Raw genomic sequence first — 115,343 nt, 5'->3', positions numbered from 1 at the left:
GACCTTTCAAGAATGATTGCAGAAAAGGTGAGTGAATCCCGCCATTCCTCTAATGGAATTGCCATCGTGGAAAATGTAAGGCGGTATATGGACAAGCATTACACCAATGAAATTTCACTTACCTCCCTTGCTGATCAATTCCATATCAACTCGGCCTATTTATCGGAGATGTTCAAAGAACTGGTAGGACAAAATTTCAGTGATTATCTCGTCAATCTCCGAATGGAAAAAGCCCGTTCCCTGTTGATGGATGAACAGTTAAAGGTCATCGAGATTGCCCATCTTGTCGGCTATTCCAATTCCGGGTATTTCAGTACTGTGTTCAAAAAGCGATTTGGGCAAAAGCCACTTGATTACCGGAAATCCATGACAGTGGATAAGGGGGAGGCACGATGAAGTATACATTAATCATCATCTATGTACTGGGTGCGCTACTCATGTTGACAGCAGGGATCTACAGCATCTTCACTTTTACCTCTTTCCAGGAATCCGGCAGAGATAAGGACGGAGAAATGCTGGATAAAAAAGCCAAGATCCACCTGACATTTTGGAGAAACAAAGGAACAGAACTTGAGAATCAGGCGTATGAAGAACTGGTGGCTGACTTTAATCAGGAGCATCCCACGATCGAAGTGGAGATGGTTCCCATCCCTTATGGGGACTATGAGTTGAAGCTAAGAACGGAGATGGCAGCCGGTGACCCACCTGATATTTTGACCATCGATACGCCGACTCTTGCCCTTTATGCAAGTGCGGGTGGTCTGCTGTCTTTGGATGATTATATGAGACAAGATGGTCATATCGAGGATCTCGCAACCCCTACGTTGAAGGGGATCACATACGAGGATGAAATCTATTTATCACCGATTGCAGAATCGAGTGTGGCTCTTTTTTATAACATCCATTTGTTTGAAAAGGCAGGGGTTCCCCTCCCTTCCAAAAATCCACATGACCCGTTGACTTGGGATGAGGTCCTTGAGGCAGCGAAGAAAATCTCTGCTTTAGCACCTGACATCACGGGAATAGACCCGGCCCAGGGATTTCCGGATGGGGAGTCGCCGTCCTACTTCAAGATGCCTATCCTTTGGCAATTTGGAGGAGATGTGCTGGATCCGGGCAATCAGACAGCGAGTGGTTATTTGAACTCGCCGGCTTCACTAAGAGCCCTACAGTTTTATCAGGATCTCTATCAGAAACACCGGGTGGCCAAGGTCGAACTCCCCGAGGAGGCATTGGAGACCGATAAGCTCGGTATGACGGTCCTCGGTTCCTGGATGGTGGAGAGTCTCAGTATGATGAACCCTGATTTCCGGCTAGGTGAGGATTTCGGGATTACCGCTCTGCCGAAAGGGAGCGAACAAGCGGTTCCAAACGGAGGGTGGTCCCTCGGAATTTCATCTGAAACGGACTATCCCGATGAAGCATGGGAGTTTATCCGATATGTCACCAGCTTTGAAGGTGCAAAGAAATATGTGGAGATTACTGGAGATGTTCCTGCTCGTTATTCTGTTGCAGAAGCCTTTCCCGAGCTTAATGAGTATCCGAAGAATATTTTCGTGGAACAGGCACAGAAGTACTCAAGGAATCGACCGATCACCCCAGCCTATCCCGTCGTGAGCGAGGCAGTCAAAACGTTATTTGAAGACGTGGGTATCGGGGGGAAAGATGTCAAAACGTCGGCAGATGAGGCGGTAAGAACGATTAATGGAGAACTGAATGACTTGGAATGAAACCTTTGGCAGCTGCCAGAGGTTTTTTTTGTGCAGTAAACTTCCAAAAAATTTAAACTGTTTCATCCGAAAATAGTAAACGTTTTCATTCTGGGATTCTAGTAAAGTGAACTCAACAGACAACCTCACCTAAATGGGCAGGGTCATTGTTTCTGAACAAAGTGATTTATAAAAAGGGGGTCAAACGTTTGCAAGAACTTGCGAAGGCAGATACACCAGTCATAACGGAAACAAAGAAAAATTCGAAGCTCAAAACCAGGCTCCATTATATGAAGAAAAACTATATTCTCTATTTGTTTCTTGCACCTGCCATCATTCTTACGATCATTTTCAAGTATGTTCCTATGTACGGGGCATCCATTGCATTTAAGGATTTCAGTCCCATCAGGGGGATCAATGGAAGTGAATGGGTGGGATTCAAGCACTTTACGGACTTTTTATCGTCTCCGAATTTCATGGACATCCTGGTCAATACTCTGAAATTAAGTTCCTTCGAGCTTCTGATCGGGTTTCCGATCCCGATCATCCTTGCACTGATGCTGAATCAGCTTAGAAAAGCAGGGGTGAAGAAGAATATTCAACTCATCCTTTATGCACCACACTTTATCTCAGTCGTCGTCATCTCCGGGATGATCTTTCTCTTCCTATCACCTACGGGACCGATTAATGCGATGTTGTCGATTTTTACGGATAAGCCGATTTCATTCATGTCCGATCCTGATGCTTTCAGAAGCATCTATATCTGGTCAGGGGTTTGGCAGGGTGCAGGGTGGGCATCGATCATCTATGTGGCGGCACTCGCCAATGTGGATCCCCAGCTTCACGATGCAGCAACCGTAGATGGGGCGTCCCTGCTGCAGCGCATCCGGCATATCGATCTTCCGACGCTGAAGCCTGTCATGGCGGTCCTGTTCATCCTGGCTGCAGGAGGCATCATGGCGATTGGATTTGAGAAAGCCTATCTGTTACAGACGTCTATGAATCTTCCAACCTCGGAAATCATTTCTACCTATGTATACAAGCGCGGACTGCAGGCAGGTGACTATTCATTCGCCACGGCAGTAGGGTTGTTCAATGCCGTCATCAATGTCATCTTATTGGTTTTCGTCAACCGTGTGGTCAAGAAATTAAACGAAGGCGAAGGCCTTTTATAGAAAGGGGGAAACGAGATGTACCAATACACTAGGAGTGATAAACTCATTCTTTTCATTAACAAAATCCTGCTTGGGGGAATCGTGATCATCGTTCTGTTCCCTTTGATATACGTTCTACTATCCTCGGTTCTTGAGCCGAATGTTCTGGTGAAAAAGGGATTCCTCATCAGCGGTTCGGATTGGACGATTGAGGGTTATAAACGGATCTTCGAGGACGGGACCATCGTCAAAGGATTCATCAACTCGATTCTCTATTCTGTCGGATTCACGCTCATCACCGTGAGTGTCTGCATCTTTGCCGGTTATTCCCTCTCGGCTGAAGGGCTTGTCGGACGAAAGTTCATCATGGTGTTCTTTCTCATCACGATGTTCTTCAACGGAGGATTGATCCCGACGTATATGGTGGTGAAGGACTTAGGGATGCTGAACACAATTTGGGCGATTATCCTTCCAAATGCCATCAACGTTTGGTTCATTATCCTTGCGAGGACGTATTTCAAATCGATTCCGAATGAGTTGAAGGAAGCAGCGAGGATCGACGGGGCATCGGAGTTCAAGATTTTCTTGAACATCGTATTTCCGTTGTCAAAGCCGATCATCTTTGTCATCGCCCTCTATGCGTTCATCGCACAATGGAATTCATATTTCGATGCGATGATCTACCTTGAGGACAGGGATTTGTACCCGTTACAGCTCGTCCTGCGATCGATTCTTATTCAGAATGAGGTGCAGCCGGGAATGATCGCTGACCAGCAGGCTGCCGCGGAACTCCAAAGAATTTCAGAGATGATCAAGTATTCATCCATCGTATTAGCGAGCTTGCCGCTGATCATTATGTATCCATTCTTCCAGAAATACTTTGAAAAAGGTGTAATGGTGGGATCTTTAAAATAATCTATCTTTTATCAATGGGGGTTTAACAATGGGGAAAAAGACGAAGACAATGTCGGTACTTCTGATGTCAGGCATGCTGCTTACGGCCGGGTGCAGCAACAACAGTGAAAGTGCTTCTTCTGAGAATTTTGAACTGGAAAATGTGAAATTTCCGTTAGAGGAACAGGTGACGCTGAAGATGATGACATCCAGCTCACCACTTGCTCCGGATGATCCAAATGAAAAGCTGATCTTCAAAAGGCTCCAGGAAGAAACGGGAGTGAAGATCGACTGGACCAATTATACAGCGGGGGAAACCTTCAATGAAAAGCGGAATCTCGCTGTCGCGAGCGGCGAGCTTCCAGACGCGATCATGAATGCGGGATACAGTGACTATGAGCTGTTGAAGCTTGCGAAGGATGGAGCGATCGTTCCTGTAGAGGATCTGATTGATGAACATATGCCTAATCTGAAAAAGGTGTTGGAAGATGCGCCTGAATATCGCTCGATGATGACGGCACCGGATGGACATATTTATTCCTTCCCTTGGATTGAAGAGCTTGGTTCAGGGAAGGAGAGCATCCACTCCGTCGATGACTTCCCTTGGATCAACGTCGAATGGCTGAATAAACTCGGGCTTAAGATGCCGAAAACAACCGATGAACTTAAAGAAGTCCTGAAAGCATTCAAGACGCAGGATCCGAACGGGAACGGTGAGGCAGATGAAATCCCGATGTCCTTCATCATCAACCATGGAGGGGAAGATGTGTCCTTCTTGTTCGGTTCATTCGGACTCGGTGAGAACTGGGATCACACGGTCGTCACAAATGACGGTGAAGTGAAGCTGACCGCAGCAGACGAAGGGTATAAGGATGCCATCAATTATTTGAATGACTTATATAAAGAAGATTTGATTGACGTAGAAGCTTTTGAACAGGATTGGAACACCTACCTGTCGAAAGGGAAAGAAGGACGTTACGGCATGTACTTCACATGGGATAAAGCCAACATCACGGGTATGAACGATCAATACGACCTCATGCCGGCCCTTGAAGGCCCTGATGGAACGAAGAATGTGACGAGAACGAACGGTATGGGATTTGACCGGAACAAAATGGTCATCACGAGTGCGAACGAGAACCTTGAACTGACGGCGAAGTGGATCGATCAATTCTTTAACCCGCTTCAATCGGTTCAAAATAACTGGGGAACATATGGGGATGACAAACAGCAAAACATCTTCGAAATGGATAGTGCCAGCAATTCATTAAAGCACCTTCCATTAGAAGGAACGGCTCCTGTTGAGCTAAGGGAAAAGACATCCGTCGGCGGTCCACTGGCAATCTTGGACGAATACTACGGAACCGTGACGACGAAACCGGATGATGCTGCCTGGAGACTGGGGCTCATGAAGGATGTCATGGTACCGGATATGAAGGCGGAAAACATCTATCCAAAAGTATTCTTCTCTCTTGAGGAGTTAGATAAGCTTTCGAAGATCGAGACCGATTTGCTTGCTTATGTGAAGCGTAAAAAGGCGGAATGGATCACCAACGGGAAAGCCGATGAAGAATGGGCGGATTACTTGAAAGAACTCGACCGCCTCGGGTTACAGGAGTGGTTGAAAATCAAACAGGATGGATATGATCGTAACCAATCATAATCAATATTCAGACTGTGCCTTGCTTTGGCAATCGCGCAGTCTTTTGAATGCAAAGGAGGATTCTCATGACGAACTTTCAAGAAAAAATGAGCCTTTATTCAGAAACCTATCGTCCGCAATTTCATTTTTCCCCGAAGGAAAAGTGGCTGAATGATCCGAACGGGATGGTCTATTTCGAAGGGGAATATCATCTCTTCTTTCAATATCATCCACAAGGAACCACGTGGGGACCGATGCACTGGGGGCATGCGGTTAGTCGTGATTTGATCCATTGGGAGGAGATGCCGATCGCTCTTTATCCTGACGAGCACGGTGCTATTTTCTCTGGAAGCGCCGTGGTGGATTGGACGAATACATCGGATTTCTTTGAAAAGGGGAATGGCGGGCTGGTGGCCATTTATACAAGTGCGGACACATATCCGGATTCCGATCGTCCAAGGCAAAGACAAAGCCTTGCCTATAGCCAAGATCATGGCAGGACGTGGGAGAAGTACCAGGGAAATCCTGTCCTGTCAGATGAAGACATTACCGATTACCGGGACCCCAAAGTGTTTTGGCATGAGGAATCTGAACGTTGGATCATGGTGCTGGCGACGGGTCAGACGATTACCATTTACACGTCCCCTAACTTGATCGACTGGGAGTTCGCCAGTGAATTCGGTCAGGACGAAGGGGCCCATTTCGGAGTATGGGAATGCCCGGATCTGTTTCCACTTATGGTCGACGGAAATCCAGATCAGGTGAAATGGGTGATGCTGGTGAGCATCGGTGACAATCCGGATTTCAAGGAAGGTTCAAGGACCCAGTACTTTGTTGGGGACTTTGACGGTAAGACGTTCATCAACCATCACGGTGCGGACACCATCCTCTGGCTTGATCACGGAAGGGACAATTATGCGGGAGTGAGCTGGTCCGATATCCCTGAAAAGGACGGAAGACGCATTTATCTTGGATGGATGAACAACTGGAGATATGCAAACCAGGTTCCGACTGAAACATGGAGAGGAGCTATGACACTGCCTCGAGAATTGACTTTGACTTCTACTGCAGATGGGGCTCAGCTTTTACAGAAACCTGTATCCGAGTTGAACAGAATCAGAAACGAATCAAAGGTCACAAAAGCAATAGAGTTAACGGAAGAAGCATACTTAATGGATGTGAATCATGAATTAGTGGAAGTGAATCTGACTGTAACATTAAAAGAGGCAGAGGAGTTCAGTCTGATTATCCACCATTCATCCGATGAGAAAACAAGTATTCGGTACAATCGAATCACCCAAGTTTTATCCATCGACAGGACTCAGTCAGGAGAACACGAGTTTTCGGATTCCTTTCCGGCAATTTCCGAATGTCCTGTGGCATTAATGGACAATACACTCAGCCTTCAATTATTCCTGGACTCGTCTTCCTTAGAGGTATTCGCACAGGGAGGACGGGGAGTATTAACCAATCTGATCTTCCAAAAGGGAACGAATCACACCCTTTCCCTCACTGCCATTGGAGGGGGTGCCCAGGTTGAAGAGCTCTTGGTTACCGAGCTTTCATCTATCTGGGGAAAGGAAGTACGAACGCATGAATGACCCTTCGATTTTATGCATCGGTGAACTGCTCATCGATTTCTTTTGTACTGATATCAATACAGATCTGGCTCAAGGACAACACTTTTCCAAGCAAGCCGGGGGGGCTCCTGCGAATGTGTGTGCCACCATTACCACACTTGGTGGGCGAGCCAGATTCCTGGGCAAAGTAGGAAATGACCCGTTCGGCCATTTCTTGAAACAGACCATGAAAGACCTTACCATTGATGATTCTTCCATTCTTCTTGATGAGCATCATCCTACGACGTTGGCGTTTGTATCATTGAAAGAAGATGGGGAAAGAGATTTCGTGTTTAATCGAGGGGCGGATGCCCATCTGAACAAGGAAGACCTTCATCAAAGCAGCTGGAGGGAATCTTCAATCATTCACTTTGGATCGGCCACCGCCTTACTGGATGACCCCTTTAAATCCGCGTACGTATCCTTCATCCAAACGGCCAAAGAAGCAGGGAAATTCGTCTCCTTTGACCCGAACTTTCGAAGCGATTTATGGAAAGGGAGAGAGAGGGACTTCATTGAGGTGGCAGAGCAGTGCATCAGCCAAGCAGACTTCGTCAAAGTGAGCGAAGAGGAATGTACGATCATTTCTGGATTCGCCCATCTATCAGATGGAATCGAACATTTTCATAGACTGGGAGCGAATGTGGTAGCCGTCACCCTTGGGAAGGATGGAACACTGGTTTCAAATGGAAAAGAATCGTGTATCGTCCCAAGCATTCCCGTTCATTCCATTGATTCAACGGGGGCAGGCGATGCATTCGTTGGGGCGACACTGTATCAATTCAATCACTATCAGGTTCCGAAAGCCCTCCTGGAGGATTTCGAAGAATTAAAAAACGTCATTTCAACCAGCAATCGCGTGGGGGCAACTGTTTGTACAAAAATAGGGGCGATCAGCGCGATTAGGGAATTAGAGGGACGGACCTTTAATTGGTGATAATTATACATTAGCGCACTAAATTGGTGCCTGATGCCCAGCATGGTAAAGCTTATTGTGCTGGGTGTCAGGCACCGTTTTTATTTTTCTCTGCTTATCTAAAAATTTGATAAAATAAAGAGGTAGTGAAAAGGGGGAGTCAAGTTGAAAAAAGAATTGATCGATCGATTAACCACGTACGTGAAGGTGTATACAGAGTCAAAAGATGGAGTGGAAACAACGCCTTCCACTCCGGGTCAGCTCGTACTTGCCAACATGCTTGTACAGGAATTGAATGAAATCGGAATGACAGACGTAACGATTGATGAATACGGGTATGTCATGGCGACATTACCTGCAAATACGGACAAAAAAGTCCCTACGATTGGATTCCTTGCCCACATGGATACATCTGAGGACTTTACGGGGGAAAATGTGAAGCCTCAGATCGTTGAGGGTTACGATGGGAACGATATTGTGTTACATAAGGAACTGGGGATTGTTCTATCGGTGAAGGACTTTCCTCAGTTACTGGATTATAAGGGACACACCCTGGTGACAACCGATGGAACGACCCTCCTTGGAGCGGATAATAAAGCAGGAATCGCGGAGATCATGACGGCGATGGCCTATTTGATTGAGCATCCCGAAGTGAAGCACGGCACGATTCGAGTCGCCTTTACGCCCGATGAAGAAACAGGGAAAGGACCCCTTCAATTCGATGTGGATCGGTTCAATGCTCAATTTGCCTACACAGTGGACGGCGGACCATTGGGTGAATTAGAATATGAAAGCTTTAATGCGGCAGAAGCGAACATCAAGATTTACGGGCGAAATGTTCACCCGGGTACAGCCAAAGGCAAGATGGTGAACGCTGCTAAAATCGCCATGGAATTGAATCAGCGATTACCACAAAAAGATGCGCCCGAATCCACTGATGGATATGATGGGTTCTATCATCTTACTTCTCTTCAGGGAGAGGTTGAACAAGCAACCATGAGCTATCTGATCCGGGACTTCGACCAGGAAAGCTTTAACGGGAGAAAGACGACGCTCACCAACATTGTAAAAGACCTGCAGGCAATCTACGGCCAGGAAAACGTCCAGCTTGAAATCAAAGACCAGTATTATAATATGCGAGAGAAAATAGAACCTGTCATAGAAATCGTCGAATTGGCAAAGCAGGCAATGGAGAACCTGGAGATCACACCAGATATTAAACCAATCCGGGGTGGAACGGATGGGTCACATCTTTCCTATATGGGTCTACCGACACCCAATCTCTTCACTGGCGGAGAAAACTACCACAGCCGATATGAGTTTGCTTCAGTGGATAACATGGTGAAAGCGACCGAGGTCATCATTGAGATTGTTCGATTATTTGAAGAAGAGACAAAATGAAAGAAAGGAAGCATGGGGACGGTTCTGGTGCTTCCAACTGAATGATCAATAAATTGGATAAAACAGCTGGCTTATACGGGCAGGGCCAGCTGTTTTTTTATGTTTGATTATTAGAATGAAAGCTGCAGTCTCGTAATCGGAGGGATCTTCTATTGCAAATGTCGCAGTTTATCAGGATTAGCAACCGTATAGATCGTCTGAATTTGATTGCCATTGAAGGTAAAGGAGTACACATATTGTAAGTGGCCTTCCATTGTTAGTATCAGTCCAGGGAGACTGTTAACAGATGTATAGTGGATAGTGAATGTGCCTGCATACATTTTCATTAGGTTTTGGAGCAATTGAACGACTCTGTTCGCACCGTGAATAGGGACTTGTGCAGCTTTTACTTTGCCACCGCCATCCGAGTACATGGTGACATCTTCGCTGACAAGGTCCAATAATTGATGTACGTTTCCATTTAAGATGGACTGTACAAACTCTTTGACTGTAGATTCCGCTATGGAAATCGAAGGCTGTTTCTTAATGTCGTACGCCATGCTTTTTTTCGCACGGTGGAAAATTTGCCGGCAGTTCGCATTGCTTTTTCCAAGAATTTCAGCGATATCATCATAAGAGTATTGAAACACTTCTCGAAGCAAAAAGACGGCTCGTTCGATCGCATTGAGTTGTTGTAATAATAGTAAATAGGCTGTGGAGATGGATTCTTGTTGAAGAAAGGTATGGGTAGGATCGTTAGGTGAATGCCCGCCTTCAAGCAATGGTTCCGGAAGCCACGGTCCGACATATACCTCGCGTTTCTTGGCGGATGACCGTATGAGATCCAGACAGCGATTGGTGACGATCTTACATAAATACGCTTTTTTGTTTTCAATTTGTTCGCGGTTAGTAAGCTGATCAAAGGTAATAAACGCTTCTTGGACAATATCCTCTGAATCCATCACGCTGCCTAACATACGGTAGGCTAATGAAAAGAGCAAAGGTTGATAGGTTTGATAAAGTCCTTCCATACTCATCATTTGATTTCCTCTCTAATGTTTAGTAGATGTGAAATGGCTCGCTTGGCGCTAGCTACGGATGCATCAACGAGCAGCTCGCCATGTGAAGCCCAGTCACCAGCAACATATAACCCCTCAATTTCAGGGACAGCAGGGCCAGGATCTTCCGTTCGTTTCATATGAGGAAAATCGTGGACTACCGTCATTTTCGGTAGGAACTGTCTTATCACTAATTCATTCCGCCAGCCGGGTTGAACCACATCTAACATTTGTTCCAACTCAGCCTCATCCTTTGCTGCATCTGGTTCTTGCCCTTGATAGTTAAAAAGTGATATCAGTTGTGTCCCATCATCACTCAAGATAGCCGGCCTTGGTTTCCCTTCCCGTGATTGGTTGGTAAGGAATATGGACTGATCCAATCCATAGATGAATTGGTGCCTTGGCTTAGGCAGCTGGCGCAAGCCAACATCGAGACAGGCAACCGTAACAGGTATCGATTGATTGTGCCACGTGTGAAGGGCAGTTTGATCTGCATGTGGAACGAGCTTGTGAGAAATAGAGGGTGGAGTAGTTAGTATGACATTCAATGCTTCTATTCTAGTACCATCTTGACATAAAATCGAGTGTACTTTTTGATCATGATGTTCGATTACCCCTACCTTGCAATCACTGACCAGTTCCACTCCCAGTTGGACAGCACGTTCACGCAGTTCTTCTACAAGTGACCCCCATCCTTTATCGAGATACAGGACCCCTTGAAGAGAACGCTGCAGTTGCTTTAAGGCAGGCCCAGCAGCGTGTAATTCAGGTGCAAGAACATAAGTGGATGTTCGAAGCAGTGAATAGAACACGTTGCGCAGCGTGGGATCATGCAACTGAGCTTCAATCCAATCCCGGATACTGACATGGTTCCAGACACTTGTGTCGATTTTTCTTAATTTAATGAACCATTTTGCCAGTTCGAACTTTCCTGCAATGCTTAAGAGAGGCGTTTGAAAGAGGGAAGAGGTGCTCGTCGGTAAAGGGACGATTTGTTCTTTCCACATCCCGTGGGCATGAATAGAGGGTGAGCTTCCCTCAAGTCGTAACCCGAGTTCGCGGAAAGTTTCATACGCTTCCCCTTTATACAGTGCATGACTGCCCAGGTTAAAATATACCCCCTGCTTTTTATTGGTGATGGCCCTGCCTCCAAATCGCTTTTGCTGTTCCAATACAATGGTTCGTTTTCCTGCTTTCGCTGCATAGATGGCAGCCGTTAATCCAGCGATCCCTCCACCTACAATAGCCACTTCATATTTAACCATTTTCATCATCCTTTTCGTGTATTTACTGATATAACGGATGAGGGAATGATTCTGTGACAAAATGGGGGAAGCATGGGGACGGTTCTGGTGCTTTCCTCTAAATGTGAAAAGAAGCGCGAGAACCGTCCCAGTACATCTGGAGTGAAGGAGAGCTGACCCTTTTTCTCATTATTTTACATAGTGTCGAACCTTAAAAAAAATTAATGTTCGGGATTTTTGCGGAAGGATCTATTTCTGTATGGTACGTTATTATTTGGTAATAGAGAAGTTCTACTCTATTAAGGAAGTGTAGTATGAATAGAACTGCTTGGATGAGGGATTAAGCAGTTTTTAGAAGAAAAGGGTGAACAAATGCCAATACTTTTCATCATATTATTTCTATTTACCGTTTGTTTTTTCGTTAGTTCTGTCTTAAATATTCTTTTTAAACTGACAGATAAAAAACATTGGGAAATTTCATTTTTCATTAGTCTATTTTTTTCATTATTGATTACTGCTTTTATTTTTGCTATCTAATATAATTCTTGGGTTTCCGGCATCATTCTTGGAAATGAAATGAGTAAATTCTTTAGGGAGAATCCTGTGATATGAATAAACAGATAATCGGTTCTATTTTTTTACTAATGACAACGATCCTTTATAGTACCAAATACATCACAGCAGCCATCGCAGGTGCCGATAGTGGTACATGGGGAGAAGAAGATTTTATCCAATATCTGTCCTATACACCTAGTATTTTTAATGTATTTATTTTCTTTACAATGTTAATAGGTATTATCTATTTTGTATGGGGGATTTTTGATAGTAAAAAAGAAACGAAGTAACCTAGATAGGAAGAGCAGGTTATTTTTGCTCTTCTTTTTATTATCATCTTTAATGAACACTGATTAGTGCCTGACCCCAATCACAGTAAAGCGGGCACTGATTTTCATATATGGTTCCACATAAGTATTTTTTAAGGATGACGATGATGAAACAAAAAGAGCAACTAACCTTCCTCGGATATTTTCTCGTATTCCCACTCATATTCATCACGAGCTTCTTGATATGGGGATTTGTGATAAAAGGAAATGGACTATGGACCGTGATGACAGATGTGTTATCGATCATAGGAATCTATTATATCTTTACGAGTATTATCTTTTGCTTTGTTTTGAGGAAACAAGTAAAGATTTAAAGATCTTTACCAATACATTTGAAATATTCAATCGTTCCTCAGACTAAGGGTTTAAAAGATTAACCCAAGGATAGAAAGGTTGTGGATGACATGTTTTATGGAACAATCATTCTAGTTGGTTTCATAGTTCTAATAGTATATTTAATATCTCGATTTAGAAAAAAATGGAAATAAAAACTAAGAAGAATTCTCATATTGGTGCCCCGGCACTATTGTGATATTCCTAGTACTTGGACATATAAAGTTAAATTAAAATTGTAAAAATTGGCGGTGAGCCTATGTTGGAAACTATGTATCTATTAATTTTTATAGTTTTAACGATAATTTATATATACATATTTTACTCTGAAAAAATTCAATTTAGAATGATACATGCTTTACTATATCTAATTGTAATTGTAGTGTTTTTTCGGATATACATGAATTGAACTAATATAAAAGTTTGACGAGTGATTTGGGTAGAGTGGGGACGGTTCCCGCTCTACCCTTTACTTTTCTAAAGATAAGATATCAACGGTCCTGCGAACCAGAAAGCTGGGGGAACCGTTTTTTCCAAGAATCTCAAAACCAAAGAAGGAAATAAGGAATCTTTGAAGAATAGTACAAGCGGATACTGGTTTCTTACAGGCTGTTCCAGATATCATGATTTGACCGTATTCATCAAGGGTATCTGTGGATGGCAGTGTCCTGCGTTTTTTGATGTGATTTGATTCAAAATACTCTAATGTTCGGGAGGAAATGAAATGTCCAACAAAACGTTGACTTCAAAGGTGGAGAATGATCGGGTACTCGTGCTTGAACGGGAATTTGATGCGCCGCGTGAGCTAGTGTTTACTATGTTTAAAGACTCTGAACATCTCAAACAGTGGTGGGGACCAAGGGGCTGGGAGCTTCCCGTTTGTAACGTGGATTTCCGTCCGGGAGGTGTGTGGCACTTCTGCATGAAGTGCACGGATCAGAATCAAGGAGAATTCTTCGGTATGGAATCTTGGGGAAAAGGGGTCTACAAGGAGATCATCGAGCCGGAGAAGATCATCTACGTCGATTCCTTCTCAGATCCGGAAGGCAATACGAATGAAGACATGCCATCGACGACGAATACATTGGAATTCATCGATTTGGGTGGGAGGACGAAGTTGATCAACCGTGCTGAATATGATTCGGCAGAGTCTCTCAAGACCGTTATGGATATGGGTGTGATAGAAGGCATCACCGAAACGTGGGACCGCCTCGAGGAAGCCCTTCAGAAGGTGAAATAAAAAATGTAGGGACGGACCTTCTACTTAGAGAGGTCCGTCCCTCTTTCAATTCCATCGCAACGATTTCTTAAACTCACGAAACGCCTGGTGAGAGTACTCATCCCCGAACTTCCGAATGACTTCTTCAATGGTTTCTTTTTCCAGAATTAAGACTGGATGGATTTCCGTTGTATTGGCCACTTCATAGACGGCATGTAGAAAATCGACCATTTCCCCTATTAAAAACCCATTTCGCAATTTCACTAATTCCTGGATGACGACAGGTATGTACTGAAAAGCTTCCTCTGAAGTCATGCTAGTAGTGATCTCCTCAAAGAAATGGCCGAAATACCATTCATCCTGATCAAGTTTCTCCTGCCAGTTATGGAATACTTCATGAAGTGGTTTCATGGAACTCATTCCTTTCTTAGGGACGGACCTCCTATTTAGAGAGGTCCGTCCCTCTTTCACTTATTCAGAAACTCTTTAGCAAGTACATGATCAGGATCTAATGCCAGCATTCTTTTCGCTGTATCATAGGCTTCTTCTTCACTGACGACTTTATCGGGGATTTGATGCAAGAATAATAGATTGGATAAGTACTTGATATCTTGTCGGTCTGTTAATTCCACACATCGCCTTGCATGATAAAGGGCAGCGTAATATGCACCGTCCAGGTGACTTAGTGGAACCACCATCAATCTGAACGCCATCTCATGTAACGCAACGTGTTCCTCTTCGACTAGTAAACTCATAATGAAGGCGTAATTCGTTATACTAGAATCCTTGAAGGCGGTTTCCATCAGTTTTCCATCAAGTTCTGAATAGGAAAGCTCATTCGTCATTTCTTTAGCCTTTTCAAAATGTCCTTTTATGATGAACTCATTTAGTTTGTTTGTCATGTTCATTCCACCAATTACTACTTTTTTTTAAAAATGAGCCTTAAATTTCAAAGCCATTAACTAGTTCATTGTACACGACTTCCTTAACCCCAACCTTAAAGCAACCTTAAATTAACCATAAATATCAAAAATCGCTGACAATTTCATGGTAAAATAGGATGAAAATTTGATTTTACAAGACTGGGAGTAAGGGTATGGCAGAGTTGATTTATATAGCAGAAGATGATGTAGAAATTAACCACTTGATCAGCCTTCATTTGCGTAATGAAGGGTATCGGGTGGAGCAGAGTTATGATGGAGATGAAGTGATCCGTAAATGCAGGGAGAAGCGGCCGAGTCTTCTCATCCTGGACTTGATGATGCCGAAAGTGGACGGGTTTCAGGTGATCAAGGAAATTCGGAAAAACTGTAAGGTCCCGATTATGCTGCTGACAGCGAGGGCGGATGATGCGGACAAAGTCCTGGGGTTTGGGCTGGGGGCAGATGACTATGTGGTGAAGCCCTTCAGTATGGTTGAGCTCGTATCGAGAGTGAATGCCCAGATTCGAAGGTATACGGATTATAGTGTGGTGGAGGAAGAACCTGTCATTCGCAACGGATCCCTGAAGTATAATCCGATCAATCAGACGGTGACGAAGGATGGGGAGCGCCTCTTACTAACCCCGAAGGAGACGAAGCTGCTTTCGATTTTCATGAAGAATGTGAACCGGTTGTATACGAAGGCCCAGTTGTATGAGCTTGTATGGAACACGGACTACATCGGTGACAGCAATACGATCATGGTCCACATCAGTCGGATCAGAGAGCAAATTGAATCCGATCCTAAATCCCCGACGTACATTACGACGGTGAAAGGACTCGGCTATCGGATGGAGAATCATGAAGACTAATCCGATTCTCCTTAAAAAGCCCATTTCCATTACCAAGCAGTTTTTTATCAATTATTCTTTATTGTTTATCATTCTACTCGGAGTAGGGACGTTCACGCTGGTGGCTAACTTTGTGTATGTCGAGACCGTGTATGAGGATTTGGATCAGGACTTCCTGAAAGGGACGTATGAAGATGCGAAGGAATTGGGTATGAAAGCGGCATTCAAGAAGAATGAGCTGCCGGATCATGCCTACCTGGAAATCGTCAGTACCGATTATAAGGTGATCGATCAATTCAATAGTCCTCACAAAATAGGGTATCACTATGGATTGAATGAATTTCTGAAGAATACCGATACGTATGATACGGATTTATATATACCTGAGAATAGTGAAGAATATCTATTACTCTATTTTCCCGCAGATGACTATTTCCAATTGGATGATGTGTTCTTCTTCACCATCATCTTTTTCATGGTGTGCTTGATCGTCATTCTGTACTGGTATGTGAAGAGAACATCTGTCCAGCTCATTCAGCCGATTCAGAAGCTTCTGAAGGGGATCGATTCGATTTCAGCAGGAAACTATGGAGAGAAAATCGAGTTCGAGGCGAACCAGGAATTGAATCAGTTGAAACATAACATTAACCAAATGGCCGAAACGATCGGCACAGAAATCGCATTAAAGGAAAGGTCCGAGAACTTGAGGAAGCAGCTGATCCTGGATATTTCCCATGATCTGAAAACCCCATTGACTAATATACAGGGTTACGCGGAAACGTTGACCAGCTTGACGAATCTGAGTCGAGGAGATCAGAAGAAATATACCGACATCATCGTGTCCAACAGCAAGAGAGCCAACCGGCTCATCCATGACCTGTTCGACCTGTCCCATCTGGATATAGACTGCGATTCGGTTTCCCTTATGGAAAAGGATATGGCCGAATGGCTTCGCACCATCCTGTCTTCTTTTGTAGAAGAGTTCGAGGAAAAAGGGATGGAGTATCACCTGGATATTACGGAGGATACCCTGATGGTAAAATTCGATCCTTCCAAGCTTGAGCGGGCGATTACGAATATTCTCCATAATGGGATGGCGTACAGTGATGGATATCTGTCCATTTCACTCAAGCAGAGACAGAATCAGGCCGTCATGATCATTGAGGATAAGGGAACAGGGATCCCCGCCGACTACCATGATAAGATATTCGAACCATTCGTACGTATGGACGAATCCCGGAATGGTGAGACCGGGGGAACGGGCCTGGGACTTGCGATTGCGAAGAAAATAATCGAACAACATGGTGGATCCATTGAATTGGATAGGGGATATGATGAGGGATGCCGGTTTGTAGTTGTGCTTGGCATTCAATAGATCGTTGATAGTGGCACCTGACCTCAAGCGTGGTGAAGCTTGGGGTCAGGTTCTTTTTTTCAGATTGTTGAAACTATTTTAATAGAAAATCGAAACTACGTGTTAAAATATAGGAGGTTACAGTCTGCTATAAGGGATGGAGGTTGGTTGAATGTCAGAAAATTGGGATGTGTATTTTGGATATATTGAGGATCGGATGGCTTCCGTTGTTCTGGATATGGATATTACAGAGGAATTGGACACGGAAGAATACCATCATCCATACTGTATCCGATTCAACGTGAAAAGGCCGAATGAAGATGGATTTCCTTTAGGGACTGAAGCCGATCGATTAGGAGATATAGAGGATTCGCTTATTGACTGTCTGGACACTGACCATTTTGTTCATGTGGGGCGGGTGACAACTGACGGGATCAGGGATCTGATCTTTTATTCCAATCAACATGAGCAGGATGCTTTAGTCGATGCAGCGGAACGCTTCAGTCAACCGGCTGGCTATGAGGTGGAAGTCTTTCGGATTGAAGAGGATGAACCTTGGGAATTCTATTATGATTTCTTATACCCTAATCTGTATCAACAGCAGCATATGGGGAATCGTCATGTAGTGGAACGTCTGGAAGAGTCAGGCGACACATTGCAGGTCCCGCGCAAGGTTGACCACTGGGTGTACTTTGATCATCCAAAGAGTGTGAAACGTTTTGCGAAAGCCATCAAGAAAGAAGGCTTCTCCATCGAAAGTGAAACGGGTCATCCAAATGAAGAAGGGAAATATGTGTTGACGATATCCCGAGTGGATTTAGTCGATCTTCCCTCCATTAATGAAGTAACGGACCTGCTTGTCGAAATCTCTGAAACCTATGACGGGGAGTATGATGGGTGGGAGACGTTGGTGATTGAGTCATAAGGAAATCTTTTGAGGGAAATAGCAAGGGATGGGCCTGGTTGAGAAAGAAGTTAGGTACATAAGAAAGAACCAATAAGGAGGACGTATACATGAAAAAAGTGTTGGTATTGGTTACGGATGGTTTTGCCGATTGGGAAGCAAGTTACGTGACGGCTGAAATCAATAAACCAGAAACGGGTTATCACGTTCAGACCATTGCGATCGATAAGGATCCTAAGGTGTCAATGGGGGGATTCACGATTCTTCCGGATTATCGTTTACAAGACGCTCCCCTGGAATTTGAGATGCTCATCATCCCTGGTGGTACCGGGTGGAGAGAGGAAAAGAATCAGCAGGCGAAGGAGCTTGTGGGTTATTGCTTTGAGCGTGACATTCCCGTAGCCGCGATTTGTGATGCGACGACTTTCCTGGGAATTCACGGGTATCTTGACCACCTTAAACATACAGGGAATTCACTGCCCTATTTAAAAGAGGGGGCACCTCATTATCGAGGCGAAGAGAATTATATAGACGCACAATCCGTTAGTGATGGCTGTCTGATCACCGCGAATGGAAGTGGAGCAGTGGAGTTTTCAAGAGATATCTTACGCAAGTTGGGTGTGTTAGAGGGTGAAAAATTAGAGGAATGGTATGACATATTTAAGAATGGGTATCTAAAGAAGTAGTATAAGCATGGGGACGGTTCTGCTGCTTCGTTCTGATCTAAGAGGAAGCACGAGAACCGTCCCCTTGCTTCCTTTACACATGAAGAAAGGGGTTCACACATGAGAACCTTTATGTACATCTTTTGCTTGTTGGTGTGGGGGTTGAACTTTATTGCTGTGAAAATCCAGGGGACTCCTGTAAGTCTGGAGGTTTCATTGACCTACAGGTTGCTCGGGGCTGCGTTTCTTTTCATTCTTTTAGCTGTAATCACACGACCTAAAGGTTTTCCTGAAAGGAATGATCTTCTTCCCATCATCACTTTTGGTATTTGTAATTTTGCCTTAAGTTATTTGTTTCTTTATTATGGGACCATTTGGAGTAACGCAGCATTAGTTACCTTAATTTTCTCCCTTAAAACGGTACTGACACCCATCTCATTAAGACTGTTCTTGAAAGAAAAGCTGGAGCCTAGGATCCTGATAGGTGGGATGATGGGATTAATAGGAGTTTTGGTCATGGTCTATCCGATCCTGGTCCATGACTTTGCGATGAATTACATAAAAGGGATTGGTATAGCATTACTCGGGACTATGTTAACCTCGATCGGTGATGCAAGTTCTGCACGTAATGCCAAACATGACATACATCCTGTCTATTCAAACAGTCTGGGTGGGGCAGTAGCAGCCATCTTCCTACTGCTCATTTCCATATTTCAAGGACAAGTATTTAATTTACCGACTTCTCCTTCCTATCTAGGAGCTCTTCTCTATCTAACAGTCATCGCATCATTTGCAGCCTGGATGTTTTATCTGAATTTGGTAAAGAAAATTGGAGCATCTTTAAGTAGCTACATGGTGGCATTGTTTCCTGCAGTAGGGGGGATTGCTTCGGTGTTTATTGGGGAGTCGGAACCTTCCGTTTATCTGGTGCTTGGGTGTTTATTAGGATGTTTAGGGGCTGCGATTGCACTTAATTTCTTTCCATTCCTAGCGAAACTAGGGATGAAGAAGAGAATGGTGGAAGAGGAAATACGTTGATACACGGGAGGAACCATGCACGCGATCCCCTTGACAATGGCTGAAAATTTTATTATCGTATAAAAAAACCTAATAAGATTCTCACATTCGTATAACTCCAATAATATGGTTTGGAGGTCTCTACCAGGAACCAATAAATCCTGATTACGAAGAAGATACATGTAGTTGTATTTTCTTCGTAATCAGGATTTTTTTTTTTTTTTTTTTATGAAAAATTGAGGAGGAACAACTATGAATTATTCTAAAATGCCAAAGATTGAACTTCACTGTCATCTGGATGGGAGTGTCCGACCCGAGACCATCATTGATATCGCAAAGAGGGAGGGCATCCAGATCCCTTCCTTTGATATAGAAGAGATGAAAGAAGAGCTCATTGCCCCATTAGACTGCGAATCATTGGATGAATACTTAGAAAAATTCTCGATCCCTAATGCGGTTATGCAGTCGAAGGAAAATTTAAAGAGAATCACTTTTGAACTTTATGAGGATGCAGCCAAGGAACAGGTGAAATATTTGGAGGTTCGGTTCGCTCCACTACTTCATACACAGAAGGGGTTATCTGTAGAAGAAGTCATTGGAAGTGTAATCGAGGGAATGAAAGAAGCAGAAAAACAATTTGATATTAAAGGGAATATCATTTTGTCCTGTATGCGAATGATGTCCGCAGAACGTGCCTTTGAGGTCGTCGAACAGGGGAAGGGTTTCCTTGGAAAAGGAGTCGTCGCGATTGATTTATGTGCTTCCGAAGAAGAAGGGTTCTGCGGAAAGTTCATTGAACCCATCGCACTCGCCCGGGAATATGGCTACAGAGTTACGATCCACGCCGGTGAAACGGGAATCGGCAGAAATGTGCTCGAGGCGGTTGAATGGCTGGGGGCAGAAAGGATCGGACACGGTGTGTATATTACAGACTGTGCAGAAGCGTATCAGATTGTAAAGGAAAAACAGATCGTGCTTGAAATCTGCCCAACGAGTAATGTTCAAACGAAAGCCGTAAACCAATTCCGTGATCACCCCCTTTACGATTTTCACAGAGACGGAGTCAAAATCACCATCAATACAGATAACAGAACGGTATCCGATACTACGATGACAAAGGAATGTGAGCTGGTCTGGGGTGAATTTGCGATGAGTGAGAAGGATTATAGGGAGATTTATATGAATAGTGTGGAGGCTTGTTTTGCCAGTGATGAGGTGAAGGAAGGGTTGAAGAGGTATTTGTGAGCCATGAGCCATAGGGACAGGTACCTTGGCACCATTTTGTATGAGAGCCACGGTACCTGTCCCCGTGGTTCCCTAGTTACGTTAGAGAAAAAGAAGGATCAAAGAACAACCCAACGTTCTTTGATCCTTCTTTTTTTGTTTTTTATAAAAAAATCTTTCTTTTACGCACGTCCATAGTGTATGATACATAGTATAAAGCATATAGTGTACGACACACAGTACAACTCAATCAAAGAGGTGAACATATGGATAAGTCATTGCTGACATCTCTGACGACGGAGCTGCGGAGGGGGACATTGACCCTGGCGGTATTAAGTCAATTGCGGACACCGCAGTATGGATATTCACTTGTCCAATTACTGGAGAAAAGCGGAATTTCGATGGAGCAGAGTACACTCTATCCGCTGCTGCGCCGTTTGGAGAAGCAAGAACTGGTCACAAGCAGCTGGGACCGGTCGGAAAGCAGGCCAAGGAGATATTATGTGCTGAGCGAATACGGCACTGAGATCTTGGGACAGTTACAGGCCGAATGGGAAAAGATGTCTGGGGAATTGGCGATTTTATTAAAAGGGGATGAGGAAGAATGAAGCTTGTTGAACTCTATATTCAAGAAGTGATGAGACGGCTGCCGGAAAAGAATCGGGAGGATATTGCCCTTGAATTGACATCCACGATTGAAGACATGCTGCCGGAGGAGTATACAGAGGATGATGTGAGGGAAGTACTGACGTCACTCGGGAATCCTGCCGTGCTGGCCTCGAATTATCAAGACAGGCCGATGCACTTGATCGGACCAAGGTATTATGATCTGTATATGACGCTCTTGAAGATCATTCTCCCGATTTCTGCTGGGATCACGTTCATCGTGTTAGCCGTATCATCTGTATTGAGCTATTCTGGGGAATCAAGTCCGATTGAGATATTCCTGTCCATCGCAGGAAATGGCGTGGTTGAGGTCATTGGAACCGGAATGCAGGTCTTCTTTTGGCTGACCCTCACATTTGCCATCATCGAGCGGACCGTTTCCTCGGACAGTCAGCTGCCGATCACCATGAGAGGAAAAGAGTGGACGCCGGATGATTTGAAAGACATCCCGTATGTCCCAAAAGAAAAACGAATTTCCAAGCTGGAGATTTTCGGAGGTCTAATTTGGACGGTCATCTGGTCAACCTGTTACTTTAAAGCGTCAAGTATCGTCGGATTGTATGAAAAAGGTGACAACGAAAGAACGTTCACTCCTTTCTTTGATGGGGAAGTGCTCATCGGGTATTGGCCGTTGGTCGTGTTCCTGATCGGGTTGGAACTTCACCTGCTTCTTAGAAAATGGAAAGCGGGTGTCTGGACCAGGAAGCTCGCTACATTGAATGCAGTATATCAGTTCATTCCTGTTCTAGCCTTCATGTTTGTGTTCAGGAACATGGAAATACTAAATACAGATTTTATAGATAGGGTACAGGAACTGTTCGACGCCTCTTTCAATTTTCAGTGGCTTTACCTGACCGTGTCGGTTGGGTTATTGGTCACTGCGGTGATTAATAGCTATGATGGATTTAAGAAAGCGTTAAAAATGAATGGGACGGATAGGGTTCTGTGAATGGAGGAAGGTTCTGATCAGGAGATCGGAGCCTCTTTCTCTTGGGTGAAGGTAAATGAATTTGCTTTTGAAAAGAAGATAGCGAATGAAAATAAGTAGTTCGAATTAGCAATCCAGAATAAAATGGCAAAGGTATTGTACTCGATAGTTGGGATGTGTTAGAAATGGTAAAAAAACAAACTGAATAGGTAATTTATGTTAAAATATCTTTAGAAACGTGGTACTTTCCATTAACGGCAGGAGAATGAATAAGAAGAATAACGAATGAGAAAACAAAGTGATTACATTAAAATGGAGGGAGAGACATTTTTATGGAAGTGATTTTGGTCATTTTACCTTTCATTCTAATAGGTTTTATTTATTTTATCCCCAGCTACATAGCTAGCAAAAAAAATAAGCATAACAAAATTCTCATTTATATTATTAATTTCTTTTTAGGATGGAGTTTGTTTGGTTGGTTTGCTGCTTTATTTTTGGCACTAAAAAAAGATCATCGCGATCAAATGTCAATTAATAAAGGGCTTAGTAAATAATAAGTGTTTTTCTGCTAACTGTGAAGCATGGGTGAAGCATGGGGATGGTTCTGCTGCTTCATCTTTACGAAAAGGAAGCGCGAGAACCGTCCCAGTGCTTCTCCAGATTTTTTACTGGGAGTGGTTTTGTGTTCTGGGTGAAATTTAGTTTGATGGCGATAATTGTTTTCGGCCTTGTCTTAATGGTTAAGTTCTTTTTAAGAAAGATTTTTAAAATAGAGAAAGTGAAAAGGAAATTCTTTTCCAATAATCATATCAATGAGTCCCATCGTAAAGTTGACAAATGGGTGAGGATTCTTACTGCAATCACTTTAATGGTTTTAGGGATCATGATGATAAACAATGAAGACTTAACCTACTTATACATACTAGGGTTTACCACCCTATCTGCACTGGACTATGCTGTAAGGGCATTCTTTGAATGGAAATCTAGCGAGTATCCTAAGGAGGCTATTTTGACTTTAGCTGAAATGTTCTTGGTGTTAACAGCCGTTTTTATTGCTTTTCGGTTTTGGATTGCTTAGATAAGGGTGCTGATCTTTATAAAATGCGTTTTTATCCATAATGCTTAACTGATAACCATTTTAATGAAAAGAGTCGTCATCATGATGGCTCTTTTTGTGGTTTTTTGAAACTTTTTACATATTTGTACGTAATTAAATCTAAATGCTGTATGCATGAAAGGGAGAGTGAGACGGTGAAAAAAGCATTCCATCTATTTATAGTGGTCTCCAGTCTATTTCTTCTTGTTAGTTGTTCTAATAAGAGTAATAAAAATGAAGAAGAATTACCTTCACAGGCAACAGTGGAGTTTTCTAACAACGGACAAAACTTACGTATTATTCCTTTATATGAGGAAGTATTAAATTACACAATGGAAATGAAGGAGACTGAATCAGCAGAAAATAAACAGGTTTATATTGATAACGTTGTCAAACCTTTTCAGGAAATTGCCTCAGAGGACGATATCAATATAGGTAATGGGTACTTCTCTCACTTCTCTCCAACTAATCAGATTGAGAAACTAGAAGAGAATACCATCAAACTCCTGAAAAATCAGGATTTGATAAACGGCTTAATGAAAGAATCACTATTAAAATCCTCTCGGGAACTGGATGGGATTGATAAAACTGTTTTTGTCATGCCACTGTCCCCCGAAAATACTTTTCCAATTCAAAAAATGGATGGGGTAACGGGTGTAGCATTGAATGAAAATGCCATTTTAATTCACATTGATCCTTCTTATGTAGAAGACACGTTAAAGTATGGGGTGGCACACGAGTACCATCATACTGTGCGGATGGAGAGTAAGGGAGGAATAGATACTTTAGTAGATTCCTTCATAACAGAAGGAGGGGCTGATGTATTTGCTAGAAGTATCTATCCAGATCAAACTCCTCCATGGATACAAGAACCCCTATCGGAAGAGTCAATAGCGACCATATTAGAAGGTTTAAAAGAGAATCTACATACAATGGACACCGATATGTATAACGATTATAAAGTTGGCAATCGTTCAAAAGAGATTCCGCTCTGGTCGACCTATCGGATGGGGTATTTGATTGTTGAAAGTTATATAGCCAATCATCCTGATAAATCACTTAGAGAGTGGACTCAGTTAGATGCTGAGGAAGTTTTTAAAGGTAGCGATTATTTTGAGTGATGGTGAAAAACTCTGAAACTACTATTCTTAATATAGATATTTGGTTAAACGGGAAGAAACTTTAATATTATCGAGGTGTTCTATTTTGCAGAAATGCGATCATTGTCATACTCCATTTAGCTGGAGTGAAATCTATCAATCGTTTGTCTGGACATACAAACCAATTGAATGTAGGAACTGTGGAACGGAACATGGAATAACCATTTTGGGGAGGTTATCTTTTGTTTTTTGCACAATTGTCCCTGCGCTGATTTTTTTGATTTTCCTATCCCCTTTCGATAATGTTATTTTAACTTTTGTTATAGGGATGTCCATTCTCTTGGGTGGTTCATTGTTAACACCATTTTTTGTTACGTATAAGGGGGGAGTGTGAGGTTTTACACTTGAGCTCAAGCTGACTCTTCATCTATATTACATAAACCTCAACATTACTGAACAAAGGAGGGAAGCGAAACCCGAAGATATGAGAGTATATAGTCAAACTGGTGGGAGTAATTGAACTGATTGCCCTTCTATTTATTAAGTAACCCTTTCATTAATAATGTATCATAGACTGGAAATATGGAGACAATAAAGAGGTGATTTTTTTATTAGGAGGGGATTATATGTTCATGATTATAAGAGTGATCCTGTGGGTATTTGCTGCATGGCGATGGGGGGATTGGAGGAATTGGAAGAAGTACCAATCTACCATCTTGTTTTTCATCTTACTGGATTTATTATATAATTTTCTAACATATAATCACACGTTGTGGCAATATGAGCCTACACCTCTTATACCCAATCATACGTTGAACAATCTGATAGTGATGTTTATATTTTATCCTTGCATTGTACTTATCTATCTTGGACGATATCCAACTGGTAAGGTCAAACAAGGGGCCTGGATTCTTTTTTGGTCATCATTTTTATCTCTTATTGAGTTTATCAACAACAAAGTAGGCCTCATAACCTTCCATAATGGATGGAATATAATGTGGTCTATATTTTTTTATCTGTATTCCTTGCCCATATTGAGACTTCATTATAAAAGACCATTACTCACCTATTTATTGGCAGTTCTGATAACTATAGGATTGTTATGGATATTCAAAGTTCCTATCAGTAAAATGAAATAAGTACATTTCTCTGTAATTCATACAAAGATCCACTTCAGTTAAATCGGGATCTTTCCTTTCTTATTGAGGGGTTGAGTAGAACTACTTTGATCACCATCGTATTGATGGAAAATAGAGGAATGAAGTCAGGTGAACCATTTTCTTTTCTCCGATGTTGCACACTGCTGATACTTGACACAAGTATGTCTAAGTTATATCATAAAAAAGACCGATTGTTCTTTTTTGGAGGTGGAATTTTGAATAAAGGAAAAAAAACGAGAACACATATCATAGAAAAGTCATCTGTATTGTTTAACAAAACGGGTTATAAAATGACCTCAATTTCAGATATTATGAATGCGACTGGCCTAAAAAAAGGTGGAATATATAATCATTTTGAAAACAAAGATACATTGGCAAAAGAATCTTTTTCTCATTCAAAAAACTTATTAAAAGAAAAGTACCATGAAGCAGTCGCATCAAAAAATACAGCTTGCGAACAGCTTGACGCTTTTATTTCCATCTTTTGTTCATTGTACGAAAATAGTATAGTAGTTGGAGGGTGTCCACTAATGAATGCTGCCATAGAAGCAGATGATTCGAAAGTGGAATTTGAGGATTCCATAAAAGATGGCTTCTCCGGATTATTAAATTTAATTCAGAAAATTATTGAATATGGACAAAAACATAAAGAAATTGACAGTGAATTAGATAGTAAACAATTAGCTATATTCATTCTCTCTTCTTTAGAAGGTTCTCTAGCCTTGAGCCGTTTGTTTCAAGATAAGTCTTATTTAGAATCGGTTATTAAACAAATAAGGTCCACTCTTTTCCGATAGACATCCAATTTTATATTTTTTTCAAAAAAAAGAGACCGTTCAGTCTTTTTTGTCTGAACTTAGTGCAGTTAAGGGCGTTCAAAAAGAGTAAGTATTAAGGAATAGGGTGATTATCACAAAATTAACTGAGGCATCTAAGGAAATGAAGTCTGAGTACAAGAATGAAAAAAGGAGGTGTTTTTTATAGTGAAACGTATGCTCTTAGTATCATTTTTAATGTCGGTAGGGGCAACCTTTGTCACTCCATTATTTCCTTTGTACAGTGAGACGTATGAGATGAATAGTTTGGAAATCACAATACTATTTGCCATTTATGCAACCTTCTTATTACCGAGTTTACTTATTATCGGTGTAAATTCGACTAGATGGGGATTGAAGAGGATTGTGCGTATCAGCATATGGCTTTCCATTTTGTCTACACTTATTTTTCTCGTAAGTGCTAATGACTGGATGCTTTATTTAGCGAGAATAATGGAAGGCATTGCTTATGGGGCGTTTACAGGATCAGCTGCTGCTTATTTAATCCTACAGACTTCTCCGGACAGGACCCAAAAAGCGATAAAACTATCAGGAGTAGCTATACTTTCAGGATTTGGATTTGGTCCTGCAATTGCAGGGGGAATAATTGAATACAGTAATCTGCAACCACTTCGGTTTCCATATGGAATCTTACTGGCTCTTCTCATGATTTCACTCATCCTGTTGGAAACTCTTCCTAAAGATGCTGGTACCGGTGAACAGAGGAAAAGTAATACAAAGGTTTCTTTAGGGTTACCCAAGAACATTCGTTCTCCTTTTGTTTCAATGGCAGGATTGCCAATTTTTACAGTTTTTACTATACAAGGAATTGTCTTTTCTTTAATTCCTACTTTCGTTAAAAGTGTCATTCAAACATCCAATCTCGCAGTTTCAGGGATGATTATCTTTGTTCTCCTCATTGGGGCAGTTTTGGCTCAGTTTATTCCCTGGTTAAGTCATCCAGTCAAACGAATACGAATTGGAATCCTGCTTCTGTTAACCGGGGCTTGGATCATTGTTGCTTCTGGTATTGTCTCAAACTTACCATTGCTTTGGGTAGGTATTATCCTGCAGGCCATTGGTGGTGGGTGGACCTTTCAAATAGCTTTAACATTTGCAGGGCAGTTACCTAATCCGGTAGAGCGTCCAAGAGTAATTTCGATCTTTTATTTGTTTGCTTACTCAGGCTTTATTTTCCCTGTAGTTGGTGTCGGATTGCTCTCTCTATTTATTGATTTGCATTTTTCTCTCATTATTCTTAACATTTTCGTTACACTTATTGCCATCCATGTTTTGAAATATTCTGAAGTCTTTTCTCGTCACTACTCACATTTAGGTGGTTCAACAAAACCTATGAAAAATCAAAAACCCACAATAGTGAACAGATGAATGTAAAAACAAATCATTTCTGCCAGAAAGAAATGTCGCTGGTCATAGAGCAAAATTGTCTAGATTAAGTGGTTTTTGGAAACATCTATAACTGAAGGATCGATAAATGATACATCCAATTATGTGTCTCAATAATTAACATTCATACTTTATTACTTCCATACATTGGGGAGAATAACGGTAAAAAATTTCCAAGGAGAGATACCTTATGACTCAAAGAGTTGCCTATTATGAAGTTGCTGCTGATGCTATGAAAATTATGATGGATATGGAGAAATATACAAAAAAAACAAAGATTGACCGCAAACTTCGGGAACTTATAAAGATTCGTGCTTCTCAAATGAATGGGTGTGCATTCTGCATTAACATGCATACATCCGATGCTAGGAAAATGGGAGAAACTGAACAGCGAATTTATTGCCTGAATGCATGGGAAGAATGCGAATTTTATTCGCCGGAAGAAAAAGTAGCCCTGGAACTTACCGAACATATCACTCTAATTCCAACCAAAAGAGTACCTAATAACTTGTACAGACGTGTCCGGGAACATTTTGATGAGAAACAATATGTTGACCTAGTAATGATAATAAATCAGATCAATAGTTGGAACAGAATTTCAATTGCAATGGGAAATACAGCTGGTAAAGATAATTAAAGGAGGTATACATCCAAACAGAATTTAATCCTTCTGAGGTAAAACCTCCGCATTCCCATGCCTGATTTTTTTATCAGATCTACTATACGTTAACAGTATTGAACAAGGTCAGACAGATAACTTGTCACTTACACTTTCTAATTGCTTTAAATCGTACACAGTTGTTCAAGAATAGATGGTTGACTCAGCAAAATCATAGTTTGCAGGGTCGATCCATCTATGAATTAACATGTAATCACCTTGCTCGGATGATCTTCTTCTCACAGTCGAGGTGACTGAGACGATGTTCAACTAATTAATAACGTTGGAATAAGGTACATCTTTCAAGACTTCTTGGAGAAATGGTTTATGCGTTCATAGGTAAGATCAAATCAGGAATAGCGAGTCATTATGTTGGGAGCTATAATTTCTTTATTCGTGTAATGAAAAACATGATCGGAATATAGAGATAAAGAAAATACATCCCCATAGTTGAATGATAATCTGTTAACAGACGAATACTCTTGTAATCCTTTATGAATAGACTTGCAATAAGCATTCCAATGAGAAAAATAAGGAGACTTGAACGCCGCTTTGTATTGAAGGCGTTCATCATTCCTCGGCTCGCTACCCAAAGACCGAGAGAAATGTTTGCCAAAATTTTAATCAACCAAACCGATATTGCTAAATATTCTAATCTTTGCAGTATAGGTACTTGAATGATCTTAAGCATAGTGAGCGTTGGCCACAGAAGATGACGAATATAGTCTACATTGAAAAACATCAATGTTATGAGCGTTGTTAACAAATAAAAAGAGGTTATAAATAATACAGTGAAATGCGCCCATTTTTGCGATTTTTCTGGAGTTTTTATAAAAGGGTAATAGACAAGGATCGCTTCAACTCCCATGAATAAATAAAGTGTGCTCTTAAACGAGAAGAGGACTTCGTGCATGGAGTGGTGATTGAATGACACTAGGTTCCGAGGATGGAGATGGGGGAGGAGCAAAAGTATGAATGGAATGACGATTAAATATGAAATCACCATTCCCCAGAAACTAAGACCGGTTACGCTTCGAAAGCCTCCAGATACCGTATAATATATAAGAAATAATAATACTATCCCCATGGGTACCATATTCATTTCTGGAAAGATCCAAACTTGAACAACGACATTATAGGCACGAAATTCGATAAGAGCCCCTATATAAAAATAAAGTATAATTGCTACATTTATTGTACTCCCAATGATTTTTCCAAAATATAAAGTATTGATACCGATAATATCAACCCCATCTTGTTTTAGGAGTAGAATCTTGTAGATCATCCAGATAATCAGGTGAATACTTATTCCCAACAGAAGGATAGTCATCCATGAGTCATTTCCCATTTTTTTGACAAGGTTGTGCTGGAAGTTCAATATACCTACACCGACCATGCTGACATATATCAAAAATACGATGAAGAAGGGTGATATTTGATATTTTTCATCAATCGGATTCTTCATAAATAATAGATCTCCCTTTTAGTATCAATTGATTTATTCTGTAGTTCCTGATTGATTTATCGTGACGTTCACACTTACATGTGTATTTATTTCTGGATACAATTCATTTAGTTCTTTAGAGTTCAAATTTTTAGATTTATGTCTAACTAAGTCCCCCATACCGACAGGATCCACATTATTTTCCTGGAAAAAAGATAGTAATTTTTGAATTTCTTTTTCAAAATGATCTCCCATTTTTTCTTCGAGTTTTGTTACCTTATCCTTTGACTTTAATACGCCTATATTTGGGATCTCCTCCACTTTTACATTTATTTCTAAATGGATGGAAACGGAGGGGGGCAATTCTTCTATCTTTACATTCATAGATACTTTTGATTTGTTAATATGAATTAATATTTGCTTCTCAGGGCCTTCATTTAATGATTCTTCTGTACCTGGAACCATATAACTCCCAATTTTAGCGTTTTTAAGAAGTAAATTTAGTAAGAAAGCTTCTTCATTGTTAATATTAATGATCTTTTTATCTTTTTTGAATAAAGCTAATCCATCAATCTTCACTTCTCCCTGATCCTTCTTGAAAAATGGAAGGAACATATCACGTCCTTCTCCATAATAATTGAATAATGATTCATGTAGATTCATCATAGGTAGATTACCGTTTTTAATATTTTGTTCGACCATGTAGGATAAAAAAAAGGGCTCTCCTGATTTTTGTATTATATCCAATAATTCTGCGGCATTACCCTCTGCTACTCCGAGTTGAAGCATTGAAGGGATTTTTGGATCCCGGGTCAAACTTTGTAATTGATCTCCAATTCCCTTTTCTGAATAGTCATTTCCTAATAACACCATTCCCAATTGACCTATTTCAACTTGATGTTTTGACTTGCGATTTATTCTTGGAATGAGATCATAATTAGAACTGGAAACAGTATCTATCAGTTTGAATTCTGTATCCCCCATTGCCTTATAGCGAGGAATAAGAACCGCTCCCTTATAGCTTTTTCCATCCATATCAATACTAAGGATTTGGGGGAGTTCAATATCATCAACCACTTTCTGCTTGGGAATACAACCTGGTAAACATGTGCTCAAAACGATCATCAGGATAATAAATGTAGTCTTAGCCATAGTGGCTTACTCCTTCTATTCATTAGTAAAGTCTTTTTTAAATTTATCTGTACGAATAACATAACGTAATATAGACATAGGTCTTAAATACCCGGGTCTTTTATTGAGATTTTTATAAGAAGAACGTATAATACTATCCCCAAAATCATTCACTCTTAGTGGAAATAAAGGAACGGTGTAGGGAGCACCCAATGATTTTAATTGAGTTAAATGGATGAGAATGAAGGTTATGCCAATAAACATCCCAATTCCTCCCCATAGCGAGGAAAGGATAATAATTGGAAAGCGTAGATAACGAATGGTGTTAGACATCTTAAATAAGGGTGTCGTAAATGAAGCTAACGCAGATAGAGCAGTAATAATAATTAGGATGTTACTTGTTAACCCTGCTTCAACCGCTGCTTGACCTAGTATAACGCCCCCTACAATACCCAATGTTTGGCTGATTTTAGTAGGTAATCTCGCACCTGCTTCTCGGAGGAACTCGATTGTTACCTCTAAAAATAAAACTTCAATTACAGGAGGAAAAGGAACGTCCTGCCTTGAAAAGATAAGGGGACCAAGCAAATCCATTGGAATGACTTCGTAATGATATGTAGTTAAAACTAAATACATTGATGATGCAAATAAAGAGAAAAGCACTCCGAGAATACGAATGATTCGAAAAAAAGATCCTAAAACCCAAGGTAAATAATAGTCCTCCGGTGAGATGAAAGAATCAAAAATGCTTGAAGGTCCAGTAACAAAATAGGGAGAACCCTCACATGCTATGGCTACCTGTCCACTGATCAGTGCATATACTACGCGATCTCTCCGTTCGGTTGAGAGGAATATTGGGAATGGAGACTTAGAGTTGTCTGAAATAATTTGCTCCAGCTGAGATGAATCAAAAACAACATCAAAATCCATATCGCACAGCCGTTGTTCAACAGTATCAATGTATTGCTTATTTGTTACTCCTTCTATATAAATAATTGCGACTTTGGTTTTGGATACTGTACCAATGGTAAAGTCCTTTACAACCAAGTTCGGAATGTTTATTTGAGCCCTCAGCAAACGTATGTTAGTACTAATGTCTTCTACGAACCCTACCTTCGGACCAACCACACTAAATTCATTTTCCGTATCATTATTTTCGCGCATCCCTTTTTTGGTAGACATGTTAACTAAAGCATATTTGTCCATCTGGTTATTTTTGAAATGGATGGCTGCGTAACCTTTTAGTACTTTTGATTGTATATCCTGGAACTGATCAGTAATCTCTATATCGTCAACCGGAATCCAGGTTAACAGGTCCTCTATTTTTTTTAGTTCCGAATCCAAAGTGCGGTTTTGTATTGCGTGAATGACTTGTTGCTGAAGAACTTTTTCATCAATTAATGTATTGAAATAGGAAATAGTAATATCTTGATTAGAAACAGAAATAGTTGTCGTTTTAAAGTCATAAGACCTACCTGATAATTCTTTAAAATGTTCCATATCCTTTATTTCCGTTAGCAATTTAAATCCTCTCTTTTTCCTGGAATGTCATATGGTCAAATTAACTCAGAAATAGTAATTCTATTGTATTTTTAGTCATGTTCCCTTTAATTATGCAATATATCCTAATGATGATAGTTAAGGGAGAACCAGGTATGCTTAAAAAGCAATATAATTTTGAAGGTATGTAGTGGGGAAGGTATGACTCTTAAAAATAAGGAGGGCTATTCAGAATGGATTCAAGTTGAGTGACTTTTCTATTGTTCTATCCCCTCTCTTCCAAAAAACAATCATTGCAATCATTATTTCCTTTTTATTAATGCTAAGCTATTAGAAACACGTCGTTATACCGTTTTATTAATTTTTGATTAGCACTACATTGGTTCAATCTTTACTCTTGTTACAAATCAAGGTACCTTCGAGTTGTGGGTTCCTTTAGTATTTATAGTAGTTTTCATTTACTTGTTTTTTAGTAAGCATTTAAAATGAAAGCCAGTATTTTAGGACTTTCTGTGGCATTATATCAGTTGATTCTCCATTATATTGGCTTATTCTTTTATTCAACGAAAGGGGATGTTTGTAGAATGAAAAACGGATAACTTCAGAGGAATGCGGATTTTCAGCGTTAATGAAAACTCAAAGTAAAAAAGCCTAATTTAGTGGAGAAATCAGGCTTTTTTAAAACTCCATTGCCGCAACTTGCCCAAATGAACCGAACAAGTGGGCTGACCGTCTCGGTATTAAGGGGTGAATAGCTTCCATTGCCCCTCGGAAACAACTTCAACGGCCCCATCGGTCACTTTGATGGCCGTCTCATCGTCAATCGCGTACCCTGGCACCGAGACACCTGCGGCCCACTTTTCTGCATTGGCCAAGGTATTGTCCGGTAACATCTCGTGACCCAGGTGAGGAAACAACGCAAAATCCACCAGACCCAGCGTTTTATCTTCCCCTGTGGGAGGGCGCCAGCCTACGAATTCTTCGCCGATTTTCGGGGCCATCACCATGCTTCCAGCGCTCATTCCCACATAGACTGCATCGAGTGATGGCAAAAGGTCTGCAAGCCCCGATTGCCGCATCCAGTAATACAGGTAGAGGGCGTCGCCTCCAGACACAAGCAGGACGTCCGTCTCCCGGACAAGGGGCACCCAGCGGTCTTCGTCTATGCTTGGCAGCGCTGTGAGCTCTAGAACGCCGACAGACTTCCAGCCCAGGTCGACCATGGGATTCTCGGAATTCCCGCTGATAAACAGCCAGGCTTTGTCGCCAGGACCGACCCAGGGGTGTCCGTACATCGCAGTGGGGATGCAGAGAGCGTTGGAGTCGGCGATCGGCTTGTCGAGCATGTCCACCAGCGCGTTGTGGATCGTCGAGTTATTGACGCCAGCGGAAGTTAGCAGAAGTTTCATTCCCGACGTTCCTGAGGACTTGGAATCCTCTAAATGATTTTTCGACATATGTTTTTCCTCCTAAGGGTACGAACTTTTTCGTGTTAACCTTTAAGATTATTACGTATTATCCTGATAGGTCGTGCATAGAAGTCACTTCGTCGATGGTTAAATATCTCCATTTCATTTTATCATGTTCCCTTCATATGTTTTTGGCGTATTTACGATAAATAACAATTTTCTGACCTTTCATTCAAGTATTCAAGAATTGAAGGGGTGTCTAAGGGAAGCACGGGGACGGTTCTCTTGCTTCGGAAGCACAAGAACCGTCCCCATGCTTCTCCCGTGCTTCTTTTTTGAACAATAAGGATTTTCTAAAAAGGTCACACAAGTAAATATATCAGCAGGTGGTTGTAAAATTGATAACGAAAAAAAAGGTTTTATATATTGGATTTAGTGTGATCATACTTCTAATAACTATTATGGTGTATACATCTCCAACTAAAAAAGAAATTGAACAATGGACATTGAATGAAAATGAAATTGTATGTCAGAAAGATGATTGGGGTTTAAAGTGTATGAAAGATAATCGGGAAATTAGGTTTAGCTCTTCACACTTTAAAAATATAGCGGTATTTTCCTCTTATGAAGTAGAGTATGAATATGAAAGTGATGAACAAGTCACCTATAGAACTCTAGGTATCTTTGGGATGCTATTTTCTCAGGAAGATGGGGTGCTTTGGGAGAAGATATTAAATTAAAAAGTGTCAGACCAGTAGACGAAGAAAGCGTATTAAATTATATACAGACATACTCAATAGGTGAAATATGAATAATATGATAAATATCCTTACTGAAATGAAAGTCGAATTAGAAATGCCTTTTCCATATAAGGACATCCAAAAGATTCAAGAAGACTTTCAAAGAGAATTTATAAGTCTAGCAGATAATGAAAATAGTTTGACAGGCGATTTTAACAGTTACAGCATGAATATTGCTGGAACCCTAAGCTATGTTTTAGCAGGTAAGACAAAGGAGATTCCCAAAGGTCAAATTGATCTTTTACGAAAGTCGTTCTTTGATTTATTTCCGCAATATCAGTTTCTGGAGCAAAACATACATGTCTATAAAGACTTATATGATGAATATAGTAAGCATGAAGAAGCAAGGCAGATATTATTGATACTCGTTAAGTAATTCAGATTTTCTTCTATTGTCGGGGGCTTATCCAGAACAGGGTAAGCTCTTTTATGATGAATATTTCTCTTGAGTATGCTGAGTGAATTTGAAATAATTGGTATTAAGTTAAAAGGGCAGGATTGTTTAAGATATTTAAAATAAGAGACAAACGAGAGTAATAGTCAAACTCTTAATAAACTAATGTGTGCTTTACTGAACGAGGAGCTTCCTCTAGTGTGTTCAAGTAGAGTGCAGGATAAGATAAGGTCAGGGTGATTTTGATTGGAAATATTAATGTCCATCGTAATCGGTATTATTATGATGTGTGCGGTTTATTTAATACTTTCTAAAAGTCTGCTTAGAATCATTATCGGTACAGGGCTTCTCAGTCATGGGGTTCACCTTTTGCTAATAACAATGGGAGGATTACCAAAGGGAGAAGAAGCACCTCCTTTACTAGGTGAGCACTCTGCTAAAGGATATATAGATCCTCTCCCTCAGGCTTTGATTTTAACTGCGATCGTAATCAGTTTTGGAGTAACGGCGTTTTTCTTAGTGTTAGCGTACAGAGCTTATCAAGAGATCGGAACGGATGATATGGAGAGAATGAGAGAAAGCGAGGATCATTGGGCGTAAAAGAGCTATTCATTTTCTGTTGATAAAGTTTTGTCGGGTAAATCAGGCTGCCGTTCTTGGGCTTTTTTTAGTGAATTAATGGGCAGGTATGATTTCATATGAAAAAGGAGGGCTATTCAGGGCTTTGCATAGCAATTTCTCAGCTGATTCTCCATTACGTTGGTTAGATTTCTTGTATTCAAAGAAAAATATCATTAATTTAAAATAATAATTCAAACAACTAGGCGGTATTTATGATGAATGATAAAAAGCTGAATGAATTTACTTTAGTTGATGTTGTTAAGAGAGAGATACATTTTACAAATACTATTTTCGATAAAACAGACTTTAAAGATTATGATGAAGGTAAACTGCTGGCTTACAATCAAATGCTGGCAGATCTTAAAGAAATGAAGGAAAGTGAATTTATTAACAAGTACCTAAATATTATAAAAAAAATTGCCATACAATTTGAAAACGAAGAAATTACAGACGACCGTGAAATAGAAAAAATGTCTGGATATAATAATGCAGTTGTCTCTATCTTAAAATGTATAAACCCAATTTATGAGTACAAGGTAGAAGGTTGATCTACGAACAATCAAGCAGGAATAGGTGATAACAAGAAAAAGGTGGTGATAAATTGTTAAAGATATTACACATTATTTTATCAATAACAGTTATTGCAGTCGCAGGATACGGCTTGATTACTGGGGATTTTAAATTTCAACCATATATGATGTTGTGTTTGAGTTTAACGATGTTAGTAATGGGACTAAGGGAGTTTCAAAAGGGGAATAAGGGTTATGGATGGTTAGGCACAGTTACTTGTTTATTTATCTTTTTTGTATCCATCCAAACTTTCTGGTTGATGTAAGTGGGGGCAATAACTGAAGATCGGTTTGCGATTCTTTATTTAGTTATGGCTTTATTGAAGGAAGCATGGGGACGGTTCTCATGCTTCGGAAGCACAAGAACCGTCCCCATGCTTCTCTAACCCACACAATAAAACAGTACATAAGAGGTGTCCAATATCATGAACTGGAAATTAAAGAGCTTTAATGAACTATCCACTCACGAGTTGTATGGGATTTTACAAGTGAGGACCCAGGTCTTTGTGGTGGAGCAGGAATGTCCCTACCTGGAAGTGGATGGGAAGGATCTGCACGCATACCATCTTTATAAAGAAGAGAACGGAAAGGTGGTTGCTTATGCAAGACTTTTACCGGCAGGTGTTTCGTATAAAGAGGCGTCCATTGGCAGAGTTCTTGTGAAGGATGACTATCGTGGGAAAGGACTGGCAAGCGAATTAGTAAAAAGGGGATTGGATTTCATACATGATGAATTAGGGGAAAGAACGGTGAAGATTCAGGCTCAGGAATATTTGCGGGAGTTCTATGGGGCATTTGGATTCAGGGCGATAACGGAAACCTATCTGGATGATGGCATCCCTCATGTCGATATGATTTTGCAGAAGTAATGGACCCCCTTTCCGTCAGGCTATTGATGAGTCTCATATACGATTGTAATGAAGTTGCCGGACAGACTGATCCTTTTGTCTGGCATTTTTATTCAATCAACGTGTCTGGGTCTGCCCGACACGTTGATCTCATTATCGTTAAGGACGTTCCAGTACAGCGGCAAGCATCCCATGCACAACCTCATGATCACGCACATCATGCAGACGATACTCCTCACCCGGAAGCGAATACCACTCCTCAGCACCAACATACGTGATGGCGAGTGTCAGGCCCCCTTCATCATCGCAGGTGGTGACAAGTTCAAGCTCGCCGCTGATCACGCCGACCTCAGAGGTCATGACACCATGGGTTGCGGTAAAAATCGTTGATTTCTTATCCATATGTATTCCTCCATTCTAGTGTTTGGTATGAACAATGCCCGTACGAGCCGGCCGTACGGGCATTGCTGGTATTCAAATCAGTAAACGCAGCTGTTCAGCATGCCCTGGAGCGCGGTCTTCTCTGATGACTGAAGGCTTAATCCCCATTTGTACTTGGTACTGATCCACCACTTAGAATACCCACAGTCTGCGCCGGAACGCGGTGGCTGCCAAGTCGATGGATCCTGGTCCCCTTTGGAGCGGTTGGAGCTGGCGCTGACCGCGATCAGTTGCGGGCCGCTCAGGTCGTTGGCGAAGTCTTCGCGCTTTTGGGTCGTCCAGCTGCTGGCACCGGAACGCCATGCTTCTGCAAGTGGGACGACGTGATCGATATCAAGGTCGGACGGATCGTAGAATGTGACGCCATCGTAATAGCTGTACCATTTGCCGGATGTCACAGGGCAGTTGCCGCTGTAATAGTCAGCGTCACGCTGGAGCACCAGCTGGCGGGTGTCGCAGCCGCTGCCTTGCCCGATCCAGTGGGGAAACTTGTCCCGGGAGTAGCCGGACATGGAGCTTTCGGACTTCACAGTCAGTGAGTTCAGTTGTGATTGGGCCGTGGACTTGGAAGGCGTGCCGGGCGGGAATGCAAAGGCTGACGGCAGGAATAAAGCGAACGAGAGAAGTAGTGCAACAACAAACAACATCGATTTCTTTAGCATGGGTATGCCTCCTGTATGTATTTTTTTATATCAACATCTCATTCTGAGAGAATGGGATATTAATAGTAAGCCCGCAACCATAACGATGTAATACACAGAGAAAAGATGGGTTTCATGGTAAAGTGATTTTTTATAGGAGATTTAAGGTAAGTTCGCCTCTACCTGAAATGATAGAGGATGGAATAACCTTCTAACAAGTTAATATTTTGTAAATCATCACACTTTACAAAGGTTGAATCCTTCTTCCTATTCCTTCTGGAGCATGAGATCATTACGGTTCCGATAAGCGTGAGTCGTTACGCCTATAAGGAGAGCCATCATCCTTTTCTTTATGGACTTGAAAAGCAGGGAATAAAAAGAGTGGAATTATTGAAGGTGGTTTGAAATAATTGGTATTGAGTAGAGTAGGATATTTGAAGAAGATTCCCGGATCTAATTGGGAATTTACTATTGGAGGAGCAAAAGATGAACGACCTTTACGATAGACTTAAAGCTCGGAACATAAAGATCATGGAAATGCCCAAATGGGGTCCGTACTTAAAAAGAAAATGGGAAGATCAATTTGCGGCCCATTTAAGTGATGAAGATAAGAAATCGATTTACCTTCATGATACTGGTGGTTCTTGTGGCTATCTATGGCACGTGTTCAGTTATAAGAAAAAAGAGTGTCTGGAGAGAGACAAGGCGGAAGCAGCTTTTACTAAACAATCAAAACAAGATTGCTATGTGTTTTATCAACATTCAGATTATGCTCTTCTTCTAGAAAGAGCCTCAATGCTTAAAATAGATGACTTAATAAATGAACAAGATATTTACGTAGTAGATAAGAGTTTCAACTGGACTTATATACAAACACACGAAACGGGGTATTGTGGTCCATATTTCAGTAGTAAAACGGATTGAATGTCATCACTATCGGCAACCACTTTTCAAAAAGCCGGCAATTCACTTAAAGAATATATGAAAAGGGGGAGAACCGGTGGAAAGAATTATTCACCAGAATAAGTCTGTAGATACATTGAGATACTATGCTATCGCACTATTTTCTTTGTTTACATTAAGGAAGGTAAAGAGAGTCGAGAAACGTAGAAAAGAATATAAAAAGGTCTTAATAGAACAACAGGGACAAAAAGAGGATCCTTATAAACTTTGATTATTAGGGTCTGAACCAATAAGAGATACTACAGGACTTAGAAATACTTATATGGAGGTTCTTATGAAATACTTTAATGAAAAATGTAACCCAATAACAGACTACATAAACGACCTGCTTCATGAACACCATGGAGTCGGGGTAAGCGTTGCCATTGTGAAAGACGGAGAAACGATCTATTCTAAAGGTTTTGGAAACGCCCGGATCGGACACGCAGAACGCTCGATTGACGGCGATACTAGGATGAGTATTCAAAGTATATCCAAGAACTTTATGGCCCTTTCCATTATGCAACTTGTAGAGAAGAAGTTACTTGCATTGGACGATGCAGTTGTTACCTATTTGCCATACTTCCGAACGAAGAATAAAGAACAAAGTGACACGATCACAATCAGGCATGTGTTGTCTCACACGGCAGGTTTTCCTTCAGAAGTAGGGATCGCCAATATGATTGCTCCCAATGTAAGAGAAATTTTTTCTGATACACCGACGGAATTTCAGGAAGCTTTGGATCATTATCAGCTGACAGAAGAAGAGATTGCTAGTATTAAAAATCGCGAAGATATCACGAAATGGTTCGAAAAAGTAGAATTGGAATACCCGCCAGGAGAGGGCTGGAATTATTGCACAGATGCGTATGTGATTCTCGCCGATCTTTTTGAAAAGGTAACAGGCAGCAAGTGGGAAGCATCTCTTCACGATGAAATCCTCACACCCCTTGATATGAATCGGACTACGAGTGACTCATATGAGGTGGAAGATGATCAGAACAGTGCCAGATATTATGTAGGCGAGGATAAAATCGAAACGCCTTTTCCCATCAACCCTATCTCGGCGCCGATCGGGTATTTGTATTCAACCGCCAATGATTTAGGCAAGTATCTATCATTCCATTTGAATAAAGAATCGACTGTTTTACAATCAGAATTAATTGAAGAGATGCAAAAGCCCATTCATCTTGTAAGTGAAGAGTGGAGGGCGCCTGGATGTGATGTCAGGAGCTATGGACTTGCCTGGTTCACGGACACATATCGGGGATATAAAATCGTCGAACATGGGGGAGGTCAGTTAGGTGTAAGATCCCTGATGACCATGGTTCCTGAGCTCAATCTGGGAGTGGTGGTTTTATTGAATTTTGACGGGACCATTCATCATGATATTTGTGATAAGATCACGGATGTTTTTATTGATTCATGACAAGACGTTTAGGAGAAGTTTATGGCCGGACCCTCTACAAGTAGAGGGTCCGGCCACGTTGTTATATTTATGCTGATGTCTCATGCTTCCGGTCCAATCGATGGCTCAAGAATGTCAACAGGCTCGCACAAAGGGCAACCACTCCACCGACAAGTGACACATTCATCAAGGGCCCTTGATGGTAGACAAGGCCTCCGAGTGCCGATCCCATGGCGATGCCGACATTGCTTGCAACGGGCATCAAGGAAGCGGCGAGTCCTGTCGCTTTCGGTTGATACACACCGGCAAGGTCAATCAAGTAAAGCTGGGTGGAGGTCGTTAGCAGGATCGCCATCAAGGACATCAATCCAATGTTGATCAAGCCGATGATAAAATGGCCGGTCGTAAAGTACAATCCCATCAGGACAAAGGCCTGGATAAGGAAAACGAATCGGAGGCGTCCGATGGCATTATGACTGGCAATCTTTCCGGCCAGTATGTTACTGAAGATCGAGATGAATCCGTAGGCGAACAGGATCAAGCTGATGGAGCTGCCCGGTGCTCCCATCATGTCCAGAATCGGGACAAGATACGTAAATACCGCATAGGTTGCACCAAATCCCAGAGCCGGGATGAAGAAAGCCATCAAGATCCGCGGGTGGGTCAATAAAGAAAATTGATCACGCATGGAACTGCGGTATTGGCTGAGCTTACTGGGCAAATTCATGAACGATGCCAAAAAGGCAACCACACCAAGAATCGTCGTCAACAGGAACGTGGCATGCCAGTCGTACCACTCCGCGATGACGGTACCGATGGGAACTCCGATCACGTTTGCCAGAGTGAACCCACCGAAAACGAAGGAAATGGCCACTCCCCGTTTAGTCACAGGAATCGCTTCGCTCGCGATCGTCATGGCAAGGGAAATCGAAACGCCTGTGACGATGGCTGTCAGCATTCGCAGGACAAGGAGCATAATGTAACTGGTCGAAATCACACACAAGGCATTCAGAAGGATAAACGCCCCAATCAAAAACAACATCCATTTGCGCTTAGGAAAATGGCTTGTTGCGGACATGACGATCGGGGTGGCGATGGCAAAGGTAATCGCGAACGCCGACACAAGCGTACCTGCCTTCGCGTTGGTTATATCTAGGCTCGAGGAAATCTCCGTTAAGATCCCAACGATGACAAATTCGCTTGTCCCGAGAACAAACGTTAGTAAACTAAGTGTGAAGATAAGAAACCAATGCTGTTTGGTTAAGACAGTCTCTTGCATAAGTACCTCTTTTCTAAGATGGATATATCATCAGTATTCGTTTGGGCAAACAATTTAATTATCATATCATAAAATGAGACAGTGGGGACAGGTTCCTTGTCCCGGGAAGCATGGGAAAGCATGGGGACGGTTCTGGTGCTTCCTTTTAAATGATAAGAAGCAAGAGAACCGTCCCTGTGCTCCTTACAACAAAGCGAAAGGGCCCAACCCTATAGGCTGACCCCCTTTTTTAAAAAACTACTCCCAATCCTTCGACATAATTACAAACTGATACACCTGACCACTTATTTCATTTTCAAATTCCCCTCTTTTCCTGAATCCTTCTTTCTCATACGTTCGAATGGCCCGTTCATTAAAATCTGCAACGGCCAATTCCAAATGAGTGAACTTCAACCGTTCCCGTCCTTGATCGATGATGGCCTTCACGAAGGTCGAACCATATCCCTTTCCTGTCATGGAAGGCTTCATTTGAACCCCGAGGACCAGGATGTCTTTCCCCTCTTCTTCTACATGATAAAACTCACAATTTCCGATCAGATTCTCTTTTTCATCAACGACTGAAAAGGCTCTTTCCAGATGAACACTTTTTTTCAATCCTTCGATTTTTTCCGCCTGACTATTGTTATCATAAAACGAATAGATTCCATCATACGTCCACGTAATAAATTCTTTGATATCTTCTTCGGTCCTTCTTCTAATGGTCAGTTCCATGTTTGTGATCCCCCTTAGGATTCTCGTCCTGTTTCTCGATCCATTTTTCCCCTTTTTTCTCCATCTCTTTTTGCAATCCTCCACTATTTCCACTATCTCGCTGAGCGGAATTAACGTAATTACATGTATTTTTGAAGTTTCAAAGACATGGTGAATTTTATTCCATTTTACCATATGGTTTCTTGTATTTTCCTTTTTTTACAATTAAATCTATGGTATCTTCCAGTAGAGTAGCTCACGAAACGGATAAGGGGGAGAGGACGAATGAGCATCGTATCACTTAAAGAGATGCCGAAAGAGAACCTGGTTGAATTCTTCCATCGGCATTGGGGCAGTCCGAAGATGGTCATTTCCAGTGGGATCTATGACTGTGCTGCGTTAGACGGCTTTGCCTACCTGAATGAAGAAGCCGTAATCACAGGTTTGATTACATATGTGGTCAAAGACGGAGAATGCGAGATTATTTCCCTTGATAGTTTGGAAGAAAAGAAGGGAATCGGTACCGCCCTGATGAAAGAAGTAGAAAAGGTGGCCGCCGAGAACCGATGCAAACGCATCATACTGATTACAACCAACGACAATTTACCCGCAATGAAATTTTACCAAAAGAGGGGTTTCATGATTTCAACTGTTCACCGGTTCGCGGTGGAGAAGGCGAGAAAGGTAAAGCCTGAGATCCCCTTGGTCGGGAATGACGGGATTCCAATTAGGGATGAAATTGAACTGGAGAAGGGTGTGACTCTGACGGATGAAAAATCATAAGTGGCCAAAATGGGCTGTGGAAGCTATCGAGATTGAACCTCCAAACCCGGACTGGATCGAGGTGGGAAGGGCTGAAGCGAAGGAGCTCTTACACTCTTTGAGTCCTTTCGGTGTAAAGGAAGTAGAGCATGTTGGAAGTACCGCGATCCGCGACCTTCCTGCCAAACCGATTATTGACGTAATGGCGATGGTCCCATCCTTTGATGATCTTGAAAAGATTGCCGGTAGGCTAGGAGAGGATCAATGGCATTATGTGCCAGCAGAACTGGACAACCGGCCGTGGAGAAGGTTTTTTATAAAAGTGGAAAACGAGAAACGTGTCGCACATCTACACCTCATGCTGACAGGAGAACCAAGGTGGGCACAACAGCGGTCATTCCGCGATCGTTTGAACGTAAATCCTTTAGTAAGAGAAGAATACGCCGAGCTGAAAAAGCATCTGGCTCATCAATTTCCCGATGACCGGGAAGCGTATTCGGAAGGGAAAGCAGCATTTATTGAAAGAGTATTGGATCGCTCGGAAATGGGGGAGAGAAAATCAAAAAACGACTGCTATTGATGATGATCGCAGTCTGTGAGAATTGGGGAGAGAATTAAATGAAAAAAGTGACCATCTTTTTGTTGGCCGGCTTATTTATATTTATGTTAGGAGTCTGTTTATCTACTTTATTATCTACTCATTGGGTTGTAGTTGGCACATCACTTGCAATAATTGGAGGATTCATGATGGGCGGTAGCTCATACTTCTTGCCAAAAGTTAAAAAATAACACATTCTTTATGCCATTTAAGAGGGCTTACCCGAGAAGAAGGTAAGCGCTTTTTTATTGTGAAAACTTGATTGAAGTATGATGATTATAGTTGAAATCATTAAAAGAATAGGAGTGAAGATGTGAACAATTTGAATAAAGCGTTAACTCATGTAAACAAATTAGTCTATGAACCTAATCAATTAACCTTAACATCGATTCAAGAAGAAAAACAAAATTCAAATTACGGAGCGGGTACATTTCAATTACCTTCTTGTTCAGTTCGATTTAGAGTCGCAAAAAGAACACCTAATAAGGTAGGGCAGTTTGTTGCATTTTGGGAAAAAGATGAACATGATAACAATCAACCATATACATATGAAAAGGCACCTGATTTGTTGGTCATCAATACCTTTTTGAGTAATGAAGAATGGGGGCAATTTGTTTTCCCGAAAGACATTCTTGCCAAACAAGATATTCTTAAGACGAGTGCTGCGAAAGGGAAAATGGCCATTAGAGTGTACCCAAGTTGGGATACCCCAACCAGCAAACAAGCGATCAAAACTCAAACATGGCAGTTACCCTATTTTGTCGATTTGAGTGATACCAATAAACTACCCATGAAAAAAATACTGGAGCTGTATTCGCAGTAAATTAGTTTATTCAATTAATACTACATGTCTGAACTTATATTTATCCAATAAAGACGGCTTACTCGAGAAGAAGGTAAGCTTTTTTATTGTGATAATTTGATTTGAGTAGGATAATGAATTTGAAATAATTGGTATTGATTTAAAGAACATATGGAGGACAGATGATGGATAATCAATATTTTGTAGGTTGGGGCACACTGGCTTTGATAAATGCCGGACTTGCACAAGGGAAAAACAGGAAGGGATTAAACTGGTTTCTGCTTTCACTCGTATTGGGTCCTTTGGCGACGTTAATTTTGCTATTTGTTGAAAAGAGGGAACGGTAGCATATTAACGTGGGCTCTCCCTTGTATGGGGTGCGTAAATTGAAGGTATAACTCTCTTTTTGTTGAATTCTTATAATAAATATAAAAATTATTGAGGAGGAAGTATCATGGATCAAAACAGTGCATTGATAATAGTGGATGTTCAGGAAGCATTTGATGACCCAAAATGGGGAGAACGAAATAATGTAAATGCTGAAGAGAATATTAGTAAAATACTTAAGGTTTGGAGAGAGAAAGGAGGGCAAGTCATACATATTCAACACAAGTCAGATCATCCGGATTCTGTATTTTATCCCGGCAATAAAGGTTTCACCATTAAGGAAATGGTTCGTCCTCTTGAAGAAGAAGTGGTTATTACCAAGAAAGTGAATAGTAGTTTTATTGGCACCAATTTAGAAGAAACTTTAAATGAAAATCATATTAAAACGGTGATAATAACAGGATTAACCACTCCTCATTGCGTCTCAACAACGACGAGAATGAGCGGGAATTTAGGCTTTAATACATACCTAATATCCGATGCCACAGCGGCATTTGGAATGGAAGATCAAAATGGCCACTATTATGATCCGGAAACGATACATAACGTGTCTTTGGCTACCTTGAATGATGAATTTGCCACCATCCTTTCAACGGAACAATTGTTAGATAGGTTGAGTTAAGACACCATGGGAGACACCATGGGGACAGGTACCATGGTATCTCAAAGGAGCCGAGGGACCTGTCCCTGTGGTTCCACAGAAACATAGGAGGCATGGGAAATGAAGATCAATAGAATCGATCATGTGAGTATTAACGTACATGATCTTTCAGAGGCTAAAGCGTTTTTTGTTGATTTAGGACTTGAAGTGAAAGCGGAATGGGAAATGGATGGAGAGCAGTTGGACAGAATCGTTGGGCTTAAAGATGTGAAAACGGCATGTGTAGGATTGGGGATGCCAGATGGTCAGGCATGGATAGAGCTGGTCAAATTTTATACGCCGTCAGATGAAAAAGGGATTCAGCAACCTTTTGCCAATACGCTGGGTATCCGACATATTTGCTTGGCTGTTGAAGATATTGAAACGATTGTGGCCAATTTGAAAAAGAAGGGCACGGAAATCTTTAGTGAGATACAACAGTACGAAGAAAGTTATAAGTTATGCTACGTTCGTGGTCCGGAAGGGATTATTTTAGAGTTGGCGGAGAAAATCAGTTAATCTTTATAGATTTATTCTTGAACTATAGGTGGTTTAATGTAACAAGACGCTAAAATGAGGAAACACCAGAACGATAAGTTTCTGGTGTTTTCTTTATCCCCAATCACTTTCTAAACTTTAGAAGGGGATTCTTCTTTTTATAGCGGAAACCTCAAGTACCTTCTATCCAGCAACCAAATAGTTGCTTATACTTGACGAGCAACAAATAAGTTGCATATAATCAATCTATGACTTGGGACAAAGACACTATATTCAAAGCACTTGGCGACTCGACTCGGCGGCTTATCCTGGATGAGCTTTCCGACCGCAACGAGCTGACGCTGTATGAACTTACGGCACGCCTCGTTATGAAACACAACCTTTCCATTTCGCGACAGGCGATCACGAAACATCTTAATCTATTGGAAGATGCAGGACTGGTCATGTCAGAACGAAAGGGGAAATTTCGAGTACTGATGTTTAACAAAGAACCACTTAAAAACTTATTGAAAGGATGGGTAGACTAATTTATCACGAACCGGCAGAAGAGCATCTGCCATCGCAACGATTTAAGGAGGCCAAATGAGGATGAAAATTATTATTACCAGTATATTCGTTCAAGACCAGGACAAAGCATTAGCGTTTTATACGGACACGCTGGACTTTGTGAAGAAGCATGATGTTCCTACAGGAGCACACCGGTGGATTACGCTTGTTTCCCCTGATGAACAAGACGGGACCGAGCTTTTACTCGAACCAAATGAGCACCCGGCTGCGAAAGAGTATCAAGAGAAACTATTTGCAGATGGCATCCCCGTAACCATGTTTGGGGTTTCGGATATTCGCAAGGAGTACGAGCGATTAGTGGAAAAAGGTGTAACGTTTACGATGGAGCCAACCGTCATGGGCGACATCACGATAGCAGTCTTTGACGATACATGTGGAAACCTCATTCAGATGATTGAGCAGAAGTGATTCGTAAACCGGGGCTTTTCCCTCTTCGTGCTGGATTCAGCGTGTAGGGGGAGGGCTCTTTTTTTGGTCCTGATAAATGAAGAAAATTCGACATGGGGGCATGATGATCGAATTTCTCGCATGATTCATCTGAAACTCGCACGATTATTCCGAGAGCCGCATGATTATGTCAAAACCCGCATGATTAATTTCATTCCCGCATGATTCTTAATCACATCTCTTTTCCAGGGACATGATCGTTGTTTGAAATAGGGAAAACTGTATAGAAAACGTCCCTTGGATTGTTACAGGACGTTTTTTCCTGACGTATTAAGAATAATCGCCAACCTTATACTAGTGTGCAGCCCATAAAACGGCACGATATTCGTCCTAGGGGCCAGGCTGTGAACAGATAGAGAAGTCTATGAAAGGCTATGCGAATGGGGGTAGTGGGGAAGATCAGGTTAGTGAGTTTATCGCCAAGATCACCTGCATGATGATGGAATAATCCAATATGCAGGTGTCCGACCTGATCCCAAGCACGAGAAAGGGGTAGCGTGCTTGGGGTCGGGAACTTTTCTTAATTACCTACTAGATTTTTAAATTCAGAAATTTTTCCAAAGCAAGATGAAGACTTGATGTCACAGTGATAGTAGACGTATCAATTCCCAGATGGATCATGGTCTGAGCGATCTCGGGTCTTATCCCGGATAGGATGGTTTCAATGCCAACCAGGGATAAGGCTTCGACTACCTTAATAATACGATCGGCTACCATCGTGTCAATGATAGGGACGCCTGATAAATCAATCACCATATATTCTAATGATAATTCACTACCTTTTGAGAGTGCTTTATCCATAAGCTCTTGAGCTCTTTGGGTATCAATATCGCCTACTAAAGGAAGTATACCTATTTGATTTGAAATTTTGATGACCGGGATAGATAATTCTAACGCCGTAGCTTCTGCAGCATTGATTCGTGTATAAAACCTTCTTGAATAAGATATGCTTAGCCAATGGACTGCCCTATCTACCACCGCATCGAAATTTGAAATCAGTTTATAGAATTGATCCAATGTCAGATTCAAACTCGAGGCTTCATCTTTAATGATTTGTCCAATGAGATTTCGGTAATCTCTTACTTCGTCCAGAGCAATCTCTAATGGAAGATTGAAATTAACTAGTGTATCGACTGCCTCTGATCCCCACTCTTGTAAGAGTTGGAAGGACGTATCTAAGTCACTATCGATAGATTTTGCATAAATTTCAATAATATTTTCTCGCCAAATATGAAGCTGTGATTCTAAGTTGGTGTATTGGCTAGATCTCAGGTTGTTTTTTTGAACGATAAGTTCTTGCTTTTTACTCATTATTTTATTTGATATTGCTTTAGAGTATCCGAGGTCCAATTGATCGATCATTTAGTCAAAATCTCTCCCTTACGGTTATTCAACATTTTTATAGTAACATAATGAAGAGTGAGAGAAAGTAAAATAGGTGTATTACACTTATTTGACATTGAAGGTTATTCAGATGATTGAGCAGACATCATAAAATCGTGGCCTTTCCCCTGCGTGCAGGGGGAAGGCCATTTTACTTATATCTGTTTATTCTATGAGATATTGGGGATTCTTCTTAATAGGAACGAAAGAGGAGTGGACGTATGCATTTAGAGGGCGGAAAGTTAAAAGACAGGGCTAAGGCGGCAATGAGTAAGTTCAAACACAATATGAAGGGGACGTACTATTCTATCGCTGATATTCCCACAGCTTCCGTTCAGGAGCTGGCGGATTTCATTCAGATACACCCCGACACACATGAAATCAAAAAGCATCTGCTCGGTAACACCTATACCTTTTTCAGATTAAACGTGAACAACTATCGGTTCTACTTAGAAACCACCAAGGACCGTATTTTACAACTGGATTGTACATTAAATGGGAAGGCATTGGTTTCATATCGATCCTACCGGGATGCTGATGAAATACATACACCAGTTAAATTAAGTTAAGTATAGGGAAATGGGCTTTCTTTCAGAAGAGAGCCCATTTTTTCGTTGTTGAAACCAAATGACAAGTAAAACGTATAATTTGTATAGACGGAAACTTTTGATCGCCCCCATTTACCATTTATTTTGGGCAGCAACGCTGAAAAATGAGAATGAAAAGAAAGGAACATAAAATGAATCTCTTGATAAAAGGATTGATCAGAGGAATCATCCCATTTATTTTTTTGCTGATCCTTTCGCAGCTATGGAATCTATTTCAAGGGTCAACAGCTATTTCGAATGCATTCTTTTTTTATGGTCTGATTGCTTTTTTCCTGGGCTTGGCGAGCGTAATATATGAAATTGAACAATGGCGCTTTTTTAAACAAATGTTTGTTCATTATTTGGTCATGCTGATGACGGTCTTTCCAACTTTACTTCTGAGCGGTTTTTATCCGCTTGATTCGTTCAGAGATGCAGTGAACGTATTTTTCCATTTTAATAAGGCTGGGCTTATCTTATTTTTGGCTACATATTTTATTTTTCAATTAAGGAATAGAGCTTATATGAAAGCCCAGGACCAATAGGATCTAAAACATCGGTGCCTGCATTATATAGTAGAAAGATCAGGAGTGAAGGTATGAACAGCTTTATGAAAGCATTAACTCATGTAAATGAAAGAGTTTATGAACCTAATCAATTAAAGATAAAATCGGTTCAAGAGGAAAAACAAAATGCAAATTACGGTGCTGGTACATTTCAATTAGCCTCTCGTTCAGTTCGATTTAGAGTGGCAAAAATAACACCTAATAAGGTAGGGCAATTTGTTGCTTTTTGGGAAAAAGACGAAAATGATAACAATCAACCATTTACATATGAAAAGGCCCCCGACTTATTGGTTATTACCACCTTTTTAAGTGAGGATGAATGGGGACAATTTATTTTCCCGAAAGACATCCTTGCCAAACAAAATATTCTGAAAACAATTGCTACAAAAGGGAAGATGGCCATCAGAGTTTACCCTGGTTGGGATACCCCAACGAGCAAACAAGCGATAAAAACTCAAAAATGGCAGTTACCCTATTTTGTTGATTTGAGTCATACGAATCAATTACCCATAGAAAAAATAGTAGAACTGTATGCGCAATAAATTAGATTATCGGTGCCTGCCCCCAACACTGGAACGTTTTAGTGTATCGGGAGTCAGGTGCTTTTTTTGAGTACTCATAAATGAAGATAATTCGACACTGGGTCATGATTCTCGATTTTCTCGTATGATTAATCTGAAATCCGCCACATGAATCGTGGTAATACCCTTTTCCTGAGTATGGAGTAAATGTTTGAAAAATGCTATTTAGTTCAAAAAATGTATAGGAAACGCCCTTTGTTTGCCTAACCCGTTCGGTTGAGCGGGAGAAAACGTAAAATAACATTGCTTTTGGAGGTGGAATTAGCACGTTTATTCGCTCCTCCTTTTTTATTGATATGACAACGTTTATAACTTTAAAAGAGTGTTTTAGCATACAAATTAACATCGGTTTTAACAACCCTTTAATAAAAATAGGACCATCCAAGTTGGATGATCCTTTGGTATTTCATGAAAGCCCACGATCGCTGAATAGTTGAACATCAGGTTTCCCGTTAAACTTTTGCATTCTTAAACAATGAAACCAGGTTCTCTGCTTATTGAGGTTTATAGAGGAAAAAATTCCCCTTAATTAGCAAATAGTACTGAAAACAGCTTAAATAGAGGGAGAAAATCCTCTTATTTGACTCGAATAACGTGAAAATAAGTAGCTTTGCTTTGTATAGAGGGAAAAACTCCACTTAATTTCCCCCAAAACTACTTATAATCTCCATATAACAGTAAAATCTCCGCTTATTTTTCTATCCCTGATTACTCACTCTTCATCTTCCCATCTTTCGTATCTGCTAATAGAACGGCTATTTTTTGTGTTAGTTGATATGTTAATAAGCATTCTATTTTAGTTGTGAATTGTATCTTTCTCCTTATCAACCGAACGGGTTAATGTTTGCCATGGGGCGTTTTTTCTGACGTATTGGGAATAAGCGCTTATCGTTGATGTGCCACGGTACCTGTCCTTGTGGTTTCTATCATGACAATCACGTATTTAGAAGGGAATGGAAATATCCAATCCCATATCCAATACCCAATACCCTTAATAAGGTATTCATTATGTTGCTGAAATAACAGCACCATTTTTATGTATGACGGTTACAAAGACACCGGACTTTTTTTGAAAATCAGAAGAAGTACCATATGGGACTTTCAATGTGAATGTCTTGCCATTTCTCTTAAATTCAACAGTGAATTTGTCAGATGCCCCAATAATTTCAGCTTCAGTTACCTCGGATTTTCCAGGTATAAATAAGTTTTGACCTATGAGTAACATATCCATTTTCAAATCATTTGATTTAGCTAAGACTTCTTGTTTTACTCCAAACCGATGAGCTACGCCCCATAAAGTGTCACCAGGAACTACTGTGTATAATTCTCCAACAGTTGACTTGGTTTGTTCAAAAGGGACCAAAATAGATTGTCCGATATTAATTTGATCGGAATCCAACCCGTTTAATTGTTTTAAATGAGCGATTGTTGTTTCATATTTTTTGGCTAATGAGTATAATGTATCTCCTCGTTGGACTGAATAGTTGTTTTCATTATGACTTTCTAGGTGAGGCACCAGAAGCGCTTGGCCTGCATAAATTTTATCCGACATTAATTCGTTTTTTTCTTTAAGTTGATCGACTGTAACATCATATTTTTTAGCTAGACTAAATAATGTGTCATGCTTTTTCACTGTATATTCTGCACTGCAAGCACTTGCATTTCCATTGGTGAGTAAAAGAGCAGACAGTGCTCCTACAGAAGTGGCAATCGTTAATTTTTTGTTTCTTTGTTTAACTGCTTTCTTCTTTTCAATCGCTATTCTTTCTCTCCTACTAAGTTGAATTGTATTCAATTCTTCCATCTCCTTTGTCCTAAATACTATCGAACTAACTATATATGAGCCATTTGTGGGAGAGAAGGGTCTAATGTTGGAATTGCCAATACAATCCTTAATGCCCATTGTTTTCCTGTTTTCGTTAATTTTCAAACGTCGAATATAGTCATTTAACCGCGAAAAATGACGAATCATAGTCACTGGGATATTAGTAGGAGTTAAGGAAAGGGTTGAATTATTTGAATATAAAGACACAGAGGTATGGTGATCAAAAAAACCGTTGCATCCATATTGGTGGAAGACAGTTGATTTGATTCACACTGTTAGTAGTCATATGGCTTGCATACAGCGGCAGCACGAAAACACTGTTCATAAAGGATCAATGTTCATTTTCGTTTCAAGAATAGGATGAATCGTATAGTTGTTAACGTCTCAAATTTCTGAATTCCCTAAAAATAGATTTTTAGTACTTTTCACTCGGTAAAAAAGAGGGATTTAAACTAAATCAATTAGTGATAAGATGTTTTGGGATTTGTAGAAAAATGTAGAAATTAGTCTAATATTATCCAATGAATAATATTCTATTGAAGACTTATCTCCATAATCTTCTAAAACTGGATTCACATTATGAGTAGTCGAATTCATACATAATGAGAGCAACCATTTTAAATTTTATGAGGTGATCTACCTATATAGTATTAATGTATATCATGTGAAGGGAGGGATCATTACTATAATGTGTATTCAAATGAATCAGGAATATAAGGTAAAGGATAGTATGAATAAACACGAAGTTAAGGTTGTGAGTTAAATGAATAAAAAACCGCCAAATATGAATCGGGCAGGTGCCTTTTTGTTCTGTACATTTTCAATACTATTTTCAATAGTATTTGTTCGTTTTCTTTATATACAAGTAACCGGAGAAATAGAAGGGGAAAATTTAGTTGTAGAAGCTTCTAATAAATATTTAGAGAATCATATATTAAAGGCAAATAGAGGAACGATATTTGACCGTAGCGAACATGTTCTAGCACAAGACACTCCTTCATATAAAATAATAGCGATTTTATCTGAGTCAGTAACATCTAACCCTAAAAAACCCAACCATGTTGTCAACAAAAATAGGACGGCTGATGTGTTGTCTAGATATATCAAGTCAGAAAAGACTGAAATTTACAAACTATTAAATAAAGAAGGGAAATTCCAAGTGGAATTAGGAGCTGTAGGTAATGGAATTACTACCGAAATGAAAGAAAAAATTGAAAAGGAAAAATTACCGGGAATTACGTTTCTTACTATAAATAGACGGTCCTATCCTAAAGGGATGTTTGCTTCTCATACCATCGGCCTCACTCAAGAAGATGCGAAGAGGAATGGGAACACAATCAACGAGGGTATAATGGGCATCGAAAAAAGTTTAAATACATACCTTAGTGGTAAGGATGGTCAGATAAGATATGAAAGTGACTTTTGGGGGTATATATTACCGGATTCAGAAAAGACCATCATTCCCCCAGTGGATGGTGATGATGTTTATTTAACCATAGATGGAAACATCCAAAAAATGTTAGAAGATGCACTAAATTCCGTTGATAGCGAGTATCACCCTAGAAAAATGTTTGCCATTGTATCTGATCCCACTACTGGAGAAATACTGGCAATGGCCCAAAGACCATCATTCAATAATGATACAAAAGAAGGTATACGTGACAGTTGGTCAAACTTCATAGTTGAAACCTCTTATGAACCAGGGTCCACAATGAAATCATTCTCTTTAGCCGCTGCAGTGGATAGTATGGTATTTGACCCACAAGAATATTATAAATCCGGGCAGATTTTTGTAGATGGCTACCCTTCACCAATAAAGGATTGGAATAGAGGGAAAGGGTGGGGAACAATTACGTATTTAGAGGGACTACAACGGTCCTCAAATGTAGCTTTTATTAATCTGTTAGGGAAAATTGGAACAGATGAGTATTACACTTATTTAAAATCATTTGGATTCGGTAATAAAACAGGCATTAGCCTTCAAAATGAAGCAAAAGGAATAGTACAATATAATAATCCAATCGAAAGGGCTACTACAATATTCGGTCAAGGAAGTACCGTGACAGCACTTCAGATGATCCAAGCAGGATCGGCGATTGCTAATGGTGGGAAAATGATGAAACCATATGTAGTTTCACGGATAGTAGATAGGGATTCAAACAAAATCGTTAAAGAATTTCAACCAGAGGTCATAAGGTCTCCAATTACCAAAGAAGCTGCTGATAAAACACGGGAGTATTTAACGTCGACTGTCACGTCCGATATAGGAACAGGGAGCAAATTCCAAATAGATAATGTTCAAGTTTCTGGTAAATCAGGTACTGCCCAGATACCAAACCCAAATGGTGGAGGATATTTAACAGCATCCAATGAATATTTGTTTTCATTTTTGGGGATGGCTCCAGCGGATGATCCTGAACTGATTGTTTACGTAGGGGTGCAGGAACCTGATTTACCACCAACAGAAATTGGATCAATACCTGTTTCAAAAGTATTTAAACCTGTGATGAGAGATAGCCTGATGTACCTTAAACGTATAAAGGCAGATAGCAAAAAAGAATAGTAAGTGGGTACTCTTATCTCCCTTACAGAAGAAATACAAAAGATGGCATCAGGCCTTTCCTTCGTCAAAAACGATGGATAAAGCTGGTTAGGATTCTCGTAAAACTCCTATGAATAGAATTCATAAAAAATATAAATCATTATTTCCATGCCCTTAGTTGACTGGTAATGAAGTTAGTTTCATGGAGATTTCCCGATAATAGGCACGGATATCACTTAATCCAACAGTGTCATACAAGCTCAATCCTATAAAATCGGCATGGTCCCATCTATATTGAGTCTTATGATAATTCCAAACGCCTTTTTCAGCCGTACTTTGTGCAGGTTGAGCCTTGTGTCCATTCGGATATTGTGAGGAAGGAACGCTCACTAGACCGTCGTTTGGCCACCATGAAGATCCAAATTGATTATTTTCATATCTTCCAATGTAAAAGCCAGAAGGATATAATAGTGGATTCATTGAAGGGAGGGGGAGGTTGTACCCTGTTAAGGGAGAATGAAATGTAGCATCCCCTGTGTAAGAAAAATAATAAACATCTGAATACGTTTTCATTTTTTCGTTCAGCTCTTTTGCCCCTTCAATTGAGAGGTCATATTGACTTGTATCCTTTGTTTTCCAGAAAGGGCTGTTAAACATTCGTTCTACATACGAATAAGTCGGTTCATTAGCTTCTCTCTTCAAACCCCAATGATCCAGTTTGAAATCATAGTTAAAAGATTCATTAGAATGCTGGTCTGCCAAATTAACATATTTGTATACAAACCCTTTTAGAAAGGGCATAAAGTTTTCTAGTTTATTGGCAAAAGGGGATCCATCATGAGGAGTCGCCAAGGTTGTGATGCTATGAACCCAATCTTTTCCTCCATCGTAAAGACTGGACATTTGTTGAGCATGAGGATTTTTCTTATGAAAATCCTTCTCTTCTTTACTGCCAGATTTCAGTAATTCCAGCAACATTCTTGAAGTTTGTCCACCCATACTGTGACCAAGTAGATGTACTCGATTCTCCTCATCCCAATCCGTTTTTTCTCCAGAGTATTTCTTTCCGAAACGATGGTGATTATGTTGGAAAGAATGAGCAGCCCCATAGTCAACGGTACCACCCTTTATATAGGCAAATAATTCAGCTGCTCGATCCCAGTTACTTGATACAGGTCCCACTGCAGCTGTAAATGTTTCAAATCCCTGATTGTTTAAATCATTTTCTATATCATGTATTCCCCCCCAATAATAAAAATCAGACACTTCTTCTTTCCCCCAACCACCTACTCCATGTATTAGGAAAATTGGGTAATCATTGCCTTCAGATTCTCCGGTACTTGCATACATTTTCCTTTCTGGAAACAATAAGAATATCAAAAACAAAAGGACGATCATCTTACTTACATTAACCATAATTCCATTCTCCTTTATCTGAAATTTCATACTATTAAGATAGTATAAGCGTATCTATAAGCCAATAGGCTAAGTGTCATGTCAGCCTTTAGAACGATAATGTCACTTAGTTCTTCGGGATTGATGTTGATATGGACCATCCACTTCCTACACGACAAAGGTCAGATTTGAATATCTGGGCTTCTTTTTCGTTACATGAAAAGGCGTGTAGGAAACTATTCTGTGATAAGTAGGTATAGTGGTCTTCAATCGAGGATTTGAATGTAGGTCTTTTTTCTTGTTTCGACAAAACTTGATATTCTTTTAAGCATACTAACTTCACCGTTGGATGTTGGATATGTATAATCGGATTCAACATCATTGTTCATTACAGAATAATGTAATTTCGTGGGGGGTGTTAGTTGAAGATCTGCAATAAAGTTTGGAATAGTAGGTAATGAAATAACAAACAGGAGGAAATGAGAATGATGAAGAAGACTTTACTATCTGGTTTATTGGTAACGACGGTATCTGCTAGCTGTATGACCCCCGTAGGTGCATCACCTGCAAACCCACAACAAGAATATTTAAACTCTATGACTCAAAACACGATCTCGAACAACACCCTTTCCAACTCGATCCGCACGTTAGGATCTCAGACTCCGCTTATTCAAGCATATGGACTAGTCATTTTACAACAGCCGGAAGTGAAGATTGAGTCGATGCCCAGCATAACAAATCATCAATTATTCGCCAAAAACAATGTAAGGGAATGGGTTGATGAGTACAACCCTAAGTTAATTGATTTGAATCAAGAAATGATGAGGTTCAGTTCAAGGTTCGATAGTTATTACAGCAAGCTGACTGAACTATCGGAGGAAATAAATGATCATCCACAGGCGAAAGAAAGCTTTCAATATGCTTTTGGGAAACTTCAGGCTCACGCGCAAAAGATTGAGGGAAATATGGATATGACTTCATTGGAACTAAATCGTTATCATACATTGCTCATTCAAGATAGTGAAAATTTTTCAGAACGTGCAAATGCTTCGATTCAAGCTTTGCAAGGTGTAAATGGAAACATCCCACAAATTCGAGAAGAGATTAAACGAATTCAAGATGAAATACAAGCTGAGCTCACCATCATTTTAAACCGTCCTCAGGAAATAATTAACGGGTCAATCAATATCGGAAAGCAAGTGTTTACCATTACATCCAATGGGGCGCAAACGAAAACCGTTGATTTTGTATCAATTGAACACCTTAGCAACGACCTGATCAACCTTTCTGATAGCCAAGTATCTGCGGCAGCTTTAATCATTCAACAAAAACAACAAGAGCTGATTCCATTGATACAACAGTTGTCCGAAACACAAATTCAAGCAACCCAAATTACTCTGATTGAGGATCAAGTTGATGGATTTACAGAGATGATGAACCGACAATTAACGATATTGGACTTTTTGAAGACAGATTGGAAAGCATTCAATCATGCTATGAAAGAATTGATGAACATGACATCAACAGATGAAACAGTGGATATAAAGGCTTTACAAGAGAAATTATCACACTTTAAATACATGAGTGACGAAATGAACAAGCAAACAAATCAATTCGAGGATTTCGTCACGAATGTAAATGTTCGATAGTTTATGAATTTCAATTAAGAGGGAGAGAGGAATATGGAAAAGATACCATTTAAAATAATGACGTTAACAGCTTTACTAGCTTTATCGTCAAGTAATATAGTCCCTGCCAAAGCATTGGCAGCAGAAGGCGCTACTAAATCGAATCAACCAGTTGTGACCATAAACCATGAAGTTGAATACCCAGGTTATTCATTAGGACCCGATGGCCTTAGGGATGCGATGGAACGTACAGGTTCAAATGCATTAGTAATGGACCTTTATGCATTAACGATCATTAAACAAGCCGATGCGAATTTTAATGGTATCACGACTGTTAATGAAGCTTTGAAATCAAGCATCGTCCATCACCAATCCGTTGCCAGAACGAATGCAAATTACTGGTTGGATAACCTTAAACCCAAGCTTATTACAACAAACCAAAATATCATCAATTACAATACAAAGTTCCAAAACTATTATAATACCTTAGTTACAGCAGTGGATAACCAAAATAAAGAAACCTTGACAAAGGGACTGACAAGGTTGTCGAACAGTATTTCAGATAATAAAGCCAGTGTAGATGAGCTCATACTGGAATTAAGAACTTTCAGGGACAAAATGACCGCGGATACACAAAACTTTAAAGGGGATGCCAACCAAATCACGTCAATTTTGGCAAGTCAGGATGCTGGTATCCCTCTGATGCAAAACCAATTGACGACGTACAATCAGGCAATCGACAAATACAATGCGATTATTATTGGATCCTCTGTTGCAACGGCTTTAGGACCAGTTGCAATCATCGGAGGTTCCGTCGTTATCGCCACTGGTGCAGGAACACCTCTTGGGATCGCATTGATTGCCGGAGGTACAGCAGCAGTAGGAGGAGGGGCCACCGGAATCATATTAGCGAAGAAGGAAATGGACAAAGCACAAGAAAATATCATGAACATTACTGGTCAAATTTCTCAGGCTCAATTACAAGTAGCAGGGTTAACCAATATCAAAAATCAAACTGAATATCTCACAAGTACCATTGACATTGCTATTACTGCCTTACAGAACATTTCAAACCAATGGCATACGATGGGATCCAAATACCATTCACTTCTTCAAAATGTTGACGCTATCAGTGCTGACGATTTGATTTTCATTAAAGAAGATTTAAGTATCGCGAAAGATAGCTGGAATAACATTAAAGAGTATGCAGAAAAGATTTATGCTGAGGATATCAAAATAGTAGATACACAAACTCTTTAATAGAAACAGTGGAGATCTTCTGGAAAAGGGGATCTCCTATTAAATGAGCAAGGGGAGTGTTTACTTTGAAGAAAGCCCGGATAAATAAACTGTTCTCATTTATTATACTAATGCTATTTTTGTCATATAGTCTGATACCACATCAAGCTTTTGCTACTGAACATGGAACCTATTCTTTAGGTCCTGAAAACTTCCAGAATGCCATGGAGAGAATGGCATCCAATGTGCTGATCATGGATAGCTATTCCCTTACGTTGCTAGAACAAACTCCTGTAGATCTTACAGGTTCAAATTTCATCAGTGAAAATATTAAAGACAATATCAGGGTTCATCAGGAAGATTCCCGAATGAATGCCGACCGATGGACAAATCAACTTAAACCTCAAATGGTGGATGTAAACCAGGATATTGTTGACTATCAATCTCTTTTTCAAGTACATTATTCTAATTTACTAAGTGCAATCAATATTCATGACTCGGCTACTTTCGAAGAAGAGTTAGAAACGTTATATGCCACCATTTTAGAAAATAAAGAAAATGCAGATAAACTGCTAGATAATTTCATTGGCTTACGAAATGAAATAGGAGAGGACATGCGTAATTTTAATGATGATCTCAATACAATTTCCAGTATCATTACGAGTCACGAAAGTGGGATTCCACTACTCCAGCAACAAATACAACAGCACAATGATGCCATCAAAAAGAACAAGGATATGATTGTTACCGGTGGACTCCTATGTCTGTCACTAATCGGATGTATTGCCGGAGGGCCAATGATTGCTTCAGCCAAAAAAAATATCGATTTTGCCAACAACGAAATACAAAAGCTAAACAAGAGAATTTCAGATTCACAGTCAGCAATAAGTACTCTGACAACTATAAACAATCAGATTAGATACTTAAGTGAAACAATAGATACCGCCATCACATCACTCCAAAATATTTCGAATCAGTGGAATACTATCGGCGCGAAATATAACAGTCTATTAAATAATATTGAACTAGTAAGTCCCGATGATTATTCTTTTATCAAAGAAGACCTTAATATTGCAAGGGATAGCTGGGAGGACCTTAAAGAATATGCGGACAAATTATATGAAGGAACTCAGAAAGTAGAGGAAGATTTACATTCGGTTGCAAGTTAAATGAAGTGATGATCAGTCATATCGATCGTTTGGTATACCTAAGACGTTTGTAGACGAATAAAAGCTTGCTCTCAATTTACGAGAAGGTGAGGCAGTACACGACTTAGGCAAGCTTCATATCATAGTATGTTACGAGGGACACAAAAGCAGATGACTTCCACCATTTTGCTACTAGGCGGGTGGTACTGATGATGGGTCCTTTTGAACGCAAGTGGACCCTGATCTACTCATGTTCTTCAATGAGAAAGACCCATGAGGTGATGAAAGGTTTTAGGGAAGTGTGCAGGAATCATAATTAAGACTTTAAAAGAGCCGACTGTTGACGGCTCTTTTATTTGATCGAATCATGGAGATAAAAAACGGCAATCTGAAATGCCTTTTTCCTTCTTTCCATGTAGGTCCGCTGTCCACATCCCCCTATTGCTTCCATTCCCATAGGAGTAGCAGCATATTCACTCTTTGGCATTAAACAGGAAATTAAGGTTTAATTATGGTTCACTTAAGGTTCCTGAAATATTGTTCCCGTATAATGTGTATTTGTTCAGAATAATCCTCTCCAGCCACAATAGTAAAGCTAATAATAAAATTCAAAAAATAAGGAAATGAAACTAAATGGATTCAAAGGCTAAAGTTTAAGCTGAAGCCCTTTTAAACAACTTGTTCCAAGGGTCTCAACTGGATGGGGTTCAATTCGGGATCTCGCCAGGTCCCCTTGTGCTCTCTTTCTTTCATTATAAGAAAACGGATGTTGAGGATCCTCAACTCTTCTTAAACATTGAATCAACGTGGTGTTTCCTGGATCCAGGAGTAAAACAGTATCCTTTCAGTGAGGATGAAATAGAAGATCGTTCGGAAGAGGAGAAATTTCTACAAATCATTCGAATGAGAAGACAACTGGTGACAAAGGTAGAACTGGTTGACAACATTGCTCCCCACCTACTCATTCGATTTGAAAACGATTATTCCTTATTTATAAGCGGAAATCATGACGAATTTGAATGTTGGCAAGCAGGAATTGATGGAGAAAGTGAACTGGTAAGTGCCCTACCGGGTAAAGACTTGGCGATCTGGACTCCGGATACTCTCCCCGAGTCATGAATGCAAGAAGCCCTGTTCGAAAACAATTTGTCATCATAGGTATCACCCTCTTAAAGTCAACTTTCAATTAATGATTCAGGGTGCTTTAAATAAGTTGTAAGGCAAGTAGTATCATGAGAACTCTCTAATCATATGAAATCGAGTATGTTATATCTCATGCTCGATTATTTTTGTAGATAAAAAGGACTTTAGAATTCTTATGCAAGAACCTGAACAATCCCTGTTACGTAATCCCCCCTCACGGTAAAGTGATAGCGATAAGTGCTCATCTGCGAAGAACCAGGGTACCTGTCCCTGTGGTTCCCTGAATTCTGTCGAATGTTCGTGATGAATGGAAAGGATTTCCCATAAGGATGTCGAAGAATTAGAGTAGACGCTTTTTCCTAAAGGAGACCTTGTATGTTAGAGACTGTCCATCACTTAATTTTACATGTGGTATTTATTCTATTTGCGATTCTTCTTTTTCAAATGGTTACGAGTGAATCGGTCAGCGGCACGAGAGGGTTTACCCTTAAGTTCTTTCTCATGAATCTTTGTATCTTAGTGTTTACCATGACCTTCCCCGTTGTTTACTCAAGCGGATATGTGTACGATTTCAAAGTGATTCCCATTATCCTTGCGTTTATTTATGGCGGTAAGAGAGTGGGGGTCAGTACGTTCTTCGCCATGCTGGTGATTGGTTACTTTACCCACCATGTATGGATTTTTTTGCTCGTGAATTATGCGATTTATGGTGTGTTGCTGGTCCCTTTATCGAAATGGTATAGAAAGTTGACCAGGAAGAATAAAGTGCTCCTGATTTCGGTCTTTTATTTGTTCATCCCGGTTACAAGATCCCTGTATTTACTTCAGAACAATGAAGTAGGGCAGCTCCCGCTTGTGGCAAGCTCTACCTTGATCATATGGATCACGCTCATCCTGACCTTGTATCTGATTGAAAACCGACTGGAACAAAACAGGATAAAAAAAGAGCTCATGAAGGCTGAAAAGTTCAATGTAGTCAGCCAATTGGCTGCCTCCGTTGCCCATGAAATCCGAAATCCCATGACGACTGTAAGAGGATTCATGCAGCTCCTGCAGAGAGAAACGTTAACAAAAGAACAAAAGAGCTTCATCGACATATCCATACAGGAATTAGATCACGCACAAGACGTCATCAATCAATACCTTTCCCTTGCCAAGCCGCAAACGGATGAATTCGAAGTTTTCAGTTTGACCGACACCATAAACGAATCCGTAGATGTGATGTCAACGTATGCTGTCATGAACAGCATACAAATCAATCGAAATATTGAAAGCGACCTGATGATCAAAGGGATAAAGATTGAGATGAAGCAAGTACTCCTCAACCTTCTGAAGAATGCCATCGAGGCGGTAAAAGAAAATGGAAAAATCACGGCGACAGCCACATTACATAAAGACGGCCGGATCTTGATCGTCATTCAAGATAATGGAGCAGGCATGTCTCCGGAACAACTCAAGGTATTGGGCAGACCCTATTATTCGACCAAGGAAAAAGGGACGGGACTTGGTTTGACGGTCTGTTATCAAATTGTCACCCAGATGAAGGGTGACATACAGGTGGAGAGTGAGCGGGGGGTGGGGACGACGTTTAGGATTTTTTTTCCTGGGAATGCGTAAAGGAATATCAGATTGATGAATAGGGCTTTTATGATACATATTTTCTTGAGGTGGTTGTTTGTTAGTTGATCTTGTATTTATGTTGATTGTGGTCATCTTGTACTTTTATCAAATATTTATGAAAGCTGAGAAAGACGATTCGATCAAGTTCCGTCCAGAGTCACTGTCCTCATTAGCAAACTTTTTACATTTTGGAGCGATGATTTCTCTATTTGCACACATTATTTTCGACATAAGCTGGGTTACATGGATTGGTGTTTATTCAGTAGTGGGCTTAATCCTTTGTCTAAAGCCAAGGAATGCAGAAAATGAAGTTGTAAGAAAAATGGTCATGATCGTGCTGGTTCTTGTAGTCTTTCATACCATTAGAATCCCCACTCACCCTCGCGCATTTCAAGATTACATTAGTAGTAAGGAGCAGTATCAATGCATACAGTATTTTGAATGTGTGAAAATGACCTCCATCACTACATCTGATGACCTGTTAGAGACAAAGGTGGAGGTCTTACCCGTTGAAGGTTACTCCTGTGATACATACTTCTTATTTGCAAAAGGGTCCATGAAATTGGCAAATGAAGAGGAAATGAAGGGCGTTAACATTGGTGGATTTTGGATTGAGTATTGAATTTGGTGCATGCCCCCGGTACGTTACAGCTGTAACGTACTGGGGGCATGCATCGTTTTTTAAAAAGTATTTCATATGCGTTTAATAGGATCTTAAGAAAAATTTAAGAATTCTCCCATGATATTTTTAAGATATTTCATTTACACTATCACACTTGAAGGTTTTTTTATGTGTAAATAAACAATACTTATAATCGATGATGAAAATCCTTTGGATATCTTCTCTCCAAAGGGTATGCTTATGAAAAAATAATAGAAAATAAATGAAAGCCCTAAATGATTCCATTAGCTGCCACGAAGGTTACCAAAACAACAAATAACTTTAGGATGCAGCTAGTAAGAAAACGTGGAGATTTAGCGGCTATCCCTTTAGTAGGAGTGAAATAATGAAACCTTTATCCATTTTAGTAGCGGATGATGAGGAAGAAATTGCTGATCTGATTGCTATCCATTTAGAAAAAGAAGGGTACCACGTGACGAAAGCTTCGGATGGAGAAGAGGCTGTTCGTGTGGTCGAGACTCAGGTCATTGATTTGCTGATTTTGGATATCATGATGCCAAAAATGGATGGATATGAAGTCACCCGGCGCATTCGGGATCAGCATAATATGCCCATCATCTTTTTGAGTGCCAAGACATCTGATTTCGATAAAGTTCAGGGCCTGGTCATTGGGGCAGATGATTATATGACGAAACCATTCACCCCGATCGAATTGGTTGCGCGTGTGAATGCTCAGCTGCGGCGTTTTTTGAAGCTTAACAAACCCCAAACGGGTACAGAAAATAAAACCAGCGTGGAAAATGGTGGATTGGTTATTTCCCCCGATCAACGTAAAGTGACTCTCTATGGTGAAAGCATCGAACTGGCGCCTAAAGAGTTTGATATTTTATACTTACTAGCGAGTCACCCGGGGAAAGTATTTGGTGTGGAACATATTTTTCAGCAGGTGTGGGGGGATGCATACTTTGAAGGTGGGAATACCGTCATGGTCCATATTCGTACCTTACGAAAAAAGCTTGAAGAGGATAAACGGAAGAATAAATTTATCAAAACCGTTTGGGGCGTGGGGTATACATTCAATGGGTAACATACTACGAGGCTTCCGTTCAAAAATGATCTTATTGCTGGGACTAAGCATGTTGTTGTCTGCGGCTCTTACATATCTACTCTTTAAAGCACTCCAAATGTATTATTATTCAAGTGTGAATTATGGGGATTCATTAGGTTATTTTCGCATTATCATTCGTAATATTGGAGACTTCAACGTCTTTTTACTAGTATTCATCCTGCTTTCGATTTTCTTCTTCTTTTTACTTACAAAACCCTATTCTGCCTATTTTAAAGAGATTTCAAAAGGAATTCATTCTCTCGCCCAGGCTGACTTCAAGCATCGGGTTCAAATCGTGTCGAATGATGAGTTCAGTGATCTTGCCGAAAGCATCAATCTCGCCAGTGAAAAATTGGAACAAGCCATTGAAAGGGGAGACTTCTCGGAAAGTAGTAAAGAGCAGTTAGTCGTCAATTTAGCTCATGATCTTCGTACACCCCTCACCTCCGTTTTAGGTTATTTAGATTTGATCCTTAAGGATGAGAATTTGACGAAAGAACAAGTCAGACATTTTTTAACGATTGCCTTTACGAAATCTCAGCGTTTAGAACGACTGATTGATGAATTATTCGAAATCACGCGAATGAACTATGGCATATTGCCAATTAAAAAAAATCATATAAATGTAAGTGATCTCCTTAATCAATTAAAGGAGGAATTGTACCCTGTCTTCGAGAAGAATGATTTGATCGCTAGAGTGAATGTGACTCCGCACCTACCTGTTTTGGGTGATGGAGAGCTGTTGGCACGTGTGTTTGAAAATCTTCTGACCAATTCGAATCGCTATGGGAACGATGGTCAGTTTGTGGATATTAATGGCTTTATTGATTCCGGGAAAGTGGTGATTCAGATTGTGAATTATGGAGATCCCATTCCTCAGAATGAGCTGCCCCATCTCTTTGATATGTTTTATACCGGTGACAAAGCACGTACTCATCAAGGAGGCGGCACCGGGATTGGCCTCTTCATTGCCAAGAATATCGTGGAGCAGCATGATGGGACCATTACGGCCGAAAGTAGTATCATACGCACCGTTTTTGAAGTGCGCTTGCCCCAGGATAGTGGAAAACCGAATGAATGATTTAAGAAAAATTTAAAATTTACCCCACTCTTTATTTAAAAAGTTTTTCCTACACTTATAAGCAACTAAGAGTAAGGAGGAAACAGATAAATGAAAAAGTGGGGATTTTTATTATTATCCTGCCTGGGGTTGACGTTCGTCTATATGGGACCATTGTCTGAACCAGAAGTAAAAATACAAAGCCATGAAAATGGTATCGCAGAGAATGCAGATATTCAAGAAATTGAAGTGACAGAGGATCAAATCTATAAAGGTGACCTGCTTTTGGTCAACAGTGAATATCCTGTTCACCAGGAAAGCATTCGATCGGATATTGTCAATTTATCGGCAAACAATGAACTGGTACAAGGGTACGTGTTGTTAGGCGGTGAGATTTCATTATCAGAGGATATTGCCCATACATTCTCAGAGATGGTTGCTGCTGCTAAAAAAGATGGTCTTCAACATTTCGCCATTACGAGCGGCTTTCGGGATTTTGATGAGCAAAGTGTGCTTTATCAAGATATGGGTTCTGATTATGCCTTGCCAGCAGGCTACAGTGAACATAATCTGGGCTTATCCCTTGATGTAGGATCTACTCAAATGAAGATGGCGAATGCACCAGAAGGAAAATGGATAGAAAAAAACGCATGGAAATACGGGTTCATTTTACGATATCCGGAGAATAAAATGAACATAACGGGAATTGAATATGAACCGTGGCACATCCGCTATGTTGGTTTCCCTCATAGCGCCATTATGAAATCAAAGAATTTCGTATTAGAAGAATATCTGGAATACCTAAAAGAAGAAAAAACGATATCTGCTAATGTAAATGGGGAAAAATATGAGATTTCGTATTATCCTGTTACTAAACGTACGACCATTCATGTGCCTCGTGATCTTCGTTATGAGATTTCAGGTAACAATACGGATGGTGTGATCGTGACCGTGTTTCCTGATAAGCACGCATGAAACGAAAAGGAAGGCAAGGATGCAGAATGAAGTTAACGAAATGGATGGCCAAAAAAACAGCACTTATTTTGACAATTCTTCTTGTTCTTTCATTTTTTTGGTGCCAATCTTTGGTTTAATGCCCGCTTTGGGAGCTATTTGCTTAGGGGCATGAAGGGACTGTGCTAACAAAAATAGAAAATAGTAGTAGCTTCATGGAAAAACAGGATACATTCACAAAGAATAGAGGGATAGGTTATGAATATTATTCGTGCGAGTGAAACAGAAAGTAATAGAAGAAATGAGATGAGTACAATCTTTGTAGACGGTTTCTATCATTGGCTGACTTATTTTTCAAAGGATAAGGCTAAACTTTACAAGACATTTGCCCATATGTTTGATGAAGAGCTCTTCTATATGGCTGAAGTTGACGATCAAATTGCGGCGATAGCAGCCTGCACTACAGACAATATACCTTCTGTAAGATTGAAATATAGAGAATTTATAAAACACCTCGGCATACTCAAGGGTAGTATTGCTTATATTATTCTCAAAAAAGAATTCGAGAAAAAGCAATATCCCTTTCCGATTTCTGAGGAGATGGGTGCAATAGAGTTTGTGGCAACATCGGTCAATTACAGAGGACAGGGTGTGGCAACTGAACTCATAAAATCGATCATGAATTCAACTTCATTCCACGAGTATGTTTTAGAGGTAGCAGATACCAATATAAGCGCCATCAAGCTTTATGAAAAACAGGGTTTTGCAGAGTTCATGCGTATACCCCAAAAGCACAGTGAAAAAAGTGGTGTCAATGATCTTGTCTATATGAAGCATGTGAAGGAAGTTGAGTCCTGAGAGCCTTTCTGATTAGCTGGTTCCATTAATCGCGAAGTAAAGAGATAGCATAACGCGAGCTGCTTAACATCATACTAGTAACAAAACCTTTAAACGGAGGATATTGTTGTGGAGAAAAAGATGTTAAGCGTACTCATTTCCTTATGCCTGTTTGGCTTCCCGCTCTTATTCAGGGGTTCTATGATGAAGCAGAACTTAATTGTTTTCTTTTCAAAAGGCGTTGTGTCCACTCTGATTGATACATATGTTGTGTCAGAGAAACGTGTAGCCTATCCAATTCGCCCCTTTCCAGGAGTGTTTAAGACCAACATCGTTTTTGATATGTTGTTTTTTCCATTGTTGAGTGTGATCTGGGTTAAACAAACGTATAATGACGGATTATGGAAGATCCTTTTGAAAAGTTTGACCTGGAGTGTTCCCATGAGCATAACTCAATGGTTTCTTGTGAAATACACAAAGTTAATCCAATGGAAAAAGTGGTCGGCATTTCATACCTTTGGTTTTGTAAGTTTCACATTGTTTATCATCAGAGGGCTTGTATCCGTAGTGAAGAGGGTGGATCAAGCTAAGCGTACTGAATTTCCAAACGTTAACTAAAGGTTTGGTCGTATGAAAAAGACTCAAAAACTAGAAGGGGTACTATGGAGCATAGCATTTCCAGGCTTTGGGCAATTGTTGAATGGTCACGTCATGAAAGGATTCTTATTTATATTATTAGAATTTATCATTAATAGCATGAGTACATTCAATCTGTCTATCATGTATAGCTTTCTGGGAAGAATTTCGGAAGCTGGAGAAGTGATCCATTACCAATGGATCATGTTTTATCCTTGTGTTTACATGTATGCGATGTATGATGCCTACAAATTTTCAGATGGAGAGAATCCTCCGTTATCGTTTATTCCATTTGCCTTCGCTGCCTACTTTGTCACGGTTGGAATTATGTATTCCCCTCAACCTTTCTTCTCTGTTCATTTTGGCCCGATTTGGCTGCCGATGCTTGCGCTAATACCGGGACTGGCGGCGGGGTTTCTCATTCGCGCCATTTTGTTGAGGTTTACATCATTAAAGGGTTAAATGGTTAAATTGGGGAAGCACGGGGACGGTTCTTATGCTTCCAAAGCAAGACCGTCCCTGTCCTTATTAGTGGCGCCTGCCCCGAAACACGGTAAAAGTTTAACGTACCGGGGGGCAGGCAACGTTTTGGATTATATATAAAATAGCCGGTCTCCCAAAGATGGGGACCGGCTATTATTGAATGGTGCTTGTCTCAGGGAGGGGAAATCAATGCATCATCATTTCATCAGCGATTTCCTCGCCGCTTAAGTCAGAAGGGTAATAGGTTGGCCAGTTAATGACTTCCTCCAATAACGCTTCCCGGTCATCCCCCCAATACAAGTGATAGTGATGTGAATCGGTTGGGGCAATGCTGTGATCACTGAACTGGATGTAGTTTGGCATCTTTCCTTCCTCTTCGTCAGCAAGCTTGAAGATATAGCGCACTCCACGGTTTCCCGCCTCATAGGTTAGAATTTCGTACCCGTCATAGGTATAGTGTCCAGACGATTTTTTCCCATCTTCATAGAAGGTGAACGTATCCCCATCAATCATGATGCGCTCGACGCCTGTTTTGTATCCGATTGTATAGTATTCTTTATACTCTTCGGCAGTCTTATCTCCGTCTTCTGCTTTATGAGCAAATACTTCATCGAGGGTACCATCCAGTAAATAAGGATAAACGGACTGCCAGTCACCTTCCCAGTCAGATAACTCACGATCTTTCACTTGATCATCTTCAAAGTACCCATCATAAATCTTCTGGGCTTCTTCATCTAATTCATGGCTGTGATCATGGTCGTGCTCTTCCGGTTCTATAGCAGGTGCACCTTCCAATGCTGTCTGCAACTGTTTCAGGTTATGTCTCATCAGTGAAAAATAGTCTTCATCCTTTTCAATATCTTCATCTGTCAGTACAGACAGATTATGGAGTCTGAGTGTTTCTGCACCTATTTCATCCCTTACGACTCCGGCTATTTTCGTGGTGATGTTCTGTTCAAAAAAGACATGCTTTAATCCATACTCTTTAGCTGTCTCTACAATGGTCTGGAGTTCTTTCTGAGACGGTTCCTGTGTCGGACTCAACCCGGAAACAGCAATCTGATGCACACCATACGCTTCTTCCCAATAGCCATAGGCGGCATGAGAGACGATAAAGTGATTGCCTGATGTTGCTTCCAGTTCAGTGGCAAACTCCTGATCAAGAGCTTCAAGGTCAGCCTTGAGTGTTTCAAAGTTTTCATTAAACAGTGCCTCTTCCTCAGGCTTCAATTCTATTAATGTATTCTTAATGTTCTCTGCTAAGTCAATGGCGCGGATTGGATCCAGCCAAACGTGAGGATCGTGATCACCGTGGTCATGATCCTCTTCATGATCGTGGTCATGAGCTCCTTCATTAAGCTCAATCCCTTCAGCTGCTTCAACAACTGTCACATCTTCAGCATCTACGGCCTTAGCGATTTTTTCAGCATACGCCTCAAGCCCTGCGCCATTCATAATAAATGCTTCTGCTTCAGCTATGGCCAATACATCTTTAGAAGTGGGCTCATACGTATGTGAGTCCGATCCGGGAGGTAAAAGTGATTCAACTTCAGCTTCTTCACCAGCAATCCGTTCTGCAAAAAACTGCAGGGGATATACCGTAGTAAAAATGTTCACCGGATCAGTTGAAGACGCGTCCTGTTCCTCACTATTATTCTCATTTCCTTCTCCACATGCAGCAAGGGAGAGGACCATTAATAAACTAAATAATGCCATCCATTTTTTTCTCATATGTATCCTCCTTATAATTTCTTAAAATAATATATCGTAATTATTACGATTTGTAAATAGTAATTGTTACGATTTATTGGTGATGCCAAGGGGGTGCCAAGGGGGATGCCAAAGGGACAGGTACCTTGGCACCGCAGTGAGCTTATCAAAGAGGGGGAATAGGATGTTGATTATGGAACGTGTGAAGGGGAATGAGTTGGAATGTCAGGTTGAGAGTTTGCATGTGTATGGGGTGGTTTTGGAATGTACTAAGAAAAAGGAAAAAACATAGAGCGGATTTCATGTCTCAAAAAGAAACAGTGGTGACAGGTTCCTTGTCACAGATTGGCTCTTAATAAAAAGTCCAACTATTTATAGTGTTCTTTATCTTAGTAAAACCTAATTATGAAATAATTTAAAAAACTTTTCTAAAAACCATTGTAAAACGCTTTCAATTTTCTTATAATTGAAAACAATCAACAACTAAACCGATTTAGTAAACCGATTTACTCATTTGAAGAATACGATTACAAAAATGATCACTACCAAAATTTTTTCCTTCATTACTAAAACGATTTAGTAATGAAAGGTATGGAGAAGGATTTATGAAAAGAATAACGATTTCAGATGTGGCACAACATGCCGAAGTATCAAAAAGCACTGTCTCTCAATATATGAATAAACGATTCGACTACATGGCTCCGAAAACAAAGGAGCGCATCCGGATGGCGATCGAGGAATTAGGCTATCAACCGAATATCGTGGCGAGAAGTTTGAAGCAGAAGTCGACGTCCACCATTGGCGTGATCGTGGCGAATATTTTACATACCTTTTCAACACAGACGATCAGGTCAGTGGAGGACATTTGCAATGAGCAGGGGTTCCATATCATTGTCTGTAATGCAGATGACAATCCTGAAAAGGAACGTGAATACATCGAGATGTTGAGAGCGAAGCAAGTAGACGGGCTCATCATCTTTCCGACGGGCGGGAACATCGAGTTGTATCAAAGGATGGTCAAGGAAAAGTATCCTCTCGTATTTGTCGACCGGATCGTGGATGGTCTCGAAACGTCATCGATCATGCTTGATAATGAAAGCGCTATTAAAATGGCCGTCGATCATTTTGCTGAAAAGGGATACGAACGGATCGGCATTATGACCACTTCCTTGCATCGACATGTGACTCCCCGTGTGGAGCGGATTAATGGATTCAGAAAAGCGCTGGGAGAGAAGGGAATTCCTGTTCGCGAAGAATATATCAAGTCAATGGAAGTTGAATTCATACAGGATGGTCTCCATGACATGCTTTCAGCCGATGAACCGCCACGGGCATTGATTGCTGGGAACGACCTCACGTTGATTGAAATCTTAAGGTATATCAAGACAAATCATATCCGGGTGCCTGAGGAGTTGGCACTGATCGGGATAGACGATGTATCATTTGCAAGCTTGTTTACTCCGGAACTGACAACGATTGCTCAACCGACGTTCGAAATGGGGAAACAGGCTGCTGAATTATTATTGAACAAAATAAAAGACCCGGACTTTATCGAGGAAAAGCATATTTATCGATTCCGTCCGGAGCTGATGATTCGGCAATCTTGCTGAAAATGTGGAAGAAAGAGGGGGATGGCACCATGACCATGAAAGATATAATCACCATTGGAGATGCCATGATTACGATGAATCCGACATCAAAAGGACCTATGAGATTCGTTCATTCATTTGAACGGAATGTAGGGGGGGCGGAATTAAATGTCGCCATCGGATGTGCGCGGCTGGGGTTGGAAACCGGCTGGATCAGCCGATTGGGGAATGATGAATTCGGCCGCTATATCCAGCATTTTGTAAGGGGAGAAGGAATCGATACTTCCCAGCTGAAGCTGGTAGACGGGTATCCCACTTCCGTCAATTTCAAAGAAGTGCTAGAGGATGGGGCGGGGAGGACGTTTTACTACCGGTTGAATTCTCCAACGCTGACTCTTACGCCTGATAGCTTGGAAGAATCCTATATTGCCAATGCGAGAATCTTACATATTACGGGAGTATTTCCAGCGATCGATGAAAAAAATGTCGCGATCATCAAGCATGCGGTTACAATCGCTAAACGGAATGACGTACTCGTTTCCTTCGATCCAAATATCCGATTGAAATTGTGGAGTAAAGAAAGAGCGAAGGAAGTGATATCAGACATCCTTCCATTCGTGGATATCCTGCTGACGGGAACGGATGAGGCCGAGCTACTGTTTGATACAAAGGATGAAAAAGAAATCATCGAAAAGTCGAAACTTCTTGGGGTCTCCTATATCGCCTTGAAAAAAGGTGAGGAAGGTTCGGTGGGCTGCCATAATGGTGAAATCATTCAAGCAGCCCCTGTCATAGCCAGGAAAGTGGTCGACACAGTGGGTGCGGGAGACGGCTTTGATGCCGGTTTTCTATATGGGGTCCTTCAGCAATGGCCTTTAAAGAAGATATTGATGTTTGCAAACACAATCGGTTCCATGGTGGTCAGTGTATCCGGGGATAATGAGGGGCTTCCTTATCTGGAAGATGTACTGGTCCAGCTAGGGGAGAAAGAATTTATCGAACGCTGATTCACTGGACTACCATACCGGAGAGAAGAAAGGGGAACTCACTAGATGATAAAGCGGGTGATTGAAACGATTCTTCATGAGAATGCACTTGTGCTGGCGGGGATTGACAAGAAAGAAACCGATGAGCTGCTCAAGAAAATCAAGGAATCAACGCGCATCTTTCTATATGGTGAAGGACGTTCGGGGTTGATCGGTAAGGCATTTGCGATGAGGCTGATGCACTGTGGATACAACGCATATGTCATTGGTGAGACGATCACGCCGAGCATTGACAAAGGTGATCTCTTGATGGGAATCAGTGCATCGGGCACTTCGCCTTCACTTTTACATCATTTCTCGAAAGCGGAAGAAGTGGGTGCGACTACGTTTGTAGTAACCGCTTCTACCGAACAAGGACTGCTTCCGCGTGGAACACTTGTGATTCCGGCAGCGTCCAAACACCGGCGCAAGGAAGAACCTGAAACGATTCAGCCGCTTGGAAGCCAATTCGACCAAAGTGCACACCTGCTGCTGGATGCCATCATTCTTTCCCTTCTCGAAGGGAGAAATGATAACGACGAATTGTTAAAAAGACATGCGAATGTAGAGTAGCAATCTAAATTCAATTTGGTGGTGAGAACATGGGAGAAGTGAACGTATCACACGAGGAGCTGCGAAAATTGGCTGCCGCTAAACTTGTCGGAGCAGGACTGGATTCACACCATGCCGGGGTTGTTGCAGATGTCCTGGTTCATGCCGACCTACGGGGAGTCAGTTCCCACGGAGTACTAAGGACAGAACACTATGTTAGAAGGCTGCATGAGGGGGGACTGAATAAGAACCCGGCATTCTCGTTTGAACAGACCGGACCTTGCTCAGGAATTTTCAATGGGGATGACGGCCTAGGTCATGTAGTGGCAAAGAACGCGATGGAAGAAGCGATCAAACTCGCGAAGAACAATGGGATCGGAATGATCACCGTCAAAAACAGCAGCCATTGCGGGGCATTATCCTATTTTGTCCAGCAGGCAGCCGAAGAAGGACTGATCGGTGTCGCGATGACGCATACCGATAAGATCGTCGTCCCTTTTGGTGGAGCAGAGCCTTTCCTGGGGACGAATCCGATCGCGTATGGATTCCCGACAAAGAACCACAAGCCCATCATTTTGGATATGGCGACGAGCAATGTCGCTCTTGGGAAAATCCTTTATGCAAAAGAAGCTGGGAAGGAAATCCCTGAAGGATGGGGAGTAGATGAACAGGGAAGTGCCACGACGAATCCTGATAAAGTAAGCGCATTAACCCCATTTGCTGGTCCAAAAGGCTATGGACTCGGCATGGTGGTGGATATCTTTTCAGGATTATTAGCCGGTGCAGCCTTTGGTCCCCATATTTCAAAAATGTATGGCGAATACAATCAGAATCGGAAACTGGGGCATTATGTCTGCGCGATCAATCCTACCTTTTTTACCAATAAAGAGGAATTCATCGACTCAATGGACAGAATGATCGGTGAACTTCATGCGGTGAAGCCTGCCGAAGGTTTCGATCAGGTATTCGTCCCCGGGGAGCCGGAACAGATAAAAGAAGAGAAACATCTGAGAGAAGGGGTATGGATGACCGAAACCGTTTATCAGTATCTGCAATCAGGAGAGTGACGTTTTACCTTGAAAGGGGTGATGAGGAGAGGGGTATTTTCTTCAGGAAGATCAAACTCTTTAACGCATGTTCAAGGCGGAAGTGAAAAAACAAGGGGGCAATGAAAATGAAAAAATTCAAATGGGTTGCGATGATCACAGCGATCATGCTGCTTCTTTCAGCTTGTGGATCGGAATCATCTTCAGGCAGCGGAGGAGAAAAAATAAAATGGAAATTCGGACATCTGGCGGATGAGAATCATATCTGGCATAAAACAGCTTTGGAGTTCGCTGATTTAGTCAAAGAAAAGACGGATGGCCAAATTGAAATCACGATCTATCCCAGTAATCAGTTAGGCGGGGAAACCGATACGATCAACAGCATCAAAGCGGGAACGGCCGACCTGGTCATTTCAGGTGAAACGATGGCAAACTGGTCTCCGAAAGCTGCCTTGATGGCAGTACCGTATGCATTCAGGGATGCAGACCACCTTCAAAATGTGGTGGAGGGAGACATCGGTAAGGAGATTGAAGAAGAGATCAAAGATAAAGTCGGTCTGACACCTCTGTATTACCATACACGTGCACCGCGTAACTTAACGTCAAAAGAACCGATTAGTTCGCCTGACGATTTGAAAGGATTCAGCATGCGCGTTCCGAACGTCCCTTTATTCCTTGATGCATGGAAAGCGGCAGGAGCGAAACCTCAGGTAATGGACTTCAATGAAGTATTCACCGGCTTACAGCAAAATGTGATCGATGGTCAGGAAAATCCTGTGGACCTTATCCACAGCGGCGGATTATATGAAGTGCAAGACTATGTGAATGAAACAGAGCATGTGTATTCATGGATATATATCCTTGTAGGAAACAAGCAATTCGAAAAGTTGAGCGATGAAAACAAGAAAGCGGTTCAAGAAGCGGCTAAGGAAGCTCAAGCATTCGGAAAAGACCTTTTTGATAAAGAAATCACGGAATATGAGAAGAAGCTGAAAGATGAAGGCATGAAATTCAATGAAGTCGATCAGGATGCTTTCCGTGAGGCGATGAAGCCGGCGATCAAAGAGAGTTTGACTGACGAACAGTATAAATTATATGAAGACATCCTGGCGGTTGAATAAACCATGTAAGGCATATGTGAAGCATATGCCTTCTTTATAGAAAGGAGTGGGGGAGAATGAAGGGGACAAACATCTTTACACGGACACTGGAAGCGGCGACGATCTTATCGTTTCTCGGTGTCATCGTAGTGGTGCTGATACAAATCCTTTCCCGGTATTTGCCATACACAGCCGTTTGGACAGAAGAACTCACAAGATTTCTGTTTATCTATGCGATTTCCTTCGGTGCTCCGCTTGCACTGAAGAATAAAGAATTCATCAGCGTGGATATCTTAACAGGGTTATTACCTAAAAAAGTTCAAGAAATATACGAAGCGTTCATCTATTTAGTCGTTGTCGTTCTTTCCTTTGTCATTGCCTATCATGGATATACGTTCATTTCTGTCGGAAAAGGGCAGACATCAGCGACAATGGCCGTGGATATGTCCATCATCCATGCGAGTATTACGATATCGTTTGTATTCATCGCCATCTATGCGATCATGCATGTCATGAAAGCATTCAAACGTCCGAAAGAAAGGAGTGAAAGCTGATGTTAGCAGCCATTTTATTTATTTCATTTTTAATTCTTATCTTTATCAGTGTGCCCATCGCATTCAGCTTAGGGATCTCTTCCATCATTTATCTGCTTATCGCCGATATTCCTCTTTCCATCGTCCCTCAAAAAATGTTTGCAGGGCTGAATTCCTTCGTACTGTTGTGCATACCTGGATTCATTTTAGCAGGAAACTTGATGAATGCAGGAGGGATCACAGAGCGCATCATCGGCTTTACGAATAACTTCGTCGGTCATATCAGAGGGGGACTGGGCCTTGCGAATGTAGGTTCTTCCATGGGGTTTGCCGGTATTTCGGGTACCGCTCTCGCAGATACGGCGAGTATAGGGGCCGTGATGATTCCTGCGATGAAAAAAGAGGGGTATGATGCGGACTTCTCGGCAGCCGTCACCTCGTCATCATCGACTGTGGGACCGATCATTCCTCCGTCATTGCCGATGATCATTGTTGGAACTCTCGCGAGCGTATCGATCGGGGATCTGTTCTTGGCCGGTGCCGTTCCTGGTGTACTGCTGGGATTAAGTTTGATGCTCGTCACGTATGTCATTTCGATGAAACGGAAATATCCGAAGGGTGAAAGACAGCCGATCGGTGTGATCGCTAAATCGTTTACAGGTGCTTTCTGGGCATTATTAATGACCTTTGTTATTTTATTTGGGATTCTGGGAGGCTACTTTACGCCAACAGAAGCTTCCATCGTAGCCGTCGTGTATGCGTTAGTGGTAGGGATGTTCGTCTATAAGGAACTGAAATTGAAAGATCTTCCTAAGATCCTACTGGATTCCATGGTCAGCACTGCCTCCATCATGTTCCTGGTCGGCTTTGCCAATCTGTTCGGATGGATCTTGGTGAGTGAGCAGATTCCGATTCTCGTAGCAGATGGAATCCTCGGTATATCCGACAATCCGATTGTGGTCATTCTCTTAATCAACTTGTTGCTGTTATTTGTGGGAACATTCATGGAAACCATCGCAGCGCTGGTCATATTATTCCCGGTCTTGTTACCGGTGGCATCGAGTGTCGGAATGGATCCGGTTCATTTCGGCGTAATGATGGTGCTGAACCTGGTCATCGGATTATCCACCCCGCCAGTAGGTGTGTGCTTATTCGTTGCCTCGAGTATCGGGAAGGTATCCATAGGGAAAACGTCAAAGGCATTGCTGCCCTTCTTGGGAGCGAGTCTCGTCGTGCTCTTATTGGTAGCCTTCATTCCTGAAATCACCCTATTCCTGCCTGGTTTATTCAAATAGATTACTAGAAATCAAAGGAGTTGTTTATCCATGAAAGCCGTTCAAGTCACCGGACCACATCAGTTGAGCATTGTGGAAAGAGAGAAGCCTGTCATCACCCATGAACAGGACGTTTTGATCAAAGTGAAAATGGTCGGCATCTGCGGATCGGATATTCATATTTATCACGGTACAAACCCCCTTGCCACCTTACCGAGAGTCATCGGACATGAAGTCACAGGGGTGGTGGAGGCTATCGGGGATGAAGTTGACACGCTTTCTGTAGGGGATAAGGTAGTCCTTGAACCGATAGAGTCCTGCGGTCAATGTTATGCGTGCCGCTCAGGCAGGGGAAATGTGTGCAGTAACCTGGAAGTTTACGGGGTCCACCGTGACGGAGGTATGCAGGAATACATGGTCCTTCCGCAAAAGCTGGTTCATAAAGTGAAAGAAGAACTGGACTATAAAGAATCGGTCCTGGTCGAACCGTTTACGATTGGGGCACAGGCGAATTGGCGCGGTGATGTCAGGGATGGGGACACAGTCTTCATCATGGGCGCCGGACCGATCGGGCTATGCTGTCTTAAAGTCGCGAAAACAAAAGGCGCCACAGTGATCATCAGTGATTTAAATGAAAGCCGCCTCGCTTTTGCCAAAGAGTGTGGGGCGGATCATACGATTGATGCTTCCCGAGTCCGTGTAATAGAAGAAGTCATGGAGCTGACGAAACAGGAAGGAGCAAACGTGGTCATCGATGCCGTCTGTATCCCGCAAACCTTTGAACAAGCCATCGAAGCAGCATCAGCAGCAGGACGGGTGGTGGTCCTCGGGTTCGATGAAAGGCCATCCCACATCACGCAGCTGCCGATCACGAAAAAGGAAGTGACGATCACAGGGTCCAGACTGCAGACAAATCAATTTCCGGTAGTCATCGAGATGTTCAATGACAGGACAATCGATACGAGGGGAATGGTGACGCAGGAATTCCCGCTGGACCGAACCGAAGAAGCGATCCGCTTAATCGAGACATCACCAGAAGACGTACTGAAGGTGGTCATTTCATTCGGGTGATGCGAAAAGACTCTAAAGAAGGAAGGAATGATGCGCTATGATCAAAAAAATCGACATACTGAACCGAATGGTGGAGTCCGGAGTAGTGGCAGTGGTGCGTGCAGAAAATAAGAGAGACGCTGAACTGATATCGGATGCCTGTATCAAAGGCGGGATCAAGGCCATCGAAGTCACCTTCACCGTCCCGGGGGCTGAAGAGGTGATCCGCTCCCTGAAAAGCACGTTCGGATCAGAAGAACTCATCCTGGGGGGGGGAAGTGTCTTGGATAGCGAGACAGCGAGAATTGCCCTATTGGCAGGTGCAGAGTATATTGTCAGTCCCTGCTTTGATAGAGAAACGGCTAAGCTGTGCAATCGATATGGGATTCCGTACATGCCGGGCTGCATGACGATTACAGAAATGAAGACCGCTATGGAATATGGTGCCGATGTCGTGAAGTTGTTCCCTGGTAATACGTTCGCCCCTTCCATCATTTCATCCATAAGAGGGCCGATTCCTCAAATCTCTGTGATGCCTACAGGAGGGGTCAACCTCCAAAATGCTGCAGAGTGGATCAAAAGAGGAGCGGTTGCCATAGGAATAGGAAGCGACCTGACCAAGCCTGCGTCCCTTGGAAACTATGATGAAGTGACAAAACTTGCAATGCAATATTGCGAGATTGTGAGAGAAGCAAGAGCAGCAAAAATGTATACATAAGAAGAGGAGGTTCAATCGATGAAGATGACATTCAGATGGTATGGAGAAGGAAATGATAATATCTCCCTCCAGCAGATTAAACAGATACCTGGTGTGGAAGGGATCGTCTGGGCGCTCCATGATGTCCCTGCCGGGGAAGAGTGGCCATTGGAAAAAATAGAGGAAGTCAAGAACCAGGCTGAACAATTCGGATTGAATATTGACGTTGTGGAAAGTGTAAACGTTCATGAAGATATAAAGCTTGGTTTGCCTTCCCGAGACCAATACATTGAAAACTATAAGCGAACAATCGAGAAATTGGCCGGTGCCGGTGTAAAAGTGATTTGCTATAATTTTATGCCGGTTTTTGACTGGACAAGAACTGATTTATTTAAGGAAATGGAAGATGGTTCAACGGCCCTATTCTTCGAAAAAGCAAAAGTGGAATATATGGATCCATTCGAATTGGTCGATAAGATCTCCAGTAACTCCGCTTTCACTATGCCTGGATGGGAGCCGGAAAGATTGTCGAAACTGAAAGAATTATTCGAAGCCTATAAACAGGTCACAGAAGAAGACTTATTTCATCACCTCGAATATTTTCTAAAAGAAATCATACCGGTTGCCGAGAAACACAATATCAAAATGGGAATCCACCCAGATGACCCTCCTTTCTCCATCTTTGGATTGCCTAGGATTATAACAAATATGCAAAATATCAAGAGAGTTCTTTCCCTTGTGGACAGTCCTTCCAATGGAGTGACCCTATGCAGTGGATCCCTTGGTGCGAACCCTGATAATAATGTAGCGGAAATGGTCAGAGAATTCTCTAATCGAATTCCATTTGCTCATATCCGTAATGTAAAGGTATATGAAAATGGAGATTTCATAGAGACTTCCCACAGATCGAAGGATGGGTCTGTCGATATTCTTGAAATCATGACAGCCTACCATGAAAAAGGCTTTACAGGATATGCAAGACCCGACCATGGCAGACATATTTGGGGAGAAGAGTGCAGACCTGGATATGGCCTTTATGATCGAGGGCTTGGGATCATGTACCTATGGGGAATATGGGATTCCCTAGAGCGTGCTGGGAGGAATGCATAATGATGCCTCAACATGAAAGCTTGAAAGGAAAAGTGGCTGCAGTTACTGGAGGCAGCGGGGTACTCTGCCGTTCGATGTCACTAGAACTCGCCAGGCAGGGAGTGAAGGTCGCGATCCTTAATCGGACAGCAGAGAAAGGAGAAGCAGTGGCAAAGGAAATCAGAGAGTCAGGGGGTGAAGCCATTGCCATCTCTTGTAATGTACTTGATGCTGAAAGTGTGAAGAAAGCGGAAAAGGTTATCACCGAAGAATTGGGTATTTGTGATATCTTAATCAATGGAGCAGGCGGAAATGACCCTCGTGGTACCACTTCTAACGAAACATTAAAGGTGGAAGACTTAGACACAGAAGGGGTCAAAACGTTCTTTGACCTTTCACCAGAAGGCTTTGGATTTGTATTTGACCTCAATATCCTCGGTACGCTGATTCCGACCCAGGTATTCGCGAAACATATGGTGAATCGGAAAGGTGCCGTCATAATTAACATGTCCTCCATGAGTTCACCGTCTCCCATGACGAAAGTACCCGCCTATAGCGCAGCGAAAGCAGCGATCGATAACTTTACCAAATGGCTCGCGGTTCACATGGCGGACTCTGGAATTCGCATCAACGCCATCGCTCCCGGCTTCTTTTTGACTGAGCAAAACAAGGCATTATTAACCCATGAAGACGGCAGTTTAACAGAGAGATCAACTAAGATCATCTCTCAAACCCCGATGCGCAGATTCGGTAAACCCGAGGACTTACTGGGTACGTTATTATGGCTTGTAGACGAAGATACGGCTGGGTTTGTAACAGGTATCACGGTTCCCGTTGATGGTGGATTTATGTCTTATTCGGGGGTTTAGTGGTAGTAGAAATCCATACGTAATTAAAATATTATGAACTTAAAAAAACAAGAGTGAACCGGAGTTTAATTCAATTCCGTTCACTCTTGTTTTTGGTTTAATTGAGGAATTTTGATAAGGGTCGTATTTTATCTGAATATTAAAAGTTATCTAAAAATAATATTGAACTGGGATACAGTATGTCATATAATGAAAATGCAAAGGAGAGATAACATGAAAAAAATATCAAATACTCTTATAAGAGAAAACGCTTTCGTTGAATTAAGAAAGATGATTCTCTCACAAGAAATTAAGCCGGGTGATAAGCTGAATGAAAAGGAGGTAGCAGAACAATTAGGTGTTAGTAGAACCCCAGTCAGAGAAGCATTTCATAAATTAGAATTGGAAGGTTTAGTGGAAATCTTCCCACGACGTTATTGCTTGGTCAAGGGAGTGACTCACGGTTGTATTCGTGAAATTCACCTGATTAGGTCCCAGTTAGAGCCTATGGCTGCTTACCACGCTGTTGACCATTTGTCGGATGAAGATATTGATCAGTTAAGTAGTTTAATAGAACAAACCAAAGAACTAATGGTTGAAGGCAATGCTCAAAAAATCATGGAACTGAATGATCAATTTCACCGGACCATCAATGAAGCATCGAACCTTTCTAGAATTGTATCAATATTGAATAACATGCAAGATTACATTGTATCTTTCAGATATTCTTTCATTTCAAGACCGGAACTGGCACAAAGATCAATAGAAGAACACGAAGAAATATTGTTTGCATTGAGAAAGAGAGACAAAGAATTGGTGAAAAAGTTAGTAACACAACATTTAGAGGGCATCTCGGAATATGAAGATGTGATCTTGGAAGATCTAAAGCCAGTCCCTAATTAATCAAGTGTAATCCACGAAAAAGGAGTGTGTTTCTATGATAAGAAAAAAATTGGAGTTAAGATGGATGGTTTCTATTCTGTTCACAATGGCTATTTTGTTGTCGGCATGCAGCAATGAAGCTGGAAAGGCGGGAGGAGATAAGCCAATCACTTTAAGCTTTGCTTATGAATTACCAGAGGACCACCCTTGGGGACATGGTGCTACGAAATTCAAAGAGATTGTAGAGGAAAAAACGAATGGAGAAGTGAAAGTAGAGGTTCATGGAAATGGGTCTCTTGCAGCATCCGGTAGAGAGATACAAGAAGGTGTGAAAATAGGAACAATCGATATAGGTATTTCATCTACACCGCTATCTCAAATGAATCCATATCTTGATCTGTTCTCATTACCCTACATTTTTAGCAGTCGTGAACAAGCATGGGAAGTATTAGATGGACCTGTTGGAGATGAGGTAGGGAAAAAGTTAAGCGAACACAATTTAACCTTCTTAGCATATTGGGAAGATGGGTTTAGGCAGATAACCAATAATGTCCGACCAATATCAGAAATTGATGATTTCAAAGGATTGAAGATTAGGGTACCTGAAAGTGATGTCAGACTTGAAACATTTAAAGCGTTGGGGTCGAGTCCTTTACCGATGGCTTGGTCTGAAGTATTTACAGCTTTACAACAAGGATCCATCGATGGTCAGGAAAATCCTTTATCCGTTGTGAACAGTTCTTCTTTCTATGACGTTCAGAAATATTTAACAATTTCTAATCACGTTTATTCCCCGGCGACATTATTTATCAATTCTTCTAAATGGGATTCACTAACCAAAGATCAACAGGACATCATTCTTGAAGCTGCTGGTGAAGGTAGAGATTTGAATCGTAAAATGAACCAAGAACAAGACGAGGAAATGGTAAAAGGGTTAGAAGAGAAAGGGATGGAAGTAACAGTGATTGAAGACGTCAAACCATTCCAGGAAGCTACCAAACCCGTATGGGATCAAGTTTCAAAAGAGATTGGCGGGAATTCACAAGAATTAATAGATGATATTACTAAGACACAGTAAAGGGTTGGTGTTACATGAAGAAAGTACGCCACTATATACATCTTTCTGTTAAAAGCATAAACATTCTGGTCATGTTTTTCATGTTTTTAATCTTGCTAATACAGGTCTTAACGAGAAAGTTTTTTAATTATCCTTTATCCTGGCCGGAAGAATTATCTTTGATCACAATGATTTGGATTACTTTTTTTGGAGCGTATCAATGCACAATTGAGGGGAATCACCTGAAAATGGATTTCCTGGAAAGTAAAATCCCTGAAAAAATCAAGCCTTATCTTTTGATCATTTCTAAAGGATTCGTCATCTGGTTTCTATTCATTACTTGTTACTGGGGATGGACCTTTATTCAAAAGGCTGGAAATATAAAAATGCCGGTATCCGGACTTCCTATGGGGCTACCTTATTGTATTATTTGGATAAGTTTTCTTCTCATGTTATGTGAGTTTGTGATTCAAATACTCTTCCATATTAAAGAAATTTCAAATCCATCAAGCGGTAAAGAGGAGGGTGAAGAATGCTCCCACTCTTAATGTTACTGTTCATTCTCCTTTTTCTTGCTATAGGGGTTCCTATTGCATTCACTCTTGGTTTAACTGCTGTAATCTTCATTATGTATTACTCGGACATCACGTTAGAACTGATTATTCAACAACTTTATTTAGGTACAAATAGCTTCCCCCTTTTGGCCATTCCCTTATTTATGTTGGCAGGATCCTTAATGAATCACGGTGGAATATCGGTGAGGTTAATTAATTTTGCTCTCGCCATTATAGGAATGGTAAGAGGCGGTTTAGGAATGGTCAATGTTGTGGCGTCGGTCTTCTTCGGTGCAATAACGGGAACTGCAGCTGGAGCGAGTGCCGCAGTAGGACAAATCATGATCCCTGCCATGAAAGAAAAGGGGTATTCACCAAGTTTCGCCGCAGCGGTAACCTCAGCAGGATCATCACTTGGCATTATTATTCCTCCTAGTGTACCAATGATTCTGTACGGCTCTATCTCTGGATTATCCGTTGCTAGCTTGTTTTTAACAGGCGTACCTATTGGCATTGCGATTGCAATAGGTTACATGATTGTCGTCTATATTATTTCTACCAAGAAGAAGTATGATTTTAAAGAAAATCCTTTTTCCTGGAACCTGGTGTTTAAAACCTTTATCAGTGCTTTACCTGCATTACTCGTCCCAGTGGCCATAATGGGTGGTATCTTAACGGGATTCGCAACCCCCACTGAGTCGGCTGCTATCGCTGTACTATGTGGAATCATTGCAGGATTAATTTATAAACAATTAACATGGTCAAGCTTTATTAAAGCTTTAAATGAAAGTGTCGTCAATACCGCACTGGTGATGCTGATTGTAGCGACAGCCAAGATACTCGGATATTCGTTTTCATCTCTTGGAATCGGGAGAATGATGCTGGAACCGATTATGGGCTTCACAGATAACACAATCATGTTGATGTTAATTGCCAGTCTGATTCTATTCATTGGTGGATTCATATTTGATGGAACCGTCATGGTCCTTGTCATTGTGCCTCTGTTCTTACCTTTGGTTCAAGCAACATCCATTGATCCTATGCAATTTGCTATGGTGGTCATCATCGTTTGGGCAATCGGACAGCAAACACCGCCTGTTGCCAGCGGTCTTTATATAACAACCGCCATTGCAAAGGTCAGTATGCTTCAGGTAAGTAGGTACAATGTCTGGTTTATACTCGTTCTATTTATCGCTTTAATCGGAATGATTTTCTTCCCCGATGTGATGTTATATATTCCAAGATTAATGATTTAATCATTTCTAATAAAAAGGAGAATGCTAAATGAATTTTACAAATGTCGTTCAAGTGATTGATACCCACACATACGGAGAACCTACAAGGGTCATTAATGGGGGGTTATTAAAGCTAAAAGGGAATACAGTGGCAGAACAACGGGATTATATGGTTGAGCACTACCAATGGTTCAGGAACTCACTGATTCAAGAGCCAAGGGGTCACCGTGATATGTTCGGGGCAGTATTACTGCCTCCATTACAAGAAGGAGTGGACTTTGGCGTTATTTACATGGATAACGCTAACTTCTTGAATATGTGTGGTCATGCAACCATCGGAGTGGCAACGGCGATTGTGGAAACAGGACTCGTGGAAGTGAAAGGTGAAGAGACAGAGCTTGTCCTTGAAACCCCAGCAGGTCTGGTTTATCCGCGTGTGAAGGTGGAGAACAATCGAGTCACTTCCGTAACATTTAAAAATGTTCCAGGGTTCCTTGAAAAGCAGGATGTGGTCATTAACGCAGGAGAACTTGGTGAGATCAAAGTAGATATCAGTTTCGGTGGCAACTATTTTGCTTGGGTAGACATTGACCAATTAGGTGAGACAATTCATGTGTCCAATGGATCGAAATTAAAAGCAATGGCAAAAATCATTAAGGAAGAAGTAAATAAAGTGGTAAAGGTCCAACATCCAACGAAACCATATATCAATCATATCGATATCGTAACGTTCTTTGGAAAACCTACCATTCCAGAAGCAACCTATAAAAATGTTCACGTCTTTAGTGAAAATCAAGCTGACCGTTCACCAGGTGGCACTGGGACAACAGCAATGGTATCAAGAATGATTGGAAGAGGAGAACTGGAAGTGGGGCAGGAAATCGTCTGTGAAGGGTTTGTTGGCGGAAAGTTCTACGGAAAAGCGATTGAAAAAGTCGCTCTCGGAGAAAAAGAAGCGTATTTAACGGAAGTGACGGGATCTGCATTCATAACAGGGTTCAATAATATCTTAATCGATTCTAATGATCCGTTTAAGCATGGCTTTATGGTGGATTGAGTTCAATAAAGGTTTGTGGATGATCCGGTGTCCGTTTGCTCTTTAACCCATCGGGGGGTGGTCTTCCATTTAAGCGTATTCAGGTGTATTGATACTTCAATAGAAAGCCGGTAATCATAATGATTACCGGCTTTGTTTTCGCATCATTGATAGTTAATAATCGCAGGACTAGGCTCCATCTTCAACACCTCTTCCGGCTCCAAAACCGGCACATCTTTATCATAAAAGATCTTGAATGCCCCATACTGATTCGGTTCATTTCGTATGTATTTCCCGTATAAAGCCTGCTTGTCCGCGGATGCTCCCCAGCCGTCAAAGTTGATGGCGACTTCTACGTTGTCTGTCGGTTGGATCGCCTCTTTATTCGTCAGTACGGCACCGGTGAACTGGTGGACAAGGACGAATTTATCCGGCAGGTCATTCTTTTCAGTGAGCTCTGAGACATACTCAACAGCTTTCCGGATTTCCTTACCATCCACTTGTCCGAGGTCCTCTCCGGGTTTCTCGCCCTCAGCTACGTGGAATTCCGTATCGATCGCCAGGTGAACATGTGGATGCTTCAGCCACTTCTCGACCATTTTCACCTGCTCCATGACCGTGTCCGTCCCGAGCTGAATATCGAGCAGTACCAGTGCATCATGCTTCTCTGCAAGCTTTACATACCTTTCAATATTCTCCTCTGACGTCATACGCACATAATCTCCATCAGGGCCAGGCTCACTCTGGGCCATTGTCGTAATCAACTCGATCGTCGGGACTGCCGGCCGGTCGGGGTCAGCGTCGGAATAGGCTTGCGTCTGTTCCTTCAGCTTCTTCATGTACTCCTCAGGTTCCAACTCACCCAGAATCCCCATATTTTCAGAATCTGGCGTTCCGTAATAGGCAACTAACCGATGATCCTTCAATGGTCCGTCGGATGGGTCTTTCACTCCGTCGGCAAGCGTTTCACCGACAGGAACCGTACGCTCGGGGTTATCGCTCAGCGCGGCCTGCAATTCAGGGATGTTCTGCTGTTCCTTTTCTGATAGGCTTTTATCCAAGGAAACAGCATCCTCAGACGGTTCCAACGGTTTGAAGGGCTGTTCGTCTTTCTCTGGTTCTTTGTTTTCCGTTTTTTCCTTTTTGGATTCGTTCTGGTTGGAAGACGATGCTTTCTCCTTACTCTCCTCTGTGGTCGAAGGATCAGCACAACCTCCCAGAATCAGAACTCCAGCTGCAAGTAGCAGCGATAACTTTTTCATTGCCTCACACACCTTTTTATATAGAAGAATATGGAGGACTTTAACACATTTTCCTGTAGATGAAACCTATGTAAAGAAATTGATAGAAATTCGTAATCCAAACGATAATGGAACCAGGGGATAAAACGATAAAGTAAACAAAATAAAAAAACTACTTGCTGAATATTCAGAATTATAATACTATTTATTTAAACAATTTGTTCTCTTTAAAGAAATAATCACATTTATCACCCACTCACCATCATTCTCAACACCACTCTTCTTTAAAAAAATCACCCAAGATTACTAAAAGATCATCATTCATACGTTGCTGATTAGCTTCATACACTTAACAAGTAACCCTCCTAAGTCAAACAATAGAGGCTTTATTTTTATCAACACTGGTCCGGACGTCGCGATGTATTTTTACGTTTTAAAGGGAAAGGAGATAAGTCCATTTGATTGATACCAATAATCCAGTTCCTTACCACCTGCAGATTAAGGATATTCTTGCAAAGGAAATTTTGAATGGGACTTATAAGGAAAGGATTCCAAGTGAAAGGGACTTGATGGATCGGTTCTCTGTGAGTCGAACGACGATTCGTGAGGCTATTTCTCATTTGGTCAGCGAAGGGGTCTTGGAAAGGATTCATGGGAAAGGGACATTCATTTCTCAGAAACCCCCGGTGCATGAATGGCTGGATTCGTTAAATAGTCTGACGGAGACGGTGAAGAAGATGGGCATGGTGCCTGGATCAAAGCTTTTACACAGTGGAATGGTGAAGACGGATCGTTTGATTTCAGAGATTTTAAATGTGGATCAGTTCTTTACGATTGAACGGCTCCGCACAGCTGATGCGACGCCGATTGCGATTGAGCGCCATTATTATGGAAGCGAAATTGGTAAGAGGTTAGTAGAGTATGATTTGGCATCCACCACGATTTACGACTTACTTGAACAGGAATTGGGGATTGAAATAGAGGAGGCAGAACAGTTTATTTCCAGTAAAGTGGTCTCTGAGGAAGACGCCATGGATTTAGATATTCCTCACGACTCCAATGTTCTGTGCGTGGAGCGATTGATGACGGATGCCAATGGGGACACGATTGAATATTATACGAGTATTTTCAGACCGGATATGTACGTCTTTCGAATGAAAACAAAGCGTAAGAGATAGATTGCTAGATCAATGGAGAAAGGAGGCAATGAGCTGGATGAGTGAATTATGTTTACCAAGAAGGTTGATAACAGGGATGGATTCATTTAAAGAATTGGGGAAAGTGGCGAAAGAGCTTCAAGTTACACATCTATTTGTCGTCTCAGGTTCTTTGTTAACAAGAGAACCTTACAAGTCTGAATTTCATGGAATTCTTCATAAGAATGGGTTGGAAGCTACCTTCTTTTCCGAGATGAAAGGAGAGCCTACGACAACGCACTTGAGTGCAGTGCTGACTAAAATGAAACAATGTGGTGCTGATGGTGTGTTGGCCATTGGGGGCGGCAGTGTCATTGATTTAGCCAAAGCGGTTTCTGTCATGGCGATCAATGAAGATGCGACACTTGATGCGATTCCTGGGATGGAGAGGTTGGAGAGGCTGCCTCTCATAGCGGTGCCGACGACCGCTGGTACCGGGTCTGAGGCCACAAGGGTAACGGTGATTACCGACACGGAAAGTCAATTCAAGAAAAACCCGGGACATCATTTATTGATACCTGATGTAGCCATCCTTGACCCCGCATTGACCCTCAGTCTTCCAAAACACATGACTGCATATACGGGTCTTGACGCTCTCTCACATGCGATGGAAGCGTATGTTTCGACAAGGGCGACACCGATGAGTGATCACTTTGCCCTTGAAGCAATCCGGATCATCGGGAAGTGGCTTCCTGAGGCTTATGAGAATGGGGAGAATCTGGAGGCCAGAGAGAACATGCTGCTAGGAAGCTGTTATGCGGGGATTGCCTTTTCCAATGCATCTACGAATCTGGCACACGCCGCTGCAAGGCCGCTCGGGTCAAGGTTTCACATTCCCCATGGATTAATTGTCGCCTTGGTGATGCCCTTTGTCATTGAATATGGCCATAATGTCTCCGTTGAACGCTACGTCGATATCGGACGTGCACTGGGGTGTAATGGAGGAAATGACAGGAAAATGGCCAACGAGGTTATGGAGAAAATACGGGGTTTCAATGCCAGGTTCGGGATTTGGCAGGATGGCTCAACCTACTTGGGGGATGCCAAAGCCTATACGGATGCCATGCCGTCATTGATTCAGGATGCTTTATCTGGCAACGGCATCGTGACGAATCAAAAGATACCCAATGAGCGTGATATCGAGAAACTCTATTTACAACTGCTAGCTGAAATACAGGTTCACTCAAACACAGTATTAGATTGATAGAATGAATAAGATTGGGACTGGATGTAAGCGTTTTCTATTTGGTGGATCGCTTTACATAATAAATCGTTTTCAAACGACTTTCAAACGATTAGGGGGAACGACTTATGATAGAGATGACTGGCGGCGAAGTAATCGCAAAGATGTTACGTAAGGAGAATGTAGAGAAGGTATTCGGAATTATCGATGGAACCTATTTTGGATTCTATTCGAATCTTGGAACGAACGGGATTGAGTTAATTACACCGAGACATGAGACAAGTGCCGCTCACATGGCGGGTGCCTATGCCCGGGTGACAGGAAAGCTTGGGGTATGTATGGCGAGTAATGGGCCGGGTGTCGCGAATATCCTGCCCGGGTTGGTTGTGGAAGAAGGCGAAGGGAACCGTGTCCTGGTGATTACAAGCGCACGGAGGACCGGCATTATGTATCCGGATCGCGGCGGTACGTATCAATGCTTTGATCAGACAGGAGTCATTTCGAACATTGCCAAATGGAGTGAGGCCGTTCCTTCCTTTGACCGTATTCCTGAGTTGATGCGGACCGCTTTACGAAAATGCTATGAAGGCAGGCCGGGGGTTGTTCATATTGATATTCCTGAGAATATTTTAAATTCGAAGCATAAATGTGACCTCTCCTTTTGGGAGCCGCATCAGTACCGGGTGACAGAAATGCCGGGTGCATCTGAACAACAGCTGGAAAGAGCCGTCGAACTGCTCATCCAAGCCGAGTATCCGATGATCCATGCGGGAAGCGGCGTCGTCCATGCCCGTGCTTATGAAGAAGTGGAGATGACAGCCGAACTTTTACAATCGATGGTGACGACAAGCTGGGCGGCAAGGGGAGCCATCCCGGAAACAAATCCACTGATGCTGCCGATGATTCATATTGCAACGAACAATAAATTAAGAAATGAAGCCGATGTCGTGCTCGTCCTAGGCTCAAGGCTCGGGGAGACGGATTGGTGGGGGAAAGCCCCTTATTGGAATGCAAACCAAAAAGTCATCCAGGTCGATTTGGACCCAGGTATACTTGGTGCCAATAAGCCTGTGGACGTAGCCATCCAGGCAGATGTCAAAACATTTTTGACCCAGCTTCACGAGCGCCTGATGACACGCAGAAATGATATCTCAACAGAATCCCGTAAAGCCAGGAACCAAAAGATCATCGCGGAAAAAGAAAAGAATCGCAAGAAGCTGGATCAGCATCTGGAAGACATGTCCGTCCCGATGAATCCGGCCCAGATCCCTTCCATTTGCCAGGACGTATTTCCTGATGATACGACTTTCGTGCTGGACGGTGGAAATACCGTGATCTGGTCGAATTTCTTCTATCAGGTCAAGAAACCGGGATCTGTGCTGTCTACGTATAAATTCGGCATGCTCGGTGCAGGACCCGGGCAGGCACTGGGAGCGGCGGCAGCCAATCGGGATCGCCCGGTCTGCTGCATCATCGGTGACGGCGCCATGGGCTTTCATCCACAGGAAATCGAAACCGCGGTCAGAAATAACCTACAGATCATTTTCCTTGTGATGTGCGATAAGCAATGGGGGATGGTCAAGATGAACCAGCAATTCGCTTTGAAACCAGTCAAGACCTTGATTAAAAAATCACTGAGCCCGGAAGAAACGATTAATGCGGATTTGGGGGTAATCCAATTTGATCAGCTTGCGGAGAGCATGGGTGCACACGGGGAGCATGTCAATGACCCGAAGGATCTACAGGCTGCCATTGAACGATCATTGGAAACAGGCAGATGTTCAGTGATCCATGTGGACGTCGATCCCGTCAAACATATGTGGGCACCGGGTCTGAAATATTTCAAGGATATGCATCAGGAGCCTAAAGGCAAGTAATGAGTATCGATCAGGTACAACTGAATTTCAATCCGACAACGCTGACCATTTTAAATATCGTGATCGGTTTTATCATGTTTGGCGTAGCCTTGGATCTGAGATTAACCGATTTTAAACGGACATTCTCTACCCCTAAACCGATCTTGATTGGGCTGACAGCACAATTCCTATTGCTGCCGGCGTTCACTTTTTTACTCGTGTCTATGATCAATCCGGTTCCAAGTATTGCATTGGGACTATTCATGGTAGCTGCTTGCCCTGGAGGGAATTTATCCAATTTCATTACCTACCTTTCAAAAGGGAATACACCTCTGTCAATCTCCATGTCAGCTGTTTCAACGGTTGTGGCGATCTTTTTGACCCCGGTGAATGTGATGTTCTGGGGTTCCCTTTATCCGGGAACGGAGTCCTTACTGAGATCGTTTACCATCAATCCGGTGGATATGCTATTGACGATCTTTCTCATGCTTGGATTCCCTCTCGTTGTAGGGATGTTCATTCGTTACAAGTATCCTGTGTGGGCGATGAAGGCGAATAAAGGGATGAAATATATATCGATTGTCTTCTTTATCTTGTTTCTCCTCTTAGCATTGATCTCGAACTTTACGTATTTTGTTGATTTTGTCGGCATGGTGGTCCTTGTTGTTTTCCTTCAGAATTTGATTGCCATTCTTTCCGGCTACTTTTCAGCTCGATTCTTCAAATTGCCGGAAGGTGACCGCAGAGCCATTGCGATTGAAGTAGGGATCCAGAACTCGGGGCTGGGGCTCGTCTTGATCTTCAATTTCTTTGACGGTCTCGGCGGCATGGCAATCGTGGCCGCTTGGTGGGGTGTATGGCATCTGATTTCCGGTCTGTCGCTTGCCGCCTTCTGGTCCAGAAGGAAACCGGCAGTCATTCCGCCGGTCGAAGGAGGGATTGAGGCATGAATCTATTAATCACCGGTGCTGCCGGTTATCTTGGGAGTACGCTCCTTACACGCTTGACGAAGCGGATTGACCAGACAGGAGAGAAATGGAAGATTGTTGCGGCTGATATTAAAGAAATCACCGTTCATCACCCTAGTGTAAACTTTGTCGAGCTTGATGTCCGTTCAGGGAAATTGAATGAGGTGCTGGAGCAGCATCAAATCGGGACGGTCGTCCATCTCGCATCGATTGTCACTCCGGGTAAGAAGAGTAATCGGGAATTTGAATATTCTGTTGATGTACTGGGAACGGAAAATGTGTTAAAAGCCTGTGTCGCCAATGGGGTGAAGCGCATCGTCCTGACGTCGAGCGGAGCGGCCTACGGTTACCATGCCGATCATCCTGCATGGTTGAAAGAAGAGGATGCCGTCCGCGGAAACGAGGAGTTTGCTTATTCGTATCATAAGCGGCTTGTAGAGGAGATGCTGGCTGTTTATCGGGAAAATCACCCTGAACTGGAACAGGTCATTTTTAGAATCGGAACAATCCTTGGTGATTCGACACGTAATCAGATTACCTCCCTTTTCGAAAAGAAGATGATGATCGGCGTTTCCGGTTCAGACAGTCCCTTTGTCTTCATCTGGGATCAGGATGTGATTGAATGCCTTCTGAGGGGGATTACTGGAACGAAGACCGGAATCTTCAATGTCGCCGGGGATGGTGCGCTTTCTATTGATGACATTGCACATCTGCTCGGTAAACGGGTGATCCGGCTTTCTGCATGGGTCTTGAAGTCGGTGTTGTTTGTTTTGAAGAGACTGTCCTTGACTCAATATGGAGAAGAACAGGTCAACTTCTTAAGATATCGGCCAGTCCTTTCCAATGAAAAGTTAAAGAATGAGTTTGAATATACACCTGCTTTTACCTCTGAGGAAGTGTTCCGGTATTTTTTAGAGAAAAAATCAGGTAATGGAAATGAAGAATCATCCGTTGCGTCATAGGAGGAAGCGGGTCAGTCTGGTGCTGACCCTTTTTTAAAGAGGGGGGATCTTGGTGAGGGATAAAGACTTTTTTATGGGGAAAAACGTCCTGATTACTGGTGCGGCAGGCGGATTGGGGAGGGAACTATGTCTTGCTTTTGGCAGCAGGGGAGGAAGGGTCATCGCACTGGATTTACAGCCGGAGTCACTTGAATCCTTGAAGCATGTTCTGGAGGAGAAAAACATCCCATGCACGACCTTTGTGTGTGATATCTCGGACAAGGATCAATGCCAACACACGGTTGAACAGATTGAGGGAGATGGGATCAGCTTGGATATGGTCATACATAATGCAGGAATCTCCCACCGGAGTACATTCGCGAAGACACATCTTGACGTGCTTGAAAAGATTATCACCGTCAATATCAATGGAACAATCAATCTTACTCACTTTACCCTGAACCATCTCATACGAACTAAGGGAACCTATGTCGTCATCTCAAGCGTGGCAGGCTTTGCCCCACTGATGGGAAGAACCGGATATGCCGCGAGTAAACATGCTCTTCATGGATTCTTTGAAACACTTCGAATAGAGGTGGAGGATGATGGGGTCAAGGTCTTGATGGTTTGTCCTTCTTTTATGAAAACGGCGATGGAACATACGGCCTTTGGTGGTGATGGGAAACACGCTGCTCAGAAGAAACAAACCATTGGAAATGTTCTGACGCCGGAGTTTGTGGCTCGTCAGGTCGTCAAAGGGGTCCTTTCCAATCGAAAAAGGATATATATTAGTCCGGTCGCAAAGTTATCCTCAGTGGTCAACCGGCTGGTACCGGGTCTGTTTGGGAGGATGATGAAACGGAGTGTGATGGGTGAATTCAAGTAGAATATGATAAAGGTCCCATGGCCCATTTTGTAAAGAAGCTTATCCATCACAGGGTAAGCTATTTATTTGAAAGTTTGTATTGAGTATGATTCTTGAATTTGGAATAATTGGTAATGAGTTAATCATATAAAAAGTGAGAAGAAAGAATAAAAAACTAATAAGCTATTAAGAAACCGATTTAATCTGGAAACCTTTTTTAATGAAAGGGTTGCTCATTTTGTGGCTGCAACAAAGGGGGGATGCAAATGAAAAAGCGTTGGATTTTATTCATTATTAGTTTACCGATATTTCTTGTCTCATATGTTTATTCTTTTTTCATCTCAAGTAAAATCGCTTACTTATCACAATCAGAATGTAAGCCTGAATTCATTTTCACACCAGAAGATGTTCAATACTGCAGTGATATTTATGCCATTGATGTCTTTTTAATCGCCTTACAGACCAACCCGATTTCATATCTATGTCTGTTATCAGGCATTTATATCGTCAGTTTATTGGCCTATATGATTTTTACCCACATAAGGAAAAGGATATGAGCGAGTGTCCTTGCTTATGTGGGGGAAGGTATGATCTAAAACAAAGGAGGGACTTACCGCTCATCCTTAGTCTTAGAAAATACAAATCTTGCATTAATGAAAAATAAAGTGCCAAAGAAAAATAGAGCAGTGACCATCCAACTGGCAATAGCTGAATATTCCCCGTTCAAAAGATACTCACTGATCAAATTTACAAATACCATTAGTGCCATCACAACATACATGCTGATTATGTATTTCACTGTATTCCCACCTTGTCGATAATCTTTGTTTAAGAAACTTACCAAATCCTATTAAAGGACCACACTATAAGAATGATACTGGTTACTCCCCAAGCTGTCGTTCCAGCGACCAACCAAATGATCGATTGGATCGTTGGATTATTCTTTCTTTCTAGCTTTCTTTTCATAAAAGCGAGTACGGCAAATCCGATTAGGAAGAAACTAACACTCATCCAAAGTAATAAGTCTACCATTGAATTCTCCTTTTTTCTTAAAATCTTTATCCAAACCATCATCCATATTCCGACCTACAACGTCATGCCGGTAAATTTCTTTAGCGGGATCCTTTTTGCTCTAGCGAATCAACGTACCCATTCGATCTGGCCATCGGTTTTGATCCACGGTTTGACGAATGGGGTAATGGTTCTGCTGGCAAGCTTGGGGTAAAAAATGCCAACTTATACAAATGGGGAGAGTGTCCACATGTTCAACGATTTTAATTTCGAAACGATTTATCGGGAACGGAATGTTTCCACACCGCTGGTCGTCATGATGTGTGGTGTGGCCGGTTCCGGGAAAACGACATTCTCTCAGCAACTTGAGAATAATGGGTTTGTGCGTCTTTCCATTGATGAAGAAATATGGGCGACTCATGGCCGTTACGGGATTGATTTCCCTATGGAAAAGATGGAGGAATACAAGAAAGAGGCAGAAAGGAAATTGCGCAAGGACTTATTGAAGCTCATTCACGATAAACAACAGGTGGTCATCGACTTCAGTTTTTGGGACCGTGCAAGGAGGGAGCGGTATAAACAACTCATTGAAAAGTACGGTGGCAAATGGAAACTAATTTATATAAAGGTTTCTCCTGATGATTTGCGTGAACGCCTTAAAATAAGGAATAAACGCTTTGATGCCAATGCGTTCCCGATTACAGAAGAAGTGTTAACTTCCTACCTGAATGGTTTTGAAATTCCCAATGGGGAGGGAGAAATGGTTGTTGAGAATTAGACATTTCTGATAGTTATTACTTTTACTCCCGGTCCCATTGCCTTGCTAAAGGATTACACGATGGCTCAGTTGAGATGACTGGGTCATTCTTTATGAAAAAAACACCGCAAAAAGCGGTGCGATTTACGATGGATCCTATATCTTGATGAAGCATCGTATTTAATTTAAAGGCTATTAGTTACCGCCATCTATTGGACCATGATTACCATTTTGCTGAAAATTTGTATATGAATACTGTGTAGCTGAAAATTCATCTTCAGTGTAGCTACGCTTTTTATAGGAATGTCTTTTGTCATACCACACCGCAAAGAGCAAGATGCCTACAATGGGTAACCAAAAAAATAACCAAATCATTTCGATCATCGCCTTCCTTAGTTACTCTCTTCATTTTACCATAAAATTGTAATTTTTATTAGAATAACATTAGAATATTCAGAAAATAAAAAGGTGTTCTTACGGATTGTCATCTTAGCTCTACTGTTCCTATGGTGTATGTCCCCTGAATGAATGTTAAGAACCCACTTCCATATATCATCTATTCCGTCATATACTCATTCACCAACTCATAACATCGATCCTTTGTCGATTCATATAAAGAAATATACCACGCCACATTTTCAAACGTCCCGCCTTCATACTTCAGTCTTTCTTTCTCGGCTTTCGCTTCTTTCTGTTTGATCCATTTTAATTGATCCGCTTTTAACTCCTTCATGACCTCTGGAGACAGCTCTTTTTTTAGAAGGGCAAAGATTTCATTCAAGGCATCGTCATACTTTTCGTACGAAACTCCATAATAGTTTTTCATGGCATTTGTGACGCCTTTATCTGAATCCTTCTTATCCGGCATGGCATCAAGTTCTTTTTGGATATTGTCCAGTTTGTTCAGATATTTTGTTCTTCCCGCTACTTTTGTTTCAGGAGTACGCTCTGCCTCCTGACTACTGTCTACCTGAGAGTTGCGATCATCCATTGATGATTGTTCCGATTGATCAGTGCTTTCTATAGATGAATTATCTGTACTTGCTGGAATCGCATCTGACTCAGACTGATTAGAAGCATCCTCATCAGATGAATCGCTACATGCAGATAGGAAGACGAATAACATAGTTACTAAAACTGCCACGATAAACTTTTTCGATTTCTTCATTTTTACAGCTCCAATTCCATGTTGAAAATGTGTTGATTGGTTTATTTTAACATATAAGGAAATGTTCTTCTAACCTGTTTGGATTCGATCATTCGGGTCCGCAGGGACAGGTCCCATGGCACATGTTTGAAGGGGGATAACGTTTGTTTTTTATGTAATTAGTGAAGTTAGATTTATAAAATGAATGACTATTGGTTCTCCATGACGTTCTCTCTTCGAATAACTCCATCCTTGTAGGAAAAGCTAATCCATAACACACTTTCCCTCTTTCTCCTTTAGAAGAGGGTTTTTAGCGATGAAAAGGTCGAAAGGATGGATTGATTAATGGATTTGGATTGGATTTGGAAAGCGATTCTCATTGTTGTGGCGGGGACCTTATTGTTACGAGTCGCCGGAAGGAAGTCGATTTCCCAGATGACGCTTGCACAGACGGTCATTATGATCGGAATCGGGTCATTATTAATTCAACCGGTAGCTGGAAAGAATATCTGGATCACGATAGGTGTCGGGCTTGTTCTTGTTTTAACGCTGATGGTCATGGAATATTTGCAGGTGAAATCAGATCGTGTAGAAAAAATGATCACTGGAAAATCCAAGCTTCTTATGGAAAATGGCATATTGATTGAACAAAACTTTAAGAAGTTGCGAATGACAGTCGATCAGCTTGAAATGAAACTAAGACAGCAGGGAGTCAGTAAACTTTCCGATGTGAAATGGGCGACGCTTGAGCCGAATGGGCAAGTCGGAGTGGAATTGATGCCCCAGGCGAAGCCGGTGACGAAGAAAGATTTCGAACAACTCCAGGCCGAAGTACAGAGACTGATCGATATGCTCAATGTTCCACCCACAACAAAGCGGCCAGTCAGTCAGGAAATGGGAGGGGAAGATATATTTAAAGAGATCAAACAGGACTCTTCCGTCAATCCTCCCCCTAAACATCTTCAGTAGATAGATAATGAACGGGGGCTATGGCGGGTTTTACACATGTGAGCATAAATGTTATTTCATCTCACTTAGAGAATCGTAAGCAGACGTGTACGAAAAAAATCTTGGTTTAATATGACTGAGATTTTTTTTGTTGTACATTTACGATCATTTCTATATCTTTATAAAACATCTGTTGGTAAAATTAGGCTATTAGGACCTGTCTTATTCTAATTCCCGTTTTACATGATTAATAACTGAGCCAAGGGATTCACGGCTAACTGGGGGTGCCGAATGCTTGATCTAAAAACAAATTACAGATTTAAAACAATAGAACCGATCAATAAGGGGTGGTCGAGTGATAAGAAATACTATATCGAAACGGAGACGGGTGAAAGACTGCTGCTTCGGACGGCGGACCGTTCCGAATATGAGATGAAGAAGAGCGAGTTTGAAGCGATGAAGCGTTTGGCCGACACGGGAATTCCCATGTCGAAGCCGCTGGAGTTCGGGATGTGTGACGATGGTAAAAGTGTTTATACGCTTTTTACTTGGTGTGATGGAGAAGATGCTGCAGAGATACTTCCTAAGTTGACCGATACGGAGCAATACGATTTGGGCTTGAAGTCGGGCCGTTATCTCCGGGAAATCCACTGTATTCCTGCGCCTGCTGATCAAGAGAAATGGGAAACGAAGTTCAATCGCAAAGCGGACAGTAAGATCAAGCAGTACCATGATTGTCCGATTAAGATTGAAGACGGCGGTCGAATCATTGAATACATAGAGTCCAATAGGCATCTCCTTCGAGGAAGGCCGCAATCATTTCATCACGGCGATTATCACGTTGGGAATATGGTCATAGCGAGAGAAGGGGAACTTTCCATCATCGATTTCAACCGGCATGATTTCGGTGATCCGTGGGAGGAGTTCAACCGCATCGTGTGGAGTGCTTCTGCGAGTCCTCATTTTGCCACAGGACAGCTCAACGGCTATTTCAACGGACGGCCGCCGGAGGAGTTCTTCAAGCTCATGCTCTTTTACATCAGCAGCAATATGCTGTCGTCCGTTCCATGGGCCATGGCGTTTGGGGAAGAGGAAGTGGCCGTCATGAAGAAACAGGCAAAGGAAGTGCTGGGCTGGTTTGACGGCATGAACAATCCAGTGCCGACGTGGTACGTGGAAGACATTTATATTCAGTACATGGATCAAATCCCCTACAAATTAAAGGCTCCTTTCGACTTCTCTTTTATCGAGGGGTATGGGAAGGTCTTCAAGGTATATGACGACCAGGACTCCGGCAATATCTGTTTCGGGGTTGAAAATGGTGACCAGAAAATGTTTATAAAATTTGCCGGTGCCAAGACAGCGCGATATGAAGGAAAACCGGAAGATTCGGTCGCAGAGTTGAAGGCCAGCGTAAAGGTATATGAAGATTTGGCCCATCCCCATTTGGTCAAGTTCCTTCGTGCGGAAGAAATCTGCGGTGGTTTTGCCGCCATATTTGAATGGACAGACGGGGAGTGCATGGGAAAGATGTATCCCCTATCCAGGGAGACATTCATGCAGATGCCGGACAGCACAAAGATGGACGTATTCCATGACATCCTCGACTTTCACATTCATGTGATGGAAGAGGGGTATGTGGCCATCGATTTCTATGACGGAAGTATCCTGTATGATTTTTCAAAAGAAAAGACCCTGATCTGCGATATCGACCTCTATTCCAAACGTCCCTATATCAATAAAGTGGGAAGGATGTGGGGATCCTCCCGATTCATGTCGCCGGAGGAATTCGAACAAGGGGCTGTGATCGATGAAGTCACGAATGTGTATTTGATCGGTGCCACGGCCTTTGCGTTGTTTGGCGGGGAAAAAGACCGTTCCATCGATAAATGGCGACTGAGTGAGAAGTTATATAGAGTGGCCTTGAAAGCTGTGAGCGATGATCGTGAGAAGCGTCAGCAGTCGCTGGCGGAGTTTAAGAAGGAGTGGGTCAAGAACGATCATGGAACATAGGTCCGTCCCTGTTGAATTCCCGTTAAGGTGAAAAGAAAATTCACCGAATGTCTCAAATGAAAGGGACTGATCTCCACCTTTTTCAGGTCTGTTCCCCGACAAGATGCAGCTCAGTCACCACTTTTTGTAGGAAAATCATCAGCTTGTTTCACTCAACCACCATTCAACGGGTGGTTCTTTTTTTAGGCTGTTTTCGCATAAATGGGTGCTTTCAATTATAAAACAGTAAATGTTTGAGAAGTATTGAAAAAATAGAGAAACGCCGTCAATTAATGATTATTTTGTAGGAGAGATCTTTTTACGCTGAATAACCAGAACAGCTATTACAATTAAAAACCAGAGTAAAAACACACAAGCATAATAAGGATAGGATGACGAATTAAAGGCATAAATAGTTTTGTCAACTAATGAGGGGTCTTTCTTGTATTCAATTGCGTAGCTTCCCACAATCCCACTAAAGAATGAAGATAATAAAAAACCTAAGGAACTGATAACAAGTTGAAGGCTGTAAATAAGTTTATCCATTTGGTTTACCCTCCCATAAATAACTCACTTTCGTCTTTGGTGTAATTTTACACCAAAGAGGAAAAATGTCAATTATTAGTTGTTTATTAATTTCTAAAAACTACCAATTCTACGAAAATAGCTTTTTTCACAAAAATCATCCCCGCATTCCAAAAAACTTCCCACCCTGTACACACATTGTTAATAGTTTCGTAATATTTTCCCTCTAAGATGAAATCAACAGCAAAGATCAACCGAGCAAAATCAATAGAGGAGGAAATAACATGATAGAACACAACAATCAAAATGAAGAAATGAAGCATATAGAGTCGGACAATATGGAAGCCGTGAATAGAGAAGAAATGCAGCGAAGCCCGAAGCCGAAGAAGCCTTTTAAAGGACGGGGATTTCTAAACACTGTAGGTGCCGGGATCATCGGTTCGGTCCTGACACTGACGGTACTGCCTCAAACCGATTACTATCAGAACCTGGCTCAGCCGGGCATCGAACAATCAGCAGGTGACAACGGGCAGGTGGAGACTTCGGGTGATTCAGGAATCAACCCTACGACCGTTTCAACAGGTAACGGAGATGTGGCAAACATTGTGGAAGATGCCTCTGAATCGATTGTGGGAATCGTCAATTATCAGCAGCAGAATGGCATGGGTGCATCTCAAGCTGCTCAAGCAGGAACAGGTTCAGGCGTTCTCTTCAAGAAAGAGGGGGACAGTGCGTATATCATCACCAACAATCATGTCATTGAAGGGGCGTCAAAGATTGAGGTGTCCCTCTATGATGGGGAAAAAACCGATGCCGAGCTGATCGGAGCAGATCCACTGACGGATCTCGCCGTATTGAAGATCGATGGTAAATATGCGGACAATCTGTTGGAGGTGGGTGATTCCAGTGCATTGCGTGCCGGTGAACAGGTGATCGCGATTGGGAACCCACTGGGACTCGATTTATCAAGGACGGTTACACAAGGAATTGTCAGTGCCGTCGATCGTACCATTCCAGTGCAGACTTCCGCAGGTGAATCTGAATTGAATGTCATCCAAACAGACGCAGCCATCAATCCTGGAAACAGCGGAGGGGCGCTCTTGAATTCAAAGGGTGAACTGATCGGGATCAACAGCGCGAAGATCTCGAACTCCGGTGTTGAAGGACTTGGGTTTGCCATTCCAAGTAAGGATTTCCTGCCGGTCGTAAGTGAAATCATCGAAACGGGGAAAGTGGAACGGCCATATATCGGAATCGGAATGACGAATCTTACCGATGTTCCGCGCCATTATCTGCAGGAATTGCCTAATGAAGTAGAAGCAGGTGTAGTCGTCGCGAATGTCGATGAAACATCAGCGGCAGCAAAAGCCGGTGTCAAAGAGGGCGATGTCATTACAGAGCTGAATGGAAAAGCAGTAGCGGATGTGGCTGACTTGAGAAGGCAGTTGTACGGTGACCTGAAAGTCGGGGATAAGATCGACTTGACTATCTTCCGGGACGGTAAAGAAATGACGGTCAGTCTGACTCTTACTAGTAATGCAATGATGAATGGATAAAGTGGTGGTCTAGATGGTACAAGGTGAGTGGAGTGTACCAGGTACAAATCGACCAAACTGTACCAGGTACAAATCGAGTGGAATGTACCAGGTACAAATCGAATGGAATGTACCAGGTACAAATCGAGTAGAGTGTACCAGGTACAAATCGACTAAACTGTACCAGGCACAAATCGTCCAAATTGTACCAGGCACCACAAGAAACAACCGATAAGAAAACAAACAATAGAAGATAAAGGAGTACGGGTGAGTGGATAAAAAGAAACGTTCGATCACATTATGGAGTGTCATAGGAGGCATTGTCGTCGTCGGCACGATGCTTGTGATGTTTGGCTTTTCAAAGGATGAAGTGGTGGCGAAGGTGGGGGACAAGTCGATCAGTAAGGAGGACTTGTACACAACACTTGTGGATCAGTATGGGGATGCAGCCCTGGATACACTGATTGCCGAGAAGATTGTGGAGCTTGAGAGTGACAAGGAAAAGATCACGGTCAAGGACAGTGAGATCGAAGAGGAACTGGAGTCCCTCAAAGAATCCTATGGGGGTGAAGAGGCTTTCAATGAGGCATTGGCTTCAAGCGGAGCGAGCCTTGAAAGTGTCAAAAAGAATGTCGAATCGTTTTTGTTAACGGAAAAGTTGCTGAAAGACAGAGTCTCGATTTCGGATGATCAGATAAAGGAATATTTTGAAGCGAATAAGGACTCGTTTGCAGAACAAGAGCAGGTAGAAGCAAGCCATATTCTTTTAGAAGATGAGGAAACGGCTAAGGAAGTGAAGAGCAAGCTTGATGACGGAGGGGATTTCGCGGAGCTTGCGAAAGAATACTCCACTGATACATCCAATGCCGAATCAGGCGGGGAGCTAGGTTTTTTTGCAAAAGGTGAAATGGTGACGGAATTTGATGAGAAGGCGTTTGCCATGAAGAAGGGTGAAATCAGTGAGCCGGTTAAGACGGAATTTGGCTATCATATCATCAAGGTGACGGACAAAAAAGAAGCGAAAGAAGCGGTTCTTGACGATCATAAAGAGGAAATAAAGGATATCCTGTTTGATCAGGCACTGCAAACGGAGTATGGGACCTGGCTTGAGGAACAGAAAGAGGAGTACCAAATCGAAAATTTATTAAAAAGTTCATGAACCGGCAACTGTTTGTTCATACTTTGGTCATAACTTGTGGAGAAAATGACAGGGCAGGGGATCGAATCGCGACCTCATCGTGTGCTGCATAGATGGGTTCGGGTACCTGCAACACAATAAAGGAGGAATTAAAAATGAATAAGAAAACACTCACGTATGTATTGACAGGAGTCTTATCTGTCGGGATTCTCGGGGCTATTCCAGCCTTTGCTGCTGAGGAGGACAGCGCGAAGACGAACGATTCGGCGGTTGTCAGCGAAAAGTCGGAGTCGGCATTTGGCGGACATCGCGGCGGTAGGCATGGGAAGTTCCATCTGAATGAGGAACAGTTGAAGGAAAAAGCAGAAGAACTTGGGATCGAGACCACCGATAAGGATACACGGGAACTCGCCAAAGAGATCATGAAGGCCGAACTCGAAAAAAGAGCAAAAGAATTGGGAATTGATACAGAAGGAAAAGATCACCGTGCTATTAAGGATGAAATCCGTCTGGTGGAACTAAACAAAAAAGCGAAAGAGCTTGGGATTGCAACGGATGGAAAAGACCAGGAAGAGCTCTCTCAAGAGGTGAGGGAAGCGCTGGTAAAACAAAAAGCAAAAGAACTTGGAGTGGATACCGAGGGCAAGGAACTGGATGAGCTTGCAGATGAAGTAAGGGAAGTAGCACTTCTGAAGCATGCGAAAGACCTTGGAATTGAGACAGAAGGAAAAGAGCATCATGAATTGAAACAAGAAATATTCGAAACTTCCATTCTAAAAGCTGCTAAAGAACTGGGTGTTGAAACCGAAGGCAAAACGTCGAAGGAACTGATGGAAGAGATCATGACCGATCATGCCGACGAAGCGAAGAAACTGGATTTCTTCCCTTTTAATAAAGAAGAGGGCATCTTTTTCCACAAGGGCGGTAAGGGCCATCATGGTGGACAAGGCCATGGAAAAGGTCCTCATGGATCTGCGCCTGAGACCGAACAGAGTGAGGAACCGGCAGCCGAATCTCCAAATGACACATTATAAGGATAGGAATCCCCGCCAAGTGAGCGGGGGTTTTTCGTTAGGAGGAAACAATAGAATGAATCAGCCAAAACGGCTATACTTTAGATAGGGAGCCATGGGGACAGGTACCTTGGCACTGTCGTGAATAGGAGCCACGGTACCTGTCCCCATGGTTCTAAATAGAAAAAAGTCGGGAAAGGAGCGATGTTGATGAACGTGCTGGTAGTGGAAGACAATAAGAGTGTCACGTCGATGCTTGAGATGTTTTTTATAAAGGAAGGGATTCAAGGAGAATTTGTCCACGACGGGGCTGATGGGTACCGGCGTTATAAGGAAGGTGAGTGGGATCTGGTCATCCTGGACTGGATGCTGCCCGGGATGGACGGCGTCACCATATGCAGGAAAATCAGGGAGGAAGGGTCCCAGGTGCCGGTCATCATGCTGACGGCGAAAGACAGTGAATCGGATCAGGTGCTCGGGCTCGAACTCGGTGCCGACGATTATGTGACCAAGCCCTTCTCGCCCCTTGCCCTGATGGCAAGGATACGGGCTGTTACGCGGCGGTATCAAGGGGAGAAGAACAGTGGGTCAGGAACTCAGGATGTTTCGACGGCAGACTTCCAAATCAGTAAGGAAACCCGTGAAGTCCTTCTGAAAGGCGTTCCCCTTACGAATCTGACACCGAAAGAATTTGAATTGCTCTATTACCTATCACGGCATCCGCGCCAAGTGTTCTCGAGGGAACAGCTACTCGAACGGGTATGGGGGTATGATTTCTACGGGGATGAACGGACGGTCGATGTTCATATTAAGCGGCTCCGCAACAAAATCGGCAGCAAGGAAAAACCGTACCTGCATACGGTATGGGGAGTAGGATATAAATTCGATGAGACGGCGGCCGGGGATGAAAGTTAGGTATCTTTATCAGCTGCTCCTCAGCCATACAAGCGTACTCATCATCGCCTTCATGATCCTTGGCCTCCTGTTTTCCCAGTATGTCGAAAATCTTGTCTACGAGAATAAAGTGACGGAACTCAGGTCGTATGGGGATAAAATTTTATCCGACCTTGAAAGACCAAGTCCGAGAAGACCTCTGTATCTTGAGGAATACAGCAACTTGCTTCATGCCAGGAACATCGATGTGATTACGTTCAATCGTCAAGGTGAAGTATCTTTCTCAAGGGGAGGAGTATACCCGCGGATCGAGCTCTCCAAAGAAGAGTGGCAAAAAATCGAACGAGGTGAAACCGTCCCCCTGAAAAAAGATTTCGGACGCTTTGACCAGGCAGTATCCCTTGTCATCATGCCCCGGATCATCAATGATCAGCTCACTGGTGGGCTGATCCTCATTTCCCCGATCAGCGGCTCGAGGGAAATGCTGAGTGAAATCAATAAGTATCTTCTATATATCGTGCTCCTGTCACTGGCCATTTCACTCTTGATCAGCTTGTTCTTATCAAAGCTCCATGTGAAAAGAATTCAGCGGATCAGGGATGCCACTTCACGTGTGTCATCCGGTCATTACGATGTTCGCGTCCCAAGCTCCAACTTCGATGAAATCGGCGAACTTGCCGAAGACTTTAATGAAATGGTCACGAAACTTCAGGCATCCAAAGAGGAAATCGACAGCCTGGAGAACCGGAGACGGCAGTTCATGGCGGATGTGTCACACGAGCTGAGAACACCGCTGACCACGATTCGAGGTGTCATCGAAGGAATCAGAAATGATATGATCCCGGAAGAACAGAAAGAGAAGAGCTTCGGTCTCGTAAGCGAGGAAACGAGGCGCCTGATCAGACTGGTGAACGAAAACCTGGACTACGAAAAAATCCGCGCCAACCAGGTAGCCATTACGAAAGTAACCTTACCCTTACTGGATATCTTCGAAGTCATCAAGGAACAGCTTGATCTTCAGGCTGAAGAAAAGGGGAACACCATCAGGGTCCATGCAGATAATGATGCAAAGGTACACGCCGACTACGACCGGCTCATTCAGATCCTGATCAATATCACGAAAAACAGCATTCAATTCACCTCTGAAGGAACGATTACGTTAAGGGGCTCCTCTACCGGTACTGAATCCATCATCGAAATCGAAGACACCGGAATCGGTATGGACCCCGAAGAGATCCAATCGATTTGGCGCAGGTTTTATAAAGCGGATCTGTCCAGGACGAACAATCCATACGGTGAATTCGGTATTGGACTCTCGATCGTAAAGCAATTGGTACTTATGCATGAAGGAACGATTGAAGTTTTCAGTGAGAAAGGGCAGGGTACGAAGTTTGTGATTCGGCTGCCTCTTTGAAAGGGGAGCCAAGGGGAGAGCCAAGGGGACAGGTACCTTGGCCCGGTCTTGGATTGGAGCCGCGGTACCTGTCCCTTTGGCCTTTAAAAAAACCGCATGGATTCCAATTATCCATGCGGTTTTTATATGTTTTAACATTAGTTTAACTCTTCAAGAAAAGCTTTTTTAAACACATCCAGAAGATATTCCAATGTGATTGGATCACTATACGTGATCGCTTTCGTATCTAATTCTATGACTCTATTGTTTTGAACGGCAGGGATGTTCTTCCATGTCTGTGTTTCCAGGAATGAACCGTCACCGTCCTGATTTTTACTAAGGACGATATAATCTCCCGCAAACTCTGGAAGGACTTCTGTGCTTAGTGCAAAGTAGCCTGGTTCTAATGCATTTTCCTTCACTTTTTCAGGCATTTCCAGTTTCATTGTTTGATATAATAATTCGGTGCCCCGAGCCCAGTTGTTCCCGAATACATAAGCCGATTTCGTATCGTATTCAAAGACCGATACTGTGGCATCTTCACCGATCTTTTCTTTGATCTCGTTCCCGGCTTCTTCTGCACGGGCAGTGAAATCTTCCACCCAATCCTTCGCTTCCTGCTCTTTATTAAGAAGCTTACCGATTTCGATTTGCTGTTCCAAGTAATCCAATTTCCCCCACGTATAGGCAACCGTAGGAGCGATTTCACTCATTTTATCAATATTTTTCGAGTGGGACCCCACGATGATCAGGTCTGGCTCCAGCTCAACGATTTTCTCGATGTTTTCCTCTGATACTACTTCAATACCCTCCAGCTTCTCTTGAAACAGGGGATTCATATTCGTCCATTCATCAACGCCGACAATTTCACCTTCCAAGGCAAGCACATTTGGAGCGTTCGAAAGCGCCACAATGCGGGTAGGATTCGCAGGTACCTCAACAGGACCGGTTTCTGATTGATATGTAATGGTTTCGGATTTTGCTTTCTGATTCCCATTCTCTTCCTTTTGTTCAGTTTTTGACGCCCCGGTGCTGCCACAAGCCTGAAGGATGAAGATGGCGATGAGGAGAAATGGGATGAGTATTTTTTTCAATTTGCTTTCCTTCTTTCTAATTAATAGTGATAATCATTCTCAACAATATAGTTCTAAATATACTTATTAAAATGGTCGTTGTCAATACAATTTCACAGTGGTTCTAAAGTCGGGTGATTGATCTATCAGATTGAAGCATTTACTGAATTGGGGTCGTTAAAAGGGAGGGGCGTCATCAGTGGCGGTGGGGCTTATCGTATCAACCCCCTTCTTCTACTGGTATGGAATATGATACTAGGAAATCATTCATTGGGATTGGGACCTGCCACCGTCACCGGAGCAAGTCCTGATGATAATCGGGCCGCGGGACCTGTCCCTGTTGCTCCCTAACGGACATTCTCTACTTTAAAAACTGGTGAAATAGACTCCATTTTGTCTAGATCCCAGTCAAATGTCAGAATGGCCGATTGTGTTGATTTGTGTGAGAGGAGGCGTTTGCCATTTTTAATCACCAGGCTTTCCGCTTCCCAAAAGGTAACCGATTCATCTTCTCCGGTACGATTACATACAAATAGGCATAGGCCAGTATCGATCGACCGTTGTTCCCATTCACCCTCTGGTCCATACAGTCCCGGACCCCATGCCGACGGAGCGATGAGAATCTCGGCTCCTTTAGCTGAAAGGGTATCTGCAATATTTTTCGTGTAGGCATCGGCACAGATTAGAACACCTATGTTCACATTCTCTACATTGATTGGTTCAAGGGAGGTACCGGAAGTAGACCAATCGTCGGTGATACATGTGATCTTCCTCTGTTTTCCGATGAGTTGACCTTCCCGGTTGATTACAAACACTGAATTATAAAGCTCTCCACGTGTTGGCTGTTCAGGACAACCCAGAAAAACATTCGTATTCAAAGATTGAACGAGAGATAGAAAACCTGTCATCCATTCATCAGGTTGGGGCTTGATCCAGTCAGTTCCTACTTTCTGAGAAAATTGCAAACCACTCAGTGCTAATTCGGGGGTGATGATCCAATCAACCCCTTGCTTTGCTGCCTGTTTAACTGCTTTTTCAATCAAGTGTTGATTGTGATCGATGTCACCTGCTATGGGTAGCAAGTGTAATAATGCCACTTTTAATTTACTCACATGAAATCCCCCTTTTAGATAGTAATATATCATTTTGTTTTACTAAGTTCTTTGTAAGTTAATTTTCCTATTTTTTTTTCTTTCAGTTGAAAGCTATAGATGACTCCTAAAAACATATTATATATAGTATCCCATTTATCCTTTGAAATAATAAAAGTATAAGTCTTTTATACCGGTACTTTAGTTTTGAATTGTAAGAGGAGTCCCCCTGCTTGTCCAATTGTCCCATTAAAAACGTATTGCCAAGAAATGACCCAGCTGATAAAATCTAATTGAAAATGATAATTATTATCAATTAGTTAAATTTTGGGGGTCGTTTAGATGAAAAAGAGAATATATGGTAGTTTAATGGTTTCAACCATGCTAATCCTTGGTGGTTGCGGAGAAGAAAAGACGGAAAAAGCGAATACAGAAGTAGCTGCATCCCAAACTGATTCTGAAGATAAAAGTGAGCATGGGAGCAGTCATGGAAGTTCCCACGGTAGTTCTCACGGAGATTCGACGGGTTCAAGTGAAACAGCTAATGCAGATGAACTATTAAAGCAATTTCCTGCTGAAGCACCCGGGAAAGTCGTTACAACTTCTGTTTCGTTAACAGAAATGCTACATATCTTAGGCGTGACACCAGTTGGAGTTCCAACTTCCACACATGAAATGCCTGAAGGCTTTGAAAAGATTCCACAAATCGGTTCGGTGATGGCTCCGGATGTTGAAAAAATAGCGAGTCTTTCACCGGATATGGTCATCGGATCGGAATCGATTAAAGAAAGTATCGAAAAGAAATTGAAGAATATTGATTTATCCACGTCTTACGTGCCAACAGATAATTACGAGGAATTAAAGGTTTCTCTGGGCGTATTAGGTCAGGTCTTCGGTAAGGAAGAGAAAGCGGATGCCTATCTGACACAAGTACAGGACAAAGAAACAGAAATCGTCAAAAGTATTGAAGGGAAAACAGCTCCTAAAGTCATGGTGCTGTTTGGAACAGGCGACTCCTTCATGCTGATGAATGAAACGACTTATGTAGGAAGTTTAATCAAGACACTGGGCGCATCAAACGTCGTAACAGATCTATTACAATCATCGGAATCATATGTGCACTAAATATGGAAGATGTAGTGGTGGCAAACCCGGATGCCATCTTGCTTGTAGCTCACGGAGATCCTCAAGCGGCTCTGACATTATTTGAAGAAGAAGTGAAAAAGAATGGTGCATGGGAAAAGTTGAATGCATTTAAGAACGATCGTGTTCAAGCTCTCGATTACGGCGTATTCGGATATGCATCTATTTCGAAAGCTCCTGAAGCCCTGGGGCAATTGAGCGAAATGTTATACAAGTAACGAAATAAGGATGAATGAAAATGAGATTAGGGGTTATCGAACGTCAGAAGAAAAACTGGTTGGTGATCGGCTCGACATGTGTCCTTCTGGTCATGGCCATTATCTTGTCCATCGGAATAGGCAGTGTGGCTCTTTCTCCTTTGGAATCAATCAGAACGGTATTCGGAGCAGGTGAGGATCTTTCCAGGACCATCGTGTGGGATTTGCGAATTCCAAGAATCGCCATTGCCGCATTAGTAGGAACTAATCTGGCTATTTCAGGTGCATTGTTTCAGGCCGTTATGAAAAATCCCCTTGCTGATCCCGGGTTGACCGGTGTCTCGAGTGGTGCAGCGGTCACTGTATTATTGATCCTTTTAATGTTTCCTGCATATGGGCAATGGATTCCCTTGGCTGCAGTAGGTGGTGGACTTGTCGCTGTTATTCTCGTCTATGCTTTAGCATGGAGAAATCATGATATCTCCCCTGTACGCATCATTTTATCCGGAGTAGCAGTGAATGCCGTGATGGGTGGAATCACTGGATTATTATCCATTTTATACAGCGATCGTCTTCCTTCCGCCCTTCAATGGTTAAACGGCAGTTTGTCGGGAAAAGGCATGGGGGACGTCGGGGTTCTCCTTCCTTACTCATTAGCAGGATGGATTGTGGCATTATTTTGTATCCGACAGGCTAATATATTGAATTTAGGAGAAAAAGTGGCTATCAACCTAGGGGAGAAGACGAATCGGATCAGGATCGTCCTTTCCGTGGTGGCCGTATATTTAGCTGCAGTATCGGTAGCGGTTGTCGGGTTATTAGGCTTCGTCGGACTGATTGTGCCCCATATGTCACGATTCTTGGTTGGTTCTAATTATTGGAAACTGCTACCGATGAGTATGGTGATGGGGGCACTCGTGTTATTGGTTGCAGATACCGTGGGACGTTCATTGTTTGCACCACTGGATATCCCGGCTGGCATTGTAATGGCCATGGTTGGAGGTCCTTACTTCTTATATTTAATGAGAGCGGGTGACTTATAGGATGTTGGTAGCCCAAGATTTGAACATTAGCTACGATGATAAAAAAATCATACACAATTTTACCCTGAAGGTGAACGAAGGGGAGATCGTCTCCATTATCGGTCCGAATGGATCTGGAAAGTCGACTGCATTAAAGACCATGTCCCGGCTGATGCCGATTCAAGGAGGGCAGGTCTTCCTGGATGGGAAAGATATGCAATCATTGAAAACGAAAACAATCTCTCAAATGATGAGTGTACTGTTTCAATCAAACGAACCCCCATCGGATATTTCTGTGGAGGAGCTGGTGAAATACGGACGTTCCCCTCATAAAAAATGGTATGAGCGGACAACAGAAGAGGATGTAGAAATCGTAGAATGGGCCATTGAAAAAACGGGACTGCAACCCTTCAAGGATCGAAAAGTCTCTTCCTTATCCGGGGGAGAGGCTCAAAGAGCATGGATCGCCATGTCTCTCGCTCAATCCCCGAAAGTGCTGTTACTCGATGAGCCCACCACCTACCTGGATATTGCCCACCAGCTGCAGCTTCTGGATTTAATTAAAACCGTGAACAGGGAGCTCGGTGTCACAATCGTCATGGTGCTGCACGATTTAAATCAGGCAAGTATATACAGTGATAGCATTTGCGTGATTTCGGGCGGGAAGATCAAGCAATATGGTACACCGGAAGAAGTGATGACAAAGGAAATGATTCGAAACGTATATGGTGTGGAAACAGAAATCGATACCCACACGATTCACAACAAGCCTCGCATTCAATTGGTAGGAATATCTTCATAATAAATAAAGTGAAAAGGGGAAAATTCACATGACAAAACAAATCGATTTGCAACAAATGAAGGATCGTTATGTACAATTCAAAGACAAGATCAACACGGTGATCATCAGCACAAAAGATGAAAATGGTGATCCATTTATCAGCTATTCCCCTTATGTAGAGCATGACGGGAAATTCTATATCTACATTAGTGCGATTTCCGAACATTACCAATATATCGAAAGAAACAATCGTATTCATGTTATGCTCATCTCAGATGAGAATAAATCGCCCAATCTATTCGCCCGTGAGCGTGTCCGCATTCAATGCTCGGCTTTGAATATTGGGGATGTAGGACATGAAGAAATTTTCACCAAGTTTGAAGAGATTCACGGAACACCCATGATGGGGGTTTTAAGAGGGATCGATATGTCCTTATTTGAACTGACTCCTGAAGAAGGCCGTTATGTTGTCGGCTTCGGTCAAGCCTTTGACATTGATTTGTTAGGGGAAAAGTTTGAACACGTAGTAGTGGAAAAAAATTCACGCTAGTTTTCAAAAGATTTGTGATGTACGCTCCAAGAATATATAGATACTCATTTAAAATTGTATTTTAAGTGGGTATTTTTTATTGGGGTCATTTTTTTGTGTGAATGGTGATTCCTTCTCGTTCCATGATAAATCCGGTTGGATTTTTATGGTATTATTACAAGATGTGGATAGTAGCTTATGAAGGAACTATCTGCTTTAAAGGCGGTGAAATAAATTGATCGATCAAATAAAAAAACTCGTGGAGCATTCAACAGAGGAAGAAGTGAAATCCCTCCTATTCCACATGCTGCTACGAATCAATATGGCAGAAGAAACAGAGCAAGCTCAGCTGTTAAAAGATCTGAAGAACACCTATCAGAATTTTGTGGAGTATAAAAGAAGTCAGGCTGCGACGGAAAAGACATATGAATCCGTCCATATCTTGTTTGGAGATTCTGCATCCGGCAGTTTGAAAATCGCGTTAAAAGAAAGGGATGTGGGAGACGTTAAGGTGCTCGCTTTTTCGGATGTGTTCTCCATCGGTCCCTTATGGAAACTGCATGAAGAAAAGGGGCTTCATCACCGGTATGAATGGCTCGAAAATCATATTCTTTTTGAAGGGGATGAACTAACGGAATTCCATGAAAGGTTCAATGAAACGATCTCGGAGATTGAGGAGATTCCTGGCCATATCCCCATTACGATTTGGGCCGGGGCAAATGCTCACGAACAAACGGCCCTGCGATTTGTTCTGTATCTATTAAAAGCAAAGCCAAACGATCTGTATATCATGGATACAACCCATTCCCATACCTTGCACACTGGAGAACTTTCCCCAGAAAAAGTAGGGCTGATGTATGAAAAAGAGTCTGCTCCATTGAATAATGAACAAAGAATAGCATACGAAGAGGAGTGGCAAGAGCTGTCTGCCACACAGGAAGTATTGAGAATCTGGGAGAATGGTGAAATAAAAAGGGTCCGGGAAGATTATTATGATGCGTACATCATCCATACAGCGGAAAAACTGCATAAAGAGTTGGAGAATCCGGGGTTCATGAAATCAGCTCGACTGATAGGTGAAGTGCTGGGACATGTGGAACAATATATCGGTGACGGATATTTTGAGTATCGAGTAAGGCATTTAATCATGAATGGCGTATTTGACATCGAAGGGGTCCCGAAAGCGATGAGGTTTTATAGTGTGAAACGTAAATGAAATGGGCGGTATTTCACGCCCATAATTAATCCTGCTGCTTCTTATCCAGCTTGTCAGAAATGCTTTGCAGGATCCGGTTCTTTTCTTGCTGGATCTTCAGGAATTTCATCAAGAACCAGATGATGAATACAATGGGAGCCAGATAAAACAAAAGGGTCAATAGCGGGAAAATGCTAAACAGGACTTCATTGGACATGGATGGGTCTCCTCTCGATTATTGGATAATTATAACATATGTGATGGTGTATAAGTCATTTATTTATACTAGGAGGAGAAAGGTTGAGCCCAATGGAAATAACACATTTGAAAAAAGGAATGGGTGACGAATCATTTTAGAGACTATTTTTGGGATCTTCATTGTATTGTTTATATTGGGATTATGTTTTGCCATGATATATTGGGGTTTCCTATCTTTATATAAAGGTTTAAACAAGTCGAATCATCATGAAATTGAATCTTTAAAACAGCGGGTGGAGCTTCTAGAAAGGGAAAATACAAACAAGTAAAAGGAATGTCATGAATCTTCTATAGGCAAAACGATGATCGCTGGTTGATCGCATTATTCTTAATACAGTATAGGAATGGTGTCAGCCTCTTTTCCTCATCCACCCGCCAATCGCCACACAATTAACATAAATCACCTAATCCACTACCCGGACCTTCCTGTTATAGTTATAGTACAATGGATGGAAGTAGAAACATGTCTATTAATCTAACGATGGTAGGGGAAATCAATCATGACACTGAAAAAGATAAAGAGCATTCTGTTTATGCTGCTTGGCTCGATATCCCTGGTGTTCGGGATTGCCGGCACTGTGCTTCCGGTTCTGCCGGGTGGCCCGTTTTACTTATTTGCCGCGTTTTGCTTTGCGAAAAGTTCGAAGCGGATCGATCGTTGGTTTAAGAGCACAGTCATATATGATAAATATGTTCTCGCCCTCCTTCAAAAGAAGGGGATGACCCGGAAAGAGAAAATCAGGATCAACGTGACGGCTGATTTCTTTATTCTGCTCTCAGTCGTGTTCGTGGATATCCTGTTTGTTCGAATCATCTTAATCGGGCTCGCTTTATATAAGCATTATTATTTTATAAAGAAAATCGAAACGATCTATCCGGAGTCGTATCAGGTGGAAAAGAGCCAGTGACCTATAGGCTTACGGCTTGTAATGAACCAAGGAGTTACTGGAGACCATGCTGAAAAGATATCAATTAAAAAGCGATTTCAGAGGGTTCAAAAAGGGGGCCCACTTCTATTTGATTGCTGAATCTGAGTATATTGGCATCAAGGAATTTGTTTTACGAACGAAAGACTTATCCAGGAGAGTTGTTCTCTCTGAAAGGGAAATGGAGAAATATTTTATTCCTTTGAAATGATTCAGCTTAAAGACCCGTCGAGGAGACGGGTCTTTTTTAGTTACA

123 protein-coding genes, 2 pseudogenes and 1 riboswitch (1 of these 126 cut by a window edge) are annotated in these 115,343 nt (G+C 41.9%); of the genes and pseudogenes, 103 read left to right on the top strand and 22 right to left on the bottom strand.

The features are described from left to right. From ACXAF2_RS16145 to pepT, 8 genes are all read left to right on the top strand, one after another. On the top strand, positions 1-396 hold the end of the coding sequence (locus tag ACXAF2_RS16145) for a response regulator transcription factor (protein WP_475140130.1). It extends 1,197 nt beyond the left edge of the window; 396 of the gene's 1,593 nt are visible here — the last part of the coding sequence; its start codon lies beyond the left edge, outside the window; it ends in the stop codon at positions 394-396. Then, positions 393-1,730 carry an ABC transporter substrate-binding protein gene (locus tag ACXAF2_RS16140; RefSeq protein WP_475140129.1) on the top strand — a complete coding sequence of 446 codons (1,338 nt, stop codon included), beginning with the start codon at positions 393-395 and terminating at the stop codon, positions 1,728-1,730. The genes ACXAF2_RS16145 and ACXAF2_RS16140 overlap by 4 nt, the downstream gene beginning before the upstream one ends. 188 nt (positions 1,731-1,918) lie before the next feature. Beyond that, entirely contained in the window at positions 1,919-2,884 is a 966-nt protein-coding gene (locus ACXAF2_RS16135) for an ABC transporter permease (protein WP_475140127.1), read from the top strand. Positions 2,885-2,899: 15 nt separating this feature from the next. Further along, positions 2,900-3,778, top strand: coding sequence for a carbohydrate ABC transporter permease (locus ACXAF2_RS16130; protein WP_475140126.1), 879 nt, complete (start codon positions 2,900-2,902; stop codon positions 3,776-3,778). A 28-nt stretch (positions 3,779-3,806) separates the two neighbouring features. Then, positions 3,807-5,420 (top strand): ABC transporter substrate-binding protein, encoded by a 1,614-nt coding sequence (locus ACXAF2_RS16125; RefSeq protein WP_475140125.1) that lies wholly within the window; start codon positions 3,807-3,809, stop codon positions 5,418-5,420. Between the two features lie 65 nt (positions 5,421-5,485). Then, entirely contained in the window at positions 5,486-7,000 is a 1,515-nt protein-coding gene (locus ACXAF2_RS16120; RefSeq protein WP_475140123.1) for a glycoside hydrolase family 32 protein, read from the top strand. Beyond that, the gene (locus ACXAF2_RS16115) at positions 6,993-7,955 is read left to right on the top strand and encodes a carbohydrate kinase family protein (protein WP_475140426.1); all 963 of its coding nucleotides are present in this window, start codon (positions 6,993-6,995) and stop codon (positions 7,953-7,955) included. Before ACXAF2_RS16120 ends, ACXAF2_RS16115 begins: the two co-directional genes overlap by 8 nt. 144 nt (positions 7,956-8,099) lie before the next feature. Beyond that, positions 8,100-9,335, top strand: coding sequence for a peptidase T (gene pepT, locus ACXAF2_RS16110; RefSeq protein ID WP_475140122.1), 1,236 nt, complete (start codon positions 8,100-8,102; stop codon positions 9,333-9,335). Positions 9,336-9,484: 149 nt separating this feature from the next. Here the strand turns inward: pepT and ACXAF2_RS16105 are convergent, their stop codons facing one another. Together ACXAF2_RS16105 and ACXAF2_RS16100 are read right to left on the bottom strand one after the other, a co-directional pair. Further along, entirely contained in the window at positions 9,485-10,351 is an 867-nt protein-coding gene (locus ACXAF2_RS16105) for an RNA polymerase sigma-70 factor (protein ID WP_475140425.1), read from the bottom strand. Continuing rightward, positions 10,351-11,697 carry a phytoene desaturase family protein gene (locus tag ACXAF2_RS16100; protein WP_475140121.1) on the bottom strand — a complete coding sequence of 449 codons (1,347 nt, stop codon included), beginning with the start codon at positions 11,695-11,697 and terminating at the stop codon, positions 10,351-10,353. The genes ACXAF2_RS16105 and ACXAF2_RS16100 overlap by 1 nt, the downstream gene beginning before the upstream one ends. 527 nt (positions 11,698-12,224) lie before the next feature. Here ACXAF2_RS16100 and ACXAF2_RS16095 point away from each other — a divergent pair. The 3 genes from ACXAF2_RS16095 (at position 12,225) to ACXAF2_RS16085 (ending at position 14,073) form a co-directional block, all read left to right on the top strand. After that, positions 12,225-12,461 (top strand): hypothetical protein, encoded by a 237-nt coding sequence (locus ACXAF2_RS16095; RefSeq protein ID WP_475140119.1) that lies wholly within the window; start codon positions 12,225-12,227, stop codon positions 12,459-12,461. Between the two features lie 146 nt (positions 12,462-12,607). Continuing rightward, entirely contained in the window at positions 12,608-12,814 is a 207-nt protein-coding gene (locus ACXAF2_RS16090) for a hypothetical protein (RefSeq protein ID WP_475140118.1), read from the top strand. A gap of 743 nt (positions 12,815-13,557) precedes the next feature. Beyond that, positions 13,558-14,073: an SRPBCC domain-containing protein gene (locus tag ACXAF2_RS16085; RefSeq protein ID WP_475140117.1), complete on the top strand. Its 516-nt coding sequence runs from the start codon at positions 13,558-13,560 to the stop codon at positions 14,071-14,073. A 45-nt stretch (positions 14,074-14,118) separates the two neighbouring features. On the opposite strand, the gene ACXAF2_RS16080 is transcribed toward ACXAF2_RS16085, so the two are convergent. Together ACXAF2_RS16080 and ACXAF2_RS16075 are read right to left on the bottom strand one after the other, a co-directional pair. Beyond that, positions 14,119-14,463: an ABC transporter gene (locus ACXAF2_RS16080; protein WP_475140116.1), complete on the bottom strand. Its 345-nt coding sequence runs from the start codon at positions 14,461-14,463 to the stop codon at positions 14,119-14,121. Positions 14,464-14,519: 56 nt separating this feature from the next. Continuing rightward, on the bottom strand, positions 14,520-14,954 hold the full coding sequence (locus tag ACXAF2_RS16075) for a hypothetical protein (RefSeq protein ID WP_475140114.1): 435 nt from the start codon (positions 14,952-14,954) through the stop codon (positions 14,520-14,522). A gap of 194 nt (positions 14,955-15,148) precedes the next feature. Here ACXAF2_RS16075 and ACXAF2_RS16070 point away from each other — a divergent pair, with 194 nt between their 5' ends. The 16 genes from ACXAF2_RS16070 (at position 15,149) to ACXAF2_RS15995 (ending at position 28,796) form a co-directional block, all read left to right on the top strand. Then, entirely contained in the window at positions 15,149-15,844 is a 696-nt protein-coding gene (locus ACXAF2_RS16070) for a response regulator transcription factor (protein ID WP_475140113.1), read from the top strand. After that, positions 15,834-17,198: a HAMP domain-containing sensor histidine kinase gene (locus ACXAF2_RS16065; RefSeq protein WP_475140111.1), complete on the top strand. Its 1,365-nt coding sequence runs from the start codon at positions 15,834-15,836 to the stop codon at positions 17,196-17,198. The genes ACXAF2_RS16070 and ACXAF2_RS16065 overlap by 11 nt, the downstream gene beginning before the upstream one ends. A 151-nt stretch (positions 17,199-17,349) precedes the next feature. Then, the gene (locus ACXAF2_RS16060; protein WP_475140110.1) at positions 17,350-18,102 is read left to right on the top strand and encodes a DUF695 domain-containing protein; all 753 of its coding nucleotides are present in this window, start codon (positions 17,350-17,352) and stop codon (positions 18,100-18,102) included. A gap of 89 nt (positions 18,103-18,191) precedes the next feature. Beyond that, positions 18,192-18,767 (top strand): type 1 glutamine amidotransferase family protein, encoded by a 576-nt coding sequence (locus ACXAF2_RS16055; RefSeq protein WP_475140109.1) that lies wholly within the window; start codon positions 18,192-18,194, stop codon positions 18,765-18,767. Positions 18,768-18,866: 99 nt separating this feature from the next. Beyond that, positions 18,867-19,784, top strand: a complete 918-nt coding sequence (locus ACXAF2_RS16050; RefSeq protein ID WP_475140108.1) for a DMT family transporter — start codon at positions 18,867-18,869, stop codon at positions 19,782-19,784. Positions 19,785-19,851: 67 nt separating this feature from the next. Then, positions 19,852-19,951: riboswitch (purine riboswitch) on the top strand. Between the two features lie 64 nt (positions 19,952-20,015). Further along, a complete protein-coding gene (gene add / locus ACXAF2_RS16045) occupies positions 20,016-21,008 on the top strand; it encodes an adenosine deaminase (protein WP_475140106.1) in 993 nt (330 codons plus the stop codon). A 245-nt stretch (positions 21,009-21,253) separates the two neighbouring features. After that, a complete protein-coding gene (locus ACXAF2_RS16040; protein ID WP_475140105.1) occupies positions 21,254-21,595 on the top strand; it encodes a PadR family transcriptional regulator in 342 nt (113 codons plus the stop codon). Then, positions 21,592-22,602, top strand: a complete 1,011-nt coding sequence (locus ACXAF2_RS16035; RefSeq protein WP_475140104.1) for an HAAS signaling domain-containing protein — start codon at positions 21,592-21,594, stop codon at positions 22,600-22,602. The genes ACXAF2_RS16040 and ACXAF2_RS16035 overlap by 4 nt, the downstream gene beginning before the upstream one ends. 311 nt (positions 22,603-22,913) lie before the next feature. Continuing rightward, on the top strand, positions 22,914-23,135 hold the full coding sequence (locus ACXAF2_RS16030) for a superinfection immunity protein (protein WP_475140102.1): 222 nt from the start codon (positions 22,914-22,916) through the stop codon (positions 23,133-23,135). A gap of 152 nt (positions 23,136-23,287) precedes the next feature. Further along, positions 23,288-23,659, top strand: a complete 372-nt coding sequence (locus ACXAF2_RS16025; protein WP_475140101.1) for a DUF4181 domain-containing protein — start codon at positions 23,288-23,290, stop codon at positions 23,657-23,659. Positions 23,660-23,832: 173 nt separating this feature from the next. After that, the gene (locus tag ACXAF2_RS16020; RefSeq protein ID WP_475140100.1) at positions 23,833-24,798 is read left to right on the top strand and encodes a DUF2268 domain-containing putative Zn-dependent protease; all 966 of its coding nucleotides are present in this window, start codon (positions 23,833-23,835) and stop codon (positions 24,796-24,798) included. Between the two features lie 40 nt (positions 24,799-24,838). Further along, positions 24,839-25,171 (top strand): TIGR04104 family putative zinc finger protein, encoded by a 333-nt coding sequence (locus tag ACXAF2_RS16015; protein ID WP_475140098.1) that lies wholly within the window; start codon positions 24,839-24,841, stop codon positions 25,169-25,171. A gap of 232 nt (positions 25,172-25,403) precedes the next feature. Continuing rightward, positions 25,404-25,916, top strand: coding sequence for a CBO0543 family protein (locus tag ACXAF2_RS16010; protein ID WP_475140097.1), 513 nt, complete (start codon positions 25,404-25,406; stop codon positions 25,914-25,916). Between the two features lie 236 nt (positions 25,917-26,152). Then, a complete protein-coding gene (locus tag ACXAF2_RS16005) occupies positions 26,153-26,734 on the top strand; it encodes a TetR/AcrR family transcriptional regulator (RefSeq protein ID WP_475140096.1) in 582 nt (193 codons plus the stop codon). A gap of 195 nt (positions 26,735-26,929) precedes the next feature. Further along, positions 26,930-28,141, top strand: a complete 1,212-nt coding sequence (locus ACXAF2_RS16000; RefSeq protein ID WP_475140423.1) for an MFS transporter — start codon at positions 26,930-26,932, stop codon at positions 28,139-28,141. A gap of 208 nt (positions 28,142-28,349) precedes the next feature. Next, positions 28,350-28,796: a carboxymuconolactone decarboxylase family protein gene (locus ACXAF2_RS15995; protein WP_475140094.1), complete on the top strand. Its 447-nt coding sequence runs from the start codon at positions 28,350-28,352 to the stop codon at positions 28,794-28,796. Positions 28,797-29,196: 400 nt separating this feature from the next. On the opposite strand, the gene ACXAF2_RS15990 is transcribed toward ACXAF2_RS15995, so the two are convergent. The 4 genes from ACXAF2_RS15990 to ACXAF2_RS15975 all read right to left on the bottom strand — a co-directional run bounded on the left by ACXAF2_RS15990 (position 29,197) and on the right by ACXAF2_RS15975 (position 34,301). Continuing rightward, positions 29,197-30,282: a GerAB/ArcD/ProY family transporter gene (locus ACXAF2_RS15990; protein ID WP_475140093.1), complete on the bottom strand. Its 1,086-nt coding sequence runs from the start codon at positions 30,280-30,282 to the stop codon at positions 29,197-29,199. Between the two features lie 33 nt (positions 30,283-30,315). Next, positions 30,316-31,413, bottom strand: coding sequence for a Ger(x)C family spore germination protein (locus ACXAF2_RS15985; protein WP_475140092.1), 1,098 nt, complete (start codon positions 31,411-31,413; stop codon positions 30,316-30,318). A 15-nt stretch (positions 31,414-31,428) separates the two neighbouring features. After that, positions 31,429-32,892, bottom strand: coding sequence for a spore germination protein (locus ACXAF2_RS15980; protein ID WP_475140421.1), 1,464 nt, complete (start codon positions 32,890-32,892; stop codon positions 31,429-31,431). Between the two features lie 740 nt (positions 32,893-33,632). Then, positions 33,633-34,301: a Type 1 glutamine amidotransferase-like domain-containing protein gene (locus ACXAF2_RS15975; RefSeq protein ID WP_475140419.1), complete on the bottom strand. Its 669-nt coding sequence runs from the start codon at positions 34,299-34,301 to the stop codon at positions 33,633-33,635. Positions 34,302-34,699: 398 nt separating this feature from the next. Here ACXAF2_RS15975 and ACXAF2_RS15970 point away from each other — a divergent pair, with 398 nt between their 5' ends. The 6 genes from ACXAF2_RS15970 (at position 34,700) to ACXAF2_RS15945 (ending at position 37,554) form a co-directional block, all read left to right on the top strand. Further along, positions 34,700-35,041: a hypothetical protein gene (locus ACXAF2_RS15970; RefSeq protein WP_475140090.1), complete on the top strand. Its 342-nt coding sequence runs from the start codon at positions 34,700-34,702 to the stop codon at positions 35,039-35,041. Positions 35,042-35,117: 76 nt separating this feature from the next. After that, on the top strand, positions 35,118-35,477 hold the full coding sequence (locus ACXAF2_RS15965) for a YxiJ family protein (protein ID WP_475140089.1): 360 nt from the start codon (positions 35,118-35,120) through the stop codon (positions 35,475-35,477). 264 nt (positions 35,478-35,741) lie between these two features. Next, entirely contained in the window at positions 35,742-36,095 is a 354-nt protein-coding gene (locus ACXAF2_RS15960) for a Na(+)/H(+) antiporter subunit C (protein WP_475140088.1), read from the top strand. 236 nt (positions 36,096-36,331) lie between these two features. Then, complete coding sequence (locus ACXAF2_RS15955) at positions 36,332-36,664, top strand: hypothetical protein (RefSeq protein WP_475140087.1); 333 nt, start codon at positions 36,332-36,334, stop codon at positions 36,662-36,664. A gap of 53 nt (positions 36,665-36,717) precedes the next feature. After that, complete coding sequence (locus tag ACXAF2_RS15950; protein ID WP_475140085.1) at positions 36,718-36,951, top strand: DUF3953 domain-containing protein; 234 nt, start codon at positions 36,718-36,720, stop codon at positions 36,949-36,951. Between the two features lie 159 nt (positions 36,952-37,110). Then, positions 37,111-37,554 carry a GNAT family N-acetyltransferase gene (locus tag ACXAF2_RS15945; protein ID WP_475140084.1) on the top strand — a complete coding sequence of 148 codons (444 nt, stop codon included), beginning with the start codon at positions 37,111-37,113 and terminating at the stop codon, positions 37,552-37,554. A gap of 138 nt (positions 37,555-37,692) precedes the next feature. Here the strand turns inward: ACXAF2_RS15945 and ACXAF2_RS15940 are convergent, their stop codons facing one another. Together ACXAF2_RS15940 and ACXAF2_RS15935 are read right to left on the bottom strand one after the other, a co-directional pair. After that, complete coding sequence (locus ACXAF2_RS15940; RefSeq protein WP_475140083.1) at positions 37,693-37,935, bottom strand: hypothetical protein; 243 nt, start codon at positions 37,933-37,935, stop codon at positions 37,693-37,695. 77 nt (positions 37,936-38,012) lie between these two features. Continuing rightward, positions 38,013-38,636: an HNH endonuclease family protein gene (locus ACXAF2_RS15935; RefSeq protein WP_475140081.1), complete on the bottom strand. Its 624-nt coding sequence runs from the start codon at positions 38,634-38,636 to the stop codon at positions 38,013-38,015. 465 nt (positions 38,637-39,101) lie between these two features. On the opposite strand from ACXAF2_RS15935, the gene ACXAF2_RS15930 reads away from it, so the two are divergent. The 3 genes from ACXAF2_RS15930 to ACXAF2_RS15920 all read left to right on the top strand — a co-directional run bounded on the left by ACXAF2_RS15930 (position 39,102) and on the right by ACXAF2_RS15920 (position 40,986). Beyond that, complete coding sequence (locus ACXAF2_RS15930; RefSeq protein ID WP_475140080.1) at positions 39,102-39,539, top strand: DUF4275 family protein; 438 nt, start codon at positions 39,102-39,104, stop codon at positions 39,537-39,539. Positions 39,540-39,615: 76 nt separating this feature from the next. Beyond that, the gene (locus ACXAF2_RS15925; protein ID WP_475140079.1) at positions 39,616-39,789 is read left to right on the top strand and encodes a hypothetical protein; all 174 of its coding nucleotides are present in this window, start codon (positions 39,616-39,618) and stop codon (positions 39,787-39,789) included. 63 nt (positions 39,790-39,852) lie between these two features. Next, positions 39,853-40,986 (top strand): serine hydrolase domain-containing protein, encoded by a 1,134-nt coding sequence (locus ACXAF2_RS15920; protein WP_475140077.1) that lies wholly within the window; start codon positions 39,853-39,855, stop codon positions 40,984-40,986. Positions 40,987-41,053: 67 nt separating this feature from the next. On the opposite strand, the gene ACXAF2_RS15915 is transcribed toward ACXAF2_RS15920, so the two are convergent. Beyond that, complete coding sequence (locus ACXAF2_RS15915) at positions 41,054-42,244, bottom strand: MFS transporter (RefSeq protein WP_475140076.1); 1,191 nt, start codon at positions 42,242-42,244, stop codon at positions 41,054-41,056. Positions 42,245-42,481: 237 nt separating this feature from the next. Further along, a complete protein-coding gene (locus ACXAF2_RS15910) occupies positions 42,482-42,955 on the bottom strand; it encodes a GNAT family N-acetyltransferase (protein WP_475140075.1) in 474 nt (157 codons plus the stop codon). Between the two features lie 264 nt (positions 42,956-43,219). Between ACXAF2_RS15910 and ACXAF2_RS15905 the strand changes: the two genes are divergently transcribed. The 9 genes from ACXAF2_RS15905 to ACXAF2_RS15865 all read left to right on the top strand — a co-directional run bounded on the left by ACXAF2_RS15905 (position 43,220) and on the right by ACXAF2_RS15865 (position 47,596). Further along, on the top strand, positions 43,220-43,717 hold the full coding sequence (locus ACXAF2_RS15905) for a GNAT family N-acetyltransferase (protein ID WP_475140073.1): 498 nt from the start codon (positions 43,220-43,222) through the stop codon (positions 43,715-43,717). Further along, positions 43,704-44,276 carry a GrpB family protein gene (locus ACXAF2_RS15900; RefSeq protein ID WP_475140072.1) on the top strand — a complete coding sequence of 191 codons (573 nt, stop codon included), beginning with the start codon at positions 43,704-43,706 and terminating at the stop codon, positions 44,274-44,276. The genes ACXAF2_RS15905 and ACXAF2_RS15900 overlap by 14 nt, the downstream gene beginning before the upstream one ends. A 38-nt stretch (positions 44,277-44,314) precedes the next feature. Further along, complete coding sequence (locus tag ACXAF2_RS15895) at positions 44,315-44,485, top strand: hypothetical protein (RefSeq protein WP_475140070.1); 171 nt, start codon at positions 44,315-44,317, stop codon at positions 44,483-44,485. Between the two features lie 122 nt (positions 44,486-44,607). Next, positions 44,608-45,117, top strand: coding sequence for a MepB family protein (locus ACXAF2_RS15890; RefSeq protein ID WP_475140069.1), 510 nt, complete (start codon positions 44,608-44,610; stop codon positions 45,115-45,117). Positions 45,118-45,281: 164 nt separating this feature from the next. Then, positions 45,282-45,443, top strand: coding sequence for a hypothetical protein (locus ACXAF2_RS15885; protein ID WP_187443216.1), 162 nt, complete (start codon positions 45,282-45,284; stop codon positions 45,441-45,443). A 107-nt stretch (positions 45,444-45,550) separates the two neighbouring features. After that, positions 45,551-46,105 carry a cysteine hydrolase family protein gene (locus ACXAF2_RS15880; protein ID WP_475140068.1) on the top strand — a complete coding sequence of 185 codons (555 nt, stop codon included), beginning with the start codon at positions 45,551-45,553 and terminating at the stop codon, positions 46,103-46,105. A gap of 99 nt (positions 46,106-46,204) precedes the next feature. Beyond that, on the top strand, positions 46,205-46,642 hold the full coding sequence (locus ACXAF2_RS15875) for a VOC family protein (protein ID WP_475140066.1): 438 nt from the start codon (positions 46,205-46,207) through the stop codon (positions 46,640-46,642). 227 nt (positions 46,643-46,869) lie between these two features. Further along, a complete protein-coding gene (locus ACXAF2_RS15870; RefSeq protein WP_475140065.1) occupies positions 46,870-47,148 on the top strand; it encodes an ArsR/SmtB family transcription factor in 279 nt (92 codons plus the stop codon). A gap of 61 nt (positions 47,149-47,209) precedes the next feature. Beyond that, positions 47,210-47,596, top strand: a complete 387-nt coding sequence (locus tag ACXAF2_RS15865) for a VOC family protein (protein ID WP_475140064.1) — start codon at positions 47,210-47,212, stop codon at positions 47,594-47,596. Between the two features lie 570 nt (positions 47,597-48,166). Here the strand turns inward: ACXAF2_RS15865 and ACXAF2_RS15860 are convergent. Continuing rightward, the gene (locus tag ACXAF2_RS15860; RefSeq protein ID WP_475140063.1) at positions 48,167-48,997 is read right to left on the bottom strand and encodes an STAS domain-containing protein; all 831 of its coding nucleotides are present in this window, start codon (positions 48,995-48,997) and stop codon (positions 48,167-48,169) included. A 242-nt stretch (positions 48,998-49,239) separates the two neighbouring features. On the opposite strand from ACXAF2_RS15860, the gene ACXAF2_RS15855 reads away from it, so the two are divergent. The 3 genes from ACXAF2_RS15855 to ACXAF2_RS15845 all read left to right on the top strand — a co-directional run bounded on the left by ACXAF2_RS15855 (position 49,240) and on the right by ACXAF2_RS15845 (position 50,713). Next, positions 49,240-49,587, top strand: a complete 348-nt coding sequence (locus ACXAF2_RS15855) for a hypothetical protein (RefSeq protein WP_475140061.1) — start codon at positions 49,240-49,242, stop codon at positions 49,585-49,587. 143 nt (positions 49,588-49,730) lie between these two features. Further along, positions 49,731-50,150, top strand: a complete 420-nt coding sequence (locus ACXAF2_RS15850; RefSeq protein ID WP_475140060.1) for a DUF3021 family protein — start codon at positions 49,731-49,733, stop codon at positions 50,148-50,150. Between the two features lie 53 nt (positions 50,151-50,203). Further along, complete coding sequence (locus tag ACXAF2_RS15845; RefSeq protein ID WP_475140058.1) at positions 50,204-50,713, top strand: MepB family protein; 510 nt, start codon at positions 50,204-50,206, stop codon at positions 50,711-50,713. A gap of 1,045 nt (positions 50,714-51,758) precedes the next feature. Here ACXAF2_RS15845 and ACXAF2_RS15840 read toward each other — a convergent pair. Further along, positions 51,759-52,556, bottom strand: a complete 798-nt coding sequence (locus ACXAF2_RS15840; protein WP_475140057.1) for a LysM peptidoglycan-binding domain-containing protein — start codon at positions 52,554-52,556, stop codon at positions 51,759-51,761. Between the two features lie 784 nt (positions 52,557-53,340). Here ACXAF2_RS15840 and ACXAF2_RS15835 point away from each other — a divergent pair. Beyond that, positions 53,341-55,140: a peptidoglycan D,D-transpeptidase FtsI family protein gene (locus ACXAF2_RS15835; protein WP_475140055.1), complete on the top strand. Its 1,800-nt coding sequence runs from the start codon at positions 53,341-53,343 to the stop codon at positions 55,138-55,140. Positions 55,141-55,293: 153 nt separating this feature from the next. Here the strand turns inward: ACXAF2_RS15835 and ACXAF2_RS15830 are convergent, their stop codons facing one another. Further along, positions 55,294-56,535: an esterase/lipase family protein gene (locus tag ACXAF2_RS15830; RefSeq protein ID WP_475140053.1), complete on the bottom strand. Its 1,242-nt coding sequence runs from the start codon at positions 56,533-56,535 to the stop codon at positions 55,294-55,296. A 467-nt stretch (positions 56,536-57,002) separates the two neighbouring features. Here ACXAF2_RS15830 and nheA point away from each other — a divergent pair, with 467 nt between their 5' ends. The 12 genes and pseudogenes from nheA to ACXAF2_RS15770 all read left to right on the top strand — a co-directional run bounded on the left by nheA (position 57,003) and on the right by ACXAF2_RS15770 (position 68,971). Next, positions 57,003-58,163 carry a non-hemolytic enterotoxin subunit A gene (gene nheA, locus ACXAF2_RS15825; protein WP_475140417.1) on the top strand — a complete coding sequence of 387 codons (1,161 nt, stop codon included), beginning with the start codon at positions 57,003-57,005 and terminating at the stop codon, positions 58,161-58,163. A gap of 33 nt (positions 58,164-58,196) precedes the next feature. Then, on the top strand, positions 58,197-59,402 hold the full coding sequence (gene nheB / locus ACXAF2_RS15820) for a non-hemolytic enterotoxin subunit B (protein WP_475140051.1): 1,206 nt from the start codon (positions 58,197-58,199) through the stop codon (positions 59,400-59,402). 65 nt (positions 59,403-59,467) lie between these two features. Then, complete coding sequence (gene nheC / locus ACXAF2_RS15815; protein WP_475140049.1) at positions 59,468-60,550, top strand: non-hemolytic enterotoxin subunit C; 1,083 nt, start codon at positions 59,468-59,470, stop codon at positions 60,548-60,550. 657 nt (positions 60,551-61,207) lie between these two features. Further along, complete coding sequence (locus ACXAF2_RS15810; protein ID WP_475140048.1) at positions 61,208-61,648, top strand: hypothetical protein; 441 nt, start codon at positions 61,208-61,210, stop codon at positions 61,646-61,648. A gap of 399 nt (positions 61,649-62,047) precedes the next feature. Beyond that, entirely contained in the window at positions 62,048-63,289 is a 1,242-nt protein-coding gene (locus tag ACXAF2_RS15805; RefSeq protein WP_475140046.1) for an ATP-binding protein, read from the top strand. 58 nt (positions 63,290-63,347) lie between these two features. Continuing rightward, a complete protein-coding gene (locus ACXAF2_RS15800) occupies positions 63,348-63,914 on the top strand; it encodes a hypothetical protein (RefSeq protein ID WP_475140045.1) in 567 nt (188 codons plus the stop codon). Between the two features lie 385 nt (positions 63,915-64,299). Beyond that, positions 64,300-65,001, top strand: a complete 702-nt coding sequence (vanR, locus tag ACXAF2_RS15795) for a vancomycin resistance response regulator transcription factor, VanR-F/VanR-M family (protein ID WP_475140044.1) — start codon at positions 64,300-64,302, stop codon at positions 64,999-65,001. Then, entirely contained in the window at positions 64,994-66,103 is a 1,110-nt protein-coding gene (locus ACXAF2_RS15790; protein ID WP_475140042.1) for a HAMP domain-containing sensor histidine kinase, read from the top strand. Before vanR ends, ACXAF2_RS15790 begins: the two co-directional genes overlap by 8 nt. A 90-nt stretch (positions 66,104-66,193) precedes the next feature. Beyond that, positions 66,194-67,070, top strand: a pseudogene (gene vanY / locus ACXAF2_RS15785) (VanY-A/VanY-F/VanY-M family D-Ala-D-Ala carboxypeptidase); the annotation flags it as partial. A 224-nt stretch (positions 67,071-67,294) separates the two neighbouring features. Beyond that, entirely contained in the window at positions 67,295-67,894 is a 600-nt protein-coding gene (locus ACXAF2_RS15780; RefSeq protein WP_475140040.1) for a GNAT family N-acetyltransferase, read from the top strand. A 183-nt stretch (positions 67,895-68,077) separates the two neighbouring features. Next, complete coding sequence (locus ACXAF2_RS15775; protein WP_475140039.1) at positions 68,078-68,491, top strand: CBO0543 family protein; 414 nt, start codon at positions 68,078-68,080, stop codon at positions 68,489-68,491. Between the two features lie 12 nt (positions 68,492-68,503). Further along, a complete protein-coding gene (locus ACXAF2_RS15770; protein ID WP_475140037.1) occupies positions 68,504-68,971 on the top strand; it encodes a hypothetical protein in 468 nt (155 codons plus the stop codon). Between the two features lie 207 nt (positions 68,972-69,178). Here ACXAF2_RS15770 and ACXAF2_RS15765 read toward each other — a convergent pair whose 3' ends face one another. After that, entirely contained in the window at positions 69,179-70,723 is a 1,545-nt protein-coding gene (locus ACXAF2_RS15765; RefSeq protein ID WP_475140036.1) for a metal ABC transporter solute-binding protein, Zn/Mn family, read from the bottom strand. Between the two features lie 584 nt (positions 70,724-71,307). Between ACXAF2_RS15765 and ACXAF2_RS15760 the strand changes: the two genes are divergently transcribed. The 16 genes from ACXAF2_RS15760 to ACXAF2_RS15685 all read left to right on the top strand — a co-directional run bounded on the left by ACXAF2_RS15760 (position 71,308) and on the right by ACXAF2_RS15685 (position 86,290). Continuing rightward, on the top strand, positions 71,308-72,312 hold the full coding sequence (locus tag ACXAF2_RS15760; protein WP_475140035.1) for a LacI family DNA-binding transcriptional regulator: 1,005 nt from the start codon (positions 71,308-71,310) through the stop codon (positions 72,310-72,312). A gap of 35 nt (positions 72,313-72,347) precedes the next feature. Then, positions 72,348-73,298, top strand: coding sequence for a sugar kinase (locus ACXAF2_RS15755; protein ID WP_475140416.1), 951 nt, complete (start codon positions 72,348-72,350; stop codon positions 73,296-73,298). A 45-nt stretch (positions 73,299-73,343) separates the two neighbouring features. Further along, the gene (hxlB, locus tag ACXAF2_RS15750) at positions 73,344-73,889 is read left to right on the top strand and encodes a 6-phospho-3-hexuloisomerase (protein ID WP_475140033.1); all 546 of its coding nucleotides are present in this window, start codon (positions 73,344-73,346) and stop codon (positions 73,887-73,889) included. A gap of 29 nt (positions 73,890-73,918) precedes the next feature. Continuing rightward, positions 73,919-74,935, top strand: coding sequence for an ureidoglycolate dehydrogenase (gene allD / locus ACXAF2_RS15745; RefSeq protein WP_475140032.1), 1,017 nt, complete (start codon positions 73,919-73,921; stop codon positions 74,933-74,935). A gap of 107 nt (positions 74,936-75,042) precedes the next feature. After that, positions 75,043-76,035, top strand: a complete 993-nt coding sequence (locus ACXAF2_RS15740; RefSeq protein ID WP_475140030.1) for a TRAP transporter substrate-binding protein — start codon at positions 75,043-75,045, stop codon at positions 76,033-76,035. 56 nt (positions 76,036-76,091) lie between these two features. Beyond that, entirely contained in the window at positions 76,092-76,568 is a 477-nt protein-coding gene (locus ACXAF2_RS15735; RefSeq protein ID WP_475140029.1) for a TRAP transporter small permease, read from the top strand. Next, complete coding sequence (locus ACXAF2_RS15730) at positions 76,568-77,842, top strand: TRAP transporter large permease (protein WP_475140028.1); 1,275 nt, start codon at positions 76,568-76,570, stop codon at positions 77,840-77,842. The genes ACXAF2_RS15735 and ACXAF2_RS15730 overlap by 1 nt, the downstream gene beginning before the upstream one ends. A gap of 30 nt (positions 77,843-77,872) precedes the next feature. Continuing rightward, positions 77,873-78,892: a zinc-binding alcohol dehydrogenase family protein gene (locus ACXAF2_RS15725; RefSeq protein WP_475140027.1), complete on the top strand. Its 1,020-nt coding sequence runs from the start codon at positions 77,873-77,875 to the stop codon at positions 78,890-78,892. A 37-nt stretch (positions 78,893-78,929) separates the two neighbouring features. Continuing rightward, positions 78,930-79,589, top strand: coding sequence for a bifunctional 4-hydroxy-2-oxoglutarate aldolase/2-dehydro-3-deoxy-phosphogluconate aldolase (locus ACXAF2_RS15720; protein WP_475140025.1), 660 nt, complete (start codon positions 78,930-78,932; stop codon positions 79,587-79,589). Between the two features lie 18 nt (positions 79,590-79,607). After that, positions 79,608-80,678, top strand: a complete 1,071-nt coding sequence (gene uxuA / locus ACXAF2_RS15715; protein ID WP_475140024.1) for a mannonate dehydratase — start codon at positions 79,608-79,610, stop codon at positions 80,676-80,678. After that, positions 80,678-81,526, top strand: a complete 849-nt coding sequence (locus tag ACXAF2_RS15710; protein ID WP_475140022.1) for an SDR family oxidoreductase — start codon at positions 80,678-80,680, stop codon at positions 81,524-81,526. Before uxuA ends, ACXAF2_RS15710 begins: the two co-directional genes overlap by 1 nt. 213 nt (positions 81,527-81,739) lie before the next feature. After that, positions 81,740-82,408, top strand: a complete 669-nt coding sequence (locus ACXAF2_RS15705) for a GntR family transcriptional regulator (RefSeq protein ID WP_475140020.1) — start codon at positions 81,740-81,742, stop codon at positions 82,406-82,408. 34 nt (positions 82,409-82,442) lie between these two features. Next, positions 82,443-83,465, top strand: coding sequence for a TRAP transporter substrate-binding protein (locus ACXAF2_RS15700; RefSeq protein ID WP_475140018.1), 1,023 nt, complete (start codon positions 82,443-82,445; stop codon positions 83,463-83,465). A gap of 14 nt (positions 83,466-83,479) precedes the next feature. Next, positions 83,480-83,992 carry a TRAP transporter small permease gene (locus tag ACXAF2_RS15695; RefSeq protein ID WP_475140017.1) on the top strand — a complete coding sequence of 171 codons (513 nt, stop codon included), beginning with the start codon at positions 83,480-83,482 and terminating at the stop codon, positions 83,990-83,992. Then, on the top strand, positions 83,977-85,254 hold the full coding sequence (locus ACXAF2_RS15690) for a TRAP transporter large permease (protein ID WP_475140016.1): 1,278 nt from the start codon (positions 83,977-83,979) through the stop codon (positions 85,252-85,254). The genes ACXAF2_RS15695 and ACXAF2_RS15690 overlap by 16 nt, the downstream gene beginning before the upstream one ends. A gap of 28 nt (positions 85,255-85,282) precedes the next feature. Continuing rightward, on the top strand, positions 85,283-86,290 hold the full coding sequence (locus ACXAF2_RS15685) for a proline racemase family protein (protein ID WP_475140015.1): 1,008 nt from the start codon (positions 85,283-85,285) through the stop codon (positions 86,288-86,290). Positions 86,291-86,433: 143 nt separating this feature from the next. Here the strand turns inward: ACXAF2_RS15685 and ACXAF2_RS15680 are convergent, their stop codons facing one another. Continuing rightward, the gene (locus tag ACXAF2_RS15680; RefSeq protein WP_475140013.1) at positions 86,434-87,531 is read right to left on the bottom strand and encodes a hypothetical protein; all 1,098 of its coding nucleotides are present in this window, start codon (positions 87,529-87,531) and stop codon (positions 86,434-86,436) included. Between the two features lie 437 nt (positions 87,532-87,968). On the opposite strand from ACXAF2_RS15680, the gene ACXAF2_RS15675 reads away from it, so the two are divergent. The 9 genes and pseudogenes from ACXAF2_RS15675 (at position 87,969) to ACXAF2_RS15635 (ending at position 96,308) form a co-directional block, all read left to right on the top strand. Next, positions 87,969-88,688: a GntR family transcriptional regulator gene (locus tag ACXAF2_RS15675; protein ID WP_475140011.1), complete on the top strand. Its 720-nt coding sequence runs from the start codon at positions 87,969-87,971 to the stop codon at positions 88,686-88,688. Positions 88,689-88,725: 37 nt separating this feature from the next. Continuing rightward, on the top strand, positions 88,726-89,910 hold the full coding sequence (locus ACXAF2_RS15670; protein WP_475140009.1) for an iron-containing alcohol dehydrogenase: 1,185 nt from the start codon (positions 88,726-88,728) through the stop codon (positions 89,908-89,910). Positions 89,911-90,017: 107 nt separating this feature from the next. Then, a complete protein-coding gene (locus tag ACXAF2_RS15665) occupies positions 90,018-91,766 on the top strand; it encodes a thiamine pyrophosphate-binding protein (RefSeq protein WP_475140008.1) in 1,749 nt (582 codons plus the stop codon). Next, on the top strand, positions 91,766-92,695 hold the full coding sequence (locus ACXAF2_RS15660; RefSeq protein WP_475140007.1) for a bile acid:sodium symporter family protein: 930 nt from the start codon (positions 91,766-91,768) through the stop codon (positions 92,693-92,695). The genes ACXAF2_RS15665 and ACXAF2_RS15660 overlap by 1 nt, the downstream gene beginning before the upstream one ends. After that, the gene (locus tag ACXAF2_RS15655; protein ID WP_475140005.1) at positions 92,692-93,675 is read left to right on the top strand and encodes an SDR family oxidoreductase; all 984 of its coding nucleotides are present in this window, start codon (positions 92,692-92,694) and stop codon (positions 93,673-93,675) included. The genes ACXAF2_RS15660 and ACXAF2_RS15655 overlap by 4 nt, the downstream gene beginning before the upstream one ends. 52 nt (positions 93,676-93,727) lie before the next feature. Then, positions 93,728-94,540, top strand: coding sequence for an SDR family oxidoreductase (locus ACXAF2_RS15650; protein ID WP_475140004.1), 813 nt, complete (start codon positions 93,728-93,730; stop codon positions 94,538-94,540). A 245-nt stretch (positions 94,541-94,785) separates the two neighbouring features. After that, a complete protein-coding gene (locus tag ACXAF2_RS15645; RefSeq protein ID WP_475140003.1) occupies positions 94,786-95,076 on the top strand; it encodes a DUF4306 domain-containing protein in 291 nt (96 codons plus the stop codon). A gap of 488 nt (positions 95,077-95,564) precedes the next feature. Then, positions 95,565-95,744, top strand: a pseudogene (locus tag ACXAF2_RS15640) (CPBP family glutamic-type intramembrane protease); the annotation flags it as partial. A gap of 36 nt (positions 95,745-95,780) precedes the next feature. Further along, on the top strand, positions 95,781-96,308 hold the full coding sequence (locus ACXAF2_RS15635) for a P-loop nucleotide/nucleoside kinase family protein (protein ID WP_475140001.1): 528 nt from the start codon (positions 95,781-95,783) through the stop codon (positions 96,306-96,308). Between the two features lie 535 nt (positions 96,309-96,843). Here the strand turns inward: ACXAF2_RS15635 and ACXAF2_RS15630 are convergent. Beyond that, complete coding sequence (locus ACXAF2_RS15630; RefSeq protein ID WP_475140000.1) at positions 96,844-97,455, bottom strand: lysozyme inhibitor LprI family protein; 612 nt, start codon at positions 97,453-97,455, stop codon at positions 96,844-96,846. Positions 97,456-97,779: 324 nt separating this feature from the next. Here ACXAF2_RS15630 and ACXAF2_RS15625 point away from each other — a divergent pair, with 324 nt between their 5' ends. Both ACXAF2_RS15625 and ACXAF2_RS15620 read left to right on the top strand, forming a co-directional pair. Next, positions 97,780-98,403: a DUF421 domain-containing protein gene (locus tag ACXAF2_RS15625; RefSeq protein ID WP_475139999.1), complete on the top strand. Its 624-nt coding sequence runs from the start codon at positions 97,780-97,782 to the stop codon at positions 98,401-98,403. Positions 98,404-98,673: 270 nt separating this feature from the next. Further along, positions 98,674-100,395, top strand: a complete 1,722-nt coding sequence (locus tag ACXAF2_RS15620; RefSeq protein WP_475139997.1) for a phosphotransferase — start codon at positions 98,674-98,676, stop codon at positions 100,393-100,395. Positions 100,396-100,671: 276 nt separating this feature from the next. Here ACXAF2_RS15620 and ACXAF2_RS15615 read toward each other — a convergent pair whose 3' ends face one another. Continuing rightward, positions 100,672-100,920 carry a hypothetical protein gene (locus tag ACXAF2_RS15615; RefSeq protein ID WP_475139996.1) on the bottom strand — a complete coding sequence of 83 codons (249 nt, stop codon included), beginning with the start codon at positions 100,918-100,920 and terminating at the stop codon, positions 100,672-100,674. 263 nt (positions 100,921-101,183) lie between these two features. On the opposite strand from ACXAF2_RS15615, the gene ACXAF2_RS15610 reads away from it, so the two are divergent. From ACXAF2_RS15610 to ACXAF2_RS15585, 6 genes are all read left to right on the top strand, one after another. After that, on the top strand, positions 101,184-102,455 hold the full coding sequence (locus tag ACXAF2_RS15610; RefSeq protein WP_475139995.1) for a S1C family serine protease: 1,272 nt from the start codon (positions 101,184-101,186) through the stop codon (positions 102,453-102,455). A gap of 13 nt (positions 102,456-102,468) precedes the next feature. Next, a complete protein-coding gene (locus ACXAF2_RS15605; RefSeq protein ID WP_475139993.1) occupies positions 102,469-102,669 on the top strand; it encodes a hypothetical protein in 201 nt (66 codons plus the stop codon). A gap of 36 nt (positions 102,670-102,705) precedes the next feature. Further along, a complete protein-coding gene (locus tag ACXAF2_RS15600) occupies positions 102,706-103,593 on the top strand; it encodes a peptidylprolyl isomerase (protein ID WP_475139992.1) in 888 nt (295 codons plus the stop codon). Positions 103,594-103,727: 134 nt separating this feature from the next. Continuing rightward, on the top strand, positions 103,728-104,606 hold the full coding sequence (locus ACXAF2_RS15595; RefSeq protein WP_475139991.1) for a hypothetical protein: 879 nt from the start codon (positions 103,728-103,730) through the stop codon (positions 104,604-104,606). Positions 104,607-104,795: 189 nt separating this feature from the next. Next, positions 104,796-105,500: a winged helix-turn-helix domain-containing protein gene (locus ACXAF2_RS15590; protein ID WP_475139989.1), complete on the top strand. Its 705-nt coding sequence runs from the start codon at positions 104,796-104,798 to the stop codon at positions 105,498-105,500. After that, on the top strand, positions 105,490-106,893 hold the full coding sequence (locus tag ACXAF2_RS15585; RefSeq protein WP_475139987.1) for a sensor histidine kinase: 1,404 nt from the start codon (positions 105,490-105,492) through the stop codon (positions 106,891-106,893). Before ACXAF2_RS15590 ends, ACXAF2_RS15585 begins: the two co-directional genes overlap by 11 nt. Before the next feature lie 137 nt (positions 106,894-107,030). On the opposite strand, the gene ACXAF2_RS15580 is transcribed toward ACXAF2_RS15585, so the two are convergent. Next, the gene (locus tag ACXAF2_RS15580) at positions 107,031-107,966 is read right to left on the bottom strand and encodes an iron-hydroxamate ABC transporter substrate-binding protein (protein ID WP_475139986.1); all 936 of its coding nucleotides are present in this window, start codon (positions 107,964-107,966) and stop codon (positions 107,031-107,033) included. A gap of 117 nt (positions 107,967-108,083) precedes the next feature. On the opposite strand from ACXAF2_RS15580, the gene ACXAF2_RS15575 reads away from it, so the two are divergent. Further along, complete coding sequence (locus ACXAF2_RS15575; protein WP_475139985.1) at positions 108,084-108,296, top strand: hypothetical protein; 213 nt, start codon at positions 108,084-108,086, stop codon at positions 108,294-108,296. Here ACXAF2_RS15575 and ACXAF2_RS15570 read toward each other — a convergent pair. Continuing rightward, positions 108,293-109,057 carry a carbon-nitrogen hydrolase family protein gene (locus ACXAF2_RS15570; RefSeq protein ID WP_475139983.1) on the bottom strand — a complete coding sequence of 255 codons (765 nt, stop codon included), beginning with the start codon at positions 109,055-109,057 and terminating at the stop codon, positions 108,293-108,295. The genes ACXAF2_RS15575 and ACXAF2_RS15570 overlap by 4 nt on opposite strands. Positions 109,058-109,378: 321 nt before the next feature. On the opposite strand from ACXAF2_RS15570, the gene ACXAF2_RS15565 reads away from it, so the two are divergent. The 6 genes from ACXAF2_RS15565 (at position 109,379) to ACXAF2_RS15540 (ending at position 113,924) form a co-directional block, all read left to right on the top strand. Beyond that, positions 109,379-110,161 (top strand): ABC transporter substrate-binding protein, encoded by a 783-nt coding sequence (locus ACXAF2_RS15565; protein WP_475139982.1) that lies wholly within the window; start codon positions 109,379-109,381, stop codon positions 110,159-110,161. A gap of 2 nt (positions 110,162-110,163) precedes the next feature. Continuing rightward, on the top strand, positions 110,164-110,397 hold the full coding sequence (locus ACXAF2_RS15560; RefSeq protein ID WP_475139981.1) for a hypothetical protein: 234 nt from the start codon (positions 110,164-110,166) through the stop codon (positions 110,395-110,397). Positions 110,398-110,417: 20 nt separating this feature from the next. Then, positions 110,418-111,419 carry a FecCD family ABC transporter permease gene (locus ACXAF2_RS15555; protein ID WP_475139979.1) on the top strand — a complete coding sequence of 334 codons (1,002 nt, stop codon included), beginning with the start codon at positions 110,418-110,420 and terminating at the stop codon, positions 111,417-111,419. Position 111,420: 1 nt separating this feature from the next. Then, on the top strand, positions 111,421-112,200 hold the full coding sequence (locus ACXAF2_RS15550) for an ABC transporter ATP-binding protein (RefSeq protein ID WP_475139978.1): 780 nt from the start codon (positions 111,421-111,423) through the stop codon (positions 112,198-112,200). A gap of 28 nt (positions 112,201-112,228) precedes the next feature. Further along, a complete protein-coding gene (locus ACXAF2_RS15545; protein ID WP_475139977.1) occupies positions 112,229-112,729 on the top strand; it encodes a HugZ family pyridoxamine 5'-phosphate oxidase in 501 nt (166 codons plus the stop codon). A 214-nt stretch (positions 112,730-112,943) separates the two neighbouring features. Next, entirely contained in the window at positions 112,944-113,924 is a 981-nt protein-coding gene (locus ACXAF2_RS15540) for a DUF1835 domain-containing protein (protein WP_475139975.1), read from the top strand. 25 nt (positions 113,925-113,949) lie between these two features. On the opposite strand, the gene ACXAF2_RS15535 is transcribed toward ACXAF2_RS15540, so the two are convergent. Then, a complete protein-coding gene (locus ACXAF2_RS15535) occupies positions 113,950-114,120 on the bottom strand; it encodes a hypothetical protein (protein WP_475139974.1) in 171 nt (56 codons plus the stop codon). Positions 114,121-114,661: 541 nt separating this feature from the next. Here ACXAF2_RS15535 and ACXAF2_RS15530 point away from each other — a divergent pair. Continuing rightward, entirely contained in the window at positions 114,662-115,069 is a 408-nt protein-coding gene (locus tag ACXAF2_RS15530; RefSeq protein ID WP_262371814.1) for a YbaN family protein, read from the top strand. Positions 115,070-115,115: 46 nt separating this feature from the next. Next, positions 115,116-115,298 carry a hypothetical protein gene (locus tag ACXAF2_RS15525; RefSeq protein WP_475139973.1) on the top strand — a complete coding sequence of 61 codons (183 nt, stop codon included), beginning with the start codon at positions 115,116-115,118 and terminating at the stop codon, positions 115,296-115,298. Positions 115,299-115,343: the final 45 nt, after the last annotated feature.

The sequence above is a fragment of the Rossellomorea sp. ABR4_004 genome (assembly GCF_056159585.1).
Note: the sequence above shows the minus strand (reverse complement) of the source record. Positions and strands in the feature narration are given on the sequence as shown.

Coding starts and splice junctions, on each gene's coding strand:
- ACXAF2_RS16140 (WP_475140129.1), top strand. CDS start 393: ATGAAGTATACATTAATCATCATCTATGTACTGGGTGCGCTACTCATG.
- ACXAF2_RS16130 (WP_475140126.1), top strand. CDS start 2,900: ATGTACCAATACACTAGGAGTGATAAACTCATTCTTTTCATTAACAAA.
- ACXAF2_RS16125 (WP_475140125.1), top strand. CDS start 3,807: ATGGGGAAAAAGACGAAGACAATGTCGGTACTTCTGATGTCAGGCATG.
- ACXAF2_RS16120 (WP_475140123.1), top strand. CDS start 5,486: ATGACGAACTTTCAAGAAAAAATGAGCCTTTATTCAGAAACCTATCGT.
- ACXAF2_RS16115 (WP_475140426.1), top strand. CDS start 6,993: ATGAATGACCCTTCGATTTTATGCATCGGTGAACTGCTCATCGATTTC.
- ACXAF2_RS16105 (WP_475140425.1), bottom strand. CDS start 10,351: ATGAGTATGGAAGGACTTTATCAAACCTATCAACCTTTGCTCTTTTCA.
- ACXAF2_RS16095 (WP_475140119.1), top strand. CDS start 12,225: ATGAATAAACAGATAATCGGTTCTATTTTTTTACTAATGACAACGATC.
- ACXAF2_RS16090 (WP_475140118.1), top strand. CDS start 12,608: ATGAAACAAAAAGAGCAACTAACCTTCCTCGGATATTTTCTCGTATTC.
- ACXAF2_RS16085 (WP_475140117.1), top strand. CDS start 13,558: ATGTCCAACAAAACGTTGACTTCAAAGGTGGAGAATGATCGGGTACTC.
- ACXAF2_RS16080 (WP_475140116.1), bottom strand. CDS start 14,463: ATGAAACCACTTCATGAAGTATTCCATAACTGGCAGGAGAAACTTGAT.
- ACXAF2_RS16075 (WP_475140114.1), bottom strand. CDS start 14,954: ATGACAAACAAACTAAATGAGTTCATCATAAAAGGACATTTTGAAAAG.
- ACXAF2_RS16070 (WP_475140113.1), top strand. CDS start 15,149: ATGGCAGAGTTGATTTATATAGCAGAAGATGATGTAGAAATTAACCAC.
- ACXAF2_RS16065 (WP_475140111.1), top strand. CDS start 15,834: ATGAAGACTAATCCGATTCTCCTTAAAAAGCCCATTTCCATTACCAAG.
- ACXAF2_RS16060 (WP_475140110.1), top strand. CDS start 17,350: ATGTCAGAAAATTGGGATGTGTATTTTGGATATATTGAGGATCGGATG.
- ACXAF2_RS16055 (WP_475140109.1), top strand. CDS start 18,192: ATGAAAAAAGTGTTGGTATTGGTTACGGATGGTTTTGCCGATTGGGAA.
- ACXAF2_RS16050 (WP_475140108.1), top strand. CDS start 18,867: ATGAGAACCTTTATGTACATCTTTTGCTTGTTGGTGTGGGGGTTGAAC.
- add (WP_475140106.1), top strand. CDS start 20,016: ATGAATTATTCTAAAATGCCAAAGATTGAACTTCACTGTCATCTGGAT.
- ACXAF2_RS16040 (WP_475140105.1), top strand. CDS start 21,254: ATGGATAAGTCATTGCTGACATCTCTGACGACGGAGCTGCGGAGGGGG.
- ACXAF2_RS16035 (WP_475140104.1), top strand. CDS start 21,592: ATGAAGCTTGTTGAACTCTATATTCAAGAAGTGATGAGACGGCTGCCG.
- ACXAF2_RS16030 (WP_475140102.1), top strand. CDS start 22,914: ATGGAAGTGATTTTGGTCATTTTACCTTTCATTCTAATAGGTTTTATT.
- ACXAF2_RS16025 (WP_475140101.1), top strand. CDS start 23,288: ATGGCGATAATTGTTTTCGGCCTTGTCTTAATGGTTAAGTTCTTTTTA.
- ACXAF2_RS16010 (WP_475140097.1), top strand. CDS start 25,404: ATGTTCATGATTATAAGAGTGATCCTGTGGGTATTTGCTGCATGGCGA.
- ACXAF2_RS16000 (WP_475140423.1), top strand. CDS start 26,930: ATGCTCTTAGTATCATTTTTAATGTCGGTAGGGGCAACCTTTGTCACT.
- ACXAF2_RS15995 (WP_475140094.1), top strand. CDS start 28,350: ATGACTCAAAGAGTTGCCTATTATGAAGTTGCTGCTGATGCTATGAAA.
- ACXAF2_RS15990 (WP_475140093.1), bottom strand. CDS start 30,282: ATGAAGAATCCGATTGATGAAAAATATCAAATATCACCCTTCTTCATC.
- ACXAF2_RS15985 (WP_475140092.1), bottom strand. CDS start 31,413: ATGGCTAAGACTACATTTATTATCCTGATGATCGTTTTGAGCACATGT.
- ACXAF2_RS15980 (WP_475140421.1), bottom strand. CDS start 32,892: ATGGAACATTTTAAAGAATTATCAGGTAGGTCTTATGACTTTAAAACG.
- ACXAF2_RS15975 (WP_475140419.1), bottom strand. CDS start 34,301: ATGAAACTTCTGCTAACTTCCGCTGGCGTCAATAACTCGACGATCCAC.
- ACXAF2_RS15965 (WP_475140089.1), top strand. CDS start 35,118: ATGATAAATATCCTTACTGAAATGAAAGTCGAATTAGAAATGCCTTTT.
- ACXAF2_RS15955 (WP_475140087.1), top strand. CDS start 36,332: ATGAATGATAAAAAGCTGAATGAATTTACTTTAGTTGATGTTGTTAAG.
- ACXAF2_RS15945 (WP_475140084.1), top strand. CDS start 37,111: ATGAACTGGAAATTAAAGAGCTTTAATGAACTATCCACTCACGAGTTG.
- ACXAF2_RS15940 (WP_475140083.1), bottom strand. CDS start 37,935: ATGGATAAGAAATCAACGATTTTTACCGCAACCCATGGTGTCATGACC.
- ACXAF2_RS15935 (WP_475140081.1), bottom strand. CDS start 38,636: ATGCTAAAGAAATCGATGTTGTTTGTTGTTGCACTACTTCTCTCGTTC.
- ACXAF2_RS15930 (WP_475140080.1), top strand. CDS start 39,102: ATGAACGACCTTTACGATAGACTTAAAGCTCGGAACATAAAGATCATG.
- ACXAF2_RS15920 (WP_475140077.1), top strand. CDS start 39,853: ATGAAATACTTTAATGAAAAATGTAACCCAATAACAGACTACATAAAC.
- ACXAF2_RS15915 (WP_475140076.1), bottom strand. CDS start 42,244: ATGCAAGAGACTGTCTTAACCAAACAGCATTGGTTTCTTATCTTCACA.
- ACXAF2_RS15910 (WP_475140075.1), bottom strand. CDS start 42,955: ATGGAACTGACCATTAGAAGAAGGACCGAAGAAGATATCAAAGAATTT.
- ACXAF2_RS15905 (WP_475140073.1), top strand. CDS start 43,220: ATGAGCATCGTATCACTTAAAGAGATGCCGAAAGAGAACCTGGTTGAA.
- ACXAF2_RS15900 (WP_475140072.1), top strand. CDS start 43,704: ATGAAAAATCATAAGTGGCCAAAATGGGCTGTGGAAGCTATCGAGATT.
- ACXAF2_RS15895 (WP_475140070.1), top strand. CDS start 44,315: ATGAAAAAAGTGACCATCTTTTTGTTGGCCGGCTTATTTATATTTATG.
- ACXAF2_RS15885 (WP_187443216.1), top strand. CDS start 45,282: ATGGATAATCAATATTTTGTAGGTTGGGGCACACTGGCTTTGATAAAT.
- ACXAF2_RS15880 (WP_475140068.1), top strand. CDS start 45,551: ATGGATCAAAACAGTGCATTGATAATAGTGGATGTTCAGGAAGCATTT.
- ACXAF2_RS15875 (WP_475140066.1), top strand. CDS start 46,205: ATGAAGATCAATAGAATCGATCATGTGAGTATTAACGTACATGATCTT.
- ACXAF2_RS15870 (WP_475140065.1), top strand. CDS start 46,870: ATGACTTGGGACAAAGACACTATATTCAAAGCACTTGGCGACTCGACT.
- ACXAF2_RS15865 (WP_475140064.1), top strand. CDS start 47,210: ATGAAAATTATTATTACCAGTATATTCGTTCAAGACCAGGACAAAGCA.
- ACXAF2_RS15860 (WP_475140063.1), bottom strand. CDS start 48,997: ATGATCGATCAATTGGACCTCGGATACTCTAAAGCAATATCAAATAAA.
- ACXAF2_RS15855 (WP_475140061.1), top strand. CDS start 49,240: ATGCATTTAGAGGGCGGAAAGTTAAAAGACAGGGCTAAGGCGGCAATG.
- ACXAF2_RS15850 (WP_475140060.1), top strand. CDS start 49,731: ATGAGAATGAAAAGAAAGGAACATAAAATGAATCTCTTGATAAAAGGA.
- ACXAF2_RS15845 (WP_475140058.1), top strand. CDS start 50,204: ATGAACAGCTTTATGAAAGCATTAACTCATGTAAATGAAAGAGTTTAT.
- ACXAF2_RS15840 (WP_475140057.1), bottom strand. CDS start 52,556: ATGGAAGAATTGAATACAATTCAACTTAGTAGGAGAGAAAGAATAGCG.
- ACXAF2_RS15835 (WP_475140055.1), top strand. CDS start 53,341: ATGAATAAAAAACCGCCAAATATGAATCGGGCAGGTGCCTTTTTGTTC.
- ACXAF2_RS15830 (WP_475140053.1), bottom strand. CDS start 56,535: ATGGTTAATGTAAGTAAGATGATCGTCCTTTTGTTTTTGATATTCTTA.
- nheA (WP_475140417.1), top strand. CDS start 57,003: ATGAAGAAGACTTTACTATCTGGTTTATTGGTAACGACGGTATCTGCT.
- nheB (WP_475140051.1), top strand. CDS start 58,197: ATGGAAAAGATACCATTTAAAATAATGACGTTAACAGCTTTACTAGCT.
- ACXAF2_RS15805 (WP_475140046.1), top strand. CDS start 62,048: ATGTTAGAGACTGTCCATCACTTAATTTTACATGTGGTATTTATTCTA.
- vanR (WP_475140044.1), top strand. CDS start 64,300: ATGAAACCTTTATCCATTTTAGTAGCGGATGATGAGGAAGAAATTGCT.
- ACXAF2_RS15790 (WP_475140042.1), top strand. CDS start 64,994: ATGGGTAACATACTACGAGGCTTCCGTTCAAAAATGATCTTATTGCTG.
- ACXAF2_RS15780 (WP_475140040.1), top strand. CDS start 67,295: ATGAATATTATTCGTGCGAGTGAAACAGAAAGTAATAGAAGAAATGAG.
- ACXAF2_RS15775 (WP_475140039.1), top strand. CDS start 68,078: ATGAAGCAGAACTTAATTGTTTTCTTTTCAAAAGGCGTTGTGTCCACT.
- ACXAF2_RS15770 (WP_475140037.1), top strand. CDS start 68,504: ATGAAAAAGACTCAAAAACTAGAAGGGGTACTATGGAGCATAGCATTT.
- ACXAF2_RS15765 (WP_475140036.1), bottom strand. CDS start 70,723: ATGAGAAAAAAATGGATGGCATTATTTAGTTTATTAATGGTCCTCTCC.
- ACXAF2_RS15760 (WP_475140035.1), top strand. CDS start 71,308: ATGAAAAGAATAACGATTTCAGATGTGGCACAACATGCCGAAGTATCA.
- ACXAF2_RS15755 (WP_475140416.1), top strand. CDS start 72,348: ATGAAAGATATAATCACCATTGGAGATGCCATGATTACGATGAATCCG.
- hxlB (WP_475140033.1), top strand. CDS start 73,344: ATGATAAAGCGGGTGATTGAAACGATTCTTCATGAGAATGCACTTGTG.
- allD (WP_475140032.1), top strand. CDS start 73,919: ATGGGAGAAGTGAACGTATCACACGAGGAGCTGCGAAAATTGGCTGCC.
- ACXAF2_RS15740 (WP_475140030.1), top strand. CDS start 75,043: ATGAAAAAATTCAAATGGGTTGCGATGATCACAGCGATCATGCTGCTT.
- ACXAF2_RS15735 (WP_475140029.1), top strand. CDS start 76,092: ATGAAGGGGACAAACATCTTTACACGGACACTGGAAGCGGCGACGATC.
- ACXAF2_RS15730 (WP_475140028.1), top strand. CDS start 76,568: ATGTTAGCAGCCATTTTATTTATTTCATTTTTAATTCTTATCTTTATC.
- ACXAF2_RS15725 (WP_475140027.1), top strand. CDS start 77,873: ATGAAAGCCGTTCAAGTCACCGGACCACATCAGTTGAGCATTGTGGAA.
- ACXAF2_RS15720 (WP_475140025.1), top strand. CDS start 78,930: ATGATCAAAAAAATCGACATACTGAACCGAATGGTGGAGTCCGGAGTA.
- uxuA (WP_475140024.1), top strand. CDS start 79,608: ATGAAGATGACATTCAGATGGTATGGAGAAGGAAATGATAATATCTCC.
- ACXAF2_RS15710 (WP_475140022.1), top strand. CDS start 80,678: ATGATGCCTCAACATGAAAGCTTGAAAGGAAAAGTGGCTGCAGTTACT.
- ACXAF2_RS15705 (WP_475140020.1), top strand. CDS start 81,740: ATGAAAAAAATATCAAATACTCTTATAAGAGAAAACGCTTTCGTTGAA.
- ACXAF2_RS15700 (WP_475140018.1), top strand. CDS start 82,443: ATGATAAGAAAAAAATTGGAGTTAAGATGGATGGTTTCTATTCTGTTC.
- ACXAF2_RS15695 (WP_475140017.1), top strand. CDS start 83,480: ATGAAGAAAGTACGCCACTATATACATCTTTCTGTTAAAAGCATAAAC.
- ACXAF2_RS15690 (WP_475140016.1), top strand. CDS start 83,977: ATGCTCCCACTCTTAATGTTACTGTTCATTCTCCTTTTTCTTGCTATA.
- ACXAF2_RS15685 (WP_475140015.1), top strand. CDS start 85,283: ATGAATTTTACAAATGTCGTTCAAGTGATTGATACCCACACATACGGA.
- ACXAF2_RS15680 (WP_475140013.1), bottom strand. CDS start 87,531: ATGAAAAAGTTATCGCTGCTACTTGCAGCTGGAGTTCTGATTCTGGGA.
- ACXAF2_RS15670 (WP_475140009.1), top strand. CDS start 88,726: ATGAGTGAATTATGTTTACCAAGAAGGTTGATAACAGGGATGGATTCA.
- ACXAF2_RS15665 (WP_475140008.1), top strand. CDS start 90,018: ATGATAGAGATGACTGGCGGCGAAGTAATCGCAAAGATGTTACGTAAG.
- ACXAF2_RS15660 (WP_475140007.1), top strand. CDS start 91,766: ATGAGTATCGATCAGGTACAACTGAATTTCAATCCGACAACGCTGACC.
- ACXAF2_RS15655 (WP_475140005.1), top strand. CDS start 92,692: ATGAATCTATTAATCACCGGTGCTGCCGGTTATCTTGGGAGTACGCTC.
- ACXAF2_RS15645 (WP_475140003.1), top strand. CDS start 94,786: ATGAAAAAGCGTTGGATTTTATTCATTATTAGTTTACCGATATTTCTT.
- ACXAF2_RS15635 (WP_475140001.1), top strand. CDS start 95,781: ATGTTCAACGATTTTAATTTCGAAACGATTTATCGGGAACGGAATGTT.
- ACXAF2_RS15630 (WP_475140000.1), bottom strand. CDS start 97,455: ATGAAGAAATCGAAAAAGTTTATCGTGGCAGTTTTAGTAACTATGTTA.
- ACXAF2_RS15625 (WP_475139999.1), top strand. CDS start 97,780: ATGGATTTGGATTGGATTTGGAAAGCGATTCTCATTGTTGTGGCGGGG.
- ACXAF2_RS15620 (WP_475139997.1), top strand. CDS start 98,674: ATGCTTGATCTAAAAACAAATTACAGATTTAAAACAATAGAACCGATC.
- ACXAF2_RS15615 (WP_475139996.1), bottom strand. CDS start 100,920: ATGGATAAACTTATTTACAGCCTTCAACTTGTTATCAGTTCCTTAGGT.
- ACXAF2_RS15610 (WP_475139995.1), top strand. CDS start 101,184: ATGATAGAACACAACAATCAAAATGAAGAAATGAAGCATATAGAGTCG.
- ACXAF2_RS15605 (WP_475139993.1), top strand. CDS start 102,469: ATGGTACAAGGTGAGTGGAGTGTACCAGGTACAAATCGACCAAACTGT.
- ACXAF2_RS15595 (WP_475139991.1), top strand. CDS start 103,728: ATGAATAAGAAAACACTCACGTATGTATTGACAGGAGTCTTATCTGTC.
- ACXAF2_RS15590 (WP_475139989.1), top strand. CDS start 104,796: ATGAACGTGCTGGTAGTGGAAGACAATAAGAGTGTCACGTCGATGCTT.
- ACXAF2_RS15585 (WP_475139987.1), top strand. CDS start 105,490: ATGAAAGTTAGGTATCTTTATCAGCTGCTCCTCAGCCATACAAGCGTA.
- ACXAF2_RS15565 (WP_475139982.1), top strand. CDS start 109,379: ATGAAAAAGAGAATATATGGTAGTTTAATGGTTTCAACCATGCTAATC.
- ACXAF2_RS15560 (WP_475139981.1), top strand. CDS start 110,164: ATGGAAGATGTAGTGGTGGCAAACCCGGATGCCATCTTGCTTGTAGCT.
- ACXAF2_RS15555 (WP_475139979.1), top strand. CDS start 110,418: ATGAGATTAGGGGTTATCGAACGTCAGAAGAAAAACTGGTTGGTGATC.
- ACXAF2_RS15550 (WP_475139978.1), top strand. CDS start 111,421: ATGTTGGTAGCCCAAGATTTGAACATTAGCTACGATGATAAAAAAATC.
- ACXAF2_RS15545 (WP_475139977.1), top strand. CDS start 112,229: ATGACAAAACAAATCGATTTGCAACAAATGAAGGATCGTTATGTACAA.
- ACXAF2_RS15535 (WP_475139974.1), bottom strand. CDS start 114,120: ATGTCCAATGAAGTCCTGTTTAGCATTTTCCCGCTATTGACCCTTTTG.
- ACXAF2_RS15530 (WP_262371814.1), top strand. CDS start 114,662: ATGACACTGAAAAAGATAAAGAGCATTCTGTTTATGCTGCTTGGCTCG.
- ACXAF2_RS15525 (WP_475139973.1), top strand. CDS start 115,116: ATGCTGAAAAGATATCAATTAAAAAGCGATTTCAGAGGGTTCAAAAAG.